This window comes from Eubacterium uniforme (assembly GCF_900167115.1).
In the GTDB taxonomy this organism is placed as follows: domain Bacteria; phylum Bacillota; class Clostridia; order Lachnospirales; family Lachnospiraceae; genus Eubacterium_S; species Eubacterium_S uniforme.
Window position 1 is genome coordinate 1 of sequence record NZ_FUXZ01000004.1, and the last position, 115343, is coordinate 115343.

93 protein-coding genes and 1 tRNA gene (1 of these 94 running past the window's edge) are annotated in these 115343 nt (G+C 32.7%); 16 read left to right on the forward strand and 78 right to left on the reverse strand.

The window, feature by feature from the left end; all coding sequences use genetic code 11:
- The 39 genes from B5D16_RS02990 to B5D16_RS03180 all read right to left on the reverse strand — a co-directional run.
- Positions 1 to 4919, reverse strand: a 4919-nt coding sequence (locus B5D16_RS02990; protein ID WP_143405024.1) for an MSCRAMM family protein, incomplete at its 3' end; no start/stop codon positions are given.
- A 338-nt stretch (positions 4920 to 5257) separates the two neighbouring features.
- Positions 5258 to 7342: a leucine-rich repeat domain-containing protein gene (locus B5D16_RS02995; RefSeq protein ID WP_078765493.1), complete on the reverse strand. Its 2085-nt coding sequence runs from the start codon at positions 7340 to 7342 to the stop codon at positions 5258 to 5260.
- Positions 7343 to 7357: 15 nt separating this feature from the next.
- The gene (locus tag B5D16_RS03000; protein WP_078765494.1) at positions 7358 to 9196 is read right to left on the reverse strand and encodes an LTA synthase family protein; all 1839 of its coding nucleotides are present in this window, start codon (positions 9194 to 9196) and stop codon (positions 7358 to 7360) included.
- Between the two features lie 3 nt (positions 9197 to 9199).
- Positions 9200 to 11263, reverse strand: coding sequence for a glycoside hydrolase family 13 protein (locus tag B5D16_RS03005; RefSeq protein WP_078765495.1), 2064 nt, complete (start codon positions 11261 to 11263; stop codon positions 9200 to 9202).
- A 346-nt stretch (positions 11264 to 11609) separates the two neighbouring features.
- A complete protein-coding gene (gene ftsH, locus B5D16_RS03010; RefSeq protein WP_078765496.1) occupies positions 11610 to 13418 on the reverse strand; it encodes an ATP-dependent zinc metalloprotease FtsH in 1809 nt (602 codons plus the stop codon).
- A 19-nt stretch (positions 13419 to 13437) separates the two neighbouring features.
- Positions 13438 to 13956: a hypoxanthine phosphoribosyltransferase gene (gene hpt / locus B5D16_RS03015; protein WP_078765497.1), complete on the reverse strand. Its 519-nt coding sequence runs from the start codon at positions 13954 to 13956 to the stop codon at positions 13438 to 13440.
- A gap of 32 nt (positions 13957 to 13988) precedes the next feature.
- Positions 13989 to 15437: a tRNA lysidine(34) synthetase TilS gene (tilS, locus tag B5D16_RS03020; protein ID WP_078765498.1), complete on the reverse strand. Its 1449-nt coding sequence runs from the start codon at positions 15435 to 15437 to the stop codon at positions 13989 to 13991.
- A gap of 107 nt (positions 15438 to 15544) precedes the next feature.
- A complete protein-coding gene (locus tag B5D16_RS03025) occupies positions 15545 to 15910 on the reverse strand; it encodes a septum formation initiator family protein (protein ID WP_078765499.1) in 366 nt (121 codons plus the stop codon).
- 101 nt (positions 15911 to 16011) lie between these two features.
- Positions 16012 to 16251 carry an RNA-binding S4 domain-containing protein gene (locus B5D16_RS03030; RefSeq protein WP_078765500.1) on the reverse strand — a complete coding sequence of 80 codons (240 nt, stop codon included), beginning with the start codon at positions 16249 to 16251 and terminating at the stop codon, positions 16012 to 16014.
- A 62-nt stretch (positions 16252 to 16313) separates the two neighbouring features.
- Positions 16314 to 16610, reverse strand: coding sequence for an HU family DNA-binding protein (locus tag B5D16_RS03035; RefSeq protein ID WP_078765501.1), 297 nt, complete (start codon positions 16608 to 16610; stop codon positions 16314 to 16316).
- Positions 16611 to 16877: 267 nt separating this feature from the next.
- Positions 16878 to 17597 (reverse strand): hypothetical protein, encoded by a 720-nt coding sequence (locus B5D16_RS03040; RefSeq protein WP_078765502.1) that lies wholly within the window; start codon positions 17595 to 17597, stop codon positions 16878 to 16880.
- Between the two features lie 77 nt (positions 17598 to 17674).
- A complete protein-coding gene (locus tag B5D16_RS03045) occupies positions 17675 to 19024 on the reverse strand; it encodes an ATP-binding protein (protein ID WP_078765503.1) in 1350 nt (449 codons plus the stop codon).
- A gap of 43 nt (positions 19025 to 19067) precedes the next feature.
- On the reverse strand, positions 19068 to 20024 hold the full coding sequence (locus tag B5D16_RS03050) for a serine O-acetyltransferase (RefSeq protein ID WP_078765504.1): 957 nt from the start codon (positions 20022 to 20024) through the stop codon (positions 19068 to 19070).
- A 497-nt stretch (positions 20025 to 20521) separates the two neighbouring features.
- The gene (gene hydE / locus B5D16_RS03055; RefSeq protein WP_078765505.1) at positions 20522 to 21574 is read right to left on the reverse strand and encodes a [FeFe] hydrogenase H-cluster radical SAM maturase HydE; all 1053 of its coding nucleotides are present in this window, start codon (positions 21572 to 21574) and stop codon (positions 20522 to 20524) included.
- Between the two features lie 69 nt (positions 21575 to 21643).
- Positions 21644 to 22873 carry a [FeFe] hydrogenase H-cluster maturation GTPase HydF gene (gene hydF, locus B5D16_RS03060; protein WP_078765506.1) on the reverse strand — a complete coding sequence of 410 codons (1230 nt, stop codon included), beginning with the start codon at positions 22871 to 22873 and terminating at the stop codon, positions 21644 to 21646.
- Between the two features lie 64 nt (positions 22874 to 22937).
- Entirely contained in the window at positions 22938 to 24053 is a 1116-nt protein-coding gene (locus B5D16_RS03065; RefSeq protein WP_078765507.1) for a nitrogenase component 1, read from the reverse strand.
- Between the two features lie 35 nt (positions 24054 to 24088).
- On the reverse strand, positions 24089 to 25501 hold the full coding sequence (locus B5D16_RS03070; protein WP_078765508.1) for a hypothetical protein: 1413 nt from the start codon (positions 25499 to 25501) through the stop codon (positions 24089 to 24091).
- Between the two features lie 93 nt (positions 25502 to 25594).
- Positions 25595 to 25846 carry a TM1266 family iron-only hydrogenase system putative regulator gene (locus tag B5D16_RS03075; protein ID WP_078765509.1) on the reverse strand — a complete coding sequence of 84 codons (252 nt, stop codon included), beginning with the start codon at positions 25844 to 25846 and terminating at the stop codon, positions 25595 to 25597.
- Positions 25847 to 26017: 171 nt separating this feature from the next.
- Complete coding sequence (gene hypE, locus B5D16_RS03080; RefSeq protein ID WP_200803918.1) at positions 26018 to 27025, reverse strand: hydrogenase expression/formation protein HypE; 1008 nt, start codon at positions 27023 to 27025, stop codon at positions 26018 to 26020.
- A 383-nt stretch (positions 27026 to 27408) separates the two neighbouring features.
- Positions 27409 to 28491, reverse strand: a complete 1083-nt coding sequence (gene hypD / locus B5D16_RS03085) for a hydrogenase formation protein HypD (protein WP_078765510.1) — start codon at positions 28489 to 28491, stop codon at positions 27409 to 27411.
- Positions 28492 to 28822: 331 nt separating this feature from the next.
- Positions 28823 to 29032 (reverse strand): HypC/HybG/HupF family hydrogenase formation chaperone, encoded by a 210-nt coding sequence (locus B5D16_RS03090; protein ID WP_078765511.1) that lies wholly within the window; start codon positions 29030 to 29032, stop codon positions 28823 to 28825.
- 49 nt (positions 29033 to 29081) lie between these two features.
- Complete coding sequence (hypF, locus tag B5D16_RS03095) at positions 29082 to 31634, reverse strand: carbamoyltransferase HypF (RefSeq protein ID WP_078765512.1); 2553 nt, start codon at positions 31632 to 31634, stop codon at positions 29082 to 29084.
- Between the two features lie 101 nt (positions 31635 to 31735).
- Positions 31736 to 32863: a nitrogenase component 1 gene (locus tag B5D16_RS03100; RefSeq protein WP_078765513.1), complete on the reverse strand. Its 1128-nt coding sequence runs from the start codon at positions 32861 to 32863 to the stop codon at positions 31736 to 31738.
- 222 nt (positions 32864 to 33085) lie between these two features.
- Positions 33086 to 34384, reverse strand: a complete 1299-nt coding sequence (locus B5D16_RS03105; protein WP_078765514.1) for a nitrogenase component 1 — start codon at positions 34382 to 34384, stop codon at positions 33086 to 33088.
- Positions 34385 to 34688: 304 nt separating this feature from the next.
- Positions 34689 to 35441 carry a nucleotide-binding protein gene (locus B5D16_RS03110; protein ID WP_078765515.1) on the reverse strand — a complete coding sequence of 251 codons (753 nt, stop codon included), beginning with the start codon at positions 35439 to 35441 and terminating at the stop codon, positions 34689 to 34691.
- Between the two features lie 127 nt (positions 35442 to 35568).
- A complete protein-coding gene (locus B5D16_RS03115; RefSeq protein WP_078765516.1) occupies positions 35569 to 37032 on the reverse strand; it encodes a zinc ribbon domain-containing protein in 1464 nt (487 codons plus the stop codon).
- Positions 37033 to 37055: 23 nt separating this feature from the next.
- Entirely contained in the window at positions 37056 to 37946 is an 891-nt protein-coding gene (locus B5D16_RS03120; protein WP_078765517.1) for a YIP1 family protein, read from the reverse strand.
- Positions 37947 to 38108: 162 nt separating this feature from the next.
- Positions 38109 to 39275 (reverse strand): CAP domain-containing protein, encoded by a 1167-nt coding sequence (locus B5D16_RS03125; RefSeq protein WP_078765518.1) that lies wholly within the window; start codon positions 39273 to 39275, stop codon positions 38109 to 38111.
- 214 nt (positions 39276 to 39489) lie between these two features.
- Positions 39490 to 40011: a peptidylprolyl isomerase gene (locus tag B5D16_RS03130; protein ID WP_078765519.1), complete on the reverse strand. Its 522-nt coding sequence runs from the start codon at positions 40009 to 40011 to the stop codon at positions 39490 to 39492.
- A gap of 362 nt (positions 40012 to 40373) precedes the next feature.
- On the reverse strand, positions 40374 to 41393 hold the full coding sequence (locus B5D16_RS03135) for a calcium/sodium antiporter (RefSeq protein ID WP_078765520.1): 1020 nt from the start codon (positions 41391 to 41393) through the stop codon (positions 40374 to 40376).
- A 28-nt stretch (positions 41394 to 41421) separates the two neighbouring features.
- On the reverse strand, positions 41422 to 42777 hold the full coding sequence (mgtE, locus tag B5D16_RS03140) for a magnesium transporter (RefSeq protein WP_078765521.1): 1356 nt from the start codon (positions 42775 to 42777) through the stop codon (positions 41422 to 41424).
- A gap of 49 nt (positions 42778 to 42826) precedes the next feature.
- A complete protein-coding gene (locus B5D16_RS03145; protein WP_078765522.1) occupies positions 42827 to 44950 on the reverse strand; it encodes a glutamine synthetase III family protein in 2124 nt (707 codons plus the stop codon).
- A gap of 42 nt (positions 44951 to 44992) precedes the next feature.
- Positions 44993 to 45829, reverse strand: a complete 837-nt coding sequence (locus B5D16_RS03150; protein ID WP_159444266.1) for a class B sortase — start codon at positions 45827 to 45829, stop codon at positions 44993 to 44995.
- Positions 45830 to 45906: 77 nt separating this feature from the next.
- Positions 45907 to 46773, reverse strand: a complete 867-nt coding sequence (gene fba / locus B5D16_RS03155; RefSeq protein WP_078765524.1) for a class II fructose-1,6-bisphosphate aldolase — start codon at positions 46771 to 46773, stop codon at positions 45907 to 45909.
- Between the two features lie 386 nt (positions 46774 to 47159).
- A complete protein-coding gene (locus B5D16_RS12545) occupies positions 47160 to 49559 on the reverse strand; it encodes a hypothetical protein (protein ID WP_078765525.1) in 2400 nt (799 codons plus the stop codon).
- Positions 49560 to 49814: 255 nt separating this feature from the next.
- Complete coding sequence (locus tag B5D16_RS03165) at positions 49815 to 50471, reverse strand: hypothetical protein (protein WP_078765526.1); 657 nt, start codon at positions 50469 to 50471, stop codon at positions 49815 to 49817.
- Positions 50472 to 50488: 17 nt separating this feature from the next.
- Complete coding sequence (locus B5D16_RS03170) at positions 50489 to 51208, reverse strand: hypothetical protein (protein WP_078765527.1); 720 nt, start codon at positions 51206 to 51208, stop codon at positions 50489 to 50491.
- Between the two features lie 10 nt (positions 51209 to 51218).
- Entirely contained in the window at positions 51219 to 52139 is a 921-nt protein-coding gene (locus B5D16_RS03175) for an ATP-binding cassette domain-containing protein (protein ID WP_242942975.1), read from the reverse strand.
- A 68-nt stretch (positions 52140 to 52207) separates the two neighbouring features.
- Positions 52208 to 52582: a GntR family transcriptional regulator gene (locus B5D16_RS03180; RefSeq protein ID WP_078765529.1), complete on the reverse strand. Its 375-nt coding sequence runs from the start codon at positions 52580 to 52582 to the stop codon at positions 52208 to 52210.
- A gap of 189 nt (positions 52583 to 52771) precedes the next feature.
- On the opposite strand from B5D16_RS03180, the gene B5D16_RS03185 reads away from it, so the two are divergent.
- The 3 genes from B5D16_RS03185 to B5D16_RS03195 are packed head-to-tail and all read left to right on the forward strand — an operon-like array spanning position 52772 to position 55827.
- Positions 52772 to 53431 (forward strand): ABC transporter ATP-binding protein, encoded by a 660-nt coding sequence (locus B5D16_RS03185; RefSeq protein WP_078765530.1) that lies wholly within the window; start codon positions 52772 to 52774, stop codon positions 53429 to 53431.
- 10 nt (positions 53432 to 53441) lie between these two features.
- The gene (locus tag B5D16_RS03190; protein ID WP_078765531.1) at positions 53442 to 54716 is read left to right on the forward strand and encodes an ABC transporter permease; all 1275 of its coding nucleotides are present in this window, start codon (positions 53442 to 53444) and stop codon (positions 54714 to 54716) included.
- A gap of 13 nt (positions 54717 to 54729) precedes the next feature.
- Positions 54730 to 55827: an ABC-2 transporter permease gene (locus tag B5D16_RS03195; protein ID WP_078765532.1), complete on the forward strand. Its 1098-nt coding sequence runs from the start codon at positions 54730 to 54732 to the stop codon at positions 55825 to 55827.
- A 133-nt stretch (positions 55828 to 55960) separates the two neighbouring features.
- Here the strand turns inward: B5D16_RS03195 and B5D16_RS03200 are convergent.
- The 3 genes from B5D16_RS03200 to pcrA form a co-directional block, all read right to left on the reverse strand.
- Positions 55961 to 56032 (reverse strand) — tRNA-Gln (locus tag B5D16_RS03200).
- A 126-nt stretch (positions 56033 to 56158) separates the two neighbouring features.
- Positions 56159 to 56509 carry a DUF4366 domain-containing protein gene (locus tag B5D16_RS03205; protein WP_341465178.1) on the reverse strand — a complete coding sequence of 117 codons (351 nt, stop codon included), beginning with the start codon at positions 56507 to 56509 and terminating at the stop codon, positions 56159 to 56161.
- 206 nt (positions 56510 to 56715) lie between these two features.
- Positions 56716 to 59040 (reverse strand): DNA helicase PcrA, encoded by a 2325-nt coding sequence (pcrA, locus tag B5D16_RS03210; RefSeq protein ID WP_078765533.1) that lies wholly within the window; start codon positions 59038 to 59040, stop codon positions 56716 to 56718.
- Positions 59041 to 59654: 614 nt separating this feature from the next.
- Here pcrA and B5D16_RS03215 point away from each other — a divergent pair.
- A complete protein-coding gene (locus tag B5D16_RS03215; RefSeq protein WP_078765534.1) occupies positions 59655 to 60254 on the forward strand; it encodes a DUF1836 domain-containing protein in 600 nt (199 codons plus the stop codon).
- 48 nt (positions 60255 to 60302) lie between these two features.
- Here B5D16_RS03215 and B5D16_RS03220 read toward each other — a convergent pair whose 3' ends face one another.
- The 7 genes from B5D16_RS03220 to B5D16_RS03250 all read right to left on the reverse strand — a co-directional run bounded on the left by B5D16_RS03220 (position 60303) and on the right by B5D16_RS03250 (position 67865).
- Positions 60303 to 61871 (reverse strand): Ig-like domain-containing protein, encoded by a 1569-nt coding sequence (locus B5D16_RS03220; RefSeq protein ID WP_159444267.1) that lies wholly within the window; start codon positions 61869 to 61871, stop codon positions 60303 to 60305.
- Positions 61872 to 62011: 140 nt separating this feature from the next.
- Positions 62012 to 62317: a YerC/YecD family TrpR-related protein gene (locus B5D16_RS03225; RefSeq protein WP_078765536.1), complete on the reverse strand. Its 306-nt coding sequence runs from the start codon at positions 62315 to 62317 to the stop codon at positions 62012 to 62014.
- 10 nt (positions 62318 to 62327) lie between these two features.
- Complete coding sequence (locus tag B5D16_RS03230) at positions 62328 to 62873, reverse strand: NUDIX hydrolase (RefSeq protein WP_078765537.1); 546 nt, start codon at positions 62871 to 62873, stop codon at positions 62328 to 62330.
- A gap of 51 nt (positions 62874 to 62924) precedes the next feature.
- Positions 62925 to 63815 (reverse strand): putative ABC transporter permease, encoded by an 891-nt coding sequence (locus B5D16_RS03235; RefSeq protein WP_078765538.1) that lies wholly within the window; start codon positions 63813 to 63815, stop codon positions 62925 to 62927.
- 35 nt (positions 63816 to 63850) lie between these two features.
- Positions 63851 to 64732 carry an Hsp33 family molecular chaperone HslO gene (gene hslO / locus B5D16_RS03240; RefSeq protein ID WP_078765539.1) on the reverse strand — a complete coding sequence of 294 codons (882 nt, stop codon included), beginning with the start codon at positions 64730 to 64732 and terminating at the stop codon, positions 63851 to 63853.
- Between the two features lie 8 nt (positions 64733 to 64740).
- Positions 64741 to 67092: a purple acid phosphatase family protein gene (locus tag B5D16_RS03245; RefSeq protein ID WP_078765540.1), complete on the reverse strand. Its 2352-nt coding sequence runs from the start codon at positions 67090 to 67092 to the stop codon at positions 64741 to 64743.
- 8 nt (positions 67093 to 67100) lie between these two features.
- Positions 67101 to 67865: a class I SAM-dependent DNA methyltransferase gene (locus B5D16_RS03250; RefSeq protein ID WP_078765541.1), complete on the reverse strand. Its 765-nt coding sequence runs from the start codon at positions 67863 to 67865 to the stop codon at positions 67101 to 67103.
- Between the two features lie 162 nt (positions 67866 to 68027).
- Between B5D16_RS03250 and B5D16_RS03255 the strand changes: the two genes are divergently transcribed.
- The gene (locus B5D16_RS03255) at positions 68028 to 68963 is read left to right on the forward strand and encodes a hypothetical protein (protein ID WP_143405027.1); all 936 of its coding nucleotides are present in this window, start codon (positions 68028 to 68030) and stop codon (positions 68961 to 68963) included.
- A 44-nt stretch (positions 68964 to 69007) separates the two neighbouring features.
- Here B5D16_RS03255 and glf read toward each other — a convergent pair whose 3' ends face one another.
- The 12 genes from glf to B5D16_RS03315 all read right to left on the reverse strand — a co-directional run bounded on the left by glf (position 69008) and on the right by B5D16_RS03315 (position 83474).
- Positions 69008 to 70129 (reverse strand): UDP-galactopyranose mutase, encoded by a 1122-nt coding sequence (gene glf, locus B5D16_RS03260; protein WP_341465179.1) that lies wholly within the window; start codon positions 70127 to 70129, stop codon positions 69008 to 69010.
- Between the two features lie 25 nt (positions 70130 to 70154).
- A complete protein-coding gene (locus tag B5D16_RS03265; protein ID WP_078765543.1) occupies positions 70155 to 70538 on the reverse strand; it encodes a DUF2304 domain-containing protein in 384 nt (127 codons plus the stop codon).
- Positions 70538 to 71245 carry a glycosyltransferase family 2 protein gene (locus B5D16_RS03270; RefSeq protein ID WP_078765544.1) on the reverse strand — a complete coding sequence of 236 codons (708 nt, stop codon included), beginning with the start codon at positions 71243 to 71245 and terminating at the stop codon, positions 70538 to 70540. The genes B5D16_RS03265 and B5D16_RS03270 overlap by 1 nt, the downstream gene beginning before the upstream one ends.
- Positions 71214 to 73157, reverse strand: coding sequence for a DUF6020 family protein (locus B5D16_RS03275; RefSeq protein WP_078765545.1), 1944 nt, complete (start codon positions 73155 to 73157; stop codon positions 71214 to 71216). Before B5D16_RS03275 ends, B5D16_RS03270 begins: the two co-directional genes overlap by 32 nt.
- A 36-nt stretch (positions 73158 to 73193) precedes the next feature.
- Entirely contained in the window at positions 73194 to 73664 is a 471-nt protein-coding gene (locus tag B5D16_RS03280) for a GtrA family protein (RefSeq protein WP_242942976.1), read from the reverse strand.
- Between the two features lie 23 nt (positions 73665 to 73687).
- On the reverse strand, positions 73688 to 76255 hold the full coding sequence (locus tag B5D16_RS03285; protein WP_159444268.1) for a CDP-glycerol:glycerophosphate glycerophosphotransferase: 2568 nt from the start codon (positions 76253 to 76255) through the stop codon (positions 73688 to 73690).
- 110 nt (positions 76256 to 76365) lie between these two features.
- On the reverse strand, positions 76366 to 77289 hold the full coding sequence (locus B5D16_RS03290; protein WP_078765547.1) for a glycosyltransferase family 2 protein: 924 nt from the start codon (positions 77287 to 77289) through the stop codon (positions 76366 to 76368).
- Positions 77290 to 77541: 252 nt separating this feature from the next.
- Positions 77542 to 78576: an ATP-binding protein gene (locus B5D16_RS03295; RefSeq protein ID WP_078765548.1), complete on the reverse strand. Its 1035-nt coding sequence runs from the start codon at positions 78574 to 78576 to the stop codon at positions 77542 to 77544.
- 204 nt (positions 78577 to 78780) lie between these two features.
- Complete coding sequence (locus tag B5D16_RS03300) at positions 78781 to 80865, reverse strand: ABC transporter permease (RefSeq protein WP_159444269.1); 2085 nt, start codon at positions 80863 to 80865, stop codon at positions 78781 to 78783.
- A complete protein-coding gene (locus B5D16_RS03305; RefSeq protein WP_078765550.1) occupies positions 80855 to 81619 on the reverse strand; it encodes an ABC transporter ATP-binding protein in 765 nt (254 codons plus the stop codon). The genes B5D16_RS03300 and B5D16_RS03305 overlap by 11 nt, the downstream gene beginning before the upstream one ends.
- A gap of 173 nt (positions 81620 to 81792) precedes the next feature.
- Positions 81793 to 82809, reverse strand: coding sequence for a sensor histidine kinase (locus tag B5D16_RS03310; protein WP_078765551.1), 1017 nt, complete (start codon positions 82807 to 82809; stop codon positions 81793 to 81795).
- Complete coding sequence (locus B5D16_RS03315) at positions 82806 to 83474, reverse strand: response regulator transcription factor (protein ID WP_078765552.1); 669 nt, start codon at positions 83472 to 83474, stop codon at positions 82806 to 82808. Before B5D16_RS03315 ends, B5D16_RS03310 begins: the two co-directional genes overlap by 4 nt.
- Positions 83475 to 83834: 360 nt before the next feature.
- Between B5D16_RS03315 and B5D16_RS03320 the strand changes: the two genes are divergently transcribed.
- Complete coding sequence (locus B5D16_RS03320; RefSeq protein WP_078765553.1) at positions 83835 to 84608, forward strand: N-acetylmuramoyl-L-alanine amidase family protein; 774 nt, start codon at positions 83835 to 83837, stop codon at positions 84606 to 84608.
- Positions 84609 to 84820: 212 nt separating this feature from the next.
- Here the strand turns inward: B5D16_RS03320 and B5D16_RS03325 are convergent, their stop codons facing one another.
- The 7 genes from B5D16_RS03325 to B5D16_RS03355 form a co-directional block, all read right to left on the reverse strand.
- Complete coding sequence (locus B5D16_RS03325; RefSeq protein ID WP_078765554.1) at positions 84821 to 85414, reverse strand: SEC-C metal-binding domain-containing protein; 594 nt, start codon at positions 85412 to 85414, stop codon at positions 84821 to 84823.
- Between the two features lie 148 nt (positions 85415 to 85562).
- Positions 85563 to 86642 (reverse strand): acyltransferase family protein, encoded by a 1080-nt coding sequence (locus tag B5D16_RS03330; protein WP_078765555.1) that lies wholly within the window; start codon positions 86640 to 86642, stop codon positions 85563 to 85565.
- A 22-nt stretch (positions 86643 to 86664) separates the two neighbouring features.
- Positions 86665 to 87927, reverse strand: coding sequence for a hypothetical protein (locus tag B5D16_RS03335; RefSeq protein WP_078765556.1), 1263 nt, complete (start codon positions 87925 to 87927; stop codon positions 86665 to 86667).
- 14 nt (positions 87928 to 87941) lie between these two features.
- Positions 87942 to 89555: an MBOAT family O-acyltransferase gene (locus tag B5D16_RS03340; protein WP_078765557.1), complete on the reverse strand. Its 1614-nt coding sequence runs from the start codon at positions 89553 to 89555 to the stop codon at positions 87942 to 87944.
- A 176-nt stretch (positions 89556 to 89731) separates the two neighbouring features.
- Complete coding sequence (locus B5D16_RS03345; RefSeq protein WP_078765558.1) at positions 89732 to 89956, reverse strand: phosphopantetheine-binding protein; 225 nt, start codon at positions 89954 to 89956, stop codon at positions 89732 to 89734.
- A 114-nt stretch (positions 89957 to 90070) separates the two neighbouring features.
- Entirely contained in the window at positions 90071 to 91480 is a 1410-nt protein-coding gene (locus B5D16_RS03350) for an AMP-binding protein (protein ID WP_078765559.1), read from the reverse strand.
- A 129-nt stretch (positions 91481 to 91609) separates the two neighbouring features.
- Positions 91610 to 91867, reverse strand: coding sequence for a hypothetical protein (locus tag B5D16_RS03355; RefSeq protein WP_078765560.1), 258 nt, complete (start codon positions 91865 to 91867; stop codon positions 91610 to 91612).
- Between the two features lie 227 nt (positions 91868 to 92094).
- Here B5D16_RS03355 and B5D16_RS03360 point away from each other — a divergent pair, with 227 nt between their 5' ends.
- Positions 92095 to 93489 (forward strand): hypothetical protein, encoded by a 1395-nt coding sequence (locus B5D16_RS03360; protein WP_078765561.1) that lies wholly within the window; start codon positions 92095 to 92097, stop codon positions 93487 to 93489.
- Between the two features lie 25 nt (positions 93490 to 93514).
- The gene (locus tag B5D16_RS03365; RefSeq protein ID WP_078765562.1) at positions 93515 to 95332 is read left to right on the forward strand and encodes a leucine-rich repeat protein; all 1818 of its coding nucleotides are present in this window, start codon (positions 93515 to 93517) and stop codon (positions 95330 to 95332) included.
- Positions 95333 to 95541: 209 nt separating this feature from the next.
- Here B5D16_RS03365 and B5D16_RS03370 read toward each other — a convergent pair whose 3' ends face one another.
- From B5D16_RS03370 to sufC, 7 genes are all read right to left on the reverse strand, one after another.
- Positions 95542 to 95850 (reverse strand): DUF1062 domain-containing protein, encoded by a 309-nt coding sequence (locus B5D16_RS03370; RefSeq protein WP_200803920.1) that lies wholly within the window; start codon positions 95848 to 95850, stop codon positions 95542 to 95544.
- Positions 95840 to 96124: a CD3324 family protein gene (locus B5D16_RS03375; RefSeq protein WP_078765564.1), complete on the reverse strand. Its 285-nt coding sequence runs from the start codon at positions 96122 to 96124 to the stop codon at positions 95840 to 95842. The genes B5D16_RS03370 and B5D16_RS03375 overlap by 11 nt, the downstream gene beginning before the upstream one ends.
- A 296-nt stretch (positions 96125 to 96420) precedes the next feature.
- Positions 96421 to 96843, reverse strand: a complete 423-nt coding sequence (gene sufU / locus B5D16_RS03380; RefSeq protein ID WP_200803922.1) for a Fe-S cluster assembly sulfur transfer protein SufU — start codon at positions 96841 to 96843, stop codon at positions 96421 to 96423.
- Positions 96844 to 96873: 30 nt separating this feature from the next.
- Entirely contained in the window at positions 96874 to 98145 is a 1272-nt protein-coding gene (locus tag B5D16_RS03385; RefSeq protein ID WP_078765566.1) for an aminotransferase class V-fold PLP-dependent enzyme, read from the reverse strand.
- 56 nt (positions 98146 to 98201) lie between these two features.
- On the reverse strand, positions 98202 to 99125 hold the full coding sequence (locus B5D16_RS03390) for a SufB/SufD family protein (protein ID WP_078765567.1): 924 nt from the start codon (positions 99123 to 99125) through the stop codon (positions 98202 to 98204).
- A gap of 9 nt (positions 99126 to 99134) precedes the next feature.
- Entirely contained in the window at positions 99135 to 100655 is a 1521-nt protein-coding gene (sufB, locus tag B5D16_RS03395) for a Fe-S cluster assembly protein SufB (RefSeq protein ID WP_078765568.1), read from the reverse strand.
- Positions 100656 to 100698: 43 nt separating this feature from the next.
- Positions 100699 to 101436, reverse strand: a complete 738-nt coding sequence (sufC, locus tag B5D16_RS03400; RefSeq protein ID WP_078765569.1) for a Fe-S cluster assembly ATPase SufC — start codon at positions 101434 to 101436, stop codon at positions 100699 to 100701.
- Positions 101437 to 101774: 338 nt separating this feature from the next.
- Here sufC and trkA point away from each other — a divergent pair, with 338 nt between their 5' ends.
- The 5 genes from trkA (at position 101775) to B5D16_RS03425 (ending at position 107645) form a co-directional block, all read left to right on the forward strand.
- Positions 101775 to 103193, forward strand: coding sequence for a Trk system potassium transporter TrkA (trkA, locus tag B5D16_RS03405; RefSeq protein WP_078765570.1), 1419 nt, complete (start codon positions 101775 to 101777; stop codon positions 103191 to 103193).
- A gap of 61 nt (positions 103194 to 103254) precedes the next feature.
- Positions 103255 to 104715: a TrkH family potassium uptake protein gene (locus B5D16_RS03410; protein ID WP_078765571.1), complete on the forward strand. Its 1461-nt coding sequence runs from the start codon at positions 103255 to 103257 to the stop codon at positions 104713 to 104715.
- Between the two features lie 512 nt (positions 104716 to 105227).
- Positions 105228 to 106412, forward strand: coding sequence for a cysteine desulfurase NifS (nifS, locus tag B5D16_RS03415; protein WP_078765572.1), 1185 nt, complete (start codon positions 105228 to 105230; stop codon positions 106410 to 106412).
- Between the two features lie 290 nt (positions 106413 to 106702).
- Positions 106703 to 107140: a Fe-S cluster assembly scaffold protein NifU gene (gene nifU / locus B5D16_RS03420; protein ID WP_078765573.1), complete on the forward strand. Its 438-nt coding sequence runs from the start codon at positions 106703 to 106705 to the stop codon at positions 107138 to 107140.
- A gap of 25 nt (positions 107141 to 107165) precedes the next feature.
- Positions 107166 to 107645 carry a flavodoxin gene (locus B5D16_RS03425; protein WP_078765574.1) on the forward strand — a complete coding sequence of 160 codons (480 nt, stop codon included), beginning with the start codon at positions 107166 to 107168 and terminating at the stop codon, positions 107643 to 107645.
- Positions 107646 to 108523: 878 nt separating this feature from the next.
- Here the strand turns inward: B5D16_RS03425 and B5D16_RS03435 are convergent.
- Positions 108524 to 110131, reverse strand: coding sequence for a Na+/H+ antiporter NhaC family protein (locus B5D16_RS03435; protein ID WP_078765576.1), 1608 nt, complete (start codon positions 110129 to 110131; stop codon positions 108524 to 108526).
- Positions 110132 to 110254: 123 nt separating this feature from the next.
- Positions 110255 to 111196, reverse strand: a complete 942-nt coding sequence (locus B5D16_RS03440; protein WP_207651107.1) for an AraC family transcriptional regulator — start codon at positions 111194 to 111196, stop codon at positions 110255 to 110257.
- Positions 111197 to 111398: 202 nt separating this feature from the next.
- Here B5D16_RS03440 and B5D16_RS03445 point away from each other — a divergent pair, with 202 nt between their 5' ends.
- The 3 genes from B5D16_RS03445 (at position 111399) to B5D16_RS03455 (ending at position 114254) form a co-directional block, all read left to right on the forward strand.
- Positions 111399 to 112358: an ABC transporter ATP-binding protein gene (locus tag B5D16_RS03445; RefSeq protein WP_078765578.1), complete on the forward strand. Its 960-nt coding sequence runs from the start codon at positions 111399 to 111401 to the stop codon at positions 112356 to 112358.
- A 55-nt stretch (positions 112359 to 112413) separates the two neighbouring features.
- Entirely contained in the window at positions 112414 to 113223 is an 810-nt protein-coding gene (locus B5D16_RS03450) for an ABC transporter permease (protein ID WP_078765579.1), read from the forward strand.
- A gap of 215 nt (positions 113224 to 113438) precedes the next feature.
- Complete coding sequence (locus tag B5D16_RS03455; RefSeq protein WP_078765580.1) at positions 113439 to 114254, forward strand: ABC transporter permease; 816 nt, start codon at positions 113439 to 113441, stop codon at positions 114252 to 114254.
- 36 nt (positions 114255 to 114290) lie between these two features.
- Here the strand turns inward: B5D16_RS03455 and B5D16_RS03460 are convergent, their stop codons facing one another.
- Positions 114291 to 115343: the 3' portion of an Ig-like domain-containing protein gene (locus B5D16_RS03460; protein WP_078765581.1), read on the reverse strand. The gene runs 45 nt beyond the window's last position; the window shows 1053 of its 1098 coding nt (coding positions 46–1098); the start codon falls outside the window, past its right edge; its stop codon occupies positions 114291 to 114293.

Sequence of the window (115343 nt, forward strand, 5' to 3'; positions counted from 1 at the left end):
ATTGTCTTTGTAAGCTCTAAATCACCAGTCTGTGCTTTATAAGCATCTACGATTTCAATTACCTTACCATCTTTTGTTACAACTGTTGTTGATGTAAATGACTTGTCTTCTGAAGCATTAACCTTCTTGCCATCCATTTCAACATACTCGATGTCATAACCTTCAATGTTTGCCTGTGTTTCTTTTACTGTATACTTACCTACTTCGATATCTTCGAACTTAAGGCTATATGTTCCATCATTGTTCTTATCGAATTCACCTAATGCGATTTCTACTTTTTCTTTTGATGTTACTACTTTTCCATCTTTATCCTTTGATAAGTATTCACCAGCTTCGTTCTGGACTGTGAACTTAAGGTTCTCTAAATCATCTTCTGTTACATTCTTTCCGTCAATTGTCTTTGTAAGTTCTAAGTCACCTGTCTGAACTTTGTAAGCATCCTCAATCCATAATGTCTTGCCTGCCCTTGTGAGAACTATATTTGTTGAATATGACTTATCTGTTCCTTCTTTAACTTCCTGGCCATTCATCTTAACATATTTAATATCGTAACCTTCGATATTGGCCTGTGTTTCTGTTATAGTGTATTCACCGAATTCAACATCTTCAAATACGTATGAATACATACCATACATATCCTTATCAAATTCTCCAAGTGATATTTCTACTTTTGTCTTGGAAATCTTAACATTGCCTTCTGAATCTTTATATAAATACTTTCCACCATCGTCCTGTACTGTGAACTTAAGATTCTTAAGATCATCTTCTGTAATGTTTTCACCATCGATTGTCTTGTTAAGTTCTAATTTAGCAGTCTTAACTACCTCATCATCAATCATGTTAACCTTAACAGGATTAATCTTACCAGAAGTTGATACTTTTGGTGTTACACCAATTTCGAATTCAACCGGGTCAGCAATAACGTATCCATTAGGAGCCTTATCTTCAACTAAGTAATACTTTCTACCAGCTACAAGACTACTATAATCCTTACCGCTAATTGTAATAACGCCATTATCATTTGTTTTAATTGAATCAACTATAATATTTTCATCTTCATCTTCGATGTGAAGAATAGCACCTGCTAATAAATCTCCACCTCTATTTATCTTGCTAATTTCAATTATAATTTCATTTTCAAGCCATAAAACTTGTCCGTTAGAAAGTTTAGCTATTCCATTTCCATTATTCTCAATTGAAACTGTGCTTTTACCATTCTTTACAGCAACACTAACTTTTATTGCATCTTCTGATAAATAATATCCACCAACTGTTTCTAATTCTTTTACAATGTAATTCTTATCAGCAAATACATTTTCAAACTTAACAACACCATCATAGTTAGTTGTCTTAATATCTACCTGGTAACATGACTCACCATCAACAATTACCTTTGGATAAGTTAAATCTTCATCTGACTCTGAAACAGGAAGATATAATCCGTAAGTAGCACCTTCAAGGTTAATACCATTGTCCTTGCTATTTACCTTAACGATTTCAAATTCACCTGTTTCTGGTCCACCGATATGTTCATAGTTATTTCTAACTACTGCATCAACCTTTGTCTTTGAATTACTAAAACTAAATGCTCCATTTGCAACTACTTTACCATCAACTTCATATAATGTTTCAAGAGTAAAGTTATCATTTTCTGAAACGTTTTCAGTTTTTTCAACGATAGTATATGGACCTGCATCACGAAGTGTGAGTTTAATTTCTTCATCATTTGTTAACTTGAAGAAATATGGTTCACTTACTAAGTCGCCATTTGCTACTAAGTACTGATTACCCTTCTTAACAGCAATTTCATAAACTGTATCACTGTATGGTGCATCAATAGCTTTTTTCTTGAGATTTAATGTATATGTCTTAGCACTATCATCTCTTGAATATGTATTTGTGACATTTGCAGTTGCATTGCCACTTACATAAACACCTGTTCCGATACCATTTGTTGTAAGTTTATAACCATCTACTGCTGCGTCAGTTAAATCTTCAGTAATTGTATAACTTCCTTCTGGAATGTTTTTAATAACATAATCCTCATCAACATTTACTGTGAAATATACGATTTCAGCACTTGTGAACTCACCTGATTTTGGATCATAATATTTTCCTGAGTTATTCTTTACAGCAAGTTTAAATCTATTCTTTGTTACCTTGCTTCCACTCTCTGTTACAACAGTCTTTCTAATTGCTAAACTGCTTAATTTTCTATATTCATTAGTAATACCAATTTCGCCATTCTTATTGTTATTATTAAGAGTACAACTATTACCAGTATTGTATCTTGTAGTAACATAGCCATATCCATCTGGAGCAGAATTCTTCATGTTAGTTTCTGTAACTGTGTACTGTCCTAATGGAATATTATTAAGTGTGTATGAACCACCCTTGAAATCAGCATAACTTACTTCAACTTTTTCAAAGTCCTCAGGTCCACTAATAATAAATTTTGCATTAGCAAATGCTTTATCATTAGTCATATCACTTCCATTAACTTTAAATGATTTGTTAATTGTTAAGTTACCTGTTTCTCTTGAATATGTATTTAAAAGACTAACTTTTGTTGCGTTATCAATGTCCTTTACATCTACTGCATCAGTGATAACTTCTTCACCACGATTAGAATATGTAGTTGACCACTTATAACCATCAATTTCTGCCTTCTTTTCAATCACCTGATATGTGCACTTAGCATCATTGTTCTGATAATTCTTAGCTGTCTTAGGTACAGCAAATGATATTGTTTCTAAAGCCTTAATCTTAAAGTAAACTGGCTGATCACCTAAATCACCATTTGCATTTTGTACATACTTAACAGGACCATTTGCAACATTAGCTACAACAGCAACTTCAAATTCCTTATTACTGTATGATGTTGGAAGTCCCTTTGTTTCTTTATATACTTCTAATAATGCTTTATTATCTGTATCTAACTTCTTATATGTATTAACGACTTCAGCATTAACCTTGCTTCCATCACTATTTACTGTAAATGAATCCTTGCTCTGGCCATTAATCTTGTATTCAATATTATCAAGTTTGTAATCTACAAGATTCTCACCTGCTTCAATTACTTTATAATCACCTGGAACTAATCCACTTACATGTACAGTTTCCCCGCTCATAACTTCAAAGTAGTGCTCTGATAATGCGAGTCCACCTTCGTTATTCTGTACGTATAAATCACCTTTTTTAATAGCTACTTTATATTTTTCATTTTTGTATTTGTTGTTAAAACTGTTTAAATCATCAGTTGATATTTTCTTTGTAATGTCAATTTCTGATGTCTTTAAATCATATAAATTGAAAAATCCACCTAAACCAAATTCGATACCTGACATATTAACATCTTCGTTAACAGCTGCGATATCATTTGAGTCATGCTTATTTGTCAAATATTTTACTGATGAAACATAATATGATAAAACGCCATTATTGTTTACAACCTTAAGAGCGATATCAATTTCACCTTTTGATAATGTAATCTTAGAATCTTTATCCTTCATGCTTACTTCTTTGATTACATAGTAATGCATCTCAGGATTTCTAGGATCAATTTCTTTTGCAGCAAATGATAATGATGGGAATATAATTCTACCATTTTTATCAGTTGAAACATTTTCATAGTTCTTAACTGTAGTCTTATAATCACTTTCTGTTTCAGTAAAGCTAAACGTAAATTCACCTTCACCTGCATAAATATTATCTATTTGCTCTGTATTTTTACCATTGAATTTATTTGTGAATGTTTTGTATGAAGCAAAATGGAATGATGATTTGTTCTTATCAAATCCATCTTCTGAACGACCATGATAAATGTAATGCCACTCACCGCCTCTTACCTCTGTCTTACCAGCTGATGCAACCCAACCTGCACTTGAACCTACTGTATAAGCGTAAGTTTCTGGATTTGGAAGTAAGAATGTACCAGCTGTTGTATCAAATGCAACTTCCTTTGAATTAGGAATATTCCATATAACCTTCTGACACATTTCTTTATCAACGATTCTATTATGAATACTATCTTCACCTGAATGTGTTGTAGTTGAATTAAATGTTAACTTACCATCTTTAAGTTCACCGTCTACTTCAAAATCATATCCAGCCTTATCATAATCTGCAATAGTCATTGTGTACTGTGGTAAAGTCACCTTGTTAGGTGTTAAAACATTAAACACTATAACCGTATTAGAATTTTTAACTATATTTAAAACTTCGGCACCTTTAAGATTGTTACCGATAGCACTATCTTCTGGAATATTAATATAAACAACAGCATTGTCATAAGAACTATCTGTCAAATCAATTACAGCTTTGCCATTCTTATAATCTGCAATGTCATCAATATTAACTGCTGGCTTTGATAAAAATCTCTTGGACTCATCCTGCATATGTCCAATGATTGAATCTACCTTGCCCTTTAAATTATCATAAGTATCAATCTTATACTGTGGATCTGCCTTGCATACATTATCATATGCGATGTTATTGTTCTTGATACTCTCAGTAGTTTCAATATTAAAGAGCACGCTATCTGCCCCTTCATATGTTCTACCAAATCTTACCTGACTACCATCCTCAACTTCTGCAATAATAAAGTGAGCTGGTGCATCACCGGCGAGGTCAACATCACAGTTCTGTTCTCCTCCCGCGTTAGTAAATAAATTTGTAGCAAATGTTGTCTCCATATGCATTGATTGTACAAACTGATCACTTACAACCCCGTAATCAATTCCTCTTCCAAGTATGTCTGCATAGTTAACAGAACTAACTGCATCATAATCCATGATGCTTGCTGCATAAGAAACACTTGGATTGCCAAACTTACTGTTTGCGATACCAGTAACCGCCACTGCCACTGCTACTGCTGACGCGGCAATTCTACTGATTCTCCTCTGAATTGTCTTCTTCATTTCTTACTCCTTTTTCGTCTAACAACATAATACATAATTTCTTAAAAAGCGCTATTTTCCCACGCTAATGTTACTATTCTACCATTTTAAGTTTTCCATTTCAACGAAACAATTAACATAATATTCACAAAAATCAACATATTTTTTGGCATAAATTAGTAAAATACTTACAAAAAGCACTAAATCTATTCATTTTTCAGAAAAATCAAACGTTTAAGTCAATAATTTATAATTTACATAACGCCATTTCCTGTAAAAAAAATCGATCTTCAGACATGAAAAACCCATAATCTGAAGATCGACTTGTATAATTTTTATAAACTTGTCTATTTTACAAACTATTTAACTTTGTACTTATTAGTTTTAGCCTTCTTTAATAACTTATTATATTTCTTCTTAAGTTTCTTAGGAACCTTAACTGTAAGTTTCTTAGCACCATTTCTTCTAAATGCTTTTTTACCAATCTTAGTAATGTTCTTTGACTTAATTACTACATTCTTAAGCTTCTTACAATTATAAAAAGCAGCCTTTCCAATAGTTGTAACATTTGTTCCAATAGTAACCTTAGCAAGTTTCTTATAACCCTTGAATGCTTTTGCACCAATTGATGTTACCTTGTATGTATAATTCTTACCTTCAAATGTATAAGCAACAGTATTCTTAACAACAAGCTTCTTTAGTTTCTTAACTTTCTTCTTATCAGCAGCACCAATAAGCTGTACTTCTCCACCAGTCTTATCTGTCTTAGTTACCTTGTACTTATAACCATTAATTGTAAGTACCTTATTCATAAGTTTAGCTGCCTTCTGTTCTTCAGTTTCAAAATATCTACCGAATAACTTTGAAAGTGCTTCATTCTTTGATGTATCAATCTTATCTATTCTAGCACCTGAGAAACTTGTCTTATCAACATACTTAACGCCTGCTGGAATAACCATCTCATGAATAGTTACACAATCCTTGAAAGCATTTGCTCCGATTTCTTCAAGTGACTCTGGTAAAATAACAATACCAAGGTTGCTACATCCATTAAATGTATCTTCTTCAATTGCCTTAACACCTTCAGGAATATCAATAACATGAAGTGTTCTACATCCTTCAAACGCGCCCTTACCAATTGATTCAAGTGTTTCACCAAGGAAGTGAATTGTATCTAAGTTAGTACTATTAGCAAATGCATATGGAGCAATTGTCTTAAGAGTCTTAGGTGTTGTAAGTTCATGAAGTGTAGGCTGATTAGCAAATGCATATTCAGGAATAACTTCTACCTGGCTCTTTGAAATATCAATAACTGCATTATTAGCTGAATCAAAAGCATGTACACCCATTGTCTTAAATGTTTCTGGGAATGAAATATTTAAATTAACTGTATTAGCGTATGCATATGCACCAATTGATTCAAGTACACTACCATCTTCAAATGCATATGAATTCTGATTTGTACAACCGTAGAATGCATAATCACCAATTTTCTTAACCGACTTAGGAATAATAAATCCATTATTTGTTTTATTGTTATAACATGCATAGTTACCAATCTCTTCGATTGTTTCTGCTCCATGATCAGCGAATGAATACTTATCACCAGAAAATCCTGGAGCCATACATATTAATTTTTTACCATCTTTTGTTAATAATAATTCATTAGTTACTTCTCTAGTTTCTTCTGAAAATTCAGTTGCTGGAGTTATCTTAATGCCTGCGATTGTAAGCCTTGTTTCTTCTTCGTCACTAGTTAAATTATAATCAAATCTAGTAATCTTCTCACAACCAATAAATGCTGTAGCATCAACATTAACTAAAGCTGTTGGAAGATAAAATCCTTGAAGATCTGGATATAACATATTCTCTGTATTTTCTGGATTTCCTGGATTATCTAAATCGCCTGAATTCTCTGACTCTTCTTTATAATTAAATCCAATCATTTTCTGATTGTTAAGAGCATCGTCATCTCCAAGTTGAGCCTCTGGATCAGTAGCTAATTTATACTCAGCATAAGTAAATTCCTGTTCTGCCTTATATGGCATCATTTCTTTTAAATTCTTATCATTCATGAAACATTCCTTACCAAATGTTTCAAAATCATCTGGTAAATAAATCTTTTCAAGCTTATCCATGTTTTTGAATGCAGAATCACCAATACCTACAATATCAATGTCACTACCATCACTAGCCTTTACCTTACTAGGTATAACCATTACTGTTTCTTCCATTAAACTTGCATCTACTGATGTAATTAACTTAGTCTTTTCATCAACTGTGAATAATGTGTCATTATTACAACTATGTCGCACACTAAACTTTGCGATGTCAATTCTTGTATCCCCATCACTTATCTCGCCACCATCTTCAGCAAATACAGGTGTTGAGAATGCAAGACTTAGTACTGTAACGATACTAAGTGTCTTTTTAAATAATCTCATTATTATTTATCCTCCTTATTTTTGTCTAAACATTTTATAATACTGGATTATATTATATTTATTAATATCCTCCTCGTCATCTTCATTTTCAACCGGAAGATATTTACTATCACAAGTTCTAACCGCCGAAATAACAGGGTATTCTTCTCTTAAGTCCTTTAAGAATAATTGGTAAGGTGTTTGTGATAAGCCAACCTTTTCTGTCATAAGACCTGATAAATAGTTAGCTGAAATTTCCTTACCAACCTCTTCCTCAATGTCATAATTTGCCCATATAAAATATGGAACCTTATATCTTAATGCATTATCTTCTTTTGATAAATTCTCGGGATCCATACCATGCATTCTCAATATAGGATTTCCAATCGTCGTGTTAGGCTGATGATCACCAAAGAAAACAATAACTGTATCCCTGTCTGCTTCCTTGTAATGATTAATTAGTTTTTCCACAGCTTTATCTGTAAGTTTCACAAGAGAGAAGTAATTTGATACTGCATCATTTTTTTCTAGTCCCTTAACTGAAACAGTATGTGGTAAATTATCAAAATTCTCTGTAAATCCAGAATGATTCTGCATTGTAACCGAGAATATAAACTGTGGATCATCTGAAGCTCTTTCTGTTTTATCTATTATCCAGTCAACTATCGATTCATCACTATAATAGCTTCTAATAGTCTTTCCACCTAAAACAGATGTATCTTTAAAATATTTATCATCAAATCCAAAATAATCATATACATTATATCTATTCCATCCCTTTTGATAGTAAGGATGCATAGCTGTAGTATGATATCCTAAATCCTTTAATTGTGAAACTAAACTATCTCTTTCACCAAACATATACTGCTGATATGGAACACTACCCATTGGTAAAAACTTTAATGTATCCCCTGTCAGGAATTCATACTCACTATTAGGAGTATTGCCACCCACAATCGACATATTTAAATATCCACTAACAGTATTATCATATCCATACATTAGCTTTCTAATGAAAGGCATGTAATCAGTATTTGTTTCTATGTTTCCAATTACAGACATATCAGCAAATGCTTCATCCATAATTACAATCACATCTGGCTTCTTAGTTTCCTTAACTGCTTTATCCTCATATTCAGCTAAATACTTTTTAGCCTTATCATCACTATATCCACTTGGTTTCTTAACTTTTACAAAATTAAAATCGTACATAAAAGTAAGCATAAGACCATTTCTCTTTGTCATGACATCCTGCTGGAATACAAATGGATACATTTCAATATCATACATATGGTCTTCATCATTTAGATATATAACCAAGCCATATATGCTAAATATACACGCAACCACACCTATTACTCTGATACTGTATGCATATAAGCCTTTTTTAAGTTTTATCTCACAGAAAAACTCTAAAATTATTAATGCAACAAATCCAATAAGAATATTCCAAACATAACTTTCTAGTTTATAGCTATAATTATCAGCTACCGATGATGCCACCTTAATGGAATTAATATCCCAAGGCAAAATTGGATTACCCCTAAAATTAAAAACATAATAATCAGCTAATCCAAACGCCATAAAGAATACTGTTTCTATTATGGCTGCAACTCTAAATCTACCAATAACTAAAAACAACGTCCATAGAAATAATGCAAAAAACAAATAGTTAATCAAACATTTCTGCCAATTTAGAAATTCTTTAACTTCTTTATATTCGTAAAGATATGAATTGGTTAAATAAAAAAGTGCATATGGCACGCCAAAGAATCCTATCAGCTGCCAAACTTTTTCCAATATATCCTTATAATATTTTCTAATAAACCCGCCAACTTTTGATAAAAAATCTTCTTCTATCACCTGTTCTGTCATCACTTATACCCTATTCTTCTTAACTCTAAACATCATTGCGCTTTCAGGTGTAATTTTAACATGTAAACTTCCACCCTCAACATTATAATCAACTTTTCCAACATTATATTTATCTTCATAAGAATACAATAATCTTTCCATTGTATCGTCATCAGATATGTCTAACTGCCATACTGGAATATCAACTTCCATATCTGAATGTGCAGTACTTACAAGTGTAATAATCTTACTATCCTCTTCAAATCTACCAAAGCTTACAACATTATTCATTGCAATAAGCATCTTAAATGCACCTGTCTTAAGAGCCTTATTATGAGAATGAAAATAAATAGCATATCTACAAAAATCTATAAGTTCTGCATTCTCCTTCCCCCATGGATAAGGTCTTCTATTATCAGGATCAGTCCATCCACATAATCCTGCTTCATCTCCATAATAAAATGTTGGAGCACCAGGCCAAGTCATCTGCATAATAATTGCAGCCTTCATAAGCGCTATGTTAACGCCTTCTTCTGCCCCCTTCATGCCATCACTTACAATTCTACCACATCTTCCATTTGTTCGTGTTAAAAATCTTGAATGGTCATGATTTGATAACTGATTCATGGAAACAAGTAATGACTGAGTCTGCATCTTTGCCATGTTATGCTTCATAGCTTCAGCGAAACTCTTTCCATTACCTTTAAGGAACATGTCAACATTATCACTATGTTTGTCAACACCTGTCAAAAACCAGCTAACAGGTTCCATAAATGCATCATAATTCATTATGCTATCCCACTGTCCACCTTGTAACCAGTCAGAAGGATCACCATAATGTTCTGCTAAAATAATTGCATTTTTATTTGCTGATTTTACTGACTTTCTAAAATCAGTCCAGAACTGATGATTCATCTCTTTAGAATGACCAAGATCCGCAGCAACGTCAAGTCTCCATCCATCAACATTATATGGAGCACTTACCCACTTGCTACCAATTCTTAAAATGTAATCATATAGTTCCTTAGAATCTTCAAAGTTAAGTTTTGGTAAGGTATCATATCCCCACCATCCTTCGTAATTCCTACAATAATCTGTATTATCAGCAAACTTAAAGAAATTTCTATAAGGACTGTCCTTACTTACATATGCACCTGGTTCAAAACCTTCCGCATCCTTGTATATCATCTCACGATCAATCCACTTATTAAATGAACCACAGTGATTAAATACACCATCAATAATAACTCTAATATTTCTGCTATGCGCCTCTTCAACGAGTCTGGCAAAGAGTTTATTAGATGCCTCTAAGTTTTCTTTATCCGTAACACGCTTAATGTACTTTTTAGCGTGAGTATTATCATTATCATATTCACTTAACACATCATCAACATCATTAACAATAACGCCAAAATGAGGATCAATATGATCGTAATCCTGTATATCATACTTATGATTTGATGGTGAAACAAAAATAGGATTTAAATATAGAGCTTCAATTCCTAACTTTTGTAAGTAATCGAGTTTATCAATAACCCCCTGAAGGTCTCCACCATAAAATCTTCTAATGTCAACATCTGCAATGCCATCTTCCCAATTTGCATGACTAACATGTCCCCCTACGTATGCATATTCATCATCTACAACATCGTTAGATGGATCGCCATTATAAAATCTATCAACAAATATCTGGTACATAACTACACCCTTTGCCCAATCCGGTGTATCATATCCAGAAGTAACCTTAAAATTATAATTTGAATCATGGCCAGTTGATAAACCTAAAACATCATAGAAGGCCGTAAACTCATCACATTCAAGTTTAAAATAATAATCATTAATGCCGTCTATGGCAATAAACTTTTCTTCAAAGTAATCAAAACGATTAGTTTTATTTCTCTCAGAAACCTTTGTAAGCTTCTTCATCGGTATCTCTTTACCGTTAGCAATAAGTACCGTACTCCTAACCACATCTTTAGCGGTTCTAAGCGTAATTTTAACACTTTCTCCAGCCTTTGGTACCATCGGATCTCTGAATTCGCTAGTTCCATCGTGAAAGATTGCACTTTCTAATAAATCATAACCCATACTTTTAAAATGACTCCTTAATATTTTAATAATATTAAAGTATTTCTACTCTCTTTTTCTCTTTTTCTAAAAACCCTTATACAAAAGTAAAAAGCACAGCTGCTACTGCTGTGCTTTTAGGAGAAGGTATTTTTCGTTTTTTCTTATGGGGTGTAGCAAAAAAACTATATAATGTATTGGGGGTTTTTACGATATGTATTATAACCCGAATTTACAAATAAGTGTGCACAAACATTACAAAATGTACAGAAAGTTTTTGTGCATTTTCACTATACCCCTATCCTTCATCGTGATTTTGCCTAAAACTGCAGACTCAATCCACTACTTTTTTAATCAATAAATCAATCTAAGCAAATAATGCTTCAAATTCTTCCTGGTTTATCTTTTCTTTTTCAAGTAAAAGTTGTGCCCCCTTGTGAAGAACGTCTATATTTTCAGTAATAATATTCTTAGCATCATTATAGCACTTACTAACTATGCCTCTAACTTCCTCATCAATAGCTGTCGCTGTGTTTTCACCATATGCTTTTGAATGAGCAAGGTCACGACCAATAAATACATCATCTGAATCATCATTATAGTTAATCAAGCCAAGTTTTTCTGACATACCATACTTTGTAACCATAGCCTTAGCTGTTGCTGTAGCCTGCTTAATATCCTGTGATGCACCTGTTGTAATGTCATCAAGCACTAATTCTTCAGCAATTCTACCACCAAGATCAACCATAATCTCATCTATCATCTTTCCTCTTGTTAAGAACATCTCATCCTTAGCAGGAAGTGGCATTGTATAACCTGCGGCACCCATACCCGTAGGAATGATTGAAACAGTATGTACAGGTCCAACATTTGGGAGCAAATGGAATAAAATAGCATGTCCCATCTCGTGATAAGCAGTAATCTTCTTTTCTTCATCAGAAATAATTCTGCTCTTTCTCTCTGTACCAATTCCAACCTTAATCATTGCCTTATTAATATCTTTTTGAATAATGTACTTTCTCTTATCCTTAGCTGCAAGAATAGCTGCTTCGTTAAGAAGATTTTCAAGATCAGCTCCTGTAAATCCAGCTGTGATTCTTGCTACTTCATCAAGTTTAACATCATCACCAAGAGGTTTATTCTTAGCATGTACATTAAGTATAGCCTCTCTACCCTTAACATCAGGTCTTCCAACTGTAACCTTTCTGTCAAAACGACCTGGTCTTAAAATAGCAGGATCTAAAATATCAATTCTGTTAGTAGCGGCCATTACGATAATGCCTTCATTAGCACTAAAACCATCCATCTCAACAAGTAACTGGTTCAATGTCTGTTCTCTTTCATCATGTCCGCCACCCATACCAGTTCCTCTTCGTCTTGCAACCGCATCAATTTCATCAATAAATACAATTGCTGGTGAATTCTTTTTAGCTTCAGCGAAAAGATCTCTTACTCGTGAAGCACCAACACCTACAAACATTTCTACGAAATCAGAACCAGATATGATATAAAATGGAACTCCTGCTTCACCGGCAACTGCCTTACCCAAAAGAGTTTTACCTGTTCCCGGAGGGCCTGTTAAAATAACACCCTTAGGAATTCTAGCTCCTATTTCAATATACTTCTTAGGATCTTTTAAGAAATCAACTATTTCTGCAAGTTCTTCTTTTTCTTCTTCAAGACCTGCAACCTTTTCAAAATTAATATTCTTTGTATCATTAACAAGTCTGGCTCTACTTCTTCCAAAATTGGCCATTTTAGAATTAGCGCCACCACCCATACTTCCATTAATCATAAAGAAGAAGAAAATTCCTGTTGCCAATATGATTATTAATGGTAATATGTCTGTTAAGAAAATACTGTCTCTTGAAACATCTTTTACAACATATTTTGTATCTTTTGCTTTAGCTAAATCATCTACAACCTTATTTACATCTGGTACGAACAAAGATTTAACATCATCATTTTTATATGTGATTGTAAGTTTACCAGTTGGTATTTCTTTATTCTGCTTTATAGCAACGTTTTCAATCTGACCTTCCTTTAAATCTTCAACAAATGACTCATAAGTATAATCCTGTGAAACATTACTATTAACAGTCACATAATAAACAATTCCGACTATTATAGCTACAACTGTCAAATAAAAGAATATTTCTTTTACTCCTTTTTTCATTTTTCCTCCTTAAAAAATTTTATATTTCCACCACTCCAATATACGGTAGATTTCTATATCTTTGATCATAGTCAAGTCCAAAGCCTACCACAAACTTATCCGGAATTACAAAGCCTGTAATATCAACTTTAACATCAACTTCTCTTCTATCTGGTTTGTCAAGTAAAGTTACAATCATTAAAGATTTTGGATTTCTCTTTTCTATTTCAAGTTTAAGTGTCTTAAGCGTGTTACCAGAATCTATTATATCCTCAATAATGACAACATTCTTCCCTTCAACACTTTCATCCAAATCTTTTTTTATGGTTATAACACCACTACTCTTCGTTCCAGAGCCATAACTGCTAACCTGCATAAAATCTATTGTTACAGGAATTGTAATTCTTTTTGCAAGTTCACAAGTAAAAAAGATACTTCCCTTAAGTATGCATAGTAAGTGAACTTCCTCACCTTTAAACTTATCACTAATTACATCTGCAATTTCCTTAATTCTTTTACAAACTTCTTCCTCAGAAATCAAAACACTTATTTTATCCATTTCGCCTCCTTACGTAAGCACATAAATCTTCTCTACTCTTTATCCGCTTCGTAACTTATCTTTAGAATTTTATTTGTATCACTTGTAACTTTTATGTCTTCACCAATACGATATCCAATTACCCACAATATCTTATCATCAGAAGATAACAATAAAATATCATCTCTTTCTTCTCTTGGAATTTTCATATCGCTGAAATAATCTTTGATTTTTTTATGGCCGCCCTCACTGTTAACGACTATGTAGTCACCTTTTTGTCTGCTTCTAACATATAAATCGCTATCTATTTTATCATAATCTATATATTTAGTATACTGATTTTCCTTGTTTTTTATTATTTTTTCGTCAATTACATCAGCCGGTTTCACTTCCACAGTAATTCTAAACCCAGCGCCTTCAATAACCTGTTTTTCCTCACTTTTCTTGATTTGATAAGACGGATACTCTTTATGTACATTTATTTGCTGATTTTCAGACTTTGTAGCAAATTCCACTCCGTTATATGTTCTTTTTGCAATAATGCCATATGGAAGTTCTATACTGCTTGAAACAATACTTCCAAAAAGATTCATAATAATATTTACATGTGTCTTTGTAATATCTTTAAGCTTACCCGATTTATCTTCAAAGCACTTTCTAATAACACCACTAATAACACATTCATCCTCATCAAGAATCTGTGAACTAATCTCATACTCTGAAACATACTTTTTATAAGCTTTATCCACCTGATTTTCAATAAATTCATTAGCCTCTGTGGCAATTTCAGCAAGGTTACTTATAGCATTAAAAACATTTTGATTAAAATTATTCTGAAGATATGGTAAAACCATAAGTCTAATTTTATTTCTTGAATAATCTTCTTGCAAATTAGTACTATCAACCACATAATCAATGCCTCTACTCTTAAGGTAGTCTTCAATTGATTCTCTTGTAGTCGATAAAAGCGGTCTTATAATATCATCCCTCTTAACTGGAATTCCACTCACGCCTTTAAGACCACTTCCTCTAATAATATTAAATATAACCGTTTCAACATTATCATTTTCGTTATGAGCAACGGCAATTTTCACAAACTGTCTATCCTCCCACTTACTAGCCGCTCTAGCAAATGCCTCGTATCTTAATACTCGTCCTGCTTCCTCTAAAGATAAATTATTTTTATTGGAATATCCAACAACATCTAAACTTTCAACAATTAAAGGAATTCCGTTCTTTTCACAAAAATCAACAACGAAAGTTTCGTCACGTTTTGCTTCCTTGCCCCTGATATTATGATTAATATGTACGGCCATCAAATCAAACGAACTATCATCAACGCTTTTTGAACTGACATATTCACTTATTCTTTTCAAAACACTTATTAAACATATTGAATCCGCTCCTCCTGAAACGCCAACTACAATATGTTTGGTGTTTTCCAACAATTTGTTTTCTCTAATGAAATTGTATATATTATATTCAAATTTCGACAATTTCATCTATCTCTCACCTCCTGTGTTTCTACCAAATAACATATGTCATTTCAAAAAAAGTGCCATACATTATATAGTTATTTCAGCAAATGACTATATAATAAATAGCACTTTTATTTCTCTTCTTCCGGTTTGAAAATAACCTCATCCGGATACACAAGACCTAATTTTTTGGCCATCTCTTCTACATAAGCCTTTGTCTTTACATAAACAGCTCTCTCTTCAAGTTCTTCTCTTAATTCAAGCTGTTCTTCTTTCTGCTCAATTAACTTAGCCTCTTTACTTTCTAACTCATTTAAAGTCTTCTGAGACTTTCTAATGTTAATACCTAAAGTAACCACTATAAGAAGCGCCATTGCACTAATAAGAAAAAGGCCATATAATGATGTACTTCTTCTTTTCTTCTTACGCCTCTTACTAGCTCGGGCTATTGCAGTATCTTCTCTTCTATTGTCAATTCTTTTACGACGAGTTGCCATAACTATACCCCTATGTTGTGTTTTTTCTTACTGTTCTTATTTTAATAGGTTTACATATAATTTTCAAGTCTGATTTAATAAATTAATATTTTATTAAGATATTACAACGGAGTATACATTTCCTTGGCATCATCCTTCTTTACTGTCTCTGCTATACTGTCAACTTTAACCTTAACATTTCTGTTACCAAAGACAATCTCTATTTCATCGCCAACTTTAATTGTAGTGCCAGCTTTAGCCACTTTACCATTAACCATTACTCTTCCTGCATTACATGCATCAGCCGCAACAGTTCTTCTCTTTATTAATCTTGATACTTTTAAATACTTATCTAATCTCATTATGTCCTCACAAACTAAGAACCCTGTCATCAGACAGGGTTCTTAAAGTAAAATCGAATTAATTATTTCTTTTTACCTTTTTTAGGTGCATTTACAGCATCCTTTAAAGCCTTACCAGCTTTGAATTTAGGAGCCTTTGAAGCTTTAATCTTCATTGTTTCACCTGTTCTAGGATTTCTACCTGATCTAGCAGCTCTTTCTGATACTTCGAATGTACCAAAACCTGTTAACTGGATCTTTTCACCCTTCTTAAGTTCTTCTGTTACTACCTCTGTAAATGCCTTAACTGCAGCGTCAGCGTCTTTCTTTGTTAAACCTGCTTCTTCAGCAATTGCTGCAACAAATTCTGCTTTGTTCATTTTGTTTCCTCCTCGAAAAAAATTCAAAAGTAACCGCAATCAATTACTCTTATTAAGTTATACTTTCTTTAAGCCAATTTGTCAAGTTTTTTCGGCAAAAAATGGCTTAAAATCAACATTTTCCATACTATGTAAACCATTTTTTTGCCAATTATTTAAAACTTCTTTGAGATTGTCTAAAACTTATCATACTTTTCCTATTTTTGCCCTAAAAAAAGACCATCCGAGAGGGATGATCTTTTTAGTTTCGCAAAAAATATATTTACACTAATCTTCGTAAAATTCTCTAAATTTCCTAGCAAATATAATCGCATATTTGCAAACGAATTTTGTAATTCTTTCTGGATTCTTAATTGGATGTCTAACTAAATACATAACAGAATTAATTGAACGAGCTACTATAATCATAACAAAGAACCAGAATATACTTTTATATACAGGCTGAGTTGTAATTCTAAGAAATGGATATGGTCCATAAACAATTCCCTTTAAATTTAAAATAACAATTACTACACCATAAATAGCTGTTGGTATGTATGCAGCCCTTATAAACAACTTATCAAACTTATCTTTCTTCTCAATAAAGATAAAAGCAATAATAGCCATGATTGGACAAACTGTATGATGATAAATCTGTGCACCCTTATACATAATATGAGGTCCATAACCATCCGATACTTTCCCTGGTAAAAGTACTACTAAAACCACTATGAAAGTCATCGTAATGCAGCACACCGAAAAATACTTAAGTATCAATATAGCTTTTGGTATATCACATTTCTTTATTATACACACCAACGCTGTTATCATCATGATAGTTGATGTGATGCAAAGGAAAATATTACTATCAGTTGTATAAAATCTAAGCGTTCTGCAACTATACTTAAACGCTCTTTTTATTCCCATTATCTCTAGAGCAACCAACATAAGATTGAAAAGGAAAATATCAATCTTTACGTTAATATTATATTTTTTATCTGGTTCCATATCTTTTTTCTCTTCTTCACTTAGCCTTATTATTAATTATTCAACATAATCATAATAATATTTTAACCTCCAAAGAGCTATTCATCAATAGTTCCCAGCAAATAATCTATAAATTGAGTCGCACATCTACCAGAAATTCCGCCATGTGATAATTCCCACTTATTAGCTTCCTTCCTGATTTCTTCCTCATCCATATTGATATTATTCTTCTTTGCAAGCTCAAATACTATATTATAGAATTCCTTTGGAGTAGGCTTTGAATAGCTTATCCTTACACCAAATCTATATGCAAGAGAAAGTTTTTCTTCCATAGTATCAGACTTGTGCATACCATTATTTGAAACCACATCATCTCTATCACTCCAGTTTTCCTTAATAAGATGACGTCTATTAGATGTTGCATAAATCAAAATGTTCGCTGGACGACTTTCAACACCACCCTCTATAACAGCCTTTAAGAACTTATATTCAATTTCAAATTCCTCAAATGATAAGTCATCCATATAAATAATGAATTTGTAATTTCGATTCTTAATTTTTGAAATAACAGTTGATAGATATTTAAACTGATGTTTATATATTTCAATCATTCTAAGGCCATCATCATAAAACTCATTTACAATAGCCTTAATGCTTGTAGACTTACCTGTACCGCTATCACCAAATAAAAGTACATTATTCGCTTTTTTACCTTCAACAAATGCTTTCGTATTATCCACAAGCTTCTTCTTCTGTATTTCATATCCGACAAGGTCTGAAAGCACAACCTTATCCATATTATTGATAGGCTTAAATTCAACCTTATCTTCAGCATAGCATTTTAATCTAAATGCCTTATTAAGACCAAACATGCCAACACCATAATCTTTATAAAAGCCAGTTACTAAATCAAAAAATTCATCATATGATTTAGCATTTGCTAATTTCTCACTTAAAGCTCTAACTTTTTCACTTACGTTTTTGTTATACATAAGTTCAGGCTTTTCAATTGATTTATATGTTGTAAGTCTGCTAAATACATCTGTATCAAGATACTCTTCTATCCATGTAAAATCATAATGGAATAATTCCATAAACGCTTCAAAATCCTGCTTTGCATAGAAGTTAACCGAACCATCACTAGCACCAACTTTTTCACAAGTTAAACTAAAAGGATTTTCGTTAGTAATAATTTCATATGTAAGATAATTCTGCCATAGATTCTTATCGAAAGCATATGATGTTCCAAGTTCAAGAATTCTTTTAACCTCTCTGTATGTTCTAGTTAATAAATCTTCCTTTGTAACATCAATTGAATCTTCTTCATTTGCTGAAGTTTCAAACTCCTTTAATCTTTTCGCATCCTTACATATATCTGCAACCCTTGTTATAATTGCATCCTTTCCAAAATCACTATATAAGATAAATCTTGATACTATCTTCTGCATTTCATTCACCTGATTTCATTTATAATCTTTTAATTAAATTTTATTAAATATGATAATTACCAACTTCCATAATATCGATGTCATTTTTCACAACATCCTTCTTACCAGACTTTAATACAAGTTCCTGGTTTTTAATTGTAACTCTTGTCTCCGGATCAATTGAAGTTGTAATAAATGCGTTACTTCCAATAACCGAGCCACGTCCGATAACTGTCTCACCGCCAAGAATTGAAGCCCCTGAATAAATAGTTACATTATCCTCAATAGTAGGATGTCTCTTAACACCCTTAAGTCTCTGACCGCCACGAGTTGAAAGGGCACCAATTGTAACACCCTGATATACCTTAACATTATCTCCAATAATTGTTGTTTCACCAACAACAATACCTGTACCATGATCAATAAAGAAATATTTACCAATGGTAGCTCCTGGATGAATATCAATACCTGTCTTACTATGTGCATGCTCTGTCATCATACGAGGAATAAGTGGTACTTCAAGCAAGTGAAGTTCATGCGCAAGTCTATTAGTAACGATTGCATAAAGTCCAGGATATGAAAGAATGATTTCATTTTCATTATAAGCTGCTGGGTCCCCATCAAAGAACGCTTTAACATCAGTCTCAATATACTCACGAATCATAGGAATCTTCTTAAAGAATGTAACACAGATTTCTTCCGCTGCTAGATTAACCTCTTCTTCACTTTCGTCACTATACTTTTCATTCTGTCTAAGAGCAATTGCAACCTGACGATTTAAATTGTACATAACATCTTCAATCAAAACCGTAAGTCGACTACTTATATTATAAAATCTAAATGTTTTATCTCTAAAGAATCCTGGAAATACAATCTTAAATAACTTCTTCAAAATATCAATTACAGCATCTGGATCTGGCTGAGCAAACACTTCCGTATGATCAATAGTTTTTCCCTTATCATAACTTCCAAGTATTTCCCCCACAATCTCACATATTTCTCTATCAATTACTTTCTTCATATTTTTACCTTTCGTTGATAACCTACGTGCTACGCAAATTTATATTGTCTATCTGGGACTCAGCTCTCGCACGGTGCGGGCTACCCCTAGCCACACTAAGTTCGAAATTCGTTGTTTTAACGTTATTGATATTTTTCATTCGTATAATACAAGTATTATATGTTCAAAGCAGGAAACAGTTAGCCTTGAATGCAAGCATTCAGCTACCTATTTCCTACTTTAAACACATAACGCTTCGCGTTATGCAAATAAAAAATCTCAATCACAAACAACTTCTTTCTCACTAAGTGTAGAGACCCGCAACGGTCCCATCTAGAAAATATAGAATTTGCTTAAGCACTTAGTCTTATTAAAAAACATAATTAATATATATAATAACACCGTAAAATATAAATGTCTAACAATTATTAACTATATATGAATATAAACTAAAACTATCATTAATGATAAGACTTCATTATCAAGTCCGTAAAAGTCCACTTGCAAATAATATACATTTAATTTGCAAAATCCACATAATCACCACGACTTACTTCAACTTCATAGCCTATGCTTTCAATTCTACGTTGCATACACATACGGCATTCTGCTGCTTCATCGCCTGTGCAGATTTTACCATCGTATAACATATACTTATCTCTTACATTAGTTGGTGAAAGATTTGGCATTACTACGTTAGCTCCCGCCTTAATTCCAAGTTCACGACCAAGTGGATTTATTGTTCCAAGTGCAGTTGTTGCTGGTAACAATACTTTTGGAAGCATTAATCTTATAATTGCTAATAAGTGAAGTGTGTCTTCTAATGTTCCACTTTTCTCATCTTTAAATGGTGTATCCTTATGTGCAATAAATGGTCCAATTCCTATCATATGAGGTTCGAATTCTTTCATGAATCTCAAATCTTCTACAATGTTTTCAACAGTCTGGTATGGTGAACCAACCATTATTCCACATCCAACCTGGAATCCAATCTCTTTTAGGTTCTTAAGACACTCTATTCTATTAGATAACTTCATTTCTTCTGGATGAAGTTTTTCATAATGTTTTTCATTTATTGTTTCATGTCGAAGAAGATATCTATCCGCTCCTGCATCATAATACTTTTTATAGCTTTCATAACTCTTTTCTCCTATCGAAAGAGTTACTGCAATATCAGGATATTCATCTTTTATACTTTTTACAATATCACAAATATATTCATCGTTAAAAGATAAATCCTCTCCACTTTGAAGCACTATTGTTCTAAAGCCAAGTTCATATCCTGCCTTAGCACAAACTAAGATATCGTCCTTATTTAGACGATATCTTTCAACGTTTTTATTGCTTCTTCTAATCCCACAATATATACAATCATTTTTACAATAATTCGAAAACTCAATAAGGCCTCTAAAAAACACCTTATTACCATATACTGACTTTGCAACTTCAGATGACTTTGCATATAAATATTCTTCTTCACTTTTATTAAGTGTAGTTAGTAATACTTTTAAATCTTCATCAGGTAAGTTGCAATTTGCTACTAACTCATTAATTCTTTCTATGTTATTCATTTAATTTTCCTTAATCGCTCCATAATATATTCTAAAAAATCATTTTCGTAACTCAAATTTATTAAAATACTATTTTATTCCTAGGACTTCAATACTTCTTTCAAGTATTCCTCTCATATAACTAATTGCAATTCCATAATTAGTCATTGGAATATTCTCTTCATTAGCCATCTTCATACGACTTCTAACTTCTCTATCTCCAAGCATGCATCCACCACAGTGGATTACCATCTTGTATTTGCTAAGATCCTTAGCAAATGTATTTCCAGAAGAAGTTTCAAACTTTATATCCTTACCAGTATATTTCTTTAAAAGGTTAGGAAGTTTAACTGTGCCAATGTCCTCACACTGTCTATGATGTGTACAGCCCTCAGATATCAAAACCGTATCTCCATCTTCTAAAGTATCAATAGCTTTAACACCTTCAACAGCCATATCTAAAATCCCCTTATGTCTTGCCATAAGTATAGAAAATGAAGTAAGATAAATATCTTCACTCACCATATCCTTAACCTTAAAGAAAGCCTGACTATCAGTAATAACCATCTTAGGTTTAGTTTTTAAATTTTCAATTGTCGAAACTAGTTGTTCAGGTTGAACACATATTGCCACGCCTTCCTTATCAAGAACACCTCTTAATACCTGCTGCTGTGGTAATATTATTCTTCCCTTAGGTGCGGATGAATCAATAGGAATCACAAGAATAACTGTATCTCCCTTTTCAACCAAATCTTCCACAAGTGGAATTACTACTTTTTCCTTAAAGAGATGACCTATCATCTCCTTAAGTTCTCTTATTCCATCCCTATTGTATGCACTAACATCTATGATTTGCTTATTATCTAATTCATTATTTTTTGAATCCATTTTTTTACTATCATCGGTTTCTTTGACTTGATTTTCATACAAGTCTGATTTATTATACGCGATAATATATGGGATTTCTCTATCCTTAAAAATACTTATTAATTCTTCATCATAAGTTGACATGCCCTGTGTTTTATCAACCACCAAAACTGCAACATCAACTCTTTTTAATATTTCAACTGTCTTTTCAATTCTCTTTTTACCAAGATGACCTTCATCATCAAATCCCGGAGTATCAATTATTACAACTGGACCTAATGGCAAAATCTCCATTGCCTTAACAACAGGATCTGTTGTTGTTCCTAAAACATCTGATACAACTGCAAGTTCCTGTCCTGTTATTGCATTTACCAAACTTGACTTACCTGCATTTCTCTTCCCAAAAAATCCAATCTGAATTCTTTCACCTGATGGTACACTGTTTAAACTCATATGCATTCCTCTAACTTTCTATACCTAAATTTATGTATCTCCATCATAAATTTTCCTATAAGCCCTACATATAAACTCTTCCCGACAAAGCAAAATGTGGTTCTTTTTCAAAATCCACACTATCATTACATAAATACTTGTAGAAAGGATCTCCATGAACATAATCTGCATCCCTAATAACAGCCTCTATTTCTTCCTCACCTACACATGCAATGTCTTCATCTCTTTTCAGTCCATCATAATTTTCCGTTGTAATAACAACCTTTACATTTTTACCTTCTTTAATTCTTTTATCTGCAGCGACTGAACCGGCAATAACAGGCTCACCCACAACATATCTTTTTGAGTCACATTCCAAACCCTCAACTGCAGCATTTAAAAATGATACCTTTGATTTTTTAGAATTAAAACACTCTCTTATATCATCAGCAAATACTTTTGCAAACTCACCTACTGGTATTCCAACAACATATGGAATCCCATATAATTCTTCCATTCTTTTTGCAGCTGCTATTCCCGTTGATGAAACAACAACATTAACATCTGCAAGAAGTGATTTTTCTACTTCCTCAAGAGAAGTTAAATATGACCAATTAGCCACCACTCCAAAATCATTATTCTTACAAAAGTCCAAAAGAATATTAACATCATTCTCCCTTGGATAATCAAGAGGAGTAACACCTAATAAGTTAACCTTAATATTTACACTTTCAATCTCACAAAGTTCTTCCTTTGATTTTAATAGATTATTAACCACAGCCACATATGCACTTGCTGCTCCCTTTGTATAATCATGAAATGCATTTGTTGCAACAGGAAATGTCTTTATTCCAGTTCGCTTACTTACTTCCCTTGCAATATAATCAAAATCAGTACCATTAACATATGGAATTGGTGAATTTGTTATGGCAATAAACTTAGGTTTAAGTTCATCCGCTGCCTTAACAATATCCTCTATCAATTTATCATCATTACCTGTAATGGCATCCATGTCAGTTAGACCCGAAATAAAAATCAAGCTTTCCATCTTATTCCATCTAACTTCATCATGTGTGTTATATGTTGAATTACATCCAGAAGGATCATGAATTACAATCATCCCGCCTAATTCATACAATGCACTACATGCACCACTAACATCGCCAGCAAATACAGGTAAAACCTTATATGCTCTATTCATAAATCACACTTAGTATCTTTTTGATACTAACCTCCTTACACTATACCACAATTACTACAAAGTCCCACAGCTTTTCTTGGAACTATATCATCCAAATCTTTCTCCTCATTACATGCTTCAACCATCATATCAAGAAGAGTCATTATTCCCTTAAAGCCCATGCAACCATCACCTTCTATAATATTTACAAAGTGATGTGTATTATTAAACCAAGCAGCCTTCTGGCCAATTGCTAGAACATTTTCATTATTTCTATCTATAACTCTTCCCTCTGGATGGATTGTTGCTCTTAAAGTCAAATCACCGAAGTTTTCAACAAGATAATTATATGCTTCTTCATCCTCAGGTGAAATACCATCTAAATAGACAGAACTTACATTAAATCCATTATCTAACAAGAACTTTGCTAGTTCTAATGGTCTTGGATATGCTGTATAGTCAATTGATATTTCCGTATCTTTAATTACAGCCTTTACTTCATCTACTTTTGCCTCAAGTTCCTTTTCTAAATTATCGGCGTATTCTTCTATTTCCTTATGTTTAGATGGTCCACAACTTGATAATAAGAATCTCATTTCCTTAGGATTATCTTCATCCGCATACTCCGTAGCAATATCAATTAATTTTTTATTAAGCTTTATAATTCTGCTTTTGATTTTCGCTGGATCTGCCTCATATGGAATATACATAAATTGTCTTTCCAATCTGCTTACCAAATCGAAAACTCCATAAAGACCAGTTGGATAGATTGCCAAGTAAAATGCTCCATCACCAATTTCCATGTATTCCTCAAATGTCTTCATATCATGAATTTGCTTAACTTCAAATCCATATCTTTCGGCCAAATAGAATATAAAACAATCTCTTATTTTAACATCACTGCCCAATATGTAAATCTTTTTTCTTGGCTCAAGTGGTTTAATCACATCAAGCATAGCCTTCCTAAGTTTCTGCTCAGGAGTGTACGATGTCCTTTGCATAATAGGATCCATGAAACACCTAGCAAATACTATGTCAGGAAATCTCTTCTCCAAAGTCTGATAAACATAATCTAAGTCACAGCTTAAAAACTGATGAAGACAAACCGTAAATAACTCAACCATCTTTGGCTTCTCTTCAAGTTTATTTAAAACATCCGTTACACCTTCTATGGTTTCATTCTCAAGACTTCCATTCAGCAAATCTTTTTCAAAAAGAGTTACACTGTGAAATCTATCAAGTTCATTCATCTCTGCTGCAGTCATAACTACACCCCTCATGCAGTTATCCGCGCATACATAAATCTGATGAGCCTCAGGAACCATAAACCCAATATGAACAATATTCCATGTCCCATGAACAGGTGCATTAAATTCTAGTCCTATATCAAATGGCTTTGGATATTCACTATCTTTAATTTTCACTTCTGAAAACTGAGGTGCAAATCCCTCGCCAATACGTTTTAACATAAATCACGCTCCAAATAATCAAAAAACAGGTTAAAAGTTTCTAATGTCATACTAATATTTTAAATCTTAACCACCTATATATGCAACCTTTATTTAGCCTATAACATTCGAATATGCCGTTTTAATTGAAACGCCATCTAATCTTCCAATCTTACCGCTAACTTCACTAATAGTATCCTGTGGTGCATCTATAGCAATACTAATAATATATATGCCTTTTTCCCTATATGGAATGCCCATTCTTCCAATAATATATTCTGATACTCCATGCAAAAGAGCATTTAATTTTTCAACAGATTCCAAATTTGAAACAATAATCGACATTGACGCTACTCTTGTCTCCATAATATACCTTCCTTTGCTTGTTTTTTATATTTTTAATATTTTTATAACTGCACTACAATGATTGTTTCACAATCATTGTAGTGATCGCTTCGCAATCTATATCAATTCCTAAAAATATAAAATCAAGTAAACTTGTTTTATATTTTTATAAATTGATGCAGTTACTCAGGGTTAACAGATTCGTGGTAATAACTCATTACCTGGTTTTGGTAACATAGTCTGTGCACCGATTGATGTAGTCATTACAATTTTACCAACGTGCTCATCTGTAATGTGTCCAATAACTTTTGCTCCTTCTGTATAAGGGCTGTTCTTTAAGATATTAACAACCTCTTCACTCTTTTCATCAGGAACCATAATTACAAGTCTGCCTTCACATGCAAGATAAAGTGGTTCAAGACCTAAAAGACCAGTAACACCCTTAACTTCATCAGCAACTGGAACATCTTCATAATTAAGATCAATACCAACGTTACTTTCTCTTGAAATCTCGTAAAGAACAGTTCCAACACCACCTCTTGTAGCATCTCTAATTACATGCACTTCAGGAACTGCTGTAAGTACATTTTCTACTGCCTTATAAAGTGGAGCACAGTCACTTGTAACATCTGCTTCAATACCATATTCATCTCTTGCAAGAAGAATTGTACAACCATGTCGTCCAACATCACCAGTTACAATAATTGCATCGCCTTTCTTAGCATACTTACCTGATGTATCAGCGCCTTCTAAAATTTCGCCAACACCAGTTGTTGTAATAAATACACCATCAACCTGTCCTTTACCAGCAACCTTTGTATCACCAGCAACAATCTTAACACCTACTTCATTTGCTGTCTTTTCCATGCTAGCTACAATTTCTTCAAGCTTATCCATTGGAAAACCTTCTTCAATAACGAATCCGCATGTCATGTATAATGGCTTTGCACCCATACATGCAAGATCGTTAACTGTTCCGCATATTGATAACTTACCAATGTTTCCTCCTGGGAAGAACGCTGGTGAAACTATAAATCCATCAGTTGACATTGCAATCTTTCCATTTGGTCTTGGAAGGACTGATGCATCGTCTGCTGTAAAATATTCATTACCTAAATGTCCCTTAAATACCTTTTCAATTAATTCTGCTGTTTTCTCTCCACCTGCCCCATGTGCAAGTTTTACTACTTCATTTTCCATTTTATTTATCCCTTCAGTTTTTATCGTTACGCGCCCCCGCAAATTTATATTATCTATCCGTGACTCAGCTCTCGCACGGTGCGGGCTACCCCTAGCCACACTAAGTTCGAAAGCATTTGTTCTGTCGTGATTAATATTTTTCATTCGTATAATGACAACATTATATGCCGATAAAGCAAAGCAATACATTTAAGTGCAAGCACTTATGCATTGCTTTACTTTATCACCACATAACGCTTCGCGTTATGCGAATAAAAATCACTAATCACAAACAACTACTTTCTCACTAAGTGTAGAGACCCGCAACGGTTCCATATAGAGAATATGAAATTTGCTTGGGCGCTTATCATTTAATAATCTATTATAAATTAAATATTGTCATTTTAATTGTACATATAAAATGCTGAGCATGCACCTTCGTCAGATACCATACAGGCACCTACTGGATGGTCTGGATTACATGCCTTTCCAAAGAGCGGACAATCTGATGGAAGAATTTTACCTTGTAATACATCGCCGCATCTACAACCTTTATTTCCCTGTGCAGTAAATGCTGGAATATTGTATTTCACTCTAGCATCATATGCTTTATATTTTTCCTTAAGCTTCATGCCTGATTTTTCAAGCAATCCAATTCCTCTCCAAATCTCATCTGATGGTTCCATAAACTCATCAACAAGTTTAACTGCCTTTGGACTTCCTTCTGCTTTTACAACTCTTGGATAACAGTTTACAAAGAAACCTTTGTTTTCATTTTCCTTTGCAAGATCCTCACTGTAAACACCATCTACATATCCTTTTCTTTTAGCTGCATTCTTAACTGCTACGGCAATTGCAAGTACCAATTCCTTATCTGTAAATCCTGCAACAACACCGCTTACTCCATTTGCTGCTAATTCTTCGCAAATGCCTGTTCCTATTATTGCATGTACATGACCTGGATATAAATAACAATCCATACTATCCTTTAAAACAAGATATGCATTTGGCATAGTTTTATTTGCAGTTAGTAGCGAAAAGTTACTAACTCCTTCATCCATTGCTGTCTTAACTGATAAAACATCAGAAGGTGTTGTAGTTTCAAATCCAACTGATAAAAATACAACTTCTTCATCTGTATGTTCCTTTGCATACTCCATAGCATCCATAGGTGAATAACATACCTTAATCTTTCCACCTGCTGCTCTTGAATCTGCAAGTGAACCATCGCTTCCCGGTACTCTAACCAAGTCACCGAATGTACAAATTGTAACGCCTTGCTCTGCTAAATATCTTGCTTCATCGATAAAGCTTACAGGTGTTACACAAACAGGACAACCTGGTCCTGAAATAAGTTTAATCTTAGGCGAAAGAATCTTTCTAATTCCTTTTCTAAAAATCTCATGTGTATGTGTTCCACAAACTTCCATAATGTTAATCTGTGGTCCATCATAACTTTTCAAATATTCAATAGCTTCATTTAACATTTTCTATATCTCCATTTATAAACTCAGCGTATAATATATCTTATCGGAAGTATACATATGATGATATTTGCATTGTATCAATATTTATATATCACGCAAACAAGGGAGAGTATTTCCTAAATTCTGCGTTCGTTTATGGTATTTTTCTATACGCTCCGAAAACTCGCAGCTAAAGCTACTCAGACACGTTCTGCGCGTATGAAAAATAGACCAAACACTCCACTTGAATTTTTAACGGAAAACTCAAATTGTTTGCTTAGATATAATAAATATTTTCTCCTATGCAAATATCTGTCGTATATTTAATTTCCGATAAGATATATTATTACATTTAAAACAATTCGTTAAATAATTCGTCTGTTTCTTCTATATCGTCTGATGTAATCTTTGCGATAGCTGCACCTGCGTGAACCATTACGTAATCGCCTGGTTCAAGGTCTTCTAAAAGATCTGCGCTAATTTTTCTTTTAGCACCCATACTTTCAACAATTGCTCCATCATTATCAAGTTTTAATACTTTAGCTGATAAACCTACACACATGTTTTTATCCTCCATTTATACTATGTATTGCTTAAACACTAATATGCCTTTAATTATTTTTTGTTATTTTATTCATTCCATATAGTGCCTGGCCAAGTGCGATTCCACCGTCATTTGCTGGGAGTAATTTATGAGTAAGAACTTTGAATCCTTCCTTTTCAAGTGCTCCCTTTGTCAAGTATGTAAGTAATTTGTTTTGGAATACACCGCCACTTAAAGTTACTGTTTTTATATTGTTTTTGCGACTAATTGTCTTAACTGATGCAACTACCATTTCCGATATTTTCTTATGGAAAAGGAATGACAATTCTCCACTATCCTTACCTTCCAATTTAAGTTTAATAATATCAGCATATAATTTATCAGTCTCATTTATGTCTTCATAAGTAAAACCATTATTTTTACATAAGAATTCAGTATCATAACCATCAACAATTTTACTTGTTAGTTCATTAATCGCATCATATTTATCCATGCAATCCTTATTCTTATATTCAGGTTTTACATTTCTACTATCTAAATATTTTTCAGCTGCATACTCAAGATAAATTGCGCTTTCACCTTCAAAGGTCGATTTGTTTCTAATGCCTAGCACTGCACTTATTGCATCGAATAATCGTCCCATGCTTGTACTGTTTACGCCATTCATCTTCTTATCAAACATCATGTATAAAAGATTCAAATCCTTCTTTTCACACAAGTTAAGTTTCTCGATACATTCATATGCTTCTTCCTTTTCAAACATTGAAAAAATAATCGATACCGCTATCTTTACTCCTTCCTTCGAGGATGAGTCACCACCCATTTGGAAGAATGGCTTAATGTGAGTCTCTCTTGTAAATCCATCAAGATTACAAGTTAAAATTTCACCGCCCCAAATAGTATCATCATCGCCATATCCCGTACCATCGAATGATACGCCAATATTTTCCTCAAGAAAATCATTACATCCCATATTTGAAAGAATGTGTGCATAATGATGCTGAACATATTCTATTTTTATTCCAAGTTCTTCTGAAAGTTCCTCGGCAACCATTGTACTATTATACTTTGGATGCTTATCACAAACTATAATTTCAGGCTTACACTCAAGAAGATCAAGCATTCTTTTAATGCTATCCTTAAGTGCCTTCACCGTTCTGTAATCCGCCAAATCACCAACGTATGATGATGGATAGAATATATTATTCTTCGCGATACAGAATGTGTTCTTAAGTTCACCACCTATCGCAAGAACCTCACCCTTAAAATCAGAACTTGTCATATAAGGTATCGGTGCATATCCTCGAGACCTTCTAATCATCATCGGTTCGCCCATAAAGAAATCCATAACTGAATCGTCAGTTCTAATTCTAATATCTCTGTTATTTGTTAATATTGCATCAACAAATCCTCGAATTTCAGTATATGCTTCTTCATCGTTATGACTTATAGGAGCACCCGACACATTACCGCTTGTCATAACCAGAATATCTGTAAATTCATCATCGTCACCTGCATCGAAAAGAAGCATTTGAACCGGTGCATATGGAAGCATTACGCCAACGCTTTCATTATCAATTGAAATACTATTTGCTAGTTTTGTTTCATCCGAATTCTTTTTATTTAGAAGCAATATCGGTTTTTGATATCCATCAAGAATCTCTTTCTGGTTTTCATCAATCACACACTCCCTGTTAACCACATCCATATTTTTCATCATTACAGCAAATGGTTTCACAGGTCGATTTTTAAGCATTCTTAATCTCTTCACCGCTTCATCATCAGTACCATCACAACATAAATGAAATCCGCCTATTCCCTTTACGGCAATAATCTTTCCATCCCTGATTATTTCTCTAGCTCTTTTAATTGTATTTAAACTATATTCACCTATATTTTTAAACTTATAAGATGTATTCTTTGTAATCATATTTAAGCTTTTATCTTTTACAGAAACATCTTTTTGCACCTTTACAATTTCTAGGAAATCACTTTCAGGTTTTCCTGTTTCCATATCAAGCATATAGTAAGCAGGTCCACAGTCATTACAACACACAGGCTGTGCATCATACCTTCTGCTTTCACTACTATGATATTCACTATCGCACTCCTTGCACATAGGGAATATCTTCATGCTTGTCCTGTGTCTGTCATACGGCAAATTATCAAGAATTGTAAGTCTTGGTCCACAGGATGTACAATTAATGAATGGATGTAAGTACCGTCTATTTGACTTATCATATAACTCTTCCTTACATTCATCACAAATTGCAATATCAGGTGAAACATAGATTTCTCCAGCTGTCTTTTTACTCTCGATAATTTCAAACTCATTAGTATCATTTAGATACTTATTATAGTTTTCATCATCTGACAAAACATCCTTAACATCAATTTTTAATATAGCACTTCTCTTTGGTGGTTTATGTTTTAATAAATCAAGAAACATCTCTATTTCTTCGTATGTTCCACAAGCATATATTTCAACATAAGGCCCTCTATTACATACACTTCCTGTAATCTTTGATTCCATCGCATGTCTTGATACCGTCGGCCTAAATCCCACGCCCTGAACAATACCATAAACCTTTATGTGCTTAATTATTTTATCTTTTTTCATAAAACATCACTCATTTTCAAAATCAAGATTTATTTAATATTTTATAATAATCTTGTATTCTTTCATCGGGGAATTTTACACTTTTTCATATTCAAGTAAATTTATTTACCTGTTACAAACTGTTTACTTTCCCATGTTCCTGATATTGCAAAATGAACTGTATCAATCCATTTAACTGCATCATCTCCGACTAAGTATCTTTTCGCTACTAAGTCTTTAAACACAGGATCCGCTACTACAATATCATAATTACCATCATTAAATTCTTTTGTAAAATCATCTTCCTGTGCAAACTTAAGTGTATCATCAACGTCATCTCTTGTTAAGAAATATGTTGCTGTAACAGTGTTAGTTTTATCACTATGATTACTTATTAAATCCTTAACAGATTTCGCATAAATCTGCTCTCCTACCACTAAAACATTAACCTCTTCTTTACCTTGTTTTAGCACTTCATCAATAGCTTTTTCTATTTCATCTTTATTCTTATTTGTAAGTGGTGAATAGCATTCATAATCAATTCCTAATTCCGATTCTAACAATCTGCAAATTCCAAATCCTGAAATCGAAATTGCTATATTCTTTTTGCACTTTCTTACTTTCTTTATTGCATCAATTCCATCACCTAACCCAAAGCATAAAATCTTTGACTTATCAACGTTCTCCCTTTGTGAGATAACTTCCTTAATACCTTCACTTCCTGTTTCATTTGTATCAAGTGGTGTGGCACCCCACACTCCAATATATTCACCATCTTCATTCTTAGGCTCATCCGTATTTATAACATATGTCTTAACTAATTCCTTATATGCCTTATCAGCTCCCACATCATAGTTTTTCATACCATATGTAGCCACAGCAAATACCTCGATATCCTCCGGAATTTCTTTTTTCACAAGAGTAACTAATCCCTTAAAATCTGTTCCAATTACCGCAGGAACTGGAGTCCCAATAATCGCAACGAATTTCGGAGTTATCTTTTTAACTGCCGCTTTTACTTTTTCAACTAAAAGCTTATCTCTTCCAAGTATGGCATCCATATCACGTAGTCCAGCACTCATTACTGCACTTTTATACATCATCCATCTTGGTTCATCAAATCCGCATATATTACCTGTACATCCACCTGCATCAAGAATAACAACAAGGCCTCCCATTTCATATAAAACAGAAACGGCACCTGATTGATCTGGAGCAAATGGCGTAAGAACTGTTCTTAATCCATCCATAAAACATCCTCTATACTATCAATACTATCTATACTATCTATACTAAGTATCAAATCGCTACTAACTACTTTTTTATATATTATAAAAATAATTCATATAAGATCTTTTATTTTTTAATATTACTCCTATAAATCCTTTTAATATCTTAAACTACTCATTATAAGGACTTTATATTTTTAGAAATCACTCCTATAACTTCTTTTAATATTCCATAAATAATTTCTATAAAGACTTTTCAATTTCTAGGAACAATTTCTTTAACCCTGCATAACCATATGGCTGTATGTCTTCATTCCATCCAATCACATAGCTATCTTTATGATAAAAAGCTGCATCCTTGCCAATTACAATATCCGGCTTTTCACCTTCTTCATAATACATCATGGTTGGATCCATGTTTGAATAAATTCTAGTTTCTGGTGATAACACATTTATCTTTTCAATGTAATTAAACTTAGCTTCCTCAAACAATCCATATATTTCAATAACACTAAATCCATATCTTAAAAGTGCAAGAGCAAGTTCAAATGAATCTGCATTAAGACTTTCACCTATAGCGAACTTAATATCACTCTTTTTACTCTTAACTCTTTCTATTACTTCAAGTGTTTCATTATATTCTTTTTCATCATCTATAGTTATTCCTAAAGCATTTGCTAATGCGTAATACTGTTTTCTAATCTGCTCAATATAATATAATCTTTTTATTTCAATATATGGCATCTTTCTTCTTAATTTTAAATCTTCCGCAGCCGCAACTGCTTCCGGATTTAATACAATATTAAAGTTTGCCTCACTCATTTCCATAAATTCATCGAATGTATCACATCTTCCGATTTCTCTGATATTTGCTACGCCTGCTTTTTTGAAATAATCATAAAGTTCAAAATCATCAATCAATGGTGCGAAAAAGCCTAAGAAATTTACGCTATTACCTTTCCTCTTTCTATCATCAAGAAGAGAATAAATTGACTGTCGTACATGTACCATAGGTGGCTTTCTGCCCTCTCTTGTAAGTGCATACATATAACATGGTTTTACCAACACTCCACTTGCTTCAGTTGCCTTCTTACATACTCTTTCCATATCTGTACCAAGCAATGCATCCACACATGTAATACAAATCATAACAACATCTGGCTTTTCTTCTTCCCACCTATTTGTTATAGTATCAACAACCTCAGTTACTGCCTGAGGAATCTTGCTTAAATGCTTACCTGTGATAAGATCATTTTCATTCATATCAAGATAAAAAAATCTATGCTTATATCTTGGAATAATACTAATCTCAGATGTATTTCTTCCACAACATCCAGGCGACACAATAAGCATAACTGACCCAGGTATTGAAAGACCTGCTCTCTTTACACCAAATCCCTCAGCCCCCGGTGAATTATAAGCAAGTGTAGCCGGCGAACTATAAACAAGCCCTGTCCCAGATTTTAAATCCTTAGGAATATTATCCCTTCCAAGTTCCACTAACTCCTTCGCTGTGTGGAACATCACTTTATCATTAACCATTTTCTACGTCCTTTATAAATAATTAGCAAGTTATTTTGCTTTCTTTTTCCATCTTTTTGCCAAAAAGTAAGCATGTCTCAGGTCTTCACTCATCTTTAGCAAGTTATTTTGCTTCCCTTTTCATGTTTTTCGCTAAAAAGAAAGCATCTCACTTAACACAACTTGCTTTGGCATCCTTTATTTGCTTTCTTTTCCTAGTTTTTTGCCAATAGGAAAGCATCTCTCAGGTCTTCACTCATCTTTAGCAAGTTATTTTGCTTTCCATTTCATGTTTTTCGCTAAAAAGAAAGCATCTCACAAACTTCTACTTATCTTCCTCAATAAGTTTTCGTGCTATATCTAAAAACGCTTTGCTAACTTCAAGATCTGGGTTACCTTCAATTACGGTTTTACCCATATCCTCGTAATCATTAATATCCTGACTTCGTGGAATTTCGCCAATAATGGAAATGCCACGCTCGTTAGCAAAATCTGTTACTTTCTTCGTTTCATTATCAATGTTTCTATGATTTAAAATTACACCCTTAACCTTGGCGTAACTTCTGTCTTCAAAATTCTTAACTGCCGTATAAATATTATTCGCTGCATAGAGCGCCATCTTCTCTCCCGATGTAACTATAATTACATCTTTTGCATATCCCTCTCTAATTGGTGCTGCGAAACCTCCACACACTACGTCACCTAAAACATCATATAAAACAACATCAGGTTTAACTTTTTCAAATAATCTTAAATCCTCTAATAACTGAAAGGTAGCTATTATTCCACGTCCGGCACATCCAAGTCCAGGAGTAGGTCCACCTGTTTCAATACAAAGAACATCACCATATCCAACCTTTGAAATATCCTCATATTTTTCAGGATCAGTTCCTTCCTTAAGATATTCAATTACAGGCATAACAGGATTACCGCCCAATAGATTAATAGTCGAATCCGCCTTAGGATCACAACCTATCTGAATAACCTTCTTGCCCAAATAAGCAAATGCTGCGGCAAGATTACTTGTTACTGTTGACTTTCCAATTCCACCTTTTCCATAAATAGCTATCTTTAACATAATCAATTCTCCATACTAAAAACAAAAACTCCCACTTCGAGTGGGAGTTTTCGTTTATATTTCTTAAAACTAAAACTATTCCAGCTCGGAAAAACCTTACCGTCAGAGTTTAAATGTCTATTAAATTTTACTGTCCAGCAAATGTACCAGTACCTGTATATTCATATGTTGCAAGTTCTCCATCAACTAATGAATTCTTAAGTAATGATAAATCTGTGTAACCCTTTACGCTGCTCCAGCCAAAGTTTAGATCTGTGCTTCCATCAAGCGAATATTCATTAACATATGAATAATCAACATATAATGAACCATCAGCATACTTCATCATGTTTGTAAGTAATACTGGGAAGTATACCTTTGTATCCTTAAATGCATCCTTATCATAATCATCATCTTTTCTCTTCTTACCATCATTAGCCTTGTTATGAACAGTAGCTGAGTAAATGATGTAAATCTTATTATGATAATCCCAAGTATCATTATTCTTAGCTGTTAATAAATAATATCCTTCATAGTTAAGAGCGCCATTAATTCCGATATATTCACTATTCTTAGCGAAGTATGAATTAATAACATCTTCAACCTGTTTCTGCATTTCTCCTAAGAAAGCTGCATCAATTTCATCTGAACTTGTAACATACTTATCAACATTTTCAACCTTAAATTTCTTTGAAGTTGATGTGAATTTAACACCGTACTGCTTGATGTAGTAATCTTCATTTTCGTCAATTGAAACTGTTACTTCATCACCTTCCTGTAAGCCATATGACTTATCAAGTTTGAAGTATACATACTGAAGAACATCTTCTTTTGAATCATTCTTAACTGTAGCTGAACAGTTAGGAGATGTTCCTGAGAATGTAACTGTTACATTTTCAAATGGATCAATTTCCTTAATTTCATCAAGGTCTTTAACCTTGTATTTTATTTCTGATCCTGTAAATTTAATACCATATTTTGAAATTAAATCATTGTTATACTTAATTTTAAGTTTGATTTCGTCGCCATTGCTTAAATCTTCATCTTTATCGAAATCAATATCCATATCTTTGATACATTTCTCTAAATCTTCATACTTATCTTCATCTTTTGATAAAAGCTTATCCATATCTTTTTCGCTTTTACCCATTCCTTTTAAGATAGCTTTTCCAAATTTATCAGAATCTAGATCATATGTAGCTCTACCATTTCCATCATAACCTTCACACTGAATCTTGATGTACTTTGTTATATCAATTTTTTCTTTATGAATTTTCTTATATCCATAAAAGAAACCGCCAATAGCTGCAATCAATGCAACAATTGCAATAATAACTCTTTTAACCTTTGGATCCATAGGCTGTCTCTGCTGGAACTGTCCACCACCGCCAAACTGTGTCTGATTGAACTGACCCTGAGCTTGGTTAAACTGTCCCTGAGTCTGATTAAAGTTATTTGCATTCTGCTGTGGCTGTGCACTAGCAACACCTGTCTGATTTACAGGCTGATCTGCAGTCTGACTAGTAGGTTGTGCAACATCCTGTGGTGCTCCACAGAACTCACAGAATCTACTACCATCTGCTATTTCCTTATTACAATTTTTACAAATCATCTCGTCACCTCAATAATATAAATTTATCTTAATTTAGATAAGCCCGACATTGCAATACTCATAGCAGCATTTACAATATCATCCTTAGCTGTTTCAAGTACCATATATGTACAGAACATTGCAATTATAACTGTAACTGCTACTGAAATCATCTGAATATATGTTGACTTAACCTGATCTAACTGCATAATTACACAATATGCATTAGCAGCTAAAACAAATGAAACAAATGCACCAGCAAGCATAACTGCAAAACCTGGCCAAGGAAGTAATAACATAACAATACCACCTGCTACAACGGCGATACCCTTATATACACTCTTAAGGCCTACAACAGCCCATACTGGTACCATACTTGGATTAGCTGTCTTATCAACTATTTTAGTTCCAACGAACAACATTACTCCTGCTATAATATCAACAATAACCATCATTATAGCAATCATAATAACATACTTAACGTAAGGTAATTTCATTTCCTTAGCAGCATCACCTAATTTTAAGTGAAGTTTTAACATTGCAAGTGCAAGTCCAATAATGTATAAAACTGCACCTACGCCAAGTAAGATAAAACTATCTGTGTTATTTCCAGAATATGCAATGTTTCTAATTTCCTCAACAGGATTCTTTACGATTCCTAATACCTTATTAACAAATGCATTTGCCTGACTTGGTCCCTGATTAAACTGACCCGCATTAAACTGCGCTCCACTGTTAAACTGACCCTGATTAAATTGTTGCTGGCCTTGGTTAAACTGTCCCTGATTTTGTGGCTGAGTAACTGCCTGTGAAGGTGCTGTGTATTCACCCTGTGAACCGTCTGCAGTTTGAGCTGCTTCAGCTACCTGATTCTGGCAATCACATACTTCGCCTTCTTCTAATGGCTTACCACACATGTTACAAAACTTTGCCATCTACTTATCCTCCAATAATTTAATTATGTCACAAGTATTATTAAATACATAAACACAAATGAATTATACCATAAGACCCTATAAAAGTAAAACGATTTAGCACACAAAGAAAGAGCGCTATGCTCTACATAACGCTCAATCTTTAGTGGGTTTTTTAGGTGCCTATAAAACAACCTTTGTCTTCTTACTCCATTCACTATAAACTTTCATTCCATTGGATAATCTCTTATATGCCCTTACCTTTACATACATGACTTTTCCTTTAGAAAATCTCTTTATAGTCACAGTCGTTTTATTGGCCTTTTTTATTTTAACAGTTTTCATAGAAGCTTTCTTTGAATAAATAACTTCATAACCATCTGCTTTCTTAACTTTCTTAAATGTAAATTTAAGTTTATTCTTCTTAAGTTTTTTAACTTTCGCTACTTTTGACTTTGCAACTTTAATAATTCCATCTTCATCTAAATCATCTTCTTCAAACTCTCTGTTTCCTGTCAGGGTAACATTCCATTTAGCTATTACTACATCTGTTCCCTTTAACGTAGCATATATAGTTGCACCTCCCTCAGAAAGACACTTAATAACGCCATTAGGTGTTACACTTGCGACATTGATATTATCGCTTTTCCACCCCAAACTTGAATTTTCAATTTTCACTGATGCATATGTAAAAACCTTATTTCTATTATATACTTCTAGCCTAACAGTTTTACCTGTAGTCTGATTTATATCTTCTCCATTAACATACATGTTCAAATTTGAAATACTGGCATCTATATCTAATACATTATCTTTATTAGTTCCTCCATATGCCTTTTCTGAAACTGCAAATCCGAATTCCTGACTCCAATAATATATTCCATTTATTTGAACACAACCTATCCCTATCGATTTATATTCCTTACTAAGCATGTTTTTTCTATGCCCTAGTGAATTCCACCATTGTTCAAATGTACCGTATGAAGTATCTCTTCCTGCTGCAATATTTTCACCCCATATCATCTCTCTATCTAGCGAATAATACACAGTATTATCCGGTCTGCTGTGTGAAAAAATAACTGCTGACTCCATACATCTTCTCATCGCTGCATCTAAAAGACGAGCATCCATTGTAAGTTCAAATAATCCCATCTCTCTTCGCTTTTCATTTAAAATATCTAGTACTTCAAATGCTTTATCATAATTATAAAAACCTTTTACCTTAATAGAACAAACAACTTGTTGTGACGAATCTTCTGCATATATACTATCCTCAAATACTAAACAATTAAATAAAAAGATTAAAACAAGAGAAAGAATTATTTTTGAAAATAATCTATCTCTTTCCATATTAATCTGCTCCCCTCATAAATTGTTAAAACATGTTTAACGCTTCTTAACTACTAACTATATTTTATCATATTTGTCATATTTTTTCACGAAATTTCTATTTTTTTGTATATATTGCACAAAAACTTCCCAAAACACCTCAAAAAAAAAGCCTCATTTTAGAGGCTTTTCAATATTATTGGCATTGTTTGTTTTTTAATTAACACTTTATATATTATTCAATAATTTCAGGTTCATCAAAAGACTCACCAAATGTATCAACTGTCATGCTCTTAATAACCTGATCTTCAAGTGGTCTATCGCTATAATCAGTTGCAGTATTTGCTATTTTATCTACAACATCCATACCTTCTATAACCATACCAAATGAAGCATACTGTCCGTCAAGATGTGGAGCATCCTGATGCATAATAAAAAATTGTGATCCAGCTGAATTTGGCATCATACTTCTTGCCATTGATAATACACCTCTTGAATGTTTTAATGTATTATCAAAACCATTCATAGCAAATTCACCCTTGATGCTATAACCAGGACCACCCATACCTGTTCCGTCCGGGCATCCTCCCTGAATCATAAAACCTTTAATAACTCTATGAAAAATAAGTCCTTCATAAAAATCATGATTAATTAAACTAATAAAATTCTTAACTGTATTAGGTGCGATTTCTGGATATAATTCAGCTTTGATTATATCCCCACTTTCCATTTCAATTGTAACTACTGGATTAGCCATCTTTCTTCCTCCATTCATTTTTGTTTTACATATATAATATCACATTTTAAATATACACATCAAATATCATTCTAATTCATACGACCCCAATTTTCAAGTTTTTTATTTTCCTAATAATGCCATATTATACAAAGTAAAAACCACACGAAAACGTGTGGTTTTTGATTTGGTTTGGTTTGTGTGGATTATATAAAAAAGGGAGGAGAACCAGTTCATACTGGCTCCTTAATTATGAAAAGTAATTTAGTTTTGTTTCTTACTAAACTACTCTTTGATTATAACCCATAAATGTTTTTTAAAAGTATATAATGTGTTAACATTAGAATAACATTTTATGAACAAATTATGAACGTCGCGAAATTTTAAGCAAATGCCATAATTATACTATATGCCATAAATAAACCATAACCAACTATTGATATAAATCCCTCAAATCTATTAATTAGATTCTTAGATTTAGCAAATGCAAAAATAGTCAATGTTACAATTGATGTCAGTATAAGATTTACCAATGAAATCATTGAACATGAAACAGGATTAATAATTGCTGATACACCAATTACAAAACCTACGTTAGCAATGTTAGAACCAACCACATTACCAAGAGCAATGTCATTCTCTCCCTTAGCTACTGCAACAATTGATGTTACAAGTTCTGGAAGTGATGTTCCAACTGCTACAATTGTTAGACCAACAAGTGTTTCACTCATTCCAAGTTTAAGTGCAATAATTATTGCATTATCTACAACAAAATCTCCACCAAACTTAATTGCTGCTACACCTAAAATAATAAAGAGTACACTCATTCCCATTGATACTTCTTTTTTATTATTATCTTCTTCAGTAATACTACCATTTTTAATTGCCTTAAGCGCACTAACTACAGCAATAATTAAAAACGCAATAAATATAAGCAATAATACTAAACCTTCAATTCTACCAATCTTTCCCGATACCTTATCTGCATTTTTAGGAAGTAATGGATTAATTTTTCCAATAACTTTTCCAGCAAATACCTTATCCATAGAAAATACCGTCATTAAGATAATAAGTATTGAACAAATTGGAAAATCTCTTTTTAATACATCTTCACTAACTGTAGTTGTTTTAATCAAACTAACTAATCCTAAAACAACTAATATATTAAATATGTTTGATCCTACTACATTACTAATCGCAATGGCATTAGAACCTTTCATAGCAGCCGAAATACTAACCGCCGCTTCTGGAAGAGATGTACCAATTGCTACAATTGTAAGACCAACAACTATTGAAGGAATTCCAAACTTTCTAGCAATATTTGAACTACCATCAACAAATACATCCGCACCTTTTACAAGTAGGACAAAACCTACTAATAATAAAATGATTGCCTTAATCATAATCGTCATCCTTTCATCCCTTAATAAACTATTTAAAATGAAATACCTGTGATGCAATTGCAAAATAAATTGATAATGAAACTGCATCAACAAGTGTTGTAATCAAAGGACTTGCCATAACAGCAGGGTCAAAACCAAGCTGGTTAGCTAAAATAGGAAGTGTACATCCTATAACCTTAGCTATAATTACAACAAGTGCAAGTGTAACACAAACTGTAAATGTTACCATAAGCTGTTTATGGTCATAACCATACATAATACAAAGTCTGATTAAATTTGCAACAGCCAGTGTTGTACCAATACAAACTGCAACAAGAGCTTCCTTAGCAACAACTTTTCCTATATCTTTAAATTCTACATCCTTAAGTGAAAGTGCACGGATTACAGAAACCGATGCCTGACTTCCGGCATTACCGCCAGTATCCATAAGCATTGGAATAAATGCTGTAAGTGCTGGCACAATCGCAAGAGCCTCTTCATAACTTGATAAAATCATTCCAGTAAATGTTGCAGAAATCATAAGGAACAATAGCCATGGGATTCTTGATTTATATGTTTCCCATACACCTGTTCTAAGATATGGCTTTTCAGATGGTAAGATGGCTGCCATCTTTTCAATATCCTCTGTAGCCTCTTCCTGTAAGATATCCACGATATCATCGACTGTGATAATACCAACAAGCCTATTTTCACTATCAACAACGGGCATCGCAAGGAAATCATACTTCTGGAATTGGTGAGCAACTCTTTCCTGGTCATCAGTTGTTGTAACTGCTATTACGTGTTCTTCCATAATATCAGCAACAACTGCATCAGGATTACTAAGAAGCAAAGTTCTAAGTGTTACAGTTCCAAGAATCTTTCTATCTAAGTCTAAAACATAGCAGGTATTAATTGTTTCCTTATCAATTCCTACCTCTCTAATTCTTGCAATCGCCTGTTTAACCGTCATATTTCTTTTAAGATCTACAAACTCCACCGTCATAATACTTCCAGCGGAATCTTCTTCATACTTAAGTAGATGATTAATATCTCTTCTTGTTTCTGCCGATGCATTTGCTAAAATACGTTTTACAACATTAGCAGGCATTTCTTCCATAAGGTCGGCAGCATCATCGGCGAACATGTTTTCAATGATGATGTTTGTTTCTTTTTCTGTAAGAGATGTAATCATGCTCTGTTCAAGTTCAATCGGGAGGTGTGAAAATACGTCGGCCGCAACATCCTTAGGGAGTAATCGAAATACTCGAATTCTCTGTTCATCTTCGTGGATGTCTTCCAGGAGATCAGCTATATCAGCTTCATTCTGCTCGACGATTTCTCTTTTAACTTGGGCATATTGTTTTTCGTTAATCAACTTTAAGATTTCTTCTGTGTTAATCATCTCGCCACCTCCGTTTCGAAATTTTTATACTTTACTTGTTTATCACTAATTATACTTCGAAAATCAAATCTCCGTATGATGGCATTGGCCAAAGATCTTTATCAACGATCATTTCAAGTTCATCGATTGGTCTTCTAAGGTCTGCCATAGCTTCCTTAACAACATCTTTATAGTAAACTGCCTGTTCTCTACCAGGTGTCATTGCTGATGCGATGTCGCTAACTTCAATTAATTTTGAAAGTGCAACTTTTGATGCTGATAACTTATCACTTGTTTCAATTAAGAGTTCTGTCTGAACTGAAACATCACAATCTGGAACTGCTGATTTAATTTTATTAATAGAATCAGCAAGTCTTGTTGTATATCTGATAATTGCTGGAATTAAATGCTTGCTCGCAAGATCAATCATAGTTCTCGCTTCAATATTAAGCTGTTTTGCATACGCTTCATACTGAATCTCTTCACGTGATTCAAGCTCTGCTCTTGTAAATACTCCGAACTTTTCGAAGAGAGCAACAGCCTTATCTGTAGTAAGTGCAGGAATAGCATCAACCATAGTCTTAAGATTTGGAAGGCCACGTCTTTCTGCTTCCTTAACCCACTCTTCTGAATAACCATCACCATTAAAGATAATCTTCTGGTTTTCAGTTGCAAGTCTGCAAATAATTTCATTAATTTTTTCTTCTCTCTTGTCTTCAGCAACTTTTTCAAGTTCATCAGAAATATCACTAAACTGTTCTGCAACGATTGTGTTAAGAACAATGTTAGGTGATGCAACTGAATCGCCTGAACCAACTGATCTGAATTCGAATTTATTACCAGTAAATGCGAATGGAGAAGTTCTATTTCTATCTGTAGTATCCTTCTTAAAATCAGGAAGTGTATCAACACCAGTTGCAAGACGTTCAGCCTTAACTGAACTTGTAGCACTACCATTTTTAATAATCTGTTCAACAATATCCTCAAGCTGATCGCCTAAAAATACTGAAATAATAGCTGGTGGTGCTTCATCTGCACCAAGTCTGTGGTCATTACCAGGATTAGCTGCTGACTCTCTAAGTAAATCACCATGCTTATTAACACCTGCTAAAACAGACATAAGTGTTACAAGGAAAACTGTATTCTCGTGTGGATACTTACCTGGATTTAAAAGGTTAATTCCATCATCTGTAACAAGTGACCAGTTATCATGCTTACCTGAACCATTTACTCCAGCAAATGGTTTCTCATGTAATAAACATGTTAATCCATGACGGTTAGCTACTTTCTTAAGCATTTCCATCATAAGCTGGTTGTTATCTACAGCAATGTTACACTGTGCATAAATTGGAGCAAGCTCGTGCTGAGCTGGAGCAACCTCATTATGCTGAGTCTTAGAAGATACACCAAGTTTCCAGAGCTCAATGTTAACATCCTTCATAAATGCTGCGACTCTCTCTCTGATAGTACCAAAATAATGATCTTCTAATTCCTGACCCTTAGGTGGCATTGCACCAAAAAGAGTACGACCTGTAAAAATAAGGTCCTTTCTCTTTAAATATTTATTCTTATCAACAAGGAAGTATTCCTGTTCCGGACCTACTGATGGAACAGCACTCTTTGAAGTTGTATTACCTAGTAATCTTAAAAGACGAATAGTCTGAGTATTTAAAGCCTGCATTGATCTAAGAAGAGGTGTCTTCTTATCAAGAGCTTCACCTGTATAAGAACAGAAAGCTGTTGGAATACAAAGTGTAGCACCAGCTGCATCATGACGAACGAATGCTGGTGATGTGCAGTCCCAAGCTGTATAACCTCTTGCTTCAAATGTAGCACGAAGTCCACCTGATGGGAAAGATGAAGCATCTGGCTCACCCTTAATAAGTTCCTTACCTGAGAATTCCATAATTACTCTTCCATCAGGCTTTGGTGCTGAAATAAAAGAGTCATGTTTTTCAGCAGTTACACCTGTAAGAGGCTGGAACCAGTGAGTATAGTGAGTAGCTCCCTTTTCAATAGCCCATTCCTTCATAGCGTGAGCAACTGAATCAGCAACAACTGAACTAATTTCTCCACCTTCTGACATTGTCTTTTTTAGTTCTTCATAAATCTTTTTAGGTAATTTTTCTCTCATGGCTTTGTCGTTAAACACGTCTTCGCCAAAGATTTCTTCAATATTGATTACTTCGCTCATATTTTTTCCTTCCTTCAAACAATCAATTTATATATAAAATCATTAATCTATAACTTGTTCCCCACGAACTAACTGAACAACAAATCTTTTTGAACTGTCATTCTTAGTACAAGTAGAAAGAGTAATGATTCTATCTTCTGCATTAAGTGTCTCTATATTTGTCTTATATAAAGATTCCTTTAAACAATTTTTCTCCCATTCTTCAAATTCAGCCTCACTCTTAAATGCTGTCTTATAGGCATCACTAGCAGCCTTGGCACTTTCAAGATACGCAGCAAATACATAATAAATATAATGGTCATCACCAATATATATGTCAAATGTAGGATTCTTCTTATAATACTTCTTTTTCTCGTAATTAAGTAATGAGCCAAACATTGAATCCGTCCACATATTATGACCAAATATAACACAATTCCACGCTTGCAAACCATCCGTACAATCACAATCAGCGAAAATTGCGCCATTTGGATTCTCTGATTTATCCGCAGCATGTGTTAAATAGTATTTATTATCATCTGCTTGTAATATCGGGTACTGAATTCTACTACTCTCCTGCCTAATGTAACCTAACGCATCCGAGTTTACCTTAAGCAATTTATTATAATCCCAAACCCACTTATTAGTTTTACCTTCGTAGGTTAAGGAATCATTTTCATCATCATTAACATTTTCATTATTAGACGGTACCTGAGCCCCTGTTTGTGTCTCAGTTTCATCTTCATCTGCACTTACAACAAACATTTCATCTATGCTTTTGTAAGTCGAATTACCGCTACTATATTCAAGATACGATTTTGTAATCTCATAGGATGCATAAACTATAACGCCCATGGAGGCGAAGACTGCAGCCTTACGTAGCACGTTTTTCATATTCATATAATCACCCGTTTTAAAAAGGGGTAACATTAAGCAACTGCCCTATATGTTACCCCGCTTTTCTACAAAAGTAAAAATTAGTTAGCTTTTCCTACTGAGCCAAATAATTCCATTTTTTCTTTAACTGTAGCCTTGATTGCTTCAAAACCTGGAGCAAGAAGTTTACGTGGGTCAAATCCCTTACCTTCAAGATCCTTACCAGCTTCAATATATTTTCTTGTAGCATCAGCAAATGCTAACTGACACTCTGTATTAACGTTAATCTTAGCAACACCAAGTGAGATTGCTTTCTTAATCATGTCTTCAGGAATACCTGTACCACCGTGAAGAACTAATGGCATTTCACCTGTTAACTGCTGAATAGCATCAAGTGTTTCAAAACTTAAACCTTCCCAGTTATCTGGATATTTACCATGGATGTTACCGATACCTGCTGCAAGCATTGTTACACCAAGGTCAGCGATTGACTTACATTCCTGAGGATCTGCACATTCACCCTTACCGATAACGCCGTCTTCTTCACCACCGATTGAACCAACTTCTGCTTCAAGTGACATACCGTGTGCCTTAGCGATTTTAACAAGTTCTGTTGTCTTAGCAACGTTTTCATCAATTGGATAATGTGAACCATCGAACATGATTGATGAGAAACCAGCTTCAACACAAGCTAAACATCCTTCATAACTACCATGATCTAAGTGAAGAGCTACAGGAACTGTAATCTTTAACTCTTCCATCATACCGTTAACCATACCTACAACAGTCTTATAACCTGTCATATATTTTCCAGCGCCCTCTGATACACCAAGAATAACTGGTGAGTTGAGTTCCTGTGCTGTTAATAAAATTGCCTTTGTCCATTCAAGATTGTTGATATTGAACTGACCTACTGCATAGTGACCTGCTTTTGCCTTTTCAAGCATCTCTTTAGCTGATACTAACATATTTAATTACCTCCAAAAAATCTTATATATGTGAATAATCACAATTATTCTATTAATTTTATATGTGAATACACACACTTACGCTTATTATACTCTATTTTCGTAATAAATAAAATAGTTTAATTGAGATTTTTTTATCAAAGTACATTACCGATTCGCAGTAAAATGTAAAAAGCATAATTACGTTGCTTGCAACAGTAATTATGTTTTTTTATATTTTAAGAGCGAAGCGAGAATTACAAAACAAAATGAGGAAAGTGTCTGCGTAGCAGACAGTAAAGCACGAAGTGCGAACTTTCCGAATTGTTTTGTAATTCCTGCGAATCGGTGTTTTCTTCTGAGCAGTAAAATACCTCCGCAGATATCTGCGGAGGTATAATATTTCATTATTGTTCTGAATTAAATGTATATGTTTCCCAGTATTTTTCATCAATTGAAGGGAATTCATATGTTTCCCAATATTTATCATCATACTGAGGAATATCTGAACCACCATCACCTGTACCAGCATCTACAGTACCCTGTGAATACTCTGTACTTGTTTCCTGTTCACCAGAACCGAAATCAAATGTATCTGTAGATGTTTCCGGTTCAGTATAATTTGTTTCTGGTTCTGTCTGTCCAACACCACCATTGCTAAATTTATCAGGTAAATTTAAATTATTCTTTCCAAATAATTTAAGTACTGATTCTAATTCATCTGCGCTTGCATCAATACCAGCATCTTTTAAGAAATCATCAACATATTTCTTATAATCGAAACTAGAAAACTCTTTCTCTAAAGCTGCTGTATCATTAGCATCAATTGTATCGCCAGGTTTAACTTCCTTAGGATCATCAGTAAACTTAAGTGAGAAGTCTACATTACCATATTCCTTACCATCAACTGAAACTACAACTCCAACTGTTGTATCAAGTCTCTTCTCATCAATTGAAAGTTTTACTTCTAAGTCTTTAACTTTAGAAATATCATCTGTCTTAATAATAATATCTCCTTTAAAGTATCCCTTAAGAAGTTTTGTAGTATCACAATTCTTAAGTTCTGCTGTAGCATTAAATTTATCCTTACCACTATTAACAGTAATATCAAATTCACCACTTGTTTTGCTGAAGTTAGCATTTCCAGTACCTTCAATACTATATGAAAGTCCGCCATTAGATTTTACGCTCATATCATAACCGAACTTTTTACCACTAACTACAAGAACTGACTTTGATTCAAGGATTTCTTTTTCTTTCTTACCATCAGAAACTTTTATGTTATATCCAGCAACATCACCTTCAGCATCAACATACACTGTCATCTTAAGGATATTCTTGTAATCTTTCATATTATCCTTACTATCTTTAATGTCCTTTATTATTTTGTCGATACCATCCTTCTTTTCCTCATCATACTTAGAAATACCGAAGTTTTCTCCTGTTGCATCTTCTATGTTTTTAATAAGATCTTTTACATAATCATCAATTTTGTCGTCATCTTTAACTTCTTCTAAGAATTCAACTGCCAAATCACAAACATCTTCACCGTCGAAATCACAATCAAGAGCTGTCATCTTAGCTTTAACACCAGAAGCTTCTACTGTTTCTGATGACTTACTAATCATCTTATTCTTAACCACATAGTCAAGATAAACATCAAAGTATCTATCTGATTCATCTTCAACAAATTCAGGTGTTGGAATAAGCTTCTTGAAATCAAGCTTTGAAGCCTTCTCTAAATACTGATCAATCTGTTTTCTTGAAGCATTTTTTTCAATCAAATTAGAAAAATCAACATATTTATCTGAAATTTCTGGAACACCTGCATAAACACTCTTTAAATCCTTAGTTGCACCAGCTTCAACAGAAGCAAATGTCTTATCATTAAGTTTACCTGATGCTGTTATTGAAACAGTATCCTTCGTTGTACCAGCACTAAATTCAGCACCAACTGATTCAAGTCCCTTAGTATCCTGTCCAAGGTCTTCAACTAACTTAACTAAATCTTTTCCAGCCTTAACATTAACAGAGCCTTCAACGCCCTTTTCATCAGCTGTTAAAATATCATAAGTATATTTGTATAAATCCATTCTGTCTTTTTTAACTTTTTTATAAGACTTCTTCATTACCCATTCATAATACTTTGATGGAGAAAGTGTATGAAGTTTGAATGCATTTACAACTTTACCCTTAAATGCAAAAGTAATAATACCTGCAGCAATAACAAGAACTGCTATAGCAGCAAGAACAAATTTCTTAAATCCACCTCTTGATGATGGAGTTTTAAAGCTACCACCTGCACCATTTGCATTATTTCTCATAAATGATGAGTATTCATTCATAACCTGATTTGATGTATCAACTGGTTCACCAGCTGCATTATATGTCTGACTCTGATTAAATCCCTGGTTTCCTCCAAATCCTGGCTGACCACCTTGGCCACCCTGACCGCCAAAGAATCCCTGACCATTCTGTCCAGACTGTCCTCCAAAGTTTGGCTGGTTACTAAAATTTGGCTGGTTACCAAAGTTTGGCTGTCCTCCAAAATTTGACTGATTACCAGCGCCCTGCTGTGTACTAAATGTAGACTGAGCAGGTGCTTGTGTATTAGTAGCTACACTTTGTGTATTCTCAAATGAGTTCTGTGTATTGTTAACTGTCTCATTTGCTGTATTATCAACAGCATTAAGTGGTTCACCTGTCATCGGATCAAACTTAGGTGCATTATTAGCCGCATTATCTACTGTCTCAATAGGCTTACCTGTCATTGGATCAAATCTAGGCACATTACCATTATTATCCATTAATTAATCCTCCTATATTTTCCTTAGAATTTACATAACCAACTTACTAACATCATCATTCTACTACACGACTCTTTCATTGTCAATTTGAGTCATATATAAAAGACGTTAATTAAGTACCCTTCATATACTATACACATCAGAGCTAAATAGTGTGACAAAACATCTTTCAACCCAAAAACCCAAAAACCCAAAAAAGAGATAGCAATTATATCGCTACCTCTTTTGTATGGTTTATTATTTATAATCATAAACTTATCTAATTCTAGATAACATTCTTTTCATTACACCATCAGAAAATGGTACCTTATATAACAACAATGAAACAACGTAAAGAATCACTTCACACACTACAAGTCCCACTGCTCCAATAATCATAATTGTAATATCATCAATTGATAATCCAGCAATATATTTAACCAATTTATTCTGTGGATCATTAGATGCAATAACAATATAAATTGTTGGAAGCATAGACAATATTCCCAATATTGCATTTCTATAATATACCTGAATGTAAATTGCAAGTCCTATATCAACTATCAAAAATGATATAACAGCGAATTTAACATCGAATTCAAAACCAAACTGTTTTGAACATATGTAATATAAAACGATGCACAACAGATACATAGTAACCATAAATATTGAATGTAAAATAACAGTTCCCTGAACGATATACTTCTTATACTTTGGAGAAGCTACAACGCATTTAGCATATAACACGTTATATAGAGACTGTAATGGAAACATACCCATAAATGGTCCCCAAAAATAAGCGCCAACCATATCAAGTCCATGTGCATTTCCAATTGAATAACCAATTGCCATACATCCAAACATTATAAACCCAATTATCGTAAATTTACGCTGAAAATCATATTTCAGCATCTTTATAGAATTAATAATCATGTTCAAATCCCTCCATATTAGTCGTTATACCACGACTTATCAATACACAACTTTGTTTTATATAAAATCAAAACATTACTTATAATCGCTACTAGCAAATATACACCTGCAACTATTTCCATAATATGATTAGCAACAAATTTAGGTACTTTCATATCACCAGAAGCCATTCCAAACTGGAAAATTCCAATTATCATACTATGAAACATCATTATTAAATATGTCGTAATCATGAAAGCCTGCGAATTACGAAAATGTCTATTTATAAATAACATAAGACATCCTAAACCATATCCAATCAAAAGTAATGGATAAACTTGTTTAAAATACACTTTAAAACCTATACCCATAAAGTAATGTAATTCTTCATATAGCAATAAAGCAGTTACTGCATATATAACTGTTCTTAAAACAATGTCCATAATGACAACATCCATAAAGAATTTCTTTCCTCTTCTAGATGTCTTTAAAAATTCAATACCCTGCGTTTTTCTATTAAGTGTTGCACAGAATGTATAAAAATCAATCATTGACCATACACACGCAAATCCCATAGCCAACAACATTGTTGCAATAAGAACAAATGTCGCATTATTTTCATAAGGCATTGCTTTATCATTGTAAAATACTTTTGTTTTATATAAAATACCAACCAAAATAAGTAAGCCAACCGGTAATACTATATGATCTAATATTTTCATCAACTGTTTTACATATGAGTTATATGACTTTAACATAATATCCTCCTTATAAAACAACATTACCTAATACAGAGTTCTGTTTCATAACTGCAACACTTATCTGGAAAAGAGTAGGTATCTCTTTAATTATATCAAATCCCGCTAACTTATCTAGGTCTTTAGAAAGGCAGATTCCCTCATAACCAAACTGATTTGCATGCGCGTTAAGCAAATGACCCTTTACTTTTTCATAGGAATCATTATCCCCCTTAACCACTATGTATTTTTCCTTTAAGTCTTCAACAAAACCTTCCTCAACAATTTTTCCTTTTTCCATAATAATTGCATAGTCTGTAACACTTTCCATATCAGAAATATTATGTGTTGAGAAAAGAACCGATCTCTTTCCATCTCCGCCTGCCAAATAACTTCTTAAAATATCTGATAATTTTTCTCTCATAAGCGGATCAAGCGGTGATGCAGGTTCATCAAGAATTAATGTTCTTGTATTTCTAGCGAGTACTGTTGCAAGCATTAATTTTACCTTATTACCATCTGATAACTTAGAAACACTCTTTCCTTTAATAGTAAAAGTATCCGAATCTATTGCCAAAGCATTTGCTATATCATCAAATTTCTTCTCATCAAAATCATCAAATAAAAGCTTACTGATTTCTTTTACTTCTCTTCCTGACCATGTAGGAATAAAATAATTATCAGTACCTGTATATCCAATTTTTTCTTTCGCATCTTCAATATTCGTCGTTTCATTGAAGTAGTTAATCTCACCCTTTGCATCTCTTCTAACTCCAGATAAAAAGTTTAAAAGAGTTGATTTACCAGCACCATTTTCTCCTATAAGTGCCGTAGCAAATCCTTCAGGAACCTTTAATTCATCAACCTTAAGTTCGAAGTTTTTATACTTCTTATTAATATTGTGTCCTTCAATTGCGTATTTAATTTCCATGACTTCTCCATTATTTCTCATAATTCCATTTAATAAGTATTATAAGTTACTTATTACTCCTTTCAAATATTCTTTATAAATTTTTCATGTTATACTTGACTAACCTCAAGCAAAGTATTTAATGTATCCTTTAATTCAGTCTTGCTAAGACCGGCAATCTTGGCAGATGTTATTGCCTCCATCAATGCATCTTCAACTTTACGTAAATGTTGTTCCTTTAGCATTTCACTGTCTTGAGCATTAATAATGAAACCTTTTCCCTGCACCGCAGTTACCAAGCCTTCTGCTTGTAGTTCCTCGTATGCTTTCATAGTTGTAATAACGCTAATTCTAAGGTCTGCCGCCAAACTTCTTATAGAAGGTAAATATTCGTTCTGTTTTAGTTTTCCAGATAGAATATCGCTCTTTAACGATTCAGCAATTTGTTTATAAATCGGAACGCCAGAATTTTGAACTAACTTCATCTAACCATCACACCTCCTCGTTTAACTATTCAACTGTTTATATGTTATATATACACCTAAAACAGTTGATTGTCAACACTTTTATAAATATTTCTTGAAAAAAATGTGTTAATATGTGAAAATTGTTCTGTGTGTATTTATGCTACACATATTCACACGTATAGATTACTATCTAAAACGGAGGGGATTATGAATATAGAAGTTTCTCATATTAGTAAAAAATATAAGAAAAAGACGATTTTAAAAGACATATCATTTGCTGCAAAAGAGGGCGAATGTATTGGTATATTAGGTAAAAATGGTTGTGGCAAAACCACTCTATTATCAATCTTAGCTGGAATTCAAAAAAAGGATAGCGGTTCATGGGAAATCAAGGATACCAACGAGGTTAATCCTTTCCTTGAAATTGGTTATGTCCCTCAGGGGTGTCCTTTTATGGATGATTTAACAGTTCTTGACAATCTTAAACTCTGGTATAATTCAAGTTGTTCCAATTTAAACGAAGAATTAAATAATGGAATCTTAAAGATGTTACATGTGGATGAATTTACTCACAAAAAAGTATCTTCACTTTCAGGTGGCATGAAAAAAAGACTTTCAATCGGATGTGCGATGGCAAATAAACCTAGAATTCTTATTTTGGATGAGCCAAGTGCAAGCCTTGATCTTGAATGTAAGGAAGACATTGCAGCATACCTTACCAAGTATAAACAGGCTGGTGGAATCATAATCATCACATCTCACGAAGAACACGAAATTAATTTATGCGATACAATATATATCTTAAAGGATGGTACCTTACATAAACATGATTATAAGGATATTCCTAATCTATTAAGGGAAATGTAAGGAGAAATATATGAGTTTAACTTATTTAAAACTTGAAATAAAAAAAATGTTTAAGAAATTACCTGAACTCTTTCTTGGACTTCTTATTTTTCTTGGTATTTCTCTTGCTATAACAGCTATTGCTTATACTGTATACTCCAATAAAAAAGAAGATTTTTCTTCTTATAAAGTTGGACTTGTTCAGGATAAACAGGACAAATATACAACCATAGCTATGGAAATAGTTCAAAACTTAGACATCATAAAGAAAACGCTCAAATTTACCAGATGTACAAAGGATGAAGCTTATAGTGGTGTAAAATCTGGAAAGTACGATGTTGTTTTTATTTTTCCAGACGGATTTGCTGATAATGTAATGGATGGTGAGGATTCACAAATCGAAGTACGATATGGGGATACTAGGACATCAACCATAGGTTACTTTATGAAGGATGTTTCAACACTTGCCACGAACCTAATAATTCAAAGCGAGCGAAGCATATTTGCTCTTAAGGATTATTATGACTTGAAGGGGCTTGAAGGCAAAAAAGAAGCTGATAAAAAACTCAACTTAAAATACTTTGATATTTTGCTTAGTCGTAACAATCTTTTCAACAGTGAAATCATATCAAGTCTTAATACACTAGACATGGCAACTCACTTTTTCTGTGTTGGCTTAATAATGATGTTTTTACTACTAGGAACATCATGTGCGAAAATTCTTTCAAAAGACGATTTAGACTTTTACAAAAAAATCAGAGCATTCGGCATATCATCACCAATACAGATTCTTATTAAATTAATAGCAACTCTATGTCTATTCTTTTTTATCTACATGTTATTATTGCTACTTGTATTTGCTGTATTAATCATATTTAGAATAGACATAGGTAGTACACTATTAAACACAAAAATTGCCGGCGTTCACTTAAGTTTATTAAGTTACAATAATACTACTATTTTTGTATCACTACTAAAGTGTAGTTTTATATTAATACCGATTGCTGCATTTCTAGTATGTTTATATGAAATCACGCCTACAACATCTTCGGCTGTTTTATCGTATTTCATATTATCACTTTGTCTGGCATTTGCTTCAGGGTTCTTTTTCCCAGATGCACTTTTGCCATCATCTCTTACAAAACTAGCAGCATTTACTTATACAAAGAACATGTTTTTATATACGACTAACATATTCTACGATAGTGACATCACAAAGTATGCGCTTAACCTTATCGTACATAGTTTGGTTTTCGTACTACTCGCTGCACTTATAAGAGAAAGAAATTTAAATAAATGTTTATAATAGAGGATTAATTATGAAGAAGTTTAAACTCTTCCTTACTCTTTGCTATTTGCTTTTTAAAAGATTATTCAAAAATCCAATATTTGTTATTTCATTAATATCAATACCAGTATTGGCGTGTGCGCTTAACAAGTCAGCAAATACCGATGAAAGTGTTTTAAAAATTGGCTTATATGCACAGGAAAAATCAGAAAACATTCTAGCTAAAAGAATAATTGAAGAATTTACAAAAAAAAATGAAAAAACATTTTCATTTATAGAATACAAATCAAAAAAAGAAATGGATAAGGCGATTCTTAAGGATGACATCACTTGTGGAATTACATTTGAAAAAGAATTAGAGAAAGCCTTATTAGAATTTTGCGATGGAACATATCAAAATGATTTAACTCACGATAGTCCAATAAGCATTACATACAGGGATGTTTATGAGAAATCTGCTAACCTGATTCTTTGTAAGGAAGCATTCTTTTCTAAAATATATGATGTATACTCTGAAGCAGTAATGTTAATATTTGCTAAGGATACATTAAATATAGATACTAAGGAAATGCTTAAACTTAGGGAACTTAGAAACGAGCAGGAAGTAATTGAAAACTTCTTTACTTTCACATATGCAAACGGAGCGAAAAACGAAATTTTATCAGGAGATAAAACAATTAGTTACCTGCTATTGCCTCTTCGTGGATTAATATTTGCTCTAATACTACTTTGTGCAATGTGTGGCGGGATTCTTTATCTTCATGATGAAGAGCAGGGATTCTTTAAGAATGTAAAATACACAAATAGATTCATCTATAATTTAGCCTATGTATTTGTTCCAACAGTTTTATCTGCAATATGCGGACTATTTGGACTATTCATGGGAGATGTGGCCAGTTCGATGTTTAAAGAAATAAAATTAATGATTCTATACTCCATATTAATTATGGCTGTTTGTTTTATATTCATATCACTAACAAGATCACTTAATCTCTATGTTTCAATCTTACCATTGTACATTATAAGTAACATTATAATATGTCCAGTATTTATAAACATAGCAGACTTTGTTCCGATTTTTAAATACGTAAGATATTTCTTACCGGTTTACTACGGATTAATGCCTTAATAACAAATCCCGAAACCGCTACGCTTGTTTCGGGATTGTATCACGGTCGTCAAATGCTTGAAAGCAAGCTTTCAGCACTTTCCTCGTCGTGTACACAAAAAAGAAGATTCATATTGAATCTTCTTTTTTTAAGCTGGCCCACAAGGATTCGAACCTTGAAATGCTGGAGTCAGAGTCCAGTGCCTTACCGTTTGGCGATGGGCCAATATGAATTTTCATCAGCACGGACAATTATACATTAAATATGATTATTCGTCAAGCATAATTTTAAAATATTTTATATAACTTTTAGCAACTAAAAAAGCAGGCCCCCCAGCCTGCTTTTTTATAACTATTCTGTAACGACGTCAGCAGCCTTCTCTACTGCATCTTCAACCTTATGATCAATCTCTTCAAAGTCATCGTCGAAATCGTCATCATCATCATCGAAATCTTCAATGTAATATGGTTCAAAATACTTGTATACCGCAAATGCGATAGCAGCCATAGCAGCAATAACACCGATTACAGCTAATATACCAACTACTAAATTCTTTTTCTTCTCAGATTCTTCTTGCTTCTTAGCAATCTCTCCAAGTCTCACAGAATTAATAAGTTCTTCCATTCTTGATGCCATACAATCACGTCCTTTCAATAATTTTCTTTCTCTACAACAATTTCTACATTTAAAGAAACCGCCCATAAAAAACCTCTCCTAAAGCCTTGTAGTAGCTTTTTACTTCGTTTATGATTTCATAATTATATCATACTATATGCACTATTTCTATAATTTTTGCAAAATAAAATAAAATTTTGTATATTTTATATAAAATTACTAGTTTTAATTGTACCATATAACCATATTCAAGAACGAAACTATGCTTTTTTATCCTAATAAAAATATTTTTCCTATATCTTCTTCAACTTAGCAAATGCGGCGAACATCTTTCTAGGTCCACTCTTTTCAAAATCAACAGTAACCTCAAAATCCTTAGCACCTGAAACAATGCTTGTTACAACACCTTTACCAAACTTAATATGCTTAACAGTATCTCCAACATCATACCCTAAATCAGATGCACTTTCAACCTTAAGACTACTTCCCTTAACAGGACTTACACTATATGTACTCTTCAAGGTTGAATCGCCAGTCTTTGCAGGCTTCTTTCTTGTTCTATTGCCATAGCCACTTCCATAATTACTCTGATAACTATAGCCAGATACTCCATCCATGTCGCCACCAAAGCCAAGGAATGAAGGCTTCTTATTCTCATCGCCACCGATTTCTCTTCCAACCTGAGCAAGACTTCCTCTTGTATCAAGCAAAAGTGGTGGAATCTCCTTGATAAATCTAGAAATATTATTATACTGGCGCTCTCCTCTTAAGAATCTAGACTTAGCTGCAGTCATAATAAGCTTTCTTCTAGCTCTCGTAATTGCAACATAGCATAGTCTGCGCTCTTCCTCAATCTCAGACTCATCTTCAGCAGTAATCGCCATATATCCTGGGAACAAACCATCTTCCATGCCTGTTAAAAATACATTATCAAACTCAAGTCCCTTAGCAGAATGAATAGTCATAAGCACAACATAATCCTGATCCTCATCAAGATTATCAATATCTGCCACAAGAGCAACCTCTTCTAAAAATCCAGAAAGTGTAGGATTCTCTGCACTTTCCTCATAATCAAGCGCCTTGCCATAAAATTCATTAATATTTTCAAGTCTAGCAAGACTCTCAGGTGTATTTTCATTCTTAAGTTCATCAATATAGCCAGCCTCAACTAACACTTCTTCCACAAAATCTCTAATTTTATCTGTATCAGCCTTAGCCTTACAACTATCTATAAAATCAGTAAATCCCTTAATTTTACCTGCAGCACTCTTAAGTGTAGGAATTTCTCCTGCAATACAAAGTGTCTCATAAAATCCCATACCGTTTTCATTAGCAAATGTAGCCACTTTCTCTATACTAGTATTACCAATTCCACGCTTAGGTACATTAATAATTCTTCTTACTGATATGTCATCCTTACCATTCTCGATAGTCTTAAGGTAGCATAAAACATCCTTAATTTCTTTTCTCTGATAGAAGTTCTGACCACCAATAATTTTATATGGAATATTATTCATAAGGAACTTTTCTTCAAGTTCACGAGACTGAGCATTAGTCCTGTAAAGGCATGCAAAATCACTATAACTTGCGCCATTATTAACAGCTTCCCTTATGTTTCTAGCGACAAAATCAGCCTCATATAATGAATCATTAAGCTGAACAAATGCAACCTTATCACCGCCATCCTTATCAGTCCAAAGTGCCTTATCCTTTCTATATGTGTTGTTCTTTATGACAGCATTTGCTGCATTAAGAATGTTACTTGTAGAACGATAATTCTGCTCTAACTTAATAACCTTAGTCTCTTCAAAGAAATCTTCAAACTCAAGAATGTTTTTAATGTTCGCCCCTCTAAACTTATAAATAGACTGATCATCATCACCAACAACGCATAAATTTCTATACTTCTTCGCAAGGAGTCTTACAAGTTCAAACTGCGCCATATTAGTATCCTGATACTCATCAACCATAATATATTGAAAACGTTCCTGATAATAATCTAAAACCTTATCATCATTAGCGAACAAAAGCACAGTATTTACAATCAAATCATCAAAATCCATTGCATTATTAGAGCGAAGCATATTCTGGTACTTCTTATAAACCTTAGCAATTATCTCTTCCCTATAATCACCCTTCGCACTCTCAGCAAATTCACTCACACCAATCAAGTTATCCTTCGCGTTTGAAATTGCTCCAAGCATTGATTTTTCAGAAAACTTCTTTGGATCAAGATTTAACTCTTTTAAGCAAAGCTTCATAGCAGCTTTCTGATCATCACCATCATAAATCGTAAAGTTAGTATCATAACCTATATGATCTGAGAATCTTCTAAGTATCTTCACGCACATGGAGTGAAATGTTGAAACCCAAATGCTTTCCGCACCAAATCCAACTATCTTATCAACTCTCTCACGCATCTCTCCTGCTGCTTTATTAGTAAATGTAATCGCCAAAATATTCCATGGATTAACATTCTTTTCATCTATCAAATATGCAATTCTATGTGTTAAAACTCTTGTCTTTCCCGAACCTGCTCCAGCTAATATAAGCAACGGTCCGTCAGTATGACAAACAGCCTCATGCTGCTTATCATTAAGTGAATCATATATACTCATCAAATTCTACCTCATTTCTTTTTCGTACTGTATCAGTATACCCCAGCCATCACTTTTTTTCAACCCAAAATCGAACGAATGTTTTATTTTTCATTTTGCATCAACTAGTTTTCAAAACCACATCTCACGATATTTTTCTTGTAATGTGGTTTCAATTACTGTATACTTGAAATGTATATTTCTGAAAATATGTATTATTAAAAGTTGTGTGTAGACTACGCGCCACGAGTATTTATATTGTCTATCTGTGACTCAGCTCTCGCACGGTGCGGGCTACCCCTAGCCACACTAAGTTCGAAAGCATTTGTTTTGTCGTGATTAATATTTTTCATTCGTATAATGACAACATTATATGGTGATAAAGCAAAGCAATATATTTAAGTGCAAGCACTTATACATTGCTTTACTTTATCACCACATAACGCTTCGCGTTATGCGAATAAAAAACAAATCACAAACAATTACTTTCTCACTAAGTGTAGAGACCCGCAACGGTCCCATCTAGAAAATATAAAATACTCGTTGGCGCTTACTTCTAGTAATCATTTTAATAATACATATTTTCAGAAATAACCAATTAATAACAGGTATTCAAACCTACACGGAGAAGAATTATGAATGATAAAATTCAAAAATCGATAGATAAGATAACAAAGAAAACATCGGTTATTAATGAAAATGAAATTCCAAATATTGCTTTATATATGGATCAGGTTACCACATTTATAGATGAGAATTTGTCATCGACTAAGAGATATGAAGATGATAAACTACTTACAAAGACGATGATTAATAATTATACTAAGGCCGGATTATTACCACCACCTGAAAAGAAGAAATATTCTAAGGATCATATTTTAATGTTAGTATTAATTTACTACTTTAAGAGTTTCATTTCCATTAGCGATGCAAAAACTTTACTTGATCCTCTTAAAGAGAATTATGTTGGAAGTGATAATGGACTTTCATTAAGTGATTTTTATAAAGATGTTTCAACAGAAGAAGTATTCTGTCATGAAGAATTAATTAATGATTTAGAGCAGAAGCTTGAACATGTCAAGAAAAACATTAAAGCTACAGATGGCAAAGATGAAAACATTGAATACAAGCAGTTATTCACTTTTATAAGCATGCTAAGTTACGATATTTTCACAAAGAAAAGAATCATTGAAGATTTAATTGATAATATTGATGACTTTCTACCAGAAAAATAAACATACCTTTAGGCAAAATAAAGCGCCCTTATAGGGCGCTTTACTATTTTATTTAATTGGTCTTCCAATTCCAACTATATACGCTTTATTCTTTGCATATGAAGCTTCTCTAACACCATTAGGCCAATTAGCTTCGATTAATGTATCATTACCTACATACATTGCTACGTGTGTAATATTTCTATATCTTCCATTTTTCCATCCACTGTAAAATACAAGATCTCCAGGGCGAAGCTTCTTAGTGCTACAACCTTTATAACTTACTCGCTTATGTTTACCAAACAAGTACTTACACTCTTCTGCTGCTGTTGATGCCCATCTTCCTCTATAGTTAGCTACATAAAAACCAACTTTCTTATATGATCTCCATACTAGAGAGCTACAATCATAATATCCTGCATTCATACGTTTAGGCTGGCTATATGGGCAACCATAAACGGCATATGCACTCTTAATAGCTTTAATAGCCTTTTTCTTACCTACAGCACAATTAATCTTAACAATCTTATGATCAACTTCTGCTACAATAAAACAGCTACCATACTTTTTAGCCTTAACTCTACCCTTCTTAGTAACAGTTGCAATATTTGTTTTATCCGAGCTATATTTTAACTTACTTAATCCATCCACAAGACCTGTAACAGTAATTGTTAGTTTCTTACCCTTAATAAGCAAGATTGGTTTTGCTTCACCGTTGCTAAATTTTGGATTAGTAACCTTAATAGTCATTGTTATTTTTCTTCCGTCAACTACTGCAGAAATTGTTACATCCTTAGATGTTTTCTTAATTGAGTAAACCATACCATCTTTTGAAACGCTTACATATTTACTCTTTGAACTACTATATGTCTTAACACTATCTTCGTAAACACCAGTTATTTCAGGAATAAAACTTCCTCCAACTGCAAGAGCTTCTGTAGTCTTATTAAACTTAGGATCAGATACTCTTATTGTTCTTGTTATAGTATTTACTTTATCATTATCTTTAACTGTAACGGTAATAACAACTGATCCATATGCCTTAGTAGTTAGTATTCCTTCGCTACTAACTGTTGCAATATTTTCATTATCAACAGACCATTTTACTTCACCAATTGTATATGTTGTTGACAAAAAATAATATGAAGTTAATCCAGAAGCAACAATATCATCGCCTAAGATTTTTCCATTATCATAAAAAACTGTACAAACACAAGTACCTTCTAAATTAAGATCCTTGCCTAAATACTTATAGTTCACACTTATTTTGGCTGATATTACATCTGTTATTTCACCATTTAATGTAACAACTCCATCCTCAGAAACTAAAACTTTTTCATTATCTGATACAAAAGTTGTTTCCAAACCATAGAATCCTTCATCAGGTAAAATTTCGCTTTGTCCTCCCCAAGCATCTTTCTGCCACGTAGGGTTTGATGGATTTACATTACCAATTCGTTTATTATATTCTTCTAATGTTAATTTTTCACCCTTTAATAGATCACCTTGAAGTTCCAATTTAATACTCTGTGAAGGAAACATAGTAACTTCTGTGTAATTAAGTTTTATTGTTTTATCAATTACCTGTGTCTCTTCCTGTGCATACAAGGCCTTACTATTATAGGAGCAAATACTCACTAAACAAAGCATTAACCCTGCTATGTACAAACCTATTTTTTTCTTAATAAAATTCAATTTTTCATACCCACTTTCCAAAAACTGTTCCTATTACAATTTTCTTATTTATACATACTTATAACAACTATACTTTAATCCAATTATTTCTTTGATTTTTCTTTCTTTTTCAATCTTTCAAGAACAATGTCATAACCATCATTTCCATAATTAAGACTTCTATTCACACGACTAATTGTAGCTGTTGATGCACCAGTAAGTTTTACAATTTCAGCATACTTTGCATCATTCTTTAAAAGTTTTGCAACCTCAAATCTCTGTGCGATTGATAAAAGTTCATTAACTGTACATAAATCTTCAAAAAAATCAAAGCATTCCTCTTTGGTTTTTAATGTTAAAATAGCATCTAATAGATGATCAACTTCCTCTGTTCTAATTGACTTACCCATAATTTCTTACCTACCTAATCATATTTTTATATAACATAACCGCATAAGCATTAATAGCTGCAACCGTTTTACTATCCTTAAGTTCACCCTTAAAAATCATATCCTGTAGTTCACTTAATTCATATCTTTCTACATTAATCTCTTCCATTGGATCAAGATGCATTTCACCTTTAGTAAGGTCTGTTGCAAGATATACATCAATGTTTTCATCAAATATAGCAACATTAGTATTTATAGATAGCAAATATTCTATCTTACCTGCCTTATATCCTGTCTCTTCCTCTAACTCTCTTGTTGCACACTCAAGAGTTGGTTCATCAGGAGTATCAAGTTTACCTGCTGGAATTTCTAGTGTAAATCTATCAAGCGCATTTCTATACTGTCTAACCATCAAGATTTTACCTTCATTATCAACTGGAAGAACTGCTGCTGCACCATTATGATGAACAAAGTCCCATACTGCAACTTCTCCACCCACTTCAACCGTATCTGCGTAATAATCAACAACAGCACCCTTATGAATCAATTCTCTTTTTAGTCTTTTTACAGGTTCCATATTAACCTCCATATAAAATTTTAATTTATCACCAAACTAAATCTCACCAATTTAGCTAAACATATTCTTATATTTATCCCATATTTCATTGTACTTATCCCAGAAAGCATTATACTTATCCTTTGTTTTACCAATCTTACGCTTCATGCTAGGGAAAGCCTTAGTAAATCTATGGTTTGTAAATCTCTTGTTGCTAAACAATTCCATGTACTTTGTATAAAGTTCTTCGTACTTCTTCTGAAGTTCCTTTGTCTTCTCAATACCTTCCTTGGTTTTTTCGATACCTTCCTTGGTATATTCAGCAACTCCATCTTTAAATTCATCCATACTCTTTTGTGTTGTAACAACACCTTCAAATATACCTTGAGCCATGCTATCAGAAATACTTCTAAGCTGAGTTGTAAGCATTTCCATACTTTTAAGTTTCATACCAAACTTAACCATATCTCTAACAGTAATTGCTGCATCACATACAAAGGAAATCATGTATATGGCGCATATAATCTTACCAGGAGTATTTGGAATTTTACTAACAAACTTTGCAACACCTGGCTGAATTATTCTCATAATAAATACGCCACCGATTCCCCAACCAATTGAGAACTTAAGGCATACATAACCCATAATATTAAATGGCTTATCAGAATAATCCCACCACTTTGTATTAAATAATTTTTCCAAAACTGCTCCCGTTATAAACTCAAGCACACTAGTAAGCATAAATGATCCAGCAAATAAAATTGGAATATTTTTATTAAATGGTCTTAACGCAAAAATAACGATAACCATTCCAAAACCATATATCGGACATAATGGACCGTTAAGGAATCCTCTATTTGAAAGCTTACCTGTTTCAACAGCAGCGTAAGCTACTTCAACCATCCAGCCCACAACGGCATATATCATAAAGAACCATACATAATCATATAAACTATAATACATATAAACCCTACTCTCTATGTATAAAACTTATATTTCTACTTTAAAATATCCTTACAGATATCCTTAATTTCATCAACGCTAAAACTATAACCACTATTACAGAAGTGACACTTTATCTCGACATCCTTACCCTCACCGATGATATCTTCTATATCCTTCTTAGGAAGAGTTGCCCAAACTTTTGATACCCTCTCTCTACTACAATTACAATAATACTTAGTAGGAACTTTTTCTGTAATATTAATACCCAAATCACCAAGAAGAAATTCTAAGATATCCTCTGCACTCTTACCTTCTTCAAGCATTGAAGTGACTGAAGGTGTATTATTAATCTTTTCCTCTAAGAATGAAATAGTTTCTTCAGTTGCATTAGGCATAACCTGTAATATAAATCCACCAGCTTGCTTAACAGAACCATCCTTATCAACCAAAACACCAAGTGCCACAGCTGATGGAACCTGCTCTGATGTAGCAAAATAATATGTTAAATCCTCAGCAACTTCACTTGTTCCAAGAGGAACAGAACTTGCATAAGGCTCTTTTAATCCTAAATCCTTAATAACTGTAAGTGTACCATAACCAATTGCCGCACCAACATCAAGCTTACCCGCGTAGTTTGGCGGAAGTTCAATCTCAGGATTACCAACATACCCCTTAACATTTCCCTTAGAATCAGCAGTAACAGTTACTCCATTAATTGGACCATCACCCTTCATCTGAAGTGTAAGTACGTCTTCATCACCCTTCATCATAATGCCCATCATGGCACCACCAGTTAAAAGTCTTCCAAGCGCCGCTGTACAAACCTTGCTAAGCCCATGTCTTTCTCTTGCTTCTTCAACTAATTCTTTTGTATTTGCTACAAATGCTCTGATTTGATCATCAGCAGCAGTTGCTCTTAATATATAATCACTCATAACATCCTCTATTTTCTTATTTTTATTAGACGCTTAAGTCTAACCCTACCCTTTTTAGGCAAGATAAACTTAGCCTTCTTATTTATCTTAGCAAATGCCCTCTTACCAATGGACTTTATGGTAGTTGACTTAATCTTAATAAGTTTAAGCTTCTTACAACCATAAAATGCCTTCTTACCAATGGCCGTAACTTTAAAAGAAACACCCTTAAGTTTAACCTTAGCCCTAATAGTAATCTTTTTGCATCTCCTATTAACCGGCTTTAAGTAAGTAACATTACCTCCAGTAATCTTACCATTCTTCTTAACAAGCTTGGTAATTTTATAAAAACCATTTGTCTTTTTATCTTTAATAATCTGATTCTTTTTTAATGTAGAATTCGCAATAGTTTCTGAATTGTTCTTTTTAGTACCAGATACTTTATTACCATTTGCTAAATTCTGCTTGCTTGTCCCCTTACCATCACGCTTATCTACAGCAAATGTATCATAAAGTTTACTTTCATTTATATCCCTATCATATGTATAAGCATCATAGCATAATATACCATCCTTTATTCTAACAACACCATACATAGGAAGTCTAGGTTGAGAGTCGCAACCATTTCCCTTAATAGGATTTATACCAAGATGAATTCGTTCATCTCTCTCACTTGCATCAATAGTATCATAAGCTTTATTTGCACAATAGTTAATTGTAACATAGTGGGTTCCAACAGGTTCAAAATTCATAAACCTATTCTCACCATCATATGAAAAAGACTCTGATAAATCACCAGCATCCGAAAAAGCCTTATAGTCATACTTTGATTCATCACCATCAAAGAAAGGATACGATGCTGAACGTGTATACACATGGTCATGTCCCTGAAGAACAAGATCCACATTATATTTAGCGAATATAGGGCACAAATTATCCCTATAATATTTCACATCATAATTATTCGAATGCTCGCCAGTGGACATAAGCCCCTTATGAATCTGAACAATCTTCCACTTATAATCCTTATATTGTTCTAGAATTCCACGAAGCCAGTCTAACTGCTTCTCAGATTCTGGGTAATATACATTAATATTAGTATTAAGATTTATGAAAAGAACATCATTTCCATAAGTATAAAAATAATTACCACCTGATAAGATGTCTGCATCAGAATCCTTAACATAGTCTGCCCAGTTAATATCAAATCTATCAGCGAATGCATAATCATATGCATCATGATTACCACTTGATGGTGCTATAGGCATATTCATTAATGTATTACTTGCAGTATCAAGTCCCCAAATCCACTCATCCATATTAACATTATCATAAGAGAAATTTGTAAAATCTCCGGAGAATGCAACGAATGAAGCTTCTGGATACTTGCGCTTTCCTTCTCTAAGTACATCGGACCAAACTTCATAACTAACCTTTGCACTTTCCTGACTATCAGTTAAATGCAAAAATGTAAGCCCATCAACATCATTTTTTTCTTTCTCAATAACAAGTGTACCCGTTTCTGAATAGCTACCATCTTCATTAACCACCATATAAAGGTAAGTTGCACCAGGTTTTAAATTTGAAACATGCGCCTTAAAAATATTCCACTTGTTACCATTAACATCTGTTCTTGATGTTACAGATGCATTAATACCTTTTACAATATCCCAATTTATATCATCTTCATTCTTACCTTTAGGTAACTCAACTAATAAAAGCTCAGAACTTTTTATCTTATCATTTGTACTCCAGGTAAATCCACGAGAATAAATATCATCATAATAAGTTACAGATATTCCTCTAGGTTTAACATAAGGATCATACTCTTTAATAAGTCCATTATCCCATGAAGGTAATGTACCAGCTTTATGTATTTCTATTCCACCAATTGTAAATTCATCTCCAACCTTTATGTCCCTACATGTACCTCTAATACGAAAGAGCTTAGGATTCACTGATTTAAAAACTCTGTTAGCATCATCCGGAAGTTCCATAGTAATGTAACCTTCATGATATGAAACAGTCTTTTCTAAATAAATATTTCCATTATCACCTGAGAACATAAACTCTTCATCAGCTAAATCAATACCATCATACTTAATGCTTATATAATCTCCAGCATTATATGTATACCCTGACACATCAGTAAATAACCTATATGTTCCCTTACCATTTAATGATTTATATGTACCGATACCACCTATATAAGAATTCAAAGTGACCCAACTCTTGTTATCATCAATTTTTAATTCTTCAAACTTAGCAAGTCCTTCATACGCTGCTTCAACTCGAATACTTTGGTCATTAACCACCATATTACTCATCATAACAGACGCTGACAAAACCAAACCCAAAGACCAGCTTAAAATCTTTTTCATAATAACCTCTATTTACCACACTCCCTGCATATGACATATATTCTTTCACTATCATTTCTAACTTCATCTCTAGTGAATGCATCATATGCGGTAACAAATTCCATACCAGCAAATTCAATTGCCGTCTTTATCTCATCAAGACTATATGCTCTTTGAAAATGCTCCTCGCTATACTTATCAAATCTGCCATCATCAGCCTTAATAAATACACTTAATCCATAACTATTAATCTTTTCATCCTCATCATAATAGTTATCCCAGATAAAACTCTTATCCTCTCTATCTTCAGCAATAACAGTCTCACCTATTGAAGCATATTTATATTCAGTATTAAGATCAAAAATAAATACTCCCTTAGGATCAAGAAAAACATTAACCAACTTAAAAACAGTAACCAAATCATCAAAATCAGTAATGTAATTCATGCAATCACATATACTAACAACCGCCTTAACAGTTCCATATAAGTCAAGTTCTCTCATATCCTGATTAAGATAGAGTATGCTTCCATCTTCTATTTCCTGTCTATCGCTTTCTTTCTCAATTGCTATATCAAGCATCTCAACAGATGAATCTACACCAATTAAATCATATCCACAATCTCTTAGACGTCTTGTAATCTTACCCGTACCACATCCTAAATCCAGTACCAAGTCCTTATCTTTAACGTCATATTCCTTAAGTAATGAAACTATGTACTCAGTCCAATCATCGTAAGGAACATTATCCATAAACTCATCATAAACCTTAGCAAATGCTGTATATTCGTCCATCATAACCTCATACAATAAATACATCTATCTTAAACGCCTGTAAAACACTTATAGTTACTGTGTTTTATTCGGCATTTAGTTTCACACTTTACAATACTAAAGTATAACATATAAATGTATATATTTCAATATTTGCCAATTTATGATATTATTATATTCGTTATGAGAGAACAATATATAGAAAAACAACTACGAAAAAACTTAATCAAATCATTAGTACTTCCCCTATTATTTTTCGGAGTACTAATTGATGCATTACTTATATTAAATCTTAATGAAGTAAGCAAGCCTGTAAAAGTTGATAATGTTTGGGATTTTTTTACTGAAAATTCTAATGCATCTCTAAAAAACAAATACGTAAAAGTAACGCTTAATAATCTAGAATACACAGGATTTGATCTTACAAAGTCAGGCAAAAGAATTGGTTCTTTTTACTACATGATTAATAATTCAAATTGTATACTCACACTTATAAACACAAGCAGTGATAAAGGTAGCACACATAAAACAATTCCATCAAAAATAAAAAAATACCAACTCACTGGTAAGATTCTTAAATCAAGTAGTTTAAATAATGAACTAATAAATAACATTGCCAAACAGATATCATGGGATTCAAAAAATCTCAAAGATAACATATCCGAATATGTAATAAGCGAACCTGATTATAAAATTTCAAGGGTATATATGCTCGCTTCATTTATTGTAATTTTATTAGTAATAACATTAATATACATAATTTATAAAATCATATTATTAGTTAATCCGCATCTATTGCCAGAATTTAAATTATTAAATAGATACGGTAGCAGAGATATTCATATCCGTACAGCTAACAGAGAACTTTCCAATAAAGTTATTGAACGTTTAGATAACGCATTTATTACTGATAATTACTTTATAGATTTATCAACCTATAAAACTATAATCATCCCTCTTAAAGACATAGATGCATGTAAATATCAAAACAGGCGAAAAAGAAAAAGCACCATTAAGGTTAGAATGTCCCATGGTGATACTTATAAAATCTATGATAGAACATATTCAGATTATAAGAAACTAAAAAACTCTTTAGTGTTAGTATCAACTAACAACTAATCATACATAAAAAACAAGATTCCAAATTGGAATCTTGTTTTTTATTATTTAAGTTCAGAAGAAACACACTCAAGTGCTGCTTCAATTACTTTATCCATATCGTAATACTTATAATGACCAAGTCTGCCACCAAATATTACATTCTCTTCCTTATCCGCAAGTTCTTTATATTTATTATATAAATCACTATTTCTATCATTATTAACTGGATAATATGGTTCAATACCCGGCTTCCATTCTGTTGAATATTCTCTTGAAATAACAGTCTTAGGAATTGAATTTCCATTCTCATCTTTAGCGAATTCAAAATGCTTATGCTCTATAATTCTTGTATAAGGTACTTCTCTTTCAGTATAATTAACAACTGCATTACCCTGGAAGTTTTCCTCATCTAAAATCTCATTTTCAAATCTTACTGTTCGATATTCAAGATTGCCAAGTTTAAACTCAAAATACTCATCAATCATTCCAGTAAATACTATTCTTTCTGCTATATCTGGATGACCTTCTTTAAATTCAAAGAAATCAGTACTTAGTAGCACTTCGCTACCTTCAAGCAATTTCTCCACAATCTGAGTATAACCACCAATTGGGATACCCTGATATCTGTCATTAAAATAATTATTATCGTATGTAAATCTAAGAGGAAGTCTCTTAATAATAAATGAAGGTAAGTCTGTACAAGCTCTTCCCCACTGCTTTTCAGTATAGCCCTTAATCAACTTTTCATAAACATCTCTACCTACTAAAGATAAAGCCTGTTCTTCAAGATTCTTAGGCTCTGTTATAGCAGCTTCCTTTCTCTGTTTTTCAATTATATCTTTAGCTTCTTTTGGAGTCTTAATATTCCATAACTTACTAAAAGTATTCATATTAAATGGTAAGTTATAAAGTTCATCCTTATAAATCGCTACAGGACTATTAATATAATTATTAAAATCAGCAAATTGATTGATATAATCCCAAACAGTTTTATTACTTGTATGGAAAATATGTGCACCGTACTTATGAACATTTATACCCTCGACTTTTTCAGTATAAATGTTACCTGCTATATGGTCTCTCTTATCAATGACAAGGCACTTCTTTCCTTTTTTAGTCGCTTCATGAGCAAATACTGCTCCAAAAAGTCCGGCTCCAACAATTAGATAATCATATTTAATCATCGTTCTTTCCTCCTAAAACATCTACCTATTCGTCTGTTTCTTTAATGTCTTCACCAAAAACCTTTTTCTCTAACTCTCTAATTCTCTTCTCATATAAAGCACACTTCTGTGTAAGTTTTCTATTTCTATCATTTAATTTTGAAACAATTGAAGTAATTGTAATACAAATTAAAATCAAGAAAAATAGTACAAGCGCAAATATACCATTTGTCCACTCTACAACACCCATCTTCTTAAGTGGATATTTTAATACAACCGGGAACAATACAGTAATTAACAACACAAGACCTGTTAAAAGCCATAATAATGTATATTTTAAGTTTAAGCTATCCTTTTTAAGCAAATGAAAAATAAAAACATAATATAATAAAATTGCAATCAATAGAGATATTCTTAAATATTCATTCATTATTTCTTCCTCCCTACAGATACAGTAATCCTTTTCATAACAATTGCTATGGATACCTTAATCATGTAATACAATGATTTAAAGCTCTTAATTGAACTTTCTCCACCTTCACGTTCTCTCATAATAACAGGAACTTCAGATATTCTTGCTCCATTCATAACACCTGTAACAATTGCTTCAGGTTCTGGATAATCCTGAGCATAGTCTTTTGCATATAACTTAGTAAATTCAACATTAGTAGCTCTAAATCCACTTGTTACATCACATACTTTAATACCACAAGATAGTTTGATTAATAAACTTAAAAAATTAATTCCGAATCTTCTAAGTGCTGATGACTGGAATCCCTCCTTATCAATAAATCTTGAGCCTATGCAAATATCAGCCTCGCCATCAACAATAGGCTTAATTAATTTACCAATATATGCAGGATCATGCTGTCCATCACCATCAATCTGAATAGCTATGTCATAACCATTTTCATATGCATATAAATATCCAGACTGAACAGCACCACCAATACCTAAGTTAACTGGCAAATTAATATAATTTGCTCCTATGTTTTCAAGAATATCTTTTGTATTGTCAGTTGAACAATCATTTACAACAAGATAATCTACCTTTGTTTCACACTGTTCCAAGCTTCTAACTACTTTTTCAATATTTTCACTTTCGTTATACGCTGGCACTATCACTAATATTTTCATCTAATACTTTCTCCTCAGTAAGATCTTCTTTCTTGTTTTTAGCTGCCCAAATAACATAACCTGTCATCATAAAGTAAACAGGTGCAGTTAATACTGCTGGATAAGCATATCTCATCATTGTATTAACCGGGCCAGCTATAGCTGTAAGAATCAACAGCATTGTTGGTAACATCATAAAAATCATTTTTTTCTTTTTATTATACACCAATATAGCTATAGAGAATATAATAAGCCATGTATTAAATCCTATACTTTCAAGCATGCCTATTACTGGAATATTTCTATATAAATACGCTAACTGCGTAGATTCTTCTCTAAACGTTTTTGTTTTTTCAATATTAACTAATCCATAAGGTTCTCCCGGAGGTGTAATTTCAACATATGTTAGCCAGTTAGCTCCCTCTGGGAAGAAGTATCCATATGTATTATTCATTGTAGCCTGTACATATGTATCAGGATACTTTACAAGGTACTTAGCCCATAAAGCCATGAAATCAGAGAATTCTTTCTTTGTATGACGTACCTTAAATGTAGACTTAATAGGATCAGAAATTTCAGGTTTATATCTTTCTTTAATCTGATCATAATTAATAATACATCTAATTACATCCTTATCTTCTTCTGTCAAAGCCTCCTCATGTTCAACAACTAATCTTGCTACCTGCTGTAATGGAATTGAATATGCTTCAGCTTCACCACCTGGTGAAATCTTAAGCGCAGGATATACAGCATTTGTTACAACCTCATATAATAAGATTGGTACAAGAAATGGTATAAGTATTTTCTTGTAATACTTTCTATATACAATTAATAATATAATCGCTGATAATAATATAACGTAAAACCCATTATTTCTTAAGAATACCATTATAATAGCAGATAAGCATACTTTAACTAAATTAAATTTCTTTGCAGTAAATGCTTTTATATCCAAAGCCATATCTATAATACATAAAAGATAGATTACCATTGCTGCAGAGAAGTTTGTATCCTTTAATGTTGTAAGTGCAAAATTATTATGAATTGGAACTAATCCATATATTAATAAAAGAGCAATTCTAAGTTTCTTATTAATATTCTTAGCAGCTAACCAATTAATTACATATGATAATACCAATGCAAACATTATGAACTGAAGTAATATAAAGATAAATAAACCAATATATGGTGAACCGAGTTTATTACCAACCTTCATAACAAACACAGCCCAAAGTGTCTGTATAACTGGATTATTATTATTAAGTGTAACTGAAGGATCAATAGGAATTACAACTCTTAAACTATTAGTATCCTTTCCATAATATGTATTTAACATATCAAAGAAATCATAATTTGTAAGTCCTGGAAATGCTGACGCATAATATGGTAACCACATAAGCATTATTAATAATGCTACAACAAAAAGTGATTTTTTATTATTAGTAAACCATGATGTAACTTTAACATCCTTCTTTACGAATGAGAAATTCTCAAACAATATAAATAAAGCAATAATAATATAGTAATATAATATGCCATAACCTATAGTTAAAACTATTGCCTTAACAAAAGCTCTTGCTCCTCCAAAGATTGGATTCCAGCTATTATCTGCTTTAAATGCCATACCAAAAACTTGGAAGAAGGTTAATACTCCTGAAGTAACTACAGCTACTGGCAAAATCTTACTCTGTTTCTCAAGAATATAATAGAATATCATTGCCAATGCAAGAAAAATAACTATGGTATTTGTATTATATCCATTTAAAGATCTTTTAAAATCCCATAATAATCTAAAAATAGGACCTGGTTTTTCAACCTTTGTTTCATTTATAATGTCCTCAATTTTAACAATGGCAATTGATAAATGCATTACCAAAGTCGCTAAAAAGCTACAAATCAAAGCGATTTTAACATGTTTACTATTATAATTCATAAGTAATTGGCTCCTTATTATCTTTCATGGTAGTATTTAGTTTTCTTGTTCAGCTACCTCTTTCTTTCCCTTAAATACAATCAACTTACTAAATACGTAATTTAAGATTGTTACGATTACGCTGACCAAAACCTTAGCCATCATACCTTCTGTTCCAAATAAAGGCATCTTAAATCCTAAGGTATCAACAAGGAATGGAACTCCAACAATTTCCAAAAGTCCTGTAATTATTCTTGCTGATAAAAACAAACCAGCTTCCTTAAAAATGAATGAAAGTTCCCAGTTGTGACTTTCAAACACCCAAATTTTATTTGTAATATAAGCAAATACCACACCAAAAATCCAAGCCAAAGTGTTAGAATAAAATACCTTATGGCTGCAATCTGACAACACTCTTATAAAAACCGCATATGTAACCCAGTTAACAACAGTTGTTGCAACGCCCATAATCAGATACATTATTATTTCTCTATTTTTTTCAAATATTTTCTTGCAGTTCTCTATCATAATTTTCCTCTATTTTTTATACACTAAATAATTCTTCTATTTTCATCTTTATTGATAATCTTAATGTTTGGAAGTGATCTAGCATAAGCTCTCTCTCTTGCCTTTTTCTTAACTGCCTCTAACTGCTTATTATTTGATTTATCTTTTGCAACATAAATCTTTTCATCTTCTTCATTAAGCATACGCTGATATCCAAATATAATATATGTAAGTTTGTCATTATATTCTTCATAATACCACTTGTTCATCAAAGCATGGAAATACTTCTTATTCATAACAAAAATAGTATTTTCAATATCCTGACTATTTACATATTCATCATATTCTTCTTTCTTTTCCTTGATTTCAAGGAGAACACTTATCTTCCACTCACGCTCTCTATTCTTAGCATAATCTTCTACAATAAGTCCATCTTCCTTACCCTTGAATACCAAATCTACTAATTTTCTTGTACAATCTGGTCCATCATATTTAATAAACTTTTCAAAGTACTCATTAGCATCATCATATTTATATGTTAGTATCTCTTCGCTACTAACTGCGTTACATAATGAATCAATATCAAAGAACTGTTTAAATGGTAATGTTCTTGCATCGAAATATGTACCGTGTTCATCCATATATTCATCATAATCATACATGAATAAAACAATAGGTTTTCTAGTAATAGAATAATCAAAGAATATACTTGAATAGTCTGTAATTAATGCATCTGAAGCATTTACAAATTCATAATTTGATACTCCCTCTGGGAATGGCTTAATGAATTTATATACAGAATAATCAACAGCCTCTCCAATATTAGGATGAAGATTTACATATAATAAATGATTATCATCAAGAGCAGCATCTAATTTTTCAAGATTCTCTGTAATATCTTCAATACCCATCTTTCCATAACTATTTGCACCTCTCCATGTAGGCATATAAACATATACCTTCTTATCCTCAAGGCCTAGTTTTTTCTTAACTTCAAGTCCCTTTTCCTTATCAGAAAATACAGTATTTCTTGGATAACCTTCAATTACAGTTTTATATGTAAATAATTTATCCAGGTTATAATCCTTCATAGTACATTCCTTTGTGTACTCATTAGGGAATAATAAATAACTACTCTGCAAAAAGTTATGCTGAATATTAAACATTGACTCAATACCCTTTTTCATGTTCTTACCTAAAGTCTTAAGCGGTGTACCATGCCAAGTATTAATATAAACCTGTTCTGGACGCTTAGTGAATGAAATTGGGAAAGAAACATTATTAACAAGATACTTAGCTGTTGCAAGAATTTCAAAATACTTCTCAACGCCAAGCTGAACCATCTTAACCTTGCTTAAGCCCTCTTCTTCAAGAAGCTTCTTATTTTTCTCCCATGAACTCTCTGTTGATGTAACATAGATTTCATATCCACCTCTCTTATATAATTCCTTCATCATTTCAAAAGGTGAATCTGAAATATTCTTTCCATGGAAAGATTCAAAAATAACTCTATTCTTTACTACCTTTTTAGTTTCAAACATCTTAATGTAGTATCTCTTCATGTCACTACCTGGATGTCTCTTCTTATAATCCCAGTCTCTATAATCCTGAATCCACTTAAGTGGCATCATGGCAACAAATAACCAGTATAGTCTTCTCTTATAGAACCATCTCTTTATGTGTCTATCTTCTGCCAACGTAAAGTAAATATATGAACCAGAATTCTTTCGCCAGTTCTTAAAATGTTTGTTTAACAAGTCAAATGCCTGATTAACAAACTTAATCTGTTCTCTTCTCCACTTATACTTATCAAACTCTTTAAATCTAAGATAAATATGTCTTAAGTTAATTACAACTATCTGATCTCTAAATTCATCAAATAATCCTAATTCCTCAAATCTTTCATCAAGTAATTCTAATGATCTTAACATAAGTGTTTTAGACTTACTGAATGAAGAAGTAATTGAACCTTTTCTTTCTACAATATAGTAATATAATTCTTCATCAACCTTTGAAATTTTATTAGCTGACGCAAGAAGTGGATACATAGTACATATATCCTCATATATATATCCCTTAGGGAAAAGTATTCCTGTTCTATCGAATAATTCTTTTTTAACTAATTTATTCCATGCATACGGTGCATTATTTTCAATAATCTCTGGATGATCATGAATACTACCATCGTATATATGTAAGTTGCCCTTCTGTGCACTCTTCATTGTATTGTTATTTGCATTAACATTAAAGTATGCACAAACAACTATCTCTGCATTCTCTTCGATTGCCTTATTATATAACTTTTCATACATTGTAACTGCAACGAAGTCATCACTATCAACAAATGCTATATATTCACCTTTAGCATACTGCATACCAAAGTTTCTAGCATCTGAAAGTCCACCATTTTCTTTGATATATCCATAAACCTTATTAGGATAATTTTTTACATATTCATCAATAATAACCTGACTGTTGTCCGGTGTTCCATCATTAACAACAATAATTTCAATATCTTCCAAAGTCTGGTTAACAAGTGAATCTAAACACTTTCTAAGATATTGCTCAACATTATAAACTGGTACAATAACACTGACTTTTATATCGCTCACCAATCCATCCTCCTGATAACCTGTTTTTTCTCATCTTTATTCTTTATTCATCTATACCGCTTAAAATCATTTATACCATTATCATTTCCATACTAGTCCAATAATTATGCCTATTTTTCTTCATCATCAGTATATTCAGAAATAATATACTTTGGTCTACCCTTTACTTCATCATAAATCTTGGCAATGTAATATCCAATAATACCTAGACTCACCATAATGATAGAACCTATAAAGCACTGTAAAATAATTACTGTTGTAAAACCAACAGATGCATATCCTGTAATCTTTTGATATAGCGCTATTCCAGTAAGAGCAATCGAAAGAATAAACATTATAACACCAAGAATTGTAACAACCTGAAGTGGAGCAGTTGTAAATGAAGTAATATTAGTAAGTGCGTACTTAATTAAACTCTTAGTACTCCATTTTGATTCTCCAGCTTCTCTTTCTCTAACATCATATTCTACTGAAGTTGTCTTAAATCCAACCCATGATGATAACGCTCTAAAGAATGCATTCTTTTCTCTGATATTTAAAATAACATTAACGGCTTTTCTATCAAGAAGTTTAAAATCCGAAGCCTTTGACATGTCAAATCCAGAAGCAGAACTAATTAAGCTGTAAAAGCTTTTCGCTGCTATGCTATGAAATATGCCTTCCCTACCTCTGCTTGATTTAACACCTTCAATAACTTCATATCCATCTTCCCAGAGTCGATACATCTCAATAATCTTTTCTGGTGGATGCTGAAGGTCACAATCCATAACAACAACACAATCCCCTTTTGATTCTGAAAGACCAGCAAACATTGCTGACTCCTTACCAAAGTTTCTTGAAAAAGATATTCCCCTAATATTGTCATTCTTTTTAGACATTTCCATAATCTTTGTCCAAGTCTCATCCTTAGAACCATCATCTACATAAAGGATTTCATATTCAATTTTATTATCTTCTAAAAGCTTACTAATAACTTCTGAAGACTTATATATCATTTCTCCTTCATTATATGCAGGGAGTATTATTGATAACATATTTGTACTCCTTATAACCCATAACGTTACTAAAAATTCATAGTGCTAGCTTTACACGCACGCACCCGCTTATTATTATATCATAAGATTTTCTATTAATAAACTATAAATATCTACAAACAATATATGTATAATGCCTGTTTTATAAAACAAATACACATAAAAAAACTCCTCTATAAAATATCTTTTGCAGAGGAGTAAAATATATATTATATCCAATTTTTATTTATTAATTTTATTCAAACGCTATTATTAAAAATACTTAACAACCTCATAAAAATGTGGCAATGCTAAAGACACATACCCATACCTAGTTGATTCCATAACCCCTTTATATATGAGTTTATCTCTATACTTAGCAAATGTCCCATTATTCATGGATAATTTCTTACAAATATCACCTGTACTAACTTCATCAACACCAATTGTTTTTACTATATCTCTTTCTTTAGAAGTCAAGGAAGTCCAAATCTTTTTATAAACGAAATCATCTAATAATTCATCAAATTCAGATAAAGCATCTTCTAACTTTCCATCACTGTGATTCCAATAAGCCACGCCTAAAGCCTGGAATGCGAAAGCATAACCCTTTGTTATATTAGCTAACTCATTAGCTTTGTCACCTTCTATTTCAAAAATTTCCTTATACTGTCTTGTGATTTGTAGAATACTAAGTGGTCCTGTTACTATCTTAGGTGAACGCAACAAGAACGTTAATGAAGGATCATTCTGAATCAAATCAATATTCTCTCTTAAACCGGTCATTATAAGAAATACTGGATAATCCTGTCTAATAAATATCTGAAACTGACTAGCAAATACTCTCATATTATCATCATGAACAACTTCATCAATAGTGATTAATACTCTCTTTTTCTTTTTAGACAATTCCTTGAATATTTTTTCTATGATACCAACATAATCCGTATCAACTTTTTCACCATTAACACCTATGCCAAAACCTGCTGCAGATATGTTAAATCCTTTACTTAAAAGTTCAGGTTTAGAATTGCACTCGCTATTTAATCTAATTGCAAAATTAGATAATAAATCCATTGTAGGATTTAAATTAATAACTATCCAATCCTTCTCTTCTTCTAATTTCTTTGCAACAGTTGTCATAAGAACAGTTTTACCACTTCCTCTTATTCCTTCAATAAGAAATGTCTGACTAACTGCATTATCCGCATTAAATGTACTAATTATTCTATCTGTATCTTCATATCTTGCAATCAATTTATTAGGTTGTTTACCAAATGTTATGGTAAATGGGTTCTCTTTTTTCATTTATATTCCTCCTAATCTCTATTTATCTATCATAATTGAATCTTACCATAACTTCTTAATTTTGGCAACTCTTACCATAACTTACCATAACTTGTCCATTTTGTCACAACTTACCATAACTCGCCATAACTTTAAAAAAGCCCCGCAGGAACATTTCTGCTCCCGCAGGACTATTTAATTAAACTATTAGAGGATTATAATCTTTTATATTTCAGATTGTATCATTCTCTTACTTCCAGCGTATGTAGCTATAAAATATCCACCATAAACTACTAATAAAACAACAATAGTTGAAATAATTGTTGGTAACATACTGTACTTACCTACACTAAATACTGCAAGTAACTGAAGTGCAAATTTAATACCAACAACTGAATGAATTATTGCTAAAACTAATGGGAAGAAGAAAAATACTGCTGTCTGCTTAAACAAAGCGCCATTAATCATTTTTTCTTCACAACCAATCTTTCTTAACACTTCAAATCTCATTCTATTATCTGAGCTTTCTGAAAGCTGCTTAAGTGATAATACTGCTGCACTTGAAATAAGAAATACAATACCTACATAAATTGCAATAAATACAACTATCAAAGATACTCCTGAATAACTCTCAATAATATCTGTTCTTGTCATAGATATACTAAATGTTTTTTTCTTATATTTCTTAGAGAATTTATCCATCTTATCAGAAAATTCCTTGCTATATTCAACCTTTTTATCATTAGAACTTGTATCATATTTAGCTACAAGGAATTTCATAGTCTGCTGGTCAAGTTTACAATTATCTGGAACTACTAAGAAACCAACATTAACATTCATACCTAGCATCTGAAGCATACCTTCAATATGTTTTTTATATGCACTCTTATATGTTTTTCCAGCTATAGTAATAGGATTTCCATCTGCCTTTTTCAAAACATTATCCCACATATCCTTAAAATACATCATATCTGCAACAACTGCATACTGATCATCATTAAGTTTAATTTCATTTTCTCCATAATATCTAGCTAATCTGTTGTAATCAGAAAGATACATAGCGTCCATATTTTCAAAGCTCAATCTTATAGCGTCTCCATCTGCCTGAACTTCAGCTTTAGCACCTTCTCCTTTTTCTCCATTTTCACTCTCTGTCATACTTTGCTGCACTTCTTCATCATCAATACAATCAAGAATATTTACACCAGTGGCACAATATACTGATAATTCTTCAGAATTTTTAAATCTATCCTTAGGAAATCCCTGTTCATCAACAACATCTAATAATGATTTATTTTTATACTTCTTTGGAATTCTACCTGTTATGTCAAAGTAAACATCACTCTTTGATAATTCATCAGCATTTTTAATAACTGTATCTCTAAGAGCAAATGATGTTGATAATGCACCAATTGTAAAGAATAACATCAAACAAATAACTGTCATACTTACAACTGTTGTATTAATCTTATTGTTAAGCTGTCTAATAACAAATACATTTACATCCTTGTAATAATATCCCTTAATCTTCTTAGCAACTGTAAGTACCATTCCTGCGAATGACCAAACAAGGAAGAATGTAGATGCAGCACCACAAATAATTGCTATAACAACATCTGAAAGTTTTTCAACATTTAAAATCTTATGATATGAGAAAATAAGTACTGCTAAAGCAACTACAAATATTACAACTGAAAGAATAGGATTTCTCATTACAACTCTTTCGTTTTTCTTCTCAGCGTGAAGAAGATTAATTAATTTATATCTCGAAATTGAGAACATGCTAAAGATAAATACAATTGCATAAATAATTACAAATAAAACAATTGTCTTCTGGCAAGCCTTAACAGAAAATACAAATTTGTATTTGCCCATGTCGCATTCAAAAAGTTTACCAATTACAACGCTCATAAGCTGTGATCCAAATGCACCTCCAAAAAGACCAACGCCAAGTGAAATAACACCAACGCTAACCATTTCAAAGAAGATTTCACCAATGAGTTCTAATCTCTTCATACCAAGAATCATGTATAAACCGAATTCTTTCTTTCTACGGTTAATAAGGAATCTATTTGCGTATACAATTAAAAGACCAAATATAACAGCAACAAACTTAGAAATGTAATCCATGATTTTTACTAATGTCTGAAGCATTTCCTTTTTTGAAGTTGTAAGTTTCATGTATGCTGTCTGACTATCCATAGAATTAAACATATAAAAAAGTGCTACAGCAACAACCAAAGTCATAAAATATATAGCGTAATCTTTTACACTTTTTCTTAAATTCTTAATCGCAAGTTTAAATAACATCTGAAGCTTCACCTCCAAGTACTGACTGAACATCTATAATACGAGAGAAGAATTCCTTTCTGTCTCCCTTTTTAGTTAGTTCATTAAAAATCTTACCATCCTTGATAAAAATAATTCTATCTGCGTAACTAGCAGTAAATGCATCATGTGTTACCATTAAGATAGTAGCATTTTGAGACTTATTAAGTTCCTCTAAGCTAACAAGAAGTGAACGAGCTGACTTTGAATCAAGAGCACCTGTTGGCTCATCTGCAAGAATCAAACTTGGTTTTGAAACCACGGCTCTACTTGCTGCAACTCTCTGCTTCTGTCCACCAGACATCTGGTATGGATATTTATCTAAAACTTCTGAAATACCTAATTTACCTGCAACATCCTCAATCTTTTTATCGATCTCAGTTTTTTTAGTTTTCTTAATTGATAATGCAAGAGCAATGTTTTCTCTTGCTGTAAGTGTATCAAGCAAATTAAAGTCCTGGAAGATAAAACCAAGTTCATCTCTTCTAAACTTATTAAGCTTACTGCTTGATAACTTTGTAATGTTTGTACCATCAACAATAATATCTCCGGCTGTTACTCTGTCAATTGTTGAAATACAGTTAAGCAAAGTAGTTTTACCCGAACCACTAGCTCCCATAATTCCAATAAACTCTCCCTCATTAACGGAAAAACTAATATTATCAACAGCTCGTGTAATATTAGATTTATTACCATATACCTTTACCACATCTTTAACTTCTAAAACTTTTTTCATGTCTTCCTCCTTTAACAGTTAATAAATACATACTAGCCTTCAATATTCTCTTTATAAATTACTTACCTCTTTTTCTATTCCCATAAATTTTTTCATGTCTTTCTTATTTACACCCATAGTATATAATATTTTAATATTACAAACCATCGATTAATAATACATAAACCTTACACTTATGTAAGGTTTACTAAACTACTCTCAGGGAACACTAATGATACCTTCGTTCCTTTACCTTCCTCTGATTCTACTATTATATTATGTTCCAATTTATCACATAACTTTTTTGCAAGATATAAGCCAATACCTGTTGACTTCTTACCCATCATTCTTCCGTTAGTACCAGTAAATCCTTTTTCAAAGACCCTCTCTAATTCATCTTCAGAAATACCAATACCATTATCTTCTATTGTAAGAATTATATTCTCCTTACCCTTATGCGATGTAATCTTAATAACAGATTCTTCCTTATCCATGTATTTAATACTATTACCAATAATCTGATTTAGTATAAACGAAAGCCACTTACCATCAGTTCTAACTTCAATATCAAGATTACTCAAATCAACCTTAACTCTTGATGATATTAAAGCATTCTTATTCTTTCTAATAATTTCAGAAACAACATCAGAAAGAAGTGTCTTTCTAATTATATAATCTTTTTCAACTGTATTACTTCTAGCATAGAAAAGCGCCTGATCTACATAGTCCTCAACACTATCAAGTTCGTTACTAATACGCTTAGTAAACTCATTTTTATTATTATCACTAATAAGTTTAGCCGTTGCGATTGGAATCTTTATTTCATGAATCCATAATTCAATGTATTCCTTATACTCTTTCTGACTATTTTCATACTTTGCAACATTTTCAAATCTAGATTTCTCAGTTTTACGAAGAATATCCTGAAACATTTCACCTTCAACAAATGAAGCCCTATCCATAACTTCATTGATTAAATATTTATCATCTAAATCATCAAGCTGTTTTGTAACCTTATCAAAATATCTTTTTTTCAAAATGTACTCTATGGTAATTCCCAAGAAAAACGCAATAAAAATTGCCACTAATATATATATTCTTATATACATTTCCAAATCATATATTAATAGAAAAATTTCAACTGTAACTAACGCAAAAGCGATAAGGCCAATAGTTATAGCCTTATCCCTTAAAAAACTTTTAAAACTCATCGTATTATATAACCCTCCCCTCTCTTAGTTAAAATAACATCAGCAAGACCTAAATCCTTAAGTTTATTACGAACTCTTGTTATATTAACGGTTAAGGTATTATCATCAACAAAATCATTATTATCCCAAAGGAAATCCATCAAATCATCTCTTGAAACTATTTCACTTCTATGTTTCAAAAGGTATTCTAAAATCTTTCTTTCATTCTTTGTAAGTTCTATTTCCCTGTCTCCTCTTTTAATATAACCTTCCTTTGTATTAAGAGCAAAATCTCCTGCATCTATAAGAACGTTTTCTTCCTTTCTACCGCTTCTTTTTAATACCATACCAATATGCGCTAAAAGTATATGCGTATTAAACGGCTTTGTAACATAGTCATCAGCGCCATTACCTATACTAATAAGTTCATCAATATCTGTATCCTTACTTGTAACCATAATAATTGGAATTGAGGAAACCTTTCTAACTTCCTTTAAAATATACTCTCCATCATAAAATGGAAGATTAATATCTAATAGTACTAAATCTGCACCACTATTTAAAACAATATCTATACTTTTTGAAAAATCAGTCACCTCTTCGACTTCATATCCATTATTTCTTAAAAATAATGCCAATTCTTCTCTTAACCCCTTATCATCTTCAAGTATTATAATTTTTTCCATGTTTAACTCCTTATCTATTCAATATTTTAAATTACTTAATTTTCCCTATGTTTAATTAAACTATTAAACACTTTCTTATCTTCTTTCCCAAATCACTTCTAAATTTTACCATATATTATTTTAAATATCTATGTCAAAATTCTTACATTTTTGTCACTTTGACATAGCTTTTAACTTACACATATCAACATTTTATATAAATCCCTGTGTTTATTTACATCTTACAACTTTCTTAAGAATCAGAATTTCACTTGCACTTGAAAGTTTGAATAATATATTATATAATCACATGGACTTAATCATGGTCAGTTTGCATACACTGCATGGTTAAATATATAAACATATGAAGAGAGGGACACTATGAAAATCACATTTGGAATGGTGGCTAAAAGATTTTTACTAGCCGCTGCACTAATGACTACATCCTGCCTACTTGTAACTGGATTCACATATATATCCGGAGATAAAAAATTAAATATCGGCAGTAAGAAAAGTAGTGAAAAAGAAACTGAAAAAGAAAAAAAATCAGGCTATGACCCAAGCACATCTCAATACGAAGATATGAGTGCTTACACAATTTGCCTTGATCCTGCTGCAGGCGGAAATGATGAAGGCAATTCAGAAGAATCACGTGCTGAAAAAGATGACAACTTAACACTAGCTAAGAAAGTTAAAGACATTCTTGTAAATGAGATGAACTTCAAAGTTGAAATGACTAGAACATCTGACGAAGACGTATCTGATGAAGACAGAGTTGCTAAAGCGAATGATAATAACTGCAATGCATTAATTTCCCTTTCAAGAGGAAGTTACATTAATGCAAATTATTCAAAAGGTTTTGAAAATTATATCTTCCATGAAGAACCAGCTAACTCACTTGCACTTTCAAGTTACATCATGGAAAAATTAAATGAAACTGGTGCAATGCTTTCAGGTTCAACCATGAAAGGTAAACCTGGTAACAAGTCAGAAGATTACTACACAAACAAAGCTTCTAAAATGGCAAGTGTAGTTGTTCTTACAGGATATGTAACATCTGATGAAGATAACGAAGCATTTGATAATAATACAGATGCAATTGCTACTGCAATCGCAGAAGGAATATATAATTACTTTAAAAACGGTGTTAAATAAATTGGAAATATAAAGAGATGTTCTTTTGAACATCTCTTTTTTTTACAATTAACCAAACTTAATATCCTTAACTTAATAATCACCGAAACCGCTTTGCTTGTTTCGGGATTGTATCACGGTCGTCAAATGCTAGGAAGCAAGCTTCCTGCACTTTCCTCGTCGTGTAAACAAAAAACCCTTGCAAGATAATCTTACAAGGGTTAATAATCTAATTACTTACCGCAACAGAATTTATACTTTTTACCACTTCCACATGGACAAGGATCATTACGTCCAACTTTCTTTTCCTTAACGATTGTATGTGAAAGTTTCTGTTCTTTGTAAAGAACTTTTCTTCTATCAGCATCAATGATGGCATCCCACTGTGGTAATTCATATAACCAGTTAGCTTCAGCTTCAACCATGTTCTTATAAAGAAGTTCTGGTTCAAAAGCAAGTGAAACTTCTGTATCTTCTTCCATAGTTTCGATTGGGTTAGGTGTCTTTAATGAATCATTAATACCATCTAAGAAACCTACCATAAGAAGTAATTCAACTTCATATTTCTCTGCTAATTCCTTAACTGTGCCCTTTACTTCCTCTTCAGGTTTTTCAAGGAGCTGTTCATATATACCTTTTTCAAACTGGAAGTATGTCTGCCAGAATGCTTCCTGCTGATCCTTTGTCATGCTTTCTCTTGAATATGCAAGATATCTCCATGTCTGTAAAAGATTAGCTTTCTGCTCTTCCTTACCTTCTTCTTTTACTTCTTCTGTAGCTTCTACTACTTCCTCAACAACTTCGTCTTTTTTATCTTTACCAGCCATTTTTAAAATCCTTTCTATATTTCATAATATAAATTGATGTCTCTTCTCTGTAATCCAACAAACCTCACAAAGAAGATTTTACCAAAAAAATCCTAAAATGTCTACAATGACAAATACTCTCAACTATTTGTCATTGCAAGAATAATTATTACTTTTTATCAGCATTTGGTGCGCTCATAATCACATTAAATAAATTAGCCAAAGGCTTAATACTTAACAGCAACTGAACCGCCAAACTTAATCCCATCACTAATAACAATGCAAGTTTCTGATGCTTCATTCCAGCAAATACTTTATCCCATCTTGCGCCTTCCATTAAAATAATAATAAACACATAATGAACAGCAAATACGGATAATGTTCTTCCTCCAAGTGTTGTAATAAATGGAATGCGAACATTTGGAATAATAGAGAAAAATGCAACCACTATTATAAATACAACGATGTAATAAATTAGTCTGTATAACCATCCATAGTTAGTCATGCTACTACCAACTATCTTCTCTGTAAATGTATCAGCATATGTTTTCTTACCCTTTAAGAAGTATCGATACATAAAAAATAGTGGTTTTATCTTTACATGAACAAATGCAACATATCCAATAAGAATAATAGCCGATGCAATTTTTACATGTGTTTTCTCAATAAATTCCAAAAACTTTTTAGAATCAAAGTAATAACCTAAAACAAAGAATGGTAAAAAGGTTAATACTCTAGGAAGTGCAAGATAATCACCAAGACTTCCATCATAACCTATAACCATACCAAGTACAATTGTACCAATTATAACTTCAACTTTATTATACGGTCTTAAGAATACCATAATAAGGAACATGAAAAACATTGCTAGTGCATACCAAGGAACGCCAGATTCATTAAAGAGTGAAAATCCGCCCTTGCCATACACAAAAAACTTAGCAGCGAATCTTATAAAGCACATTACAAAGTAAAGTCTTAAATAAGAACCAATCCTGTCATATCTCTTATTATCAATTGTCTTTTTTGCAAACAATCCACTAATAAATATAAATGCTGGCATATGGAATGTATAAATTATAAATACACATCTCTCCATATTTCTCAAATTAAAAACATATTTATTAGGAACCGTCTTATTAATGAAATGTCCCAATACAACAAAGAAAATCAAAAAGAACTTTATATTATCCCATTTTGCTATTCTCTGCTTAGCGACTATCTTCTTATTAACATCCTTCTCACTTGTCATCTTATACCTCATTATTCAAGGCTTATTTCTTCTTGCTATTCTTTTTAGCCTTCTTATCGCTTAAAACGTCTTCTTTAAACTTACTCCAAGATTCTTCAGTCCATCCACCAACCTTCTGCCAACTAGCAAGAGGTTTAAGTGTTTTAGCCTTTTCCCAGCCCTTATCCATAAGTTTCTTATATTTAGCATAGGCATTATCCCAAGCTACATATTTTTTATCACCACGTTTATCCTTAACATCAACCTGCTTCTTAATGAAGTTCATAAGGTACTTAGTAGTCTTTTGATTACCAATTGAATTAACATGATCCTTACCATAAAAATCCTTCTTCCAATCAATCTGTAATTCCTTATTAAGACCTTCATTAGTTCCTTTAAACACATCTTCAGTATTCATGTTACATACGCTAAATTTATCATAATCATATTCATTAATCATCTTAATTGACTGATTAATCTGAGTCTGTTCTATCTTAGAAAGCTTACTTGGAAAAGAAACAAATATAGCCTGTAAATCCTTCTTCTTTAAGTAATCTAAAAGATCAGCAAATGCTTCCACCTGATAATCACCAAGTCCTGATGCTTCTTCAGTATAACCGAATTTGTCATCATTTGGTAAAGGCTCTACATCTGCAATTTCGCACATATGCTCAGCAGAATATGTACTCATAGTATCTGATGTACAATCAATAAAATCTTCTCTTTCAAGGTCCTGCCATCTTGAATGATACTTAAGGAATGGAAGATATAATGAAGCTTCATCAATCTCCACACTAGCACCACGCTTTAAAACATTCTCTCTATAATCAGCAATCTTATTATAATATTCATAAGCAGCTTTTGATGTCTCAACCTTATTCTTAGACATAGGCATAATGTCTGTTATACGACGAAGAAATGTTTCACTTGGATAATAAAACATATTTCCTCTCATGCCGTGAAGTTCAATAACAACAAACTTCAAATCCTGAGTCTTTAAAGCTTCTTCAATTATATACTTTGTAAGTGGAATAGGCTGACTTTCAGTAGCAAGTGAGTAAACTGTCATACCACTTTCATTCCATGCAGTAACATCACTCCAACCTCTATGTGCAACACTGTTACCAAGCACAATACCATCAACTGTATTCTTTGGTAAATCATAAAATGTATTGTAATATGGAACATTTGTTACATCAGTAGCCATCTTCATGACGCCTCGTACGCCAAACAAATAATTAAATATAATTGTAAAAATAAGTAGTGAAGCAACAACTTTTATTGCTCTCGATAAATATTTATTCACAACTAATCTCCTCTTTAATATTCCATATAAGCAAATGATGATGCATCATAGCCTGGTCCATATATTCCAAAGATAAGAATTGCAAAAAGAAGTCCAAATGTAAGAATCCATCTAAATACGATGTTCTCCTTTGCAAGTCTCTCTCTTAAAGTTCCAATTTCCTTAACCTGACCATATTCCTGAAGAACACTAACAGTGATAAGAATTGCAATTGAAATAAATACAACATTAAAATCCTTATACGTAAGTCCAAAATCAAATAAGGAACCATCAGTAAGTTTCCAAAGTCTTAAATTACCTCTCATTAAGACTCTTCTTGCACAAACAGCACTCTTATAAAGTGAACCTGGTCTTGTTAAAAATCTACCTCCAGCAAATATCATTGTTGTCTTTAAAGACTGATAAAATCTGAAAGAAACAGACTTTGTATTTATTTTAAAGAATTCTGTAAGCTTATTAAATTCAGTTTCAAATGTAATTGAGCACATTATCATGAATCCATAATAAAGTCCCCAAGCAACATATGTCTTACCAGTTCCATGCCAAAGTCCAGTTAAGAACCAAGTTATAACAACTGGAAAAATTGTAGCTGCAATCTTTGATGCTCTATCAGATCCATGTTTTCGAACTGACTTACTAATCTTTTTAACCCATCCAGATGTTGAAACTGGGAAATAAACATAATCCTTAAACCATCCTCCCAGTGACATATGCCATCTTCTCCAGAATTCCTGAATGTTCTTTGAAAAGAATGGATGATTGAAGTTTAAGTCAAGTTCAACACCAAGCATCTGTGAAACACCTCGTGCAATGTCCATACAACCAGAGAAATCACAATAAATATAAGCAACATCAAGAAGTGCTGCAATAATAATTGCAATGCCTGACTGATGTGAATAATCACCATAAACTGCACTAATAAAAATATCAACTCTATCAGCAATAACTAACTTCTTAAAATAACCCCAAAGCATAAGCTGTCCACCAGCAATGAAATTATCCCATGTAAAAAAAAGTTCTGCTTTAAGTCTCTGTCCTAATCTGTTATATCTTTCAATTGGTCCCTGCAAAATATGTGGGAAGTAAATAGCATAAAGTAAAAATCTAAAATAATTCTTTTCATACTTATATCTCTTCCAATAAACATCTAACAAGTAACCAACAGTTGAGAATGTATAATAAGATATTCCAAGTGGAACTAAAATGTTAGCAGCGGAGAATTTCTGTCCACTACCTGCACTCTTAAGTGCCTTATTAATAGGTCCAACAAGGAATTTGGTAAACTTTGTATAACATAAAACACCAACAGTTAAAAACAAAGCAAGCAAAAGAAACTTCTTTGCCTTACTCTTTGCCTTAGCTTTAAGTGCCTTCTTTCCTTCCTTATCCAAACCCTCGGCTTTTAAATCAATTTCTAATTGTTCCCAAGTTTTTCCTATCGCCATCGCAGCGAAGAATATAACAAGGGTTGTAAAAAGTATATATGGCAAGTACTTTACGCTTGCAATACAGTAAAATGCAATACTAAGTCCAAGCAAGCTTAACCATCTATGCTTTCTAGGGCATATGGCAAACACAATAAGTGCACAAACCAAGAATGCCAAAAATCTTAGAGTTGTGAAAACCATCGTCTCTTCCTTTCAAAAAAAGTCTTTAAACAAGCCATTGACGTACCCATGTCTTAAGAATATAAAAATTCCTTGTATAGGTACGTCATATTGGTCTTATAAATATATTATTTATAACTATTATATATTATTATTTTCTTATACTAATTAGTATCATTTTGATACCAGTAATTATATTAGTCCTGTAATTCCTCAATCATATTTAGCATAGCCTGAGCGCTTTCAAAGTTTTCAGGAATCATATATTCCATGTCAATTTCAATATCATAATGATCTTCGATTTCAGCAATGATTTCTGTAAGATCAATTGATGAAATAACCTTATCTGTCATCAATCTGTCTTCGTTTTCAAAATCAACACCTTCAATAGTTTCGCTTAATAGTTTAATTAACTCTTCCATATTTTTCTCCTTTATCAAATAAATATATAACATACTAATCACTTACATGTTTAGTATTAATTCCTATGTCATTTCCTTTAAATATATCTTTTATAATTATGATATAACTACATATTATTCCTCAGTTGGTAAATCCTTATACATAACCTTACCAGCTTCACTTCTAGGGATCTCTTCAATAAATCTAACCTTAACAGCCTTAGGATTAATGTGAGTTCTATCAATTAAGAACCTTCTAACTTCCTTACATAAATCTTCATTAGTAATAAAAAGGATTAATGCACTGTCATCGCCTGTACTTGCACAGTCGATATCAGGATACTGTTTCTTTACTAATCCATCAACCTCATCAAGGTTAACTCTACTACCATAAAGTTTTAAGAATCTCTTCTTTCTACCCACAATATAGTAGTAACCATCCTCATCTCTCTTAGCCATGTCACCAGTTTCAAGTCTTCCGCCTCTTTCATCACCCTTAGTTAAATCTTCAAGAGTAAGCGCATAACCTAAAGTAACATTATCACCAACATAAACAAGTTCACCTGTTTTTTCTGGTTCATCAAATTCATTTCCATCAACATCAATTAAAGCAAATCTTCCGCCAGGAATTGCAATTCCAACACTTCCATATTTCTCTAATGATTTATCTGCTGGAAGATATGACATACGAGCTGTAGCTTCTGTCTGACCATACATAACAACGAACTTTACACCACGCTCAATCGCATATTCAGCAAATTCCTTATGCATCTCAGCAGGTAACTTACCACCAGCCTGAGTCATATATCTAAGTGATGGTAATTCAAGCTTCATAAATCTAATCTTCTTAAGCATTTCATATGTAAAAGGTACACCACCAAATGATGTAGCCTCTTTTTCCTTGAAGAACTTCCAGAAAAGTCCTGATACAACAGGGGATTTTGCAAGAAGAATTGTTGCCCCCTTAAGCACATGACTATTAATTATGGAAAGTCCATAAGTATAGTTCATAGGCAATGTTGTAATTGGTCTTTCCGTATCATCAATTTCCAAATATGTTGCAATTGCCTTTGAATTAGAATCAATGTTTGCATAGCTCTGTCTTACAAACTTAGGACTTCCTGTAGAACCTGATGTAGTAAGCATTAAAGCAAGTTCATCATTCATGGCAATATCATTGTCATTTCTTTTTATTAATTTATAAGCGAAATTCTCATATACTACTTCGCCTTCAAAATTCTCTGCGATTTCATCAGGAACATATACATAATTAGGATTGTAATTATCTAAAAGATCACTTATAAGTTCTTTTGCAAGTCCACTATCTAAAAGAACCTGTACACTTCCTGAATTAAGTATTGATAAATATCCTGTTACTGAACCTATCTCATTAGAACAAAAAGTAAAGACAAGGGCTCTCTTCTTTAAAACTTTACTAAAATCATCTGCGATTTTTGCAAGTTCACTATAAGTAATCGAATTTCCACTCTCTTCTAAAAGTGCTACCTTATCTTTAAATCTTTCCAAATTTTTATAATAACACATTATTCTGTTTCCTCAATTAACCCTGTATAAATTCGTGTATTCTATAAATCAACATAAATACACACAATAATAATATTATAAAACCCTACAAAAAGCAACATTTTTATAGAATTTATGTATACTTGCCAACTACTCTTCGGTATTTAAATTTTCCTCTGAATCTTCTTTTATTTCATCATCCAAATTACTCATGCGATTATCACCATGAACAAGTTTATAAATCATAGTATATACATATAAAAGAACTGGGATAATAAATGTCATATATAAAGAAGCATTAAACAAGTTAGCATATGCCTTTTTATTGCTTAATAAGGCCATAGCAAATGTCAAAACATATAATGAAACTAATATAATAACGCCACCTATGGCTAAAATTTTCTTCATACATCCATTCCTTTCTTCTTGTCTTAAACACATCTATTATATATACTTTAACTAAATAAATCAAACTTAGAAAATTTGAAATTTTTATATTTTGTGACCTTTTAAAATTTTAAGTTGTGTATAAAGTGAAAAGAGTTAAAAAAAATAATCAATCAGATATCAAAGTAAACATTAATTGAAAACTAGCTCTTAAAATAAAATATCAAATGAGAAAAAGGAGAAACATAATGAAAAGCTTAAAAAAATCAATTATAACTTTAAGTGCTGCCGTTGCTTTAGCTTCTAGTTCTGTAAGTCCTGTAATGGATATGTACAATGTATATGCTGCAAGCAATGCAAAAATAAGCATTAAAAATTTATCATTCTATTCTGAAGGAGAAATAAAATATACCGGAAAACCTGTATCATTTATATTACATTCGACAGACGATGACGACTACACTTATTCTAAATCAGAATATAATATTCTCGGTTACATCACTGTAGATGAATCCACATACAAATATGACGAAGATAATAACCTTACAGAAAAAAACATTCCTTCTCTTTATGACGACTCAAAATGGACAAAAGGAATTCCAACAGATATCGGAAAATATGTTATCTTATTTGAAGGTAAAGGCTCATACACAGGCAGAAACACTGTAGATATAAGCATTATCGATATCAATAACATTTCAAATTATACACCTAATTCAGCATATAGACCTTTACGAGACATAGGCGATAGCGATTATATCCTTACACCAAAAGATGTTTACTTTGAACTTTATTATCATGACCCAGAAAGCAAAAAAGATTACATTCTTCTTGAAGAAGATAAAGATTATGTATTTGCTGGATGGTGTGATTATGACAAATACAACAAATCTGACAAGCAAACTAACGTATGGTCCAAGGAAAAAATCACAGAAAAAGGTCATTATGTTTTTAAATTTTTAGGTATTGGTAAATACAAGGGTGAGCAGATACTTGATTATAATGTACCAGATCCATATCACATTGAAAGTTATAATTTTAATCCTACAATAAAATATAATAAGAAAACAAAAAAATACGAACATAGCCTCTTTGAAAAATATGGTCTTATTGAAGGAAAGGATTATAAAACAAGTTATACTGTATCAGGAAAGGAAAAATGGAAAAAAGGAATGCCTAAAAAGGAAGGTTTCTACGATATTAGAATCAAGGGTATAAACAAATACCACGGCACCGAATTTTTAGCAGATGATTTTAATAACATTAAAGTTCTAAAAAAGAAAACCCTCAAATTAAGTGGCCGTTCCCTTAATAACATTAACGTTGTAATTTGCCCTAAAAAAACAAAAAAATATACAATATATGCAACAAGTAAAGAGAAAAAGCATTTAAATATTGATGCACTATTATATGACGAAAATGGCGATTGCATTGAAGGTGATTTAACAGATAGTAAATATATCAGTGATGAAAAAACTTACTATGGAAAGCATACTTTTAAAATCACTTATAAATTAGAAGCTGGAAAAGTCTACCACTTAGATATAAGTTGTTATAATGATTCTAACAAAAAAAGATCATTTAATGTTAATATTAAAAAATCTTACAAATACAGAAAGCCAAAAAAATATATAAAAAAATAATAATTTAAAAAGAAAGGTTTAATAAATGAGAATTAGAAAAAGTATATTAACACTATTTGCTGCAATTTCAATAGCTACTACTTCCATCAACCCAGTAAACATATATGCATGGGGACACGATCTTAGTGGTGAATATAGCAACGATATGTTTTCGCCTATAAATACAAAAGCCCACATAAATGAACACTACAATTACTCAATAAATACATCATCATCTGATTATATTAAATATACCGGAAAAGAACTTTCAAATGTTCCTATATTATACACTTCTGATACAGATGGCGAATATGTGCTAAGGGACGGTATCGATTACAAAATAATTGGTTATATAAAGGTAAACGATATCGACCATGACCCTAGCGATACGCCTTTCACGAAGGGGCGCCCTACTGAACCAGGCTATTACAAAATTTTAATTGAAGGAATTAATTCTTTCAAAGGTAAAGAAAGCATCAATATTGCCATTGTAGAACCTACAGAATTATCATTTTATGACTTTAGAATAATAGATAATCTATTCATTAATTCTGGTCAGATTGAATTAGAAATATATTATTATGATTCAGAAAAGCAAAAAGATGAACATATCACTCTTACTAACGGTAAAGACTTTACTTTCAATGGTTGGGCAAGTGAAGATAATTATAAAAAGAATCGCAAAAATTTAGATAAAATCAAATGGGCAAAAACAAAAGTTGACAACACTGGATTTTATTATTTCAAAATTACTGGCATTAGTGAGTTTAAAAATCAAATAATAATACCTGATTTTTACCTTTACGGTGCAAAAGATATTTCAAATTATGAATTCTCAATAAGACCACACTATAATACACAAACAAAAGAATTCGAACCACGTTTACTCTCAAAATATCTTACTGAAGGTAAAAATTATTCCGTAAGTTATTGTTCACGTTCCGAAATTTCTGAAGATGAAATAGACATGGGAATATCTGATAAACATAACTGGAAACCTGGTTATCCAAAGAAAACTGGAAATTATGCATTTATGATAAAAGGCAAAAATGAATATAAAGGATATAATGCATTTACTGTTCACTATAGTAAAACTCTAAATCCTCAGATTATCGAAAAAGCAAATTTAAATACAACAATTACATTTGCTGAAGGTAAAACACTTGCAATTTGTCCTAAAAAAACAGGCGAATATACAATTAAGACAACCGCCTATGCCAATGCAAATTCTGCTTTATACACAAATATATATGACAGTACTTTTAAATCAATTACCGAAACAATGGTAGAAGCTGATACTACAGTTAATTCAAGTATTAAAGTGACTTTAAATGCTGGTGAAGTATATTACTTAACTCTTAATACATCACTAAATAACAACAAGCAGATTCCATGTACGATAAATATTGATGGTTCATACGCATATAAAAAACCTAAGACTATCGTTAGAAACAACTGCATTTATTCAATTACAAAACATGCCGATAAGAATGGCAAAAAAGGTGAAGTTGCTGTTATTGGATTAAGGAAAAAATCTGCTAAAAAAGTGACCATTTCTAACTACATTAAAATCAATGGCAAAAAGTATAAAGTAACACATATCGATTACAACGCATTTATAAATAACAAGAAAATCACAACAGTAAAAACCGGTAATTCAGTTTTATCAATTTGCGCAGGTGCATTTGCTGGATGTAAGAAACTTAAAACTTTAGTTTTAGGTAAGAATATTAAAAGCATTGAAAAGAAAGCTTTGCATAGAACAAGTGGAAAGAAATTAACAATTAAGGTTCCTAAGAAATACAAGAAGACTTATACGAAACTTATTAAAAGTGCAAAGACAAATAATTACGTAGTTAAATAATTTATAAAGTATTTTCAAACAATAAAAACACGTCGTCATTAAAATGTACGACGTGTTTTTATTAATTTCTTATATAAAACCACTAAATTAATGTAAACAACCAAAATAAATAAGATCAAAAAATGCCAAACATTACTAGGATATCCCATTTGCTATAAAATAGCAAACAAAAGTCGAACGAAAGCGTCTGCAATCATTCGACTTATTTATCATTTTAATTCAGCTTTATTTCTCTTTAAAAAATCAATATCTTTACCATAAACTATGGCAGTATCTTCGTCATTATCAAAAAAAGCCTCAAGTAATTCTGTCGAAATCTTACTAGGTCTTGTCCTTTCATAAATTGTCAAGTTCCATGAATGTTTACACTTCTTGCAACGATATATTAACCATACATCCACGCTATTTCCGTTGGCGTTAACTCGAAACCTTTTAGAATTAACAAATTCCATCTTCCTTCCGCAACCGCCACATTTATGAAAAACCCTTATGGCTCTTTCAGACTGTTTATTCTGCACGATCCATTCTCGCCATTCTCTGATTTCGCAAAATCCTCTGAACACTTTTTATTGATAGTGCATACTTAACTGCCAACTCATGCGAGCTTAATCCCTGCATGTAACTTTCATAGATTTCTTCATTTCTTTCCTTAAGAAATCTTCTGGTGTCCGTCTTCGTTCCCCAGTCCTGTCTTTCTTTTGTTGGTATATAAATTGACCTTCCGTCTACATATTGCTGAATCGCTTCTATTAATTCTTTGGGCAGAATATCCTCTGCCTTAACATAGCTCATTATGCTCCTCCTAATTCTTATTCTTTAGGATTCATCTGAGCTTACGATTCATCTATTTATTTAAGCCCAGACTACTGAGCGATAACATATCTTTTTTTCATAAAAATCTTCAACTCCTTTCATCAAAGCCCTCAGGCTTTTTTGAAACACTATTATTCACACAAACTACATTTTCATTATATAAGTTTGCCTAACCCATTGCAACCTTAATCTTAAATATAATTAAACTTGCTCCAAAGAATTTATCCCTGTCTTTATAAACAAAAAAGCCCAAACTTTTTTGTTTGAGCTTTTATCTATTTTAGCATTTCTTCAAGAGTTCTCCATCCCAGTACTGCGCACTTAACCCTAGCGGGCATATGAGCCACATCAGCAAATGCAATCGCTTCCCCTAGCTCATCCTCTTCCTCTTCATTTATCTCTTCCTTAATCATCCTAAGAAAAATCTCTTTTAATCTTAGTGCTTCGTCCACACTTTTTCCAACAACAAGATCAATCATAATATCACAACTAGCCTGTGATATGGCGCATCCATCACCAGTATATGCGCACTCCTTAATAATCCCTCCATCATCAATACTAAGTTCAATTGTCAAATCATCACCGCAAGAAGGATTAACTCCTCTCTTAACCATCATTGGATTAGTAAGTTTCCCCTTATTAAATGGTGAAACATTGTGTTCAGTTAAAATTCTGTTATAAAAACTTTTATTATCCATCATTATCCCCTATTTTTTACATACTTAATTCTAATCATTATAACCCATCAACCTTCTTACCCTTGCTAACACCTCCATGCACCTATCAACCTCTTCCCTTGTGTTATAAAACATAAGAGAAATTCTATTACTCGAATTAAGTCCAAGGTGCTGATGCAACGGCGCAGCGCAGTGGTGTCCCGCTCGTATTGCGATACCTTCACTTGCGCATATAGCCGCCACATCGTGAGAATGGACATCGTCTATAGAAAAACTTATTATTCCTCTATGTTCGTCTGCTTTCTTACCACCTATAATTTGTATATGCGGTACCTTCATAATTTCAGCAAATGCATAGTCAGATAAGTTTTTTTCTGCTTCAATAATATGCTCCTGTCCCAAATCCTTAATGTATTCAATTGCCTTTGCTAATCCAACGACACCTGATACATTAACTGTTCCAGCCTCAAATTTATTAGGAAGTTCAGCGAAACTAACATCTTCCCTTGAAACATATTCAATCATTTCACCGCCATATAAAAACGGTGGCATCCTATCAAGGATTTCTTCCCTTCCATATAAGACTCCAATCCCCATAGGACCTAACATCTTATGACCGGAGAAACACATAAAATCTATATCATTAGCTTTAACATCATTAATTGTATGAAGTGCACTTTGTGCAGCATCAAGAACAAAATATGCACCATGCTCATGAGCTAAAGTAGCGAATTTCTTTATATCTGTTACTCGTCCAAAAACATTGGACATACCAGTTAATGCAATAATCTTTGTTTTTTCGCTTAAAAGATTTTTATAATCATCTAATAAAAATTCACCTTCATCAGTGCATTCTAAATACTTTATCGTCGCATTTTTACGCTTTGCAAGAGTTCTCCAAGGAAGCATATTACTATGATGCTCTGCAATGCTTATTATTATTTCATCCCCTTCATTTATGCATATCTCACCTAAACTATGGGATAAAAGATTTATGGACTCCGTTGTATTTCTAGTAAATATTATTTCGGATGCCTTTGTAGCACCTATAAATGTAGCCACCTTTTTTCTTGCATTTTCATACCTCTCTGTTGCATCAACGGAAAGATCATATATTCCTCTATAAGGATTTGCATTATGAAAAAAATCATATTCATTCATTGCATCAATCACACACTTAGGTCTTTGTGATGTTGCTGCATTATCGAAATATATAAGATTTTTGTATTTTTCAAAGAATGGGAAACTGTCCCGAACCTTGTTTATATCAATAAGATTTTTTTCAGACAAACCCACAATTTCATCATTATTTGTTATATTCATAATTCATCACCTTTATATTATTAATACTCTTGTATTCTTTTTTATATCTTTTATGTTTATAAATTTCCCATATATTTCTCACGGATTTCCTCGTCTGGAATTCGACTAATGACTGCATTTAATCTAGACTTTGCCATTATTTCATTAACTTCTTCTTTCTTAATTCCACGGGTATTAAAATAATACATGGCTTCATCAGATATTTTACCTATGGATGCACCATGTGCACCTTCAACATTCTCCTCCCCACATAATATAAGAGGAGTTGTGTTATTAAGAACACCTTCATCCATTAAAAGCACATCTTCTCTCTCATCCCCTGTTGCATTCTTACTGCCACGGACAAAATCAATTGTTCCTCTAAACGTCTTTTTAGCTTTATCCCTAAGCACGCCACTAACATTTATTTTAGAATCACTTCTCTGTCCCATATGCTTAATAACATAGTTAATATCCAATGCATTTGCTCCACTAACAAGGTAGCCTGTATCAATGGATGCGCAGCTATCATCACCAAGAAGGTTAACATTTACACCAAGAGCTACATCCTTTCCGCCTTTACAAATCTGTAAAAGATTAAAAGATCCGTTTTTAGAAACATCACCTTCTACCTTCGAAACACATATGCCTTCACCTTTATCATCAAAATCAAAGATCTGTACAACTGTAAGTTTTGCACTATTAGAAACACTAAATCTCAATTCTTCAAATGCATTAAATACACATCCCTTATACTCAAAAACCACCATAAGCGAAGCATTATTGTCCACTTCCAGTTTAATATTTTTCCTTATTCCGCATTTGCTAGTAACTTCATTTTCAAAATCAAATGTAGCATTAAAAGTTTTAGTTTCACTTTCATTTGCTCGAATAAATAAAGGCTCTAACTCATCATACGCATCGCTCATATTTACTTTCTTTTCGTTAACATCAAGCCAATTCCATGTCTTAACTGGCAATTCATTTATTACAAATTCCATCTAATCCCCCTATCCTATACTTCCAATCATCTCAAGTCTAATAAGATTATTCATTTCAATTGCATATTCAAGCGGAAGTTCCTTTGAAACATTATCAGCAAATCCACTGACAATCATGGCTCTAGCTTCCTCTTCTGCTATACCTCTGCTCATCAAATAAAAAATTGCATCATCCGATATTCTACCGATTTTAGCTTCGTGCCCAATATCAACATCATCGCATTTAACCTGCATAACCGGAATCGTATCACTTCTCGAAATATCATCAAGCATAAGGGATGCACAATCAACTGACGACTTTGCCCCCTTAGCATTTTCATTTATAACCACCGCACTTCTAAAGGTATTAATACCTCCACTTTTAGAAATGGACTTTGTATTTACCGCTGAAACAGTATTCTTTCCGCTATGAACAACCTTAAGTCCAGTATCCAAATTCTGCCCCTCACCAGCGAACGTTATTCCAGTAAATTCAACTCTTGAATTATCACCTTTTAAAATGGTCATAGGATAAAGATAGGAAGTATGAGATCCAAACGATCCTGATACCCACTCCATAACTCCACCTTCTTCAACAATTGCTCGCTTTGTATTTAGGTTATACATATTTTTAGACCAATTCTCGATTGTGGAATAACGAAGTCTAGCATTCTTTCCAACAAATAATTCAACTGCACCTGCATGAAGATTAGCAACATTATATTTAGGTGCTGAACACCCCTCAATAAAATGCAAATCAGCTCCCTCATCCACTATAATAAGAGTATGTTCAAACTGACCTGCTCCAGGAGCATTTAATCTAAAATAGGATTGCAAGGGAATTTCAACCTTCACACCCTTAGGTACATAAACAAAACTTCCACCTGACCAAACTGCTCCGTGAAGAGCAGCAAATTTATGATCCGACGGAGGTATTAACTTCATAAACCTTTCTTTAATCATGTCTTTGTAAGGCCCATAAAGCGCCGATTCTATATCCGTATAAATTACACCCTGTTTAGCAACTTCTTCCTTAACGTTATGATAAACAAGTTCTGAATCATACTGAGCACCTACGCCTGCTAGGGATTCTCTTTCAGCCTGAGGTATTCCAAGCCTTTCAAATGTATACTTTATATCCTCTGGCACATCTTCCCAGTCCGCACTCATTTTTACATCTTTAGGTCTAATATAAGTAACTATATTTTCCATATTTAAACCATCTATCGGCGGTCCCCAGTTAGACATTTCCATGTTATTGTATACATCTAACGACTTAAGCCTTAAGGTTTTCATCCAATCTGGATCATTTTTTTCTTTCGAAATTTCCTCAACTATTTCCTTATTAAGTCCTTCATTAACCTGATATACATCCATATCCTTTATTTTAAAGTCATAAAGGCTTCTATCTATATCTTCTACATAAGTTTTTTCTTTCTTACAGCTTTCTTTATCACTTATAATTACGTTTTCTTTACTTTCATTAGTATCATTTATTCTTTTATTATCGTAATTATTTTCAGTTTCTCTAACCTTATCTATAACTTCCATAATCTCCACCACTACTTATTCAATATAAACTAATATTTTTCAACTACAAATACTTCTCAAAACCTTCACTGTTTATCTCGTTAATAAGTGATTCATCACCGCTTTTAACAATCTCTCCATCCACTAATATATGAACAGCATCAACCTTTAACGCTTCAAGTATTCTAGTACTATGAGTAATTATTATAAGAGCCCCATCATTATTTTCATGAAATGCCTTAACCCCATCGGAAACCACCTTAACAGCATCTATATCAAGCCCTGAATCAGTTTCATCTAAAATTGCCAACTTCGGCGATAACATAAGCATTTGTAATATTTCTGCCTTCTTTTTTTCTCCACCTGAAAACCCAACATTTAAATCCCTATCAGCATATGCCCTATCCATACTTAATTTATCCATATTACTGTCTAATTCTTTTCTAAATGTCATATATCTGCATTTGCTACCATTCTTAGCATCAACCGCACTCTTAATAAAATCAGCAAGTGTTATGCCAGGAATTTCAATTGGATTCTGAAAAGTTAGAAATATCCCAGCTTTTGCTCTCTTTTCAGTCTCTTCTTCTGTTATGTCCTCATCTTCAAATGTTATGCTACCACCCATCACTTCATATGATGGGCTGCCCATTATACAGCAACCTAATGTTGATTTCCCTGCACCATTTGGTCCCATAATTACATGCGTTTCACCAGCACCAACCGACAATGTAACACCTTTAAGTATTTCATTATTCTTAATACCAGCATGTAAATTCTTAATTTCTAATGTCTTTCCCATATTTTTTCCTCCAAATTATTTTTTACCCTCAGAAATATTAAATATCTAATCATATCCAAAGTTTTTCAGTTAGCGTATGCTAACAACCGTCCATTTTATTATAATACAAAGCCCGAATGCTTCAATTTAAATCCGCCTTTACGATAAACCTTATCAATTTATGAGAAATGCCATTTTCTCAATATGATATTTTTTATCAATTGCGCACTCTGACTGTTGAATTTTCCGTGCTATATGTTATACTTTACATTGGTTTATACCGTTTAGATATAAACTGTTTGGAAATGATTTATAGGAGCATGGAAGATTAGTATACTAATCTTTGAAATGGAGGAAATATGTCAATTATAGGAAATCCTATTTCTAGCATCACTGGTGCTAATAAGAAAAAAGGATTAAATATTATTATTGTGGGCTGTGGTAAAGTTGGTTCAGCACTTATCAAACAGCTTGACAAAGAAGGCCACGAAATAACTGTAATTGATCAGAACGCAAGTCGTGTTTCTGAAATTACAAATCAATATGATATTATGGGAGTTGTTGGGAACGGTGCAAGTTATTCAGTTCAAATGGAAGCTAACATTCAAGCTGCCGACTTAATAATCGCAGTTACAGCTAGTGATGAACTTAACCTCTTATGTTGCACAATCGCAAAGCGTACTTCGGAATGTGCTGCTATTGCTAGAGTACGTACTCCTGATTATAGTAGGGAAGCTGATTATTTAAAAGAAAAATTAGGTTTGGCTATGATTATCAATCCAGAACTTCTTGCAGCTAATGAAATGGCTCGTATATTATACTTACCAACTGCTCTTGAAGTTAATGCATTTGCTGATAATCATGTAGAACTTGTAAAATTCAAGATTCCAGAAGGAAATATTCTTACAAATAAAGCAATTAAGGACTTAAGTCCTTCAGTTATTAATAGCGACGTTCTTATATGTGTCGTTGAAAGAGATGGCGAAGTATTCATCCCTTATGGTAATTTCGTATTAAGAGCTAAAGATACGATTTCATTTGCTTCAACTAAAAAGAATACTTTAGAGTTCTTACACAAAGTTGGTTTTAATACTAACCAGGTTGAAGATACAATTATCATCGGTGGTGGTACTGAAACTTATTATCTTGCAAGTTTACTATTATCAAAAGGTATTCAAGTTAAAATTATAGAAATCGACAGGGCTAGATGTGAGGAACTTACTTCTCTTCTTCCAAAGGCAATCATCATAAATGGTGACGGAACTGACGAAGACTTACTTAGAGAAGAAGGTATTGAGAATAGCGAGTCAGTTGTTCCTCTTACAGGTATTGATGAAGAGAACATCATTCTTACTCTTTATGCCAACCAAGTTTCACACGCTAAGGTTATTACAAAGATTGATAGAACCAACTTCAGACAGGTTATTAAAACACTTGACCTTGATAGCGTAATCTTCCCTCAGTATTTAACATGCGAGAAGATAATCGCATATGTAAGAGCCAAGCAAAATTCCATGGGTTGTGACATTGAAACACTTTACCATCTTTTCGATGATAAGGTTGAAGCTATCGAATTTAAGATTGATCAGGAATCTGCAGTAACTAATACACCTATTATGGACCTTAAATTAAAGAAAGATTTACTAATCTGCTTTATTCACAGAAACGGCAAGGTTATCACACCAAGCGGTTCAGATGAAATCAAAGTTGGCGATACAGTAATGATTGTAACTACAAATACAGGATTTAATGATATTTTAGACATCTTAGATAAATAACATTATACGTTTTAGATAGTATCAAAATGAAAATATCAATTTCATAATTTAGGGGTATGATATGAACGTCTCAATGGTTAGATATTTTTTAGGTAAAGTAATAGCTATAGTTGGAATCTTAATGTTACTTCCATTTGCTGTTGCACTTATCTATAAAGAACATAACGGAATATATTTTCTTATAGTTGCATTATCATGTGTTGCCTTAGGTGAGATAATGTCCTTAAAGAAAGTTAAAAACAACGCATTTGGATTAAAAGAAGGTTGTATCGCAACAGGTCTTTCATGGATTGCACTTTCAGTTTTTGGTTGCCTTCCATTCGTCCTTAGTGAGCAAATACCATCTTTTACAGATGCACTTTTTGAAACTGTATCAGGTTTTACAACAACTGGTGCAAGTATATTATCAGATGTTGAACATCTTGATAAATGCATGATTTTCTGGAGAAGTTTCACTCACTGGATTGGTGGTATGGGTGTTCTAGTATTTTTATTAGCAATCATCCCTTCAACTGGTGGTTCTAACTTAAATCTTATGAAAGCAGAAAGTCCAGGACCATCTGTTGGAAAACTTGTTCCTAAAATTAAAACTTCTGCAATGTTACTTTATAAAATATACATTGGTATAACAATTACAGAAATCATTTTCTTATTATTCGGTGGATTTGATTTATTTGAAGCAGCTACAATGTCATTCGGCACAGCCGGCACTGGTGGTTTTGGTATATTAAATGATAGTTGTGTAAGTTATAACATCTACTGCCAATGGGTACTCACAATCTTTATGATACTCTTTGGTATAAACTTTAACTTCTACTTCTTTATGCTATTTAAGCAATTTAAAAAAGCTCTTGGAATGGAAGAAGTTAAATACTATTTGTTCATTATAATTGGTTCAATCGCTATGATTACAGCTAACATCTACCATATGTGTGCAGATATTGGAGATGCAATTTCAAAATCAGCATTTCAAGTTGCATCAATCATTACTACTACTGGTTTTTCAAGCACAGACTTTGACAAATGGCCTACATTCAGTAAGACACTTCTAGTTTGTCTTATGTTCTGTGGTGCATGTGCTGGTAGCACAGGTGGTGGTATTAAAGTATCAAGATTAATAACATGGGCACGTACCGTGTTAAAAGAACTAAATTCATATATTCACCCTCGTGGTATTAAAAAGGTTCGTGTTGATGGTAAGATTGTTGAACATGAAGTTATTCGTTCAATCAATGTTTACTATGCTACATTTACAAGTGTATTTGTTTTATCCCTTCTCTTAGTTTCACTTGAAAACTATGATTTTACAACAAATTTCACTGCTGTAGCAGCAACAATTAATAATATCGGACCTGGTCTTAGTTTAGTTGGACCAACTTGTAACTTTGGTTTCTTTAATGCTTTTTCAAAGTATGTATTTATCTTTGATATGCTTGCAGGAAGACTTGAGCTTTTCCCTATGTTAATGCTCTTCCACCCTGCAGTATATAAGGATTTATTCAAAAGCATTAAGAAACATTAAAGGATAAACATAATTAATATATATTCAGTCAATGTTATATTATAAGCAACTTGGTATAATTCTCATCTATAGCAGATTACTAATATAAAATATTATAATTTATCTGGGAAATGTGTTATTATACCTAAATGTTATTAATATAACTTTTAATCACTGTGATATTACAATTCAATAGTTTGATATTATTATTTGATTATATGGTATAGATTTGATCAATATGATATTTCTATTTAGTTAAATGGTATAGATTTAATTAATTCGATATTTCTATTTAGTTATAGAATATTGCTTTGATAATATGATAGTTATATTCAGTTATACAGTATTGCTTAGATTAATATGATATTATTATTTAGTTATAGATTTTTAGTTTTAAAATTTTTATGAAAAACATACAACATAAATTACTGTAGAATATAATTCAATATTCATACATCAAGATAGTAAAAGCAATTAAGTTAGTATCAATATACTACTTACTATATAAATTTATAAAACAAAAGAGGTATATTATGAGTAAATTGATTTACATGGACAATGCAGCTACTACTAAGGTTTTACCAGAAGTTGTAGATACTATGCTTCCATATTTTACAGAAAAATACGGCAACCCATCAGCAATTTACACATTTGCTGAACAGGTGTCAAAGGATGTTGCCACAGCACGTGAAACACTCGCAGGTGTTATCGGTGCAAAGGTTGAGGAGATTTACTTTACAGGCGGTGGTAGCGAGTCTGATAACTGGGCTTTAAAAGCTACTGTTGAGGCTTATAAAAATAAGGGAAATCATATCATAACAAGCAAGATTGAACATCATGCGATTTTACATACATGCGCTTGGCTCGAAAAACAAGGTGTTGAGGTTACTTACCTTGATGTTGATGAAAACGGTCTTGTAAAAATTGAAGATTTAAAGAAGGCTATCAAGCCTACAACAATCCTCATCTCAATTATGACAGCTAACAATGAGATTGGTACAATTGAACCTATCAAGGAAATTGGCGCCATTGCTAAAGAGAATGGAATCTTATTCCATACTGATGCTGTTCAGGCATTTGGTCATATTCCAATCAATGTTGATGAGATGAATATCGACATGCTTTCAGCAAGTGGTCATAAGATTAACGGTCCAAAGGGTATCGGTCTTATGTACATTAGAAAGGGTGTTAAGATTAAATCATTCATCCACGGTGGAGCTCAGGAACGTAACAGAAGAGCTGGTACTCACAACGTTCCAGGTATCATTGGATTTGCTAAAGCTGCTGAAATTGCAGTTGCAAAAATGGATGAAAGAATTGCTTATGAAACAAAAATCAGAGATCACATCATAAAGAGAATTGAAGATGAAATTCCTTACGTTAAAATTAATGGTGACAGAGTTAAACGCCTTCCTAATAACGTTAATGTATGCTTTAGATTTATCGAAGGTGAGTCAATGCTTATTCTTCTTGCACAACAAGGCATTTGCGGCTCAAGTGGATCAGCTTGTACTTCAGGCTCTTTAGATCCATCACATGTTCTTCTTGCAATCGGACTTCCACATGAGATTGCTCATGGTTCACTTCGTCTCTCAATTTCCGATGAAACAACTAAAGAAGAAGCAGATTTCGTTGTTGACGAACTCAAGAAGATTATAGAAAGACTTCGTAGCATGTCTCCACTTTATGAGGATTTTGTTAAGAAGCAGAATAAGTAAATGTTTTAATAATCTGAATATACTAAGTTGATAAAATATGATTTAGATATTGAGTTAATATTATATGATTTGTAATTAAATAATTCAGATATCGAATTAATATTATTTTTGAGATATTAAATTAATGTAATACAATTTAGATACTAGATTAATAAAACTAATTTGGATTTTGAGTTAATATAATTTGAATTTTAAATTAATATAAATTATTTAGATATTTGTTTAATATAATTTATATGTTTAATTAATCATTTTATTTAAAAATAGATTTAGAAAGTTAGGTATAGATTATGTACAGTGAAAAAGTTATGGATCATTTCTCAAACCCTAGAAACGTTGGAGAAATGGAAAACCCAAGTGGTGTTGGAACAGTTGGTAATGCAAAATGTGGAGATATCATGAGAATGTATCTCGACATTGATGAAAATGGTGTAATCAAAGAGGCCAAATTCAAAACATTTGGTTGTGGTGCTGCAGTTGCTACAAGTAGTATGGCAACAGAACTTGTTAAAGGCAAAACAATTCAGGAAGCTTTGGAAGTTACAAACAAAGCAGTTATGGAAGCTTTAGATGGTCTTCCACCAGTTAAGGTTCACTGCTCACTTCTTGCAGAAGAAGCAATCCACGCAGCTCTTTGGGATTACGCTCAGAAGAACAATATCAAAATCGAAGGTTTAAAACCTCCTGTAAATGATATTGAAGAACTTGAGGAAGAGGAAGAATATTAATATAAACATTACTAGGAGTATTAATATGAGTAAAGTATTAGTTGCATATTTTAGTGCTAGTGGAGTTACTGCTGCTCTATCAAAGAGACTCGCAGATTCCATAGGTGCAGATTTATTTGAGATTAAGCCACAAGTTACATATACAGATGCAGATTTAGATTGGCGCGATAAACAAAGCAGAAGTTCAGTTGAAATGGCAGATAAAAGTTCAAGACCAGCAATTTCAGAAAAAGTAGATAATATTGAACAGTATAGCACAGTTTATGTTGGCTTCCCTGTTTGGTGGTATAGAGAACCTTCAATAATTGATACATTTATTGAATCACATGATTTTAAAGGAATCACTATTGTTCCATTTGCCACATCAGGAGGTAGCGACATTGGAGATTCATATAAGAACATCCAGGAACTTGCGCCAGGAAGTACTGTTGTACAAGGCAAACGATTTGATAAAGATGCTTCTGCACAAGAATTAAAGACTTGGGCAGCACAGTGGATAAAATAAAAAAATGAACACAGCAATGTGTTCATTTTTTATTTTATCCACTTGTTATTAACTTGGTTTTTATTTACTTGCTTTTTTATGGTTTGCTTTCCTTTTTACTTTTTTGGCTAACAGGAAAGCACCTGGCCCGCCATACGCACAAAAGCAAGCTCATACTTGCTTTCCTTTTTCACTTTTTTGGTCAATAGGAAAGCACCTGGCCCGCCATACGCACAAAAGCAAGCTCATACTTGCTTTCCTTTTTCACTTTTTTGGTCAATAGGAAAGCACCTGGCCCGCCATACGCACAAAAGCAAGCTCATACTTGCTTTCCTTTTTCACTTTTTTGGTCAATAGGAAAGCATCTAGTCGGCCTCCACACACAAAAGCAAGCTCATACTTGCTTTCCTTTTTACTTTTTCGGCTAATAGGAAAGCATCTAGCCTGCCATACACACAAAAGCAAGCTCATACTTGCTTTCCTTTTCACGTTTTCGGCTAAAAAGAAAGCATTTGGCCTGCTACACTTACAAAAGCAAGCTCCAACTTGCTTTCCTTTTCACTTTTTTGGCTAATAGGAAAGCATCTGGCTACCTCCACACACATAAGCAAGCTCCAACTTGCTTTCCTTTTTACTTTTTCGGCTAATAGGAAAGCACCTGGCCCGCCATACGCACAAAAGCAAGCTCATACTTGCTTTCCTTTTTACATTTTTTGGCTAATAGGAAAGCATCTAGTCGGCCTCCACACACAAAAGCAAGCTCTAACTTGCTTTCTTTTTCACTTTTTTGGCTAATAGGAAAGCATCTAGCCGGCCTCCACTCACAAAAGCATAATAAAACCCAAGACAGAATACTCTGTCCTGGGTTTTACTCAATCTATATTTTAATCAATCATCTTCTAATCATTATTCATCTTTCTCTCAGCGCCTTCAGCATCTTCACGTTTCTTTAACACTAACATAACTAATGCAAGCATTACTACACCTGCAATAAGTGAAATCCAAGGATTCTTTACGATACCTGCAATGATGTATGTAACGAATGAAACTGCTGCAACTGTAAACGCATATGGAAGCTGTGTTTCAACATGTCTAATGTGAACACACTGTGCACCAGCCGATGACATAATCGTTGTATCTGAAATTGGTGAGCAGTGATCACCACAAACTGCACCAGCCATACAAGCTGAAATTGAAATAATCATCATAGTGTAATCTGAGCTTTGGAAACAGTTTACAACTATTGGAATAAGAATACCGAATGTTCCCCAAGATGTACCAGTTGCAAAAGATAATCCAATTGCAATTAAGAATATAATTGCTGGTAAAAACATCTTAAATCCTGCTGCTGAATCACCTACAATTCCTGCCACGTATGGTGCAGCACCAAGTGCATCTGTCATTGCCTTAAGCGACCAAGCAAATGTCAAAATAAGAATCGCAGGAACCATCTGCTTAAAGCCTTCAGGTAAGCAGTTCATGCATTCCTCAAAAGTAATCACACGTCTAATTAAGTAAAATACAATTGTAATCATAAGTGCAACTGATGAACCAAGCACAAGACCGATTGAAGCATCTGAATTAGCAAATGCATCGATAAAGCTTTCACCCTTAAAGAATCCACCAGTATAAATCATACCAACTGTACAACATCCGATAAGAAGAATAATAGGAATAATCATATCAACAACCTTGCCCTTTTTCTTCTCATCCTTTTTATCATCTTCAACAATCTTATCAGTCCAGTAATCGTCGCTTTCAGCACTCTTTTCAAACGCTCTCATCGGGCCATATGAAATCTTACCCTTAACAAGAATAAGCATCATAACAATTGTAAACAACGCATAGAAGTTATATGGAATTGCCTTAATGAAAATATGCATTCCATTCTCTCCTTTAACAAATCCCGAAACAGCTGCAGCCCAAGATGAAATTGGAGCGATTATACAAACAGGAGCCGCCGTTGCATCTATTAAGTAAGCAAGTTTCTCCCTACTAATCTTCTGCTTATCTGTTATAGGTCTCATAACAGAACCAACTGTAAGACAGTTAAAATAATCATCAATAAAAATCAAACATCCAAGTGCAATTGTTGCAAGTTGAACACCAACCTTACTCTTAACATGACTAGTAGCCCACGCACCGAATGCTCTCGATCCCCCGGTGCTATTCATAAGTTGAACCATCATACCAAGAATTACAAGAAACACTAAAATACCAACATTCCATGAATCCGATGTCACCTTAACAATACCATCACTAAAAACATGATTTAGAGTTTTAACTGGATTAAATCTACCCCAAAACAAAGCACCTGTAACAACACCAATAAATAAAGAACTATATACTTCCTTTGTTATAAGTGCAAGAACAATTGCAATAAGAGATGGAAGCAAAGCTAAAAATGTCCCCTTAACTTTAATCTTTTCAACTCCTATTAAATACCCCATCACGCCATAAAAAACTAGTAGCGTAACACCTGAAATTGCAAGTCGTTTCTCCTTCATACATACCTCCAAGTTATATTTTCGTCCTTAAATAAATTCAAATATTATTATATCATATCCATACATATTATTAAAATTTACACTATTAATTTGCAAGAAAAGCAAGCTCTCACTTGCTTTTCTTTAAATCAACTTACTCTTCTTATCTTTCATCAACAAGAAATCAGGAACCTTTTCAGCTGATCCCTGCCTTGCTAGTTTCTTATATTCTCTTGGTGACATAGAGTAAAATTTCTTAAAAATCTCTGACATATAACTAGCACTAGAAAATCCAGTAATGCTGGCTATTTCTCCCATACTCATATCACTAGTCATAAGTAAATCGGCAACCTTTCTACTACGATAATGCATAACATATTCAATCGGTGCCTTACTTGTTAACTTCTTAAAAATCTGATTACACAAAGAAATACTTATCCCACCAGCATTCGCTATTTCGTTAAGAGTTATAGAATTGTTATAATTTCCATCAATAAATAACATCATCTTCTTTAACAACTTACTATGTTCATCATCCTCGCCAACTCTTCTCATATGAGTTCTATACGCGTCTGTGTATCTATTCATAATAAGATTCCAAATTCTAAAAAAGTTCATGGTAATATGAAATTCACTTCCAGTACAATCAAGCATTGTAGACATGATTTCCTGTAATTCTGGCGTATCATGCTCATCATTTCTAAAATGAATATATGTAACAGACTTATCTGTAATTATCGGCTTTATAGCCTTCATCTCAACATTAAATGAAGAATATAAAATTCTTGGATGAAGAACACAAATTATGTACTGAACCAACTTTGTAGGTGGCGCAATAGAATAATGCACAACACCCGAATTAACAAATAGCACATCTCCTTTTTCAAGTTCTATGTCAACACCACCAACTCGATATCCCATGTGTCCATGGTAAACATATACGATTTCCACGTCTTCATGGTAGTGTGGAATACGTTCCCAAGTGCACCCCTTATACGCATATCCATCAAAAATATATGAAGGAAATGACTCATTATTATAGTTTACAATTTCCGAACCATCCTCTTGTTTCATGATGATTCCCATCTTCTCTTTTATCACTATTTTATACCCGTCCTGTAATATTGTTATAGAATTATACAAAATTATGCGTTTTTTCTATGTCTATATTATATTATAATGCGAATATGTTAAAAATACAATCAGCAAATGCTTCGATATCAAAAACATAAATTAAACAAATTTGCTAATTGAATTATTAACTAAACGATTTATAAGGAGGCACAATATGAACAACGAATACGCAATAACCATGAAAAACGTATCAAAAGAATTCAAAGTTCTTAACAGACACGAAGGTCTACGCGGAAGCATTCATGATTTATTTTCAAGAGACTATAACATCGTGAAAGCTGTAAATGATATTTCAATTGAAATACCAAAAGGCCAGATTGTTGGTTATCTTGGACCAAATGGTGCCGGGAAATCAACAACAATCAAAATGATGACAGGCGTCTTAGAACCATCCGGCGGTGAAATCACTGTTAATGGAACTGTTCCTTACAAGAATAGAACCAAAAATGCTGAAAACATCGGCGTAGTATTCGGTCAAAGAAGCCAGTTATGGTGGGCTCTACCACTTATCGAATCCTTCAAATTATTAAAGGATATTTATATGATAAGCGACAAAGAGTATAACGAAATGATGGATTTATATAAATCACTCGTTGATATCGAACCACTACTTCACAAGACAGTAAGACAGATGTCTTTAGGCCAGCGTACACTTAGTGATATTCTTGCAGCATTCTTACATAATCCAGAGATTGTATTCTTAGATGAACCTACAATCGGTCTTGATGTTTCAATGAAAAATAAGATTCGTGAATTAATACTTGGTCTTAACAAAAAGAAAAAGACTACAGTTATTCTAACAACTCACGATATGGGTGATGTAGATGCCTTGTGCGAAAGAATTGTTATTATTGATAAAGGTACCATGATCTATGATGATACAAGCGAAAACCTAAAATCATTCTTTGGTGCCAAAAGAAATCTTAAACTTAAAACAATTAATGGTGAATGGGAAGAGATTTCTGTTGATGATAATAAGGATGATATCATGCAGATTATCACCGATAAAAATAAAAATGGAAAAATTACAGATATTAAACTTGAGGAATTATCTACAGAAGAGATTATTAGACATATCTATGAACACAGTAATACTCTTGAGAAAATAGGATAATTTAATTACATACTCATCTTAGTATCAATATACTACTATCTACAGGAGGTAAAACATGCCAATCAAAAAATATATAAGCCTTACTCGTAGTGGTATAATGGAGCAACTCCAATTTAGACTTGGAGTATTTATAACATTATTTGCTAATTTAATATATTTAACTTTGATATATTTTCTTTGGAAGTCAATATACAAGTCAGCAGGAACTGATATGGTTAATGGTATGACGTTTAATGACACCATGATATACCTTGTTCTTGCAACAGCACTTTTTAACTTCCTTGAAATGTTTATAGTTTGGGATATGAGCAGGAGCATACAATCAGGAGAAATAATTCTAAAACTATTAAAACCAATAAAATTTAAGCCATATATGTTTTGGTCATACTTTGGTTGTAATATAGTTACATTTTTCCTATCATTCCTGCCAACATTTATTATTATCAATATAATAACAAATGGAGCCATTAAATTATCAAGTAATTTACTCTTATTTATACCAACGGTAGTAATGGCATTAATAATAAACTTTAATATAGACATGTTTGTTTCAACAATCTGTCTTTACACAGAATCAACTTGGGGAATCAATATTGTAAAAGAAAGTATCGTTTTGCTACTATCTGGCGCAACAATACCTATTGCATTCTTCCCTAAGCCATTAAAAGATATCGTTATCTATCTTCCATTTAAAGCAATTTACGATACACCACTTAACGTTCTTCTTATGAAGGATGGATTTACAATTAATAGCGGTGTCGAGAAAATGTTATTAATTCAGCTTTTCTGGTGCGTTTTTCTAAGCGTAATTGGGAATATATTTTGGAAGGTATCAATACGTAAGATTACCGTTAACGGTGGATGATTCTCCTACGGAGAATCTCTGACTCCGCTCAAAGCCGCGGAGGGCTCTTCTGATTATAAATCAGAAGTAGTAACGGTGGATGATTCTCCTACGGAGAATCTTTGACTCCGCTCAAAGCCGCGGAGGGCTCTTCTGATTTATAATCAGAAGTAGTAACGGTGGATGATTCTCCCACAGAAGAAGGTGGATGATTCTACTACAGAAGGAGGTTAATAATGAATACTACTCAGAAAAAAAGAGATTTAAAATTCTATATGAGTATATACAAAAAAATCCTCATCCAAGATTTAAAAAGCAAAATGAGTTATAGAGCCGACTTTATAATATCAACATTCGGTATGGTTCTAACTAATGTAGTTGGTTTTGTCTCATTCTATATATTGTTCCAAAACTTTCCATCAATTAATGGATGGAGTTATTATGAGATGCTCTTTTTATATGGCTTCTCACTTGTAGCGCTAACACCTGTACAATGTCTTTTTGATAATAATTGGAACCTGCGATTCCAAGTTTTGTCAGGAGATTTTATAAAATACTGTTTTAGACCTATCAACATATTCTTCTACTTTATGTCAGAGATATTTGATATTAAAGGTTTAGGCCAGTTAGCATTTGGTATTGGAACCATTGTATTTGCATGGATGCATTTGGATATTCCAGTCACTCCAGTGGTGCTTATAAAGCTTGCTATCTACCTATTTGCTGCATCACTATTTATGATTGCAATTATGAATGCATCTGCTGCAACTTGCTTTTATACTCTTGGATCAGGATATGTAATGGTAATAATGTTTAGATTTAAAGATTTTGCAAAATATCCAGCAAATATTTTCAATGCATTCTTTAGATTTTTCTTTACATTTATAATACCAATTGCATTTGTTGCATATTATCCATCACTTGTAATCTTAAGACCGGATAGCATTCCACTTTTATCATGGTTATCACCACTTATTGGATTGTTCTTCTTTTACTTAAGCTATAAGTTCTGGATACATGGCGCTAAAAAATATAATGGAACAGGTTCGTAAACCTGTTCCATTTTCATTTTGTTAATTTAATATATCTTATTTCTTAACCTTAATCTTTAAAGTATATTTCTTACTACCAACCTTAACGATAAGCTTTGCACTGCCTTTTTTCTTAGCTGTAATCTTACCTTTTTCAGTAACTTTGATAGCTTTGCCTTTTACCTTAAATGTAACCTTCTGTCCGTTAGCATTTAAAACTTTAAGTTTAACTTTCTCACCCTTCTTAAGTGTAAGCTTGTTATTCTTAATCTTATGACCTTTAACTTTGAATGTAACTTTATCAGAAACTGATTCTTTATTATCCTTAGTTGCATTTGCTGCGTTGTTTTCTACTTTTGTTTCAACTTTTTTAGAATCATCTTTTTTATCAAGATAGTAATCTTTGAAAAACTCTGGTTTCTCTAATTTATCAGGATAATCGTAATAGTATTTGCTATCTACTGTCTGTGTTACTACATGTCCATCGCCATAATCATATGTCATCTTCTCAAACGTATTAACATGAACCAAAAGGGCTGTATTCTTATCAAGGAAGAACTCTACTTCTTTCGTACCATATGGACTTGGCATAGAATATCTATATATATAACAACCATGTGGCTTAAATCTATCATCCTGACCACTTGCATCACATGAACCAATGCCGCTCTTTTCATCCCATACACCACCTGCAATGTAAGGTTCAAAAGCTAATAAATTATTAATTAAAAACTTACTAGGCTGATCACGCTTCTGAAAATCAAATGTTCCATCCTCTTTTTTGAATGCATAAACATCATAATAATTCAAATTATCAATGTATCTATGATGTTCTGGTGGCATGTTGAAGAACTGGCCATTACCTGTAGGTCTAGCATATTCGTACTGCCAATCTCCATTGATTTTACCTTCACTTTTAGCATAGTAGTTTCCAACAGTTTCCTCTTCACCATCCCTAAAAGTTATTGTTGTGTTTACCTGAGCAACAAAATACTCTCTTCCTAACAACTCGCCGTATGCTACCATCTGTGCATCCTGTGGGCTTAACTCCTCTGGAAATGGTAATTTCTCAGCAAATGCATTCGTTGGCAATCCAACAACTGCAATTAA

Bases quoted from the DNA above. Each gene is read 5' to 3' on its own strand.
- B5D16_RS03355 (WP_078765560.1), bottom strand. From the start codon at position 91,867: ATGAAGAAAATTTTAGCCATAGGTGGCGTTATTATATTAGTTTCATTA.
- trkA (WP_078765570.1), top strand. From the start codon at position 101,775: ATGTCAATTATAGGAAATCCTATTTCTAGCATCACTGGTGCTAATAAG.
- B5D16_RS03280 (WP_242942976.1), bottom strand. From the start codon at position 73,664: ATGATAGAGAACTGCAAGAAAATATTTGAAAAAAATAGAGAAATAATA.
- B5D16_RS03030 (WP_078765500.1), bottom strand. From the start codon at position 16,251: ATGAGATTAGATAAGTATTTAAAAGTATCAAGATTAATAAAGAGAAGA.
- B5D16_RS03435 (WP_078765576.1), bottom strand. From the start codon at position 110,131: ATGAAGGAGAAACGACTTGCAATTTCAGGTGTTACGCTACTAGTTTTT.
- B5D16_RS03425 (WP_078765574.1), top strand. From the start codon at position 107,166: ATGAGTAAAGTATTAGTTGCATATTTTAGTGCTAGTGGAGTTACTGCT.
- B5D16_RS03225 (WP_078765536.1), bottom strand. From the start codon at position 62,317: ATGGGTAAGTCAATTAGAACAGAGGAAGTTGATCATCTATTAGATGCT.
- B5D16_RS03305 (WP_078765550.1), bottom strand. From the start codon at position 81,619: ATGAAAAAAGTTTTAGAAGTTAAAGATGTGGTAAAGGTATATGGTAAT.
- B5D16_RS03330 (WP_078765555.1), bottom strand. From the start codon at position 86,642: ATGACAAGTGAGAAGGATGTTAATAAGAAGATAGTCGCTAAGCAGAGA.
- B5D16_RS03050 (WP_078765504.1), bottom strand. From the start codon at position 20,024: ATGAAGAAAGTAATTGATAGAGAAATATGTGAGATTGTGGGGGAAATA.
- B5D16_RS03410 (WP_078765571.1), top strand. From the start codon at position 103,255: ATGAACGTCTCAATGGTTAGATATTTTTTAGGTAAAGTAATAGCTATA.
- ftsH (WP_078765496.1), bottom strand. From the start codon at position 13,418: ATGAAAAAAGGAGTAAAAGAAATATTCTTTTATTTGACAGTTGTAGCT.
- hpt (WP_078765497.1), bottom strand. From the start codon at position 13,956: ATGGATAAAATAAGTGTTTTGATTTCTGAGGAAGAAGTTTGTAAAAGA.
- B5D16_RS03125 (WP_078765518.1), bottom strand. From the start codon at position 39,275: ATGGAAAGAGATAGATTATTTTCAAAAATAATTCTTTCTCTTGTTTTA.
- hypD (WP_078765510.1), bottom strand. From the start codon at position 28,491: ATGTTAAATGAAGCTATTGAATATTTGAAAAGTTATGATGGACCACAG.
- B5D16_RS02995 (WP_078765493.1), bottom strand. From the start codon at position 7,342: ATGAGATTATTTAAAAAGACACTTAGTATCGTTACAGTACTAAGTCTT.
- B5D16_RS03440 (WP_207651107.1), bottom strand. From the start codon at position 111,196: ATGGGAATCATCATGAAACAAGAGGATGGTTCGGAAATTGTAAACTAT.
- sufU (WP_200803922.1), bottom strand. From the start codon at position 96,843: ATGGATAATAAAAGTTTTTATAACAGAATTTTAACTGAACACAATGTT.
- B5D16_RS03175 (WP_242942975.1), bottom strand. From the start codon at position 52,139: ATGAGAAATAATGGAGAAGTCATGGAAATTAAATACGCAATTGAAGGA.
- B5D16_RS03110 (WP_078765515.1), bottom strand. From the start codon at position 35,441: ATGTTAAAGATAGCTATTTATGGAAAAGGTGGAATTGGAAAGTCAACA.
- fba (WP_078765524.1), bottom strand. From the start codon at position 46,773: ATGTTAGTATCAGCTAAAGAGATGCTTGAAAAGGCAAAAGCAGGTCAC.
- B5D16_RS03065 (WP_078765507.1), bottom strand. From the start codon at position 24,053: ATGAATAGAGCATATAAGGTTTTACCTGTATTTGCTGGCGATGTTAGT.
- B5D16_RS03035 (WP_078765501.1), bottom strand. From the start codon at position 16,610: ATGAACAAAGCAGAATTTGTTGCAGCAATTGCTGAAGAAGCAGGTTTA.
- B5D16_RS03350 (WP_078765559.1), bottom strand. From the start codon at position 91,480: ATGTGTTATTATAAAAATTTGGAAAGATTTAAAGATAAGGTAGCACTT.
- B5D16_RS03445 (WP_078765578.1), top strand. From the start codon at position 111,399: ATGAACAACGAATACGCAATAACCATGAAAAACGTATCAAAAGAATTC.
- B5D16_RS03340 (WP_078765557.1), bottom strand. From the start codon at position 89,555: ATGGTTTTCACAACTCTAAGATTTTTGGCATTCTTGGTTTGTGCACTT.
- B5D16_RS03345 (WP_078765558.1), bottom strand. From the start codon at position 89,956: ATGGAAGAGTTAATTAAACTATTAAGCGAAACTATTGAAGGTGTTGAT.
- B5D16_RS03075 (WP_078765509.1), bottom strand. From the start codon at position 25,846: ATGGAGACAAGAGTAGCGTCAATGTCGATTATTGTTTCAAATTTGGAA.
- B5D16_RS03090 (WP_078765511.1), bottom strand. From the start codon at position 29,032: ATGTGTGTAGGTTTATCAGCTAAAGTATTAAAACTTGATAATGATGGA.
- B5D16_RS03455 (WP_078765580.1), top strand. From the start codon at position 113,439: ATGAATACTACTCAGAAAAAAAGAGATTTAAAATTCTATATGAGTATA.
- B5D16_RS03120 (WP_078765517.1), bottom strand. From the start codon at position 37,946: ATGGCAAAGTTTTGTAACATGTGTGGTAAGCCATTAGAAGAAGGCGAA.
- glf (WP_341465179.1), bottom strand. From the start codon at position 70,129: ATGATTAAATATGATTATCTAATTGTTGGAGCCGGACTTTTTGGAGCA.
- B5D16_RS03180 (WP_078765529.1), bottom strand. From the start codon at position 52,582: ATGAAGTTAGTTCAAAATTCTGGCGTTCCGATTTATAAACAAATTGCT.
- B5D16_RS12545 (WP_078765525.1), bottom strand. From the start codon at position 49,559: ATGGATAATAATGGTAATGTGCCTAGATTTGATCCAATGACAGGTAAG.
- B5D16_RS03250 (WP_078765541.1), bottom strand. From the start codon at position 67,865: ATGGACGAATATACAGCATTTGCTAAGGTTTATGATGAGTTTATGGAT.
- B5D16_RS03235 (WP_078765538.1), bottom strand. From the start codon at position 63,815: ATGTATTATAGTTTATATGATTATGTATGGTTCTTTATGATATATGCC.
- pcrA (WP_078765533.1), bottom strand. From the start codon at position 59,040: ATGAGTATATATGATTCACTTAATGATAAGCAGCATGAGGCTGTTTGT.
- B5D16_RS03255 (WP_143405027.1), top strand. From the start codon at position 68,028: ATGAGAGAACAATATATAGAAAAACAACTACGAAAAAACTTAATCAAA.
- B5D16_RS03070 (WP_078765508.1), bottom strand. From the start codon at position 25,501: ATGTTAAAACGTATTGGCGAGGGATTTGCACCTCAGTTTTCAGAAGTG.
- B5D16_RS03215 (WP_078765534.1), top strand. From the start codon at position 59,655: ATGAATGATAAAATTCAAAAATCGATAGATAAGATAACAAAGAAAACA.
- B5D16_RS03150 (WP_159444266.1), bottom strand. From the start codon at position 45,829: ATGAATATGAAAAACGTGCTACGTAAGGCTGCAGTCTTCGCCTCCATG.
- B5D16_RS03375 (WP_078765564.1), bottom strand. From the start codon at position 96,124: ATGAGCTATGTTAAGGCAGAGGATATTCTGCCCAAAGAATTAATAGAA.
- B5D16_RS03000 (WP_078765494.1), bottom strand. From the start codon at position 9,196: ATGACAGAACAGGTGATAGAAGAAGATTTTTTATCAAAAGTTGGCGGG.
- B5D16_RS03295 (WP_078765548.1), bottom strand. From the start codon at position 78,576: ATGAAAAAAGAGAACCCATTTACCATAACATTTGGTAAACAACCTAAT.
- B5D16_RS03145 (WP_078765522.1), bottom strand. From the start codon at position 44,950: ATGAGCGAAGTAATCAATATTGAAGAAATCTTTGGCGAAGACGTGTTT.
- B5D16_RS03165 (WP_078765526.1), bottom strand. From the start codon at position 50,471: ATGATTATTAATTCTATAAAGATGCTGAAATATGATTTTCAGCGTAAA.
- hydE (WP_078765505.1), bottom strand. From the start codon at position 21,574: ATGAATAACATAGAAAGAATTAATGAGTTAGTAGCAAATTGCAACTTA.
- B5D16_RS03040 (WP_078765502.1), bottom strand. From the start codon at position 17,597: ATGGAACCAGATAAAAAATATAATATTAACGTAAAGATTGATATTTTC.
- B5D16_RS03005 (WP_078765495.1), bottom strand. From the start codon at position 11,263: ATGGGTTATGATTTATTAGAAAGTGCAATCTTTCACGATGGAACTAGC.
- hypE (WP_200803918.1), bottom strand. From the start codon at position 27,025: ATGGAAAATGAAGTAGTAAAACTTGCACATGGGGCAGGTGGAGAGAAA.
- B5D16_RS03100 (WP_078765513.1), bottom strand. From the start codon at position 32,863: ATGGATGGATTAAGAACAGTTCTTACGCCATTTGCTCCAGATCAATCA.
- tilS (WP_078765498.1), bottom strand. From the start codon at position 15,437: ATGAAATTGTCGAAATTTGAATATAATATATACAATTTCATTAGAGAA.
- B5D16_RS03390 (WP_078765567.1), bottom strand. From the start codon at position 99,125: ATGGAATTTGTAATAAATGAATTGCCAGTTAAGACATGGAATTGGCTT.
- sufC (WP_078765569.1), bottom strand. From the start codon at position 101,436: ATGGGAAAGACATTAGAAATTAAGAATTTACATGCTGGTATTAAGAAT.
- nifU (WP_078765573.1), top strand. From the start codon at position 106,703: ATGTACAGTGAAAAAGTTATGGATCATTTCTCAAACCCTAGAAACGTT.
- B5D16_RS03385 (WP_078765566.1), bottom strand. From the start codon at position 98,145: ATGAATATAACAAATAATGATGAAATTGTGGGTTTGTCTGAAAAAAAT.
- B5D16_RS03320 (WP_078765553.1), top strand. From the start codon at position 83,835: ATGAAAATCACATTTGGAATGGTGGCTAAAAGATTTTTACTAGCCGCT.
- B5D16_RS03270 (WP_078765544.1), bottom strand. From the start codon at position 71,245: ATGAAAATATTAGTGATAGTGCCAGCGTATAACGAAAGTGAAAATATT.
- hydF (WP_078765506.1), bottom strand. From the start codon at position 22,873: ATGAGTTTAAACAGTGTACCATCAGGTGAAAGAATTCAGATTGGATTT.
- B5D16_RS03105 (WP_078765514.1), bottom strand. From the start codon at position 34,384: ATGGTTAATGATAAAGTGATGTTCCACACAGCGAAGGAGTTAGTGGAA.
- B5D16_RS03205 (WP_341465178.1), bottom strand. From the start codon at position 56,509: ATGGGCGGTTTCTTTAAATGTAGAAATTGTTGTAGAGAAAGAAAATTA.
- B5D16_RS03170 (WP_078765527.1), bottom strand. From the start codon at position 51,208: ATGTTAAAGTCATATAACTCATATGTAAAACAGTTGATGAAAATATTA.
- mgtE (WP_078765521.1), bottom strand. From the start codon at position 42,777: ATGATTAACACAGAAGAAATCTTAAAGTTGATTAACGAAAAACAATAT.
- B5D16_RS03185 (WP_078765530.1), top strand. From the start codon at position 52,772: ATGAATATAGAAGTTTCTCATATTAGTAAAAAATATAAGAAAAAGACG.
- B5D16_RS03135 (WP_078765520.1), bottom strand. From the start codon at position 41,393: ATGATTAAGGCAATCATTTTATTATTAGTAGGTTTTGTCCTACTTGTA.
- B5D16_RS03360 (WP_078765561.1), top strand. From the start codon at position 92,095: ATGAAAAGCTTAAAAAAATCAATTATAACTTTAAGTGCTGCCGTTGCT.
- B5D16_RS03195 (WP_078765532.1), top strand. From the start codon at position 54,730: ATGAAGAAGTTTAAACTCTTCCTTACTCTTTGCTATTTGCTTTTTAAA.
- B5D16_RS03115 (WP_078765516.1), bottom strand. From the start codon at position 37,032: ATGATTTGTAAAAATTGTAATAAGGAAATAGCAGATGGTAGTAGATTC.
- B5D16_RS03450 (WP_078765579.1), top strand. From the start codon at position 112,414: ATGCCAATCAAAAAATATATAAGCCTTACTCGTAGTGGTATAATGGAG.
- sufB (WP_078765568.1), bottom strand. From the start codon at position 100,655: ATGGAAGTTATAGATAAGGTTAGAGAAACTGAAAATAATTACGATAAT.
- B5D16_RS03245 (WP_078765540.1), bottom strand. From the start codon at position 67,092: ATGAAAAAGATTTTAAGCTGGTCTTTGGGTTTGGTTTTGTCAGCGTCT.
- hypF (WP_078765512.1), bottom strand. From the start codon at position 31,634: ATGAAAAAAGATAAAATAATTAAGCACATAAAGGTTTATGGTATTGTT.
- B5D16_RS03275 (WP_078765545.1), bottom strand. From the start codon at position 73,157: ATGAATTATAATAGTAAACATGTTAAAATCGCTTTGATTTGTAGCTTT.
- B5D16_RS03265 (WP_078765543.1), bottom strand. From the start codon at position 70,538: ATGAATGAATATTTAAGAATATCTCTATTGATTGCAATTTTATTATAT.
- hslO (WP_078765539.1), bottom strand. From the start codon at position 64,732: ATGAGTGATTATATATTAAGAGCAACTGCTGCTGATGATCAAATCAGA.
- nifS (WP_078765572.1), top strand. From the start codon at position 105,228: ATGAGTAAATTGATTTACATGGACAATGCAGCTACTACTAAGGTTTTA.
- B5D16_RS03325 (WP_078765554.1), bottom strand. From the start codon at position 85,414: ATGGCTGGTAAAGATAAAAAAGACGAAGTTGTTGAGGAAGTAGTAGAA.
- B5D16_RS03310 (WP_078765551.1), bottom strand. From the start codon at position 82,809: ATGAGTTTTAAAAGTTTTTTAAGGGATAAGGCTATAACTATTGGCCTT.
- B5D16_RS03130 (WP_078765519.1), bottom strand. From the start codon at position 40,011: ATGGCTAATCCAGTAGTTACAATTGAAATGGAAAGTGGGGATATAATC.
- B5D16_RS03315 (WP_078765552.1), bottom strand. From the start codon at position 83,474: ATGGAAAAAATTATAATACTTGAAGATGATAAGGGGTTAAGAGAAGAA.
- B5D16_RS03045 (WP_078765503.1), bottom strand. From the start codon at position 19,024: ATGCAGAAGATAGTATCAAGATTTATCTTATATAGTGATTTTGGAAAG.
- B5D16_RS03290 (WP_078765547.1), bottom strand. From the start codon at position 77,289: ATGTTATCAATAATACTCCCTGCATATAATGAAGGAGAAATGATATAT.
- B5D16_RS03300 (WP_159444269.1), bottom strand. From the start codon at position 80,865: ATGTTATTTAAACTTGCGATTAAGAATTTAAGAAAAAGTGTAAAAGAT.
- B5D16_RS03025 (WP_078765499.1), bottom strand. From the start codon at position 15,910: ATGGCAACTCGTCGTAAAAGAATTGACAATAGAAGAGAAGATACTGCA.
- B5D16_RS03365 (WP_078765562.1), top strand. From the start codon at position 93,515: ATGAGAATTAGAAAAAGTATATTAACACTATTTGCTGCAATTTCAATA.
- B5D16_RS03230 (WP_078765537.1), bottom strand. From the start codon at position 62,873: ATGGAACCTGTAAAAAGACTAAAAAGAGAATTGATTCATAAGGGTGCT.
- B5D16_RS03190 (WP_078765531.1), top strand. From the start codon at position 53,442: ATGAGTTTAACTTATTTAAAACTTGAAATAAAAAAAATGTTTAAGAAA.